Origin of the sequence: Klebsiella sp. BDA134-6, assembly GCF_015601345.1 — a bacterium.
GTDB classification, from domain to species: Bacteria; Pseudomonadota; Gammaproteobacteria; order Enterobacterales; family Enterobacteriaceae; genus Klebsiella; species Klebsiella grimontii.
In genome coordinates, this window is sequence record NZ_CP064784.1 from 1,378,846 (window position 1) to 1,492,822 (window position 113,977).

Consider the following 113,977-nt stretch of genomic DNA (forward strand, 5'->3'; position numbering starts at 1 on the left):
GGTATCGTAGGCTGCATCCTGACCGGTATCTTCGCCGCGACTTCTCTGGGCGGTGTCGGTTACGCGGAAGGCGTCACCATGGGCCATCAGGTTCTGGTACAGCTGGAAAGTATCGGTATTACCATTGTCTGGTCCGGCGTTGTCGCTTTCATTGGTTACAAAGTTGCCGATATGACCGTTGGTCTGCGCGTACCGGAAGATCAAGAGCGTGAAGGGCTGGACGTAAACAGCCACGGCGAAAACGCCTACAACGCCTGATAAATTGCGTTATCTCCAGAAGCTGCAGAGCCTCCCCAAGGGGAGGCTCTGTTTTTTTATGTATTGCGATTACGCATGACGCCTTCCTGCACAGTGGAAGCTACCAGCGTGCCGTCCTGCGTATAGAATTCGCCGCGCACAAAACCGCGCGCGCTGGAGGCGGAGGTGCTCTCAACGCTGTAAAGCAGCCAGTCGTTGATATTGAACGGACGGTGGAACCACATTGAGTGATCGATGGTGGCGACCTGCATGCCGGGCTCCAGAAAACCGACGCCATGCGGCTGCAGGGCGACGGGCAGGAAGTTAAAATCCGAAGCGTAGCCTAACAGATACTGATGGATGCGGAGATCTTCCGGAACGGCGCCGTTGGCGCGGATCCAAACCTGACGCGTCGGTTCTGCAACGTGGCCTTTCAGGGGGTTATGAAATTCGACCGGGCGAATCTCCAGCGGTTTATCGCAGAGAAATTTCTCTTTAACCTGCGGCGGCAACAGATGGGCCAGTTTGCGGGCGATATCCGTTTCGGAGGGGAGGGCGTCCGGAGCGGGCGCCGCGGGCATGGTTTTTTGATGTTCATAGCCGGGTTCTGGCGCCTGGAAAGAGGCGGTCATATAGAAAATCGGCTTCCCGTTTTGAACCGCCGCCACCCTGCGGGCGCTGAAGCTATTGCCGTCGCGCAGGACTTCAACATCATAGATGATGGGTTTCTGGCTGTCGCCGGGACGCAGGAAGTAGCTGTGAAACGAGTGAATCAGGCGTTCTGCGGGGACCGTCTCTTTTGCTGCGTATAGCGCCTGGCCAACCACTTGACCGCCAAAGACCTGACGCAATCCCAGATCCTCGCTCTGACCGCGAAACAATCCCTCTTCAATTTTTTCCAGATTTAACAATGCCAGCAGATTGGTTAATGCCTGACTCATAGTGACCCTCAATCAATGATGACTGCTTTGCGCAGCGCGTTATTGAGGCAAAGTATAACCTGGAATCGCAAGTGGTCCGATGGGTGCAATAATCTGAATATGGGCTCTTTTCCAGGAAGAGATCTGAGATCTGTGCCACACTTATTTACGATACTAATGTCCTGTCCCCGATTGTGGCTGGATGTACTCCTGTTAAAGAAGGGATGAAAAGGAGAAAAGAATGAAATTTGCCTATATGTTAAGTGCCTTAGCCGTCGCGGCTACGTTGTCTGCCTGTGCGAACAATCACAGCAGCAATGCAGCGAACCAGGCTGCGCCCGATCCTTACGGCATTGCCTCACTAAGCTCCTCGCAGCAGCAGCCTAACGTTTCCGGGACCATTAATATTCGACAGCGCGTGGCGTTACCGCCGGATGCGGTGTTAACCGTAACCTTGTCGGATGCGTCCCTGGCCGATGCGCCAGCGCACGTGCTGTCGCAAAAAGCGGTAAGGACTGAAGGGAAGCAGGCGCCATTTAACTTTGTTCTGCCTTACAACCAGGCGGATATTAAGCCTAATGCACGCATCCTGTTAAGTTCAGCGATTACCGTCAACGGTCAGCTGATGTTTATTACCGATACCGTGCAGACGGTGATTAATCAGGGCGGCAATCGCGCCGACCTGCTGCTGGTACCGGTCCAGCAAACCGCGGTACCGGTGGCAAATACCAACGTTCCCGCCGCGCAATAACCCCGACTATGCCCCTTTTCAGGGGCATTTTTTTGCCTTTAATAAATCCAGCGGTAATGCTGCAGGTCAATATGACCGCTGCCTGAGACCTGGACTCCCTCCGCAAGGAGCGCCTGGCGTTGGCGCTGCAGATCTGGTCCGGTAAGCGAGATATCGCCGTGGCGGTTGACGACCCGATGCCAGGGAAGATGGGACCCTTCAGGCAGACGCTTTAAAACCCCGCCGACCTGACGCGCCGCGCGCGGTGAACCAGCCAACTGAGCAACGTCACCGTAGGTAGCAACGTACCCCTCTGGGATCGAGGCGACTATCTGCCAGACTCGCTGCGGAAAAGTATCGTGAGAATCCATGGTACGTCCTGCTGCCGGTAAAGGCTCAGGATAATCGTTGTACGACGGGCTGTACAGATAACGGCTTAAGCCGTTTTAATGACGGTAAATTCCAGTGCCAGGCCAAGCACCTGCATGCCATGGACATTCTCATTCGGCGTATTGGTCAACAGGGTTTCAAGAAACTTCAGGCGTTTTGACTGAGCGTTGATCACCAGTTTTGCGCGCATGGCCGGAAGCTTAAGCGTTGATATTGGATAGACCACGCGACCGCTGACTTCGATAGGGAGTTTACGTAATTCAATGTGCTGGAGGACGCCGACGCTAGAGTAGAGCAGCGCGACCGGGGTGACGGCAAGTAGCGGATTTTGGCTAATGGTCACAAAATCAAGAAGCAGATCCGGGCGCAGAAAGTTTAAACCGCGGAAGGAAACGGTGACTTCGTCGATTGGCGGCATCGCCAGGGTAGTGATTAAACGCGGTGATTCACTCATTCAGATACCATGGTAAAAAACATTCAATTTATAGCGAACATTATGGATGTTGAGAGGCGTTTGTGCTGAGAGTACGCTCGCAATCTCCTCTCAGGGACGGGAGAATTTACGCTAAAAAGCCGCGATATCGCTCTGACTACGCGACTTTGCGCAATAAACCAGCACCCAATCGGCGGCGGCTTGCAATTCAGGGGTTCAGCAGGGATAATGCGCCAGCGCGTTAGGTAACTAGCGCTCTCAATGGGGGCTCTGTTGGTTCTCCCGCAACGCTACTCTGTTTACCAGGTCAGGTCCGGAAGGAAGCAGCCAGAGCAGACGACGTGTGTGCCGGGATGTAGCTGGCAGGGCCCCCACCCATTTCAGCGTGCCCCCAGCGCTCTGTGCAGCCAAAAAGCGACTTCGCTGATCCCTTCATATTTAATATCCACAAATAAAGTGTGTATTTTTTCAGTTTCTAAAACATCTATTTTTTATGCCAAAAATTCGCTACGTCATAAAATTGAAATTTAACTGAAATATTAATGTCATCTTTATGTCATATATAACGTGCAGATTATTCATGGGAAAATGTTGTTAGATATAAGCTAAAAATATATCTCTGGATCAGCATGTTAACTTCGTGTATTAATTATATGATGATTTTATTTCACGGGAAGCGTGACTATGACCACTGTAGTTCTGAACGTAAAAATTGATGGCGAGTTAAAAGAAAAGCTGCGTCAGTATGCGGAAGAAAATAACGAAAATCTAGGAACGGCTACGGAGAAACTGCTACTCCTGGCCTTTCAGGCAGTGGAATCGGCAGACGAGGCGGGGGTTTCGGAAGAAGATATCGATAGCCAGCATACCGAAGAGGAAGCGTCTCCATTAACCCCTAAAGAAATCAAAGCATTACGTAAAATTCTGAAGAAGAGAAAATGAAACAACAACTCTCTACAGCCAGCAACTATAGCGAAGCCTGCGACATGCTGCGTTCCGGCTACGTCAAGCACGTACGCCTGAACTGGAATATCGGTAGCGATGAGTTTTTTCGCATTGCCTCCGATTGGTGTGACACAGGTGCAAAAATTAAAAAAGATGAAGACGGCTTTATTATTTCTCTGAAAGGGTTTCCGATCCCGCGTCAGCATTAATGAAACTATTTCAATTTTGTCATCGGGCTGACACGTCAGAAAGACAAAATTGAACGGCAATTTTATAAAAACATCTCATATGCATCACGGATGATGGTTTTTGACGGGCTGGCTCCAGCCCGTCGATATTTTATTAGATGATTTTCCTCAGACGAAAGTTCTCCTTCTGCTCCGTAAGACTATGCCATAGCGGCTGCAATGTATTAAACGCGCTGCGTAGTTCCTCATCCGAAAGAGTAAAGGGCAAACGCAGATAGCGATCAAACGCGCCGGCCAGACCAAAGCGTGTGCCTGTCCCGATGTGAATTCCGCGGCTTTCAGCGCGAACGGAAAAGAGCGTCGCCAGCATGCCGGGTAATTCAACCCAAAAAGAGAGTCCCCCTTCCGGCGGAGTGAAGCGCCAGTGGGGAAAATATTCCGCCATTAGCGCCCCGCACATGTCCCTGCGGGTCGCCAGCATGGCGCGGCGTGACGGCAGCAGTCTGTTCTCATTCTCAAGTAACCAGCAGCAGGCCAGCTGTTCCAGCAGTGGGGAACCGAGATCGAGAGAGTCGCGTGCCTGAACCAGCGAGGCAATGGTTCGTGAAGAGGCGCGGATCCAGCCTATGCGAAGACCGCCCCAGAAGCTTTTTCCTGCCGAGCCGATGGTTATCACCGGGGCATCGGGATTAAACGCCGCTAAAGGCGGCGGCGGCGGGGCGTCGTACCATAAATCTACCATCGTTTCGTCTACCACCAGCGTGGTGCGGCTTTGCGCGGCGATATCCGCTACCCGCTGGCGCGTGGCGCTATCCATACATCGGCCGGTAGGATTATGAAAATCCGGCATCAGCCAGGCCAGGCGCGGAGCCGTTTGGGCGATCGTTGCCGCCAAACCGTCGCAATCCCATCCCTGCTGCGGTAACGCAACGCTAACCGGACGGCATGATGCGCCCTGAATTGCGCTAAGCGCCATGGGATAAGTTGGCGCATCCACCACCACTCGATCGCCGGGCCCGGTGAATAAACGCAGAACCAGCGCAAAGCCGCTAAGCGCCCCGTTGACAATCATCACCTCATCGCTGCGGGTTGGCAGCCCGCGTTCGCTATAGCGGCGGGCGATAGCTTCGCGCAGCAGCGCTAGCCCTTGTTGATCGTAACCGGTATTGGATAAATGCTCAGGCATAATCTTCAGGGCCTGGCTGTAGGCCTGATGGATCTCGGGTCCGGCGCTCAGGGCGGCAACGGCCAAATTCACCGAGAGCGGGTCCGGTTTTTGGGCTGACGTTTCCACCGGACGCTCCGGCAGGGCGATCCGCGAACCGCTTCCCTGGCGGCTATAGAGATAGCCCTCCTCCCGCAGTTGCCCGAGCGCGCTGGCAACCGTGGTGCGGCTGATATTCAGGGCTGCCGCCAGTTCACGTTCGCCCGGCAGGCGGGTTTCCAGCGCCAGGCGGCCATCGAGGATAAGCAGGCGCAGCGCTTCCGCCAACTGACGCCAGATAGGCGTACGAGAGGTGGACTCCTGCCAGTTGCCGAGCAGCCGTACCAGCGATTGTGAACCAAAGCGACGAGATGACATAGCAATCCACTTTTTAAAAACTGGCCATTAATTATCAATCCATTTTTGCTGATGATGGGGGAGATCGCAATTGTCTTGAGGTGAAAAATGGTACGTCGCTTGCTACAACTTTATATTGGTCTGGTCCTGTACGGCGTGTCGACCGCGTTATTTGTTCACGCCAATCTGGGGGCCGACCCGTGGGATGTTTTCCATTTAGGGATCGGCAAACAGTTTAATCTGGATTTCGGCACGGTCATGATCCTGACGGGAGCGGCAGTGTTGCTGCTGTGGATCCCGCTGCGGCAAATGCCTGGGCTGGGGACGGTAAGCAACGTCATTGTGCTGGGGCTGGCGGCAAACGCGACTCTGGCCGTGCTGCCGCCGTTTGATTCATTGGTGGCGCGTAGCTTGCTGTTGGTTGGGGCTATCGTTCTGAATGCGCTGGCGACGGGGATGTATATTGGCGCGGGTTTCGGTCCAGGGCCGCGCGATGGGTTGATGACCGGCCTGCATGCCCGTACGGGATGGTCGCTGCGCGGTATTCGCACCGCGATTGAAGTTTCGGTTCTGCTGATTGGCTGGATGATGGGCGGCAAGTTTGGCGTGGGAACCGTACTCTACGCGTTAACTATCGGTCCGCTGATCCAGCTGTGCCTGCCGTGGTTCCATCAGCCAGCCGCGCGTAAGGCTCTGGCGAAACCCGGTGAGGCTATTTCCTGATTTTACGCTGTTATCAGGCCTGGCGACTAAACTTATCAATTCAGATACGGCCGGATTCTCCGGTCGTACTGTTCACTTCGGAGATCAGACTCATGAAGTATGTTGATGGTTTTGTCGTTGCCGTACCGGCGGAAAATAAGGAGGCATACCGCGAGATGGCAGCAAAGGCCGCGCCATTATTTAAAGAGTTTGGCGCATTACGTGTGGTCGAGTGCTGGGCGGATGATGTCCCGGATGGCAAGCAGACCGATTTTCGCATGGCGGTGAAAGCTGAAGAGGGTGAAGAGGTAGTGTTCAGCTGGATTGAGTACCCCTCTAAAGAGGCTCGCGATGCCGCCAATGCCAAAATGATGGCCGACCCGCGAATGAAAGAGTTTGGCGAAAATATGCCCTTTGATGGAAAACGAATGATATACGGCGGCTTCGCCCCGCTTCTGGATGAATAATTCATCTTTGCCATCCCCATCGTTTGTGGGGATGGCGATAGACGCGTTACAGATGGCCCCAGCCATGCAGCAGCATATAAAAACCCACCACCATAATCAGGGTGCCGGAAATCCACGGCGCTTTGCGCGAGAGATCGTTCAGCCCGGGCCAGCGGTTGGCTACGTGCTTCAGGCTCAGCGCGGCAATTGCACCGGAAGCCACCAGAGTGAGCGCCAGCCCAACGCTAAACCCCAGCACGAGGGTTGCGCCCAGCGAGAACTTTTTCAACTGCAGGCAAATAAGCAGCACGGTTATTGACGCTGGACAGGGAATGAGTCCCCCCGTCAGTCCAAACAAGACGATCTGCCCGGTAGTGACCTGTTGCCCGTTAAAGCGGCGATTGATCTCTTGCGCATGTGCGCGCTGATGGGCGTCCTGCCAGTCATCGGCGGCAACCAGCGGATGTTGATGAACGTGGGGATAATGTTCATGCGGATGGTGGTGGTGATGCTCATGCTTATGTTCGTGTTCGTGTTCGTGTTCATGCTTATGTTCATGTTCATGTTCATGTTCATGGTGATATGAACGAGATTCGCGCCAGGTACGCCACAGCATCCAGCAGGCAATCAGTACGATAAGGCCCCCTGAGATCAGCTGAAACCAGGGTTCCGACGTTTGTGCATTCCAGCCGCGGCCGAACCACAGGCCTGCCATGGCCACCAGCCAGACCACCGCGGTATGCGATACCGTCGCCGCCAGCCCCAGCAGCACCGCCTGCTTTAATGTTCCGCGCACCGCCACGATAAATGCCGCCATCATGGTTTTTGAGTGCCCGGGCTCAAGACCGTGCAGCGCGCCCAGCAGAATCGCGCTGGGAATAAATAGCCAGGCGTTGCCCTGCTGCAGGAGTGAAGCGAAATCGTTCATAACGTGATCCCTAACTAAAAAGTGCTTGTATGCTACTCCCCCCCAGTACATAAATACTACCCCCCAGTAGAAAAATACTCCGGGGGAGTAGGGCATGTTATGCTGTTCTGATTGCATACAAGGGTCGTTAGTGGAAACGATCGATTAATCAAATAGTGGATCGCGAAATGTCACATACCGTTCGTCACAAGAAGATGTTATTGACCCGATTGAAGAAAATTCAGGGGCAAAGCGCCGCGCTGGAAAAAATGCTAAACCGCGAACATGAATGCGCCGAGGTTTTACAGCAGCTGGCTGCAATTCGCGGTGCGGTAAACGGCATGATGATGCAGGTTATCCAGGGGCATTTAACGGATCACGTCGTTAAAGAGCCGGAGGAGGGCCAGCGCGAAGCTGACCTTGATGTAGTGATGCAGGTAATAAAATCCTATCTGAAATAGAGTCAGACGTGAGCAATACCGGAGGGCGCGGAATCCGCCTTCAGGTTATTCTCAGCCCAGAGGATAAATGTCTCCTTTGGCAGCGCCTTACTATAAAGCCAGCCCTGGGCATACTGCACGCCATGCATACGTAGCCAGTCGCGCTGGCTTTCGGTTTCGACGCCTTCTGCGACGGTCGCCAGATTGAGCGCTTTCGCCATTTCAATAATGTGCGGCGTCAGCAGTTCATACTCCAGCGTATCGACAAACGATTTATCGATTTTCAGGGTGTCTACGTCCAGTTTTTGTAAATAGCTCAGGCTGGAGTAGCCGGTGCCGAAGTCATCGATGGAAATACGGTGTCCGGCCTGACGATAGCCGGCGATCACCGGTAAAGTGGTTTGCGGGTCGACAAAACCGCGCTCGGTGATTTCCAGAATGATCTGCTGAGCGCTGATGCCCCAAAGCTGAAGCTGCTCTTGCAACAGGAGCGGCAACTTTGGCGAGCGCAAATCATCAACCGACAGGTTTATCGAAATGTGTATCTCCGGACGCCGGCGCAGCCAGTTACCGAGATCGGCAAAAATTTTCCGTACAATATCTTCGGTTAAGCGCGTTATCAGCCCGGTTTGTTCGGCAAGCGGAATAAAAATATCCGGCGATAAAAAACTTCCATCGGGCTGCCTCCAGCGAGCAAGCGCCTCCGCGCCGACGATCTTTCCACTCTGCAACGAAATAATAGGCTGGTAATAGACCTGAATGGCATGGGAATTCAGCGCATCAAGCATCCCATTACGCGGCGAGCGCAGCCTGCGCAGCAGGCGAAGCAGCAGAAATGAGGCCAGAAGGCTGGTGAACAGACCAATCGGCAGCCACAGCATCAGCTGCTGATGTAGCTTATTCTGCAGCGGCAACGTCGAGGACCAGGTGACGATAGCCAACCCCAGTTCCGGGATACGATGAAGACGATAAACGGTGCTATTGAGGGTTAAGGTTTCGGCATTCTGATGCTTAATTTTCTCCCAGACGTCAGCGTTGAGTGGTTTACTGCTGATGATGATTTGATCGCGTTTCGTGCCAAACAAAAGGGTGTGAATTTCTTCATGGCCTAACGGAATGACATCGATAAACGACACAGGATCGATCATCACCACGTGATGCTCGCTGCCCATAGCCGTCATTTTATGTTTCAGTCCCAGGTCGCTAACCGACGTCAGCCAGGTACGGTAGCCATCGGCAGTGAGATGGTCGGGAGTGGGAAAGGTGGCCGACACCTGGTGCTCTTCAAGAGAGGAGCACTGCGGAATACCCTCGCGTAACCACAGCACTTCCTGAATGTAACGGTGGGTATAGGCGATCCGTCGCATAGTGAGCAGATGCTCCGGGCTGCAGGTCGTGGCCGTATGCGCATCTGCTTCTTTCAGCGCCTCTCTTGCCTGATCGGCAACCTGCTGAACGCGCGCCAGCACGCGGACGGAAAAGTTGTCCAGCTCGCTATAAAACTGCTCTTTGGCCTGCTGCGTTGCCAGCCAGATGCTCAGCGCGACCGGCAAGATAATGGCAAGTATCAATACCCCTGTAACCAGACTCACCTGATGCCGGGTCGTCATGAGTATTTCCTTATTTTATGGAGGGGTTCGATGAGTATACGCGAAAGATAAAAAGGGATTCACCACGCGGGATAAAAAGGCCCGAATCGCAAGATAGCAACGAATTCGGGCTAACAGTGGATGAACCGCGACGCTCAAGGCATGAAGCGTCGCGGAGAAAAACGAGGGCTGGTATGCTGACAATAAGCGTTGTCAGCACAGACTCATATTCTAAAGCGCAATCATGACAATCAGATGTTGCGTTTAATGAGCGTCCGGCGCGGCGATGTCGGCGCTAATCCGCAGGTCATTTTCGTCGAAGACCATGCAGTAGCGATCGTCGAACGCGACGCTAATTTTCTGCCAGGGACGGAAATGAACGTCGCCGGGCAGCAGAATTTTGACATTATCGTGGCCATAGCACTGACCGAACAGATAGGTGTTGTTACCCAGTCTCTCGACGACTTCACATTGAAATTCAACCACGGTGCCAATATTCACATCAGTTGAGAGATGTTCAGGACGAATACCGAGGGTAACGGTAGCGCCGGGCTGCAGCGGCGATGTGGTGATATTGAGCGTCAGATTATGGTCTTGCGCCATCTTCACACTAAGCTGGCCCGGCTGCCATGCGGTGACCGTCGCGGGCAGGAAGTTCATTTTCGGCGAACCGATAAATCCCGCAACGAACTTATTGACCGGGTTGTAATACAGCGACATCGGCGAACCCATCTGCTCAACTTTGCCGTAGTTCATCACCACGATTTTATCGGCCAGCGTCATCGCTTCAACCTGATCATGGGTAACATAAACCATGGTGGTTTTGAGTTCATGATGCAGTTTAGCAATATGCAGACGCATCTCAACGCGCAGCTCAGCATCAAGGTTGGAGAGGGGTTCATCAAACATAAACACCCGTGGATTACGCACGATGGCGCGACCGATCGCCACGCGCTGACGCTGGCCTCCGGAAAGCTGTTTAGGTTTACGATCCAGCAGATGAGAGAGCTGCAGCGTTTTCGCCACCATTTCAACCTGGCGGCGAATTTCATCTTTTGGCACTTTATTCACCTTCAGGCCATAGCCCATATTTTCCGCCACGGTCATGTGCGGATAGAGTGCATAAGACTGGAATACCATGGCGACGCCGCGATGGGCGGGAACAACGTCGTTCATGACCTCATCGCCGATCAGTACTTCACCTTCGCTCACCTCTTCGAGACCGGCAATCATTCGCAGTAGCGTCGATTTACCGCAGCCGGACGGGCCGACGAAAACTGCAAATTCGCCATCTTCAATATCAAGGTTTACCTGATGCAGCGTCACTGTACTGCCGAACCGTTTGGTGACATTCCTCAGTCGTATATTGGACATCAACATTCCCCGGGTTAGTAGCCGTTTTTGCCGTTGGGATTTGGGCTGTGACGCGCTATTTGTATAACGTGTAACAATTCAGCCGAGCGATGCTCAACGACACTAAAATCATGCAGTGACTATAACTTCCAGAGTTTTAGCACCCTATATCGATGTTTCATTTCTGCAATCACGATCACACAACTGGCAGCTTTCAGTAGTTTTGTCAGCATTCAAAGCGTACCGTATAACAAATCAAAAATAACGGCAGATTTCTTTATGAATCACCGTTTATCAGTTAAATGAAAGATTTTCGGAAGTCACATCGCCCAATAAAAACCATTAAATTGTTATACCTTCACATGAGGTTGATAATGAAAAAGAACACTCTTGCTGCACTGATCCTTACTACTCTGGCTGCCGGGCAGCTGGTGAGCCTGCAGGCGCACGCGACCGGACAGCTCAACGTCTGGGAAGACATCAAAAAATCCGACGGCATTAAGGCCGCGGTAAGCGATTTTGAAAAGCAGTTCAACGTTAAGGTGAACGTGCAGGAAATGCCGTATGCCCAGCAGCTGGAAAAGCTGCGCCTTGATGGCCCGGCGGGCATTGGCCCGGACGTGCTGGTGATCCCTAATGACCAGCTAGGCGGTGCGGTCGTCCAGGGGCTGCTGTCTCCCCTGACGCTGGACCAGGCGAAGCAGGAGGCCTTTACGCCGGCATCAATCAACGCTTTCCATATGGATAACGTGCTTTACGGCGTACCGAAAGCGGTGGAAACCCTGGTGCTGATTTACAACAAAGACCTGATCGACAAGCCGCTGGATAGCCTGCAGGCGTGGTTCGACTATTCGAAGAAGCAGCGCGAAGAGGGTAAGTACGGCCTGTTGGCTAAGTTTGACCAAATTTATTACAGCTGGGGCGCCATCGGTCCGATGGGCGGTTATATCTTTGGCAAAAACGATAAGGGCGGCTTCAACCCGCAGGATGTCGGCCTGAATAAGCCCGGTGCGGTGGAAGCGGTGACTTTCCTGAAAAAATTCTACACCGACAAGGTATTCCCGGCGGGGATCCTCGGCGATAACGGGCTGAACGCCATCGACTCGCTGTTTACCGAGAAGAAAGCGGCAGCGGTGATTAACGGCCCATGGGCCTTCCAGCCGTATGAAGCGGCAGGCATTCATTATGGCGTCGCGCCTCTGCCGACGCTGCCGGATGGCAAACCGATGAGCTCCTTCCTCGGTGTGAAAGGCTATGTGGTCTCGACGTGGAGTAAAGATAAAGCGCTGGCGCAGCAGTTTATCGAGTTCATCAACCAGCCGCAGTATGTGAAAGCGCGCTATGTCGCCACCGGGGAAATCCCGCCTCTGAAGGCCATGATTGACGATCCCCTGATTAAGAATGACGAAAAGGCCAGCGCGGTGGCGGTTCAGTCAGCGCGGGCGACGGCGATGCCGGGGATCCCGGAGATGGGCGAAGTATGGGGCCCGGCGAACGCCGCGCTGGAGCTTAGCCTGACCGGTAAACAGGAACCGAAGGCGGCGCTCGATAACGCAGAGAAGCAGATCAAGATGCAGATCGAAGCCATGCAGGCCAGCAATCAATAATCCGGTGATGTAACAGAACGGGAGGGCCGTCCTCCCGTTTTCAGAAGGAGTCGTGTGTGATTATCAATCCCAGCGAAAATATTGCCGAAGCGCGCGGCGCAGGACGCCATGCGTGGTGCGGCCTGTTGCTGGCTATCGTGCCGGGTTTTGGGCAGTTTTATCACCGCCAGTGGCTGAAGGGGATTGTCTTCCTGGCGCTGCTGAGCAGTTTTATGAGCATTTTCTATGACTTTCTCAGCGAAGGCCTGTGGGGGTTATATACCTTAGGCGAGGAAGTCCCGCGGGATAACTCTATTTTCCTGCTGGCGGAAGGGATAATCAGTGTACTGATTATCGCATTCGGTTTGTTGGTCTATTTCCTCTCGCTGCGCGACGCCTGGGTTAACGGCAAAAAGCGCGATGAAGGCGTGGCGCTGAATAGCGTACGCAAGCAGTATCAGATGCTGCTCAGCGAAGGGTTCCCGTATCTGATGATCACGCCCGGCTTCATACTGCTGGTGTTTGTGGTCATCTTCCCGATCCTGTTTGGTTTTGCTATCGCCTTTACTAACTACAATCTCTATCACACGCCGCCGGCGAAGCTGGTGGATTGGGTGGGATTCAAAAACTTCATCAACATCTTCACATTATCCATCTGGCGTTCGACTTTCTTTGATGTATTGCAGTGGACGGTGGTGTGGACGCTGCTGGCGACGACCCTGCAGTGTACTGTCGGCGTGCTGCTGGCGATTTTGGTCAATCAGAAAGATCTGCGCTTTAAGCCGATGATCCGTACAATTTTCATTCTGCCGTGGGCGGTACCGGGATTCGTGACGATTCTGGTTTTTGCCGGTATGTTCAATGATTCATTCGGGGTGATTAACAACGCCATTTTGTCCTTCTTTGGCATCAGTCCAAAGGCGTGGCTGACCGACCCGTTCTGGACCAAGACGGCGCTGATTATGATGCAGACCTGGCTGGGTTTCCCGTTTGTTTTCGCCATGACCACCGGCGTCCTGCAGGCGATCCCGGACGATCTGTATGAAGCGGCCACCATGGATGGCGCCAGCGCGTTTACCCGCCTGCGGACCATTACTCTGCCGCTGGTACTCTACTCCATTGCGCCGATCATCATCACCCAGTACACCTTCAACTTTAACAACTTCAACATCATCTACTTGTTCAACAACGGCGGGCCGGCAGTAGCCGGGTCGAATGCCGGTGGTACGGATATTCTGGTGTCGTGGATCTACAAATTGACCATGTCGTCTTCGCAATACGCCATCGCGGCCACCATCACGATCCTGCTGTCGATTTTTGTCGTCGGCCTGGCGTTGTGGCAGTTCCGCGCCACGAAATCCTTCAAAAACGACGACATGGCGTAAGGGAAGCAACATGGCTAAATCACCGAGTATTAAACGCGAAAAGTGGATTCGCCTGTCACTCACCTGGCTGGTGGTCATCTTTGTATCGACGATCATTATATACCCGCTGGTCTGGACGGTAGGGGCGTCGCTGAATGCCGGGAACAGTCTGCTGAGTACGTCGATTATTCCTGAAAATCTGTCGTTCCAGCATTACGCGGATCTGTTTAACGGCAATGTGAATTATCTCACCTGGTACTGGAACTCGATGAAAATCAGCTTCATGACTATGGTGTTGACCTTATTCAGCGTGAGCTTCACCGCCTATGCGTTTTCGCGCTTTCGTTTCAAAGGGCGGCAGAACGGGCTGATGCTATTTCTGCTGTTGCAGATGATCCCGCAGTTCTCGGCGCTGATTGCGATCTTTGTTCTCTCTCAGCTGCTGGGGCTGATCAATAGCCATCTGGCGCTGGTACTGATCTACGTGGGCGGCATGATCCCGATGAATACCTGGCTCATGAAGGGCTACCTGGACGCGATCCCTAAAGATCTGGATGAATCTGCGCGGATGGATGGCGCCAGCAGCTTCCGCATCTTTATCGAAATCATTATGCCGCTGTCGAAGCCGATACTGGCGGTGGTGGCGCTGTTCTCGTTTACCGGCCCGCTGGGGGATTTCATCCTTTCCAGCACCATTCTGCGTACCCCGGATAAGTACACGCTGCCGATCGGCCTGTATAACCTGGTGGCGCAGAAAATGGGCGCCAGCTACACCACCTATGCGGCGGGCGCGGTGCTGATTGCCGTGCCGGTAGCGATTCTCTATCTGGCGCTACAAAAATACTTTGTTTCCGGCCTCACCTCTGGCAGCACAAAAGGATAACCCCATGAAAAGATTAACACCCGCGTGGCTTGCTGTTTCTCTGGCATGCTGTTTCTCCGCCAGTACGCTGGCAGCGGACGCGCTACAAACCAGAGCGTTTAGCAACATGCCCGCTGATTTTATTAAAGGCGCGGATATCTCCACGCTGCTGGACGCGGAAAAGCATGGCGCAAAGTTTTTTAACCACCACAATCAGCAGCAGGATCCGATCGCGATTCTGAAGGCCGACGGCGTGAACTATGTTCGCCTGCGCCTGTGGGTCGATCCAAAAGACGCCCAGGGTCAGCGCTACGGCGGCGGCGATAACGATCTCGCGGCGACGCTGGCGCTGGCGAAGCGGGCAAAAGCGCAGGGGATGAAGCTGCTGCTTGATTTTCACTACAGCGATTTCTGGACAGATCCCGGCAAGCAGTTCAAGCCGAAGGCATGGGAGAAAATGGATTATCCGCAGCTGAAAACCACTATTCATGACTACACCCGCGACACGATCGCCCGTTTTAAGCAGGAGGGCGTACTGCCGGATATGGTGCAGATCGGCAACGAGATCAACGGCGGTATGCTGTGGCCGGAGGGCAAAAGCTGGGGGCAGGGTGGCGGCGAGTTCGATCGCCTGGCGGGGCTGCTTAACGCCGCCATCGATGGCCTGAAGGAAAACCTCACCGCCGGTGAGCAGGTTAAAATTATGCTTCATCTGGCCGAAGGCACGAAAAACGACACCTTCCGTTGGTGGTTTGATGAAATCAGCAAGCGTAACGTGCCTTACGACATTATTGGTCTGTCGATGTATACCTACTGGAATGGACCGATTAGCGCGCTGAAAGCCAATATGGATGATATCAGCAAGCGCTATAACAAAGACGTGATTGTGGTAGAGGCCGCTTATGCCTATACCCTGGAGAACTGCGACAACGCCGAAAATAGTTTCCAGGCAAAAGAGGAAAAGGATGGCGGTTATCCCGCCACCGTACAGGGGCAATATAATTATATTCACGACTTAATGCAGGCCGTTGCGGATGTTCCAAACCATCGTGGTAAAGGTATTTTTTATTGGGAGCCGACGTGGATTGCCGTACCGGGAAATACCTGGGCGACACCTGCCGGAATGAAATATATCCACGATGAGTGGAAAGAGGGTAATGCCCGGGAAAATCAGGCGCTGTTTGATTGCCAGGGGAAAGCGTTGCCGTCGATGAAGGTATTTAATTAATTATTCAGCTTTAAACTTCAGGATGTTTATTATGAAAAAATTTGCGCCTTTGAGTCCGAAGGTCAATGCGCTATTGCATGGCGCCGACTATAATCCGGAGCAGTGGGAAAACTATCCCGATATTATTGATAAAGATATTGCCATGATGCAGCAGGCAAAATGTAATGTCATGTCGGTAGGGATATTTAGCTGGGCGAAACTTGAACCTCAGGAAGGCGTATTTGAGTTTGGCTGGTTGGACAGTATCCTGGATAAACTGTATGCCGCCGGAATACATGTCTTTCTCGCGACCCCAAGCGGCGCACGCCCGGCCTGGATGTCGCAGAAATATCCTCAGGTCCTGCGCGTCGGTCGCGATCGGGTGCCTGCGCTGCACGGTGGGCGTCACAACCACTGTATGTCGTCGCCGGTCTATCGTGAGAAAACCCTGAAAATTAACACCCTGCTGGCGGAGCGCTATGCGCAGCATCCGGCGGTGCTGGGCTGGCATATCTCCAATGAGTATGGCGGCGAATGCCACTGTAGCCTGTGCCAGGAGCGTTTCCGTGACTGGCTGAAAGCGCGCTATGAAACGCTGGATAATCTCAATCATGCCTGGTGGAGCACTTTCTGGAGCCACACCTATAGCGACTGGTCGCAAATTGAATCTCCGGCTCCGCAGGGGGAAGTCTCCATTCATGGTCTGAACCTTGACTGGCATCGCTTCAATACCGCTCAGGTGACGGATTTCTGCCGCCACGAAATTGCGCCACTGAAAGCGGCGAATGCTGAGCTGCCGGTGACAACCAACTTTATGGAGTATTTCTACGATTACGACTACTGGCAGCTGGCGCCGGCGCTGGACTTCATCTCGTGGGACAGCTACCCCATGTGGCATCGCGATAAAGATGAAACCACGCTGGCCTGCTACACCGCCATGTATCACGACATGATGCGCAGCCTGAAGGGCGGAAAACCGTTTGTCCTGATGGAGTCCACGCCGAGCGCGACTAACTGGCAGCCGACCAGCAAGCTGAAAAAACCGGGAATGCATATTCTCTCTTCTCTGCAGGCGGTAGCGCACGGGGCCGACTCGGTACAGTATTTCCAGTGGCGTAAGAGCCGCGGTTCGGTAGAGAAATTCCATGGCGCAATTATCGATCACGTCGGTCACCTGGATACGCGCGTGGGCCGTGAAGTGACAAAGCTTGGCGAGATGTTAAGCCAGCTGCCGGACGTGGTGGGCTGCCGGACGGATGCGAAAGTGGCGATTATCTTTGACCAGCAAAACCGCTGGGCGCTGGATGATGCTCAGGGGCCGCGTAATCTCGGGATGGAGTATGAAAATACCGTCAACGAGCACTATCGTCCGTTCTGGGAACAGGGGATTGCGGTAGATATCATTGATGCCGACGTCGACCTGAGCGCTTATCGGCTGGTCATTGCCCCGATGCTGTATATGGTTCGCGACGGCTTTGCCGAACGCGCCGAGGCGTTTGTGGCCAACGGCGGTCATTTAGTTACAACATACTGGACGGGGATTGTTAACGAATCTGACCTATGCTATCTCGGTGGCTTCCCGGGTCCGCTGCGCAAGCTGCTGGGCATCTGGGCGGAAGAGATTGACTGCCTGAACGATGGCGAACGTAATCTGGTACAGGGGTTGGCGGGCAATGAAGGAGGTTTGCAGGGACCGTATCAGGTACGCCATCTGTGTGAACTGATCCACGCCGAAACGGCGCAGCCGCTGGCGACCTACCGCGATGATTTTTACGCGGGAAGACCGGCGGTCACCGTTAATCACGTGGGTAAAGGTAAAGCCTGGCATGTCGCTTCGCGCAACGATCTGGCTTTCCAGCGGGACTTCTTCAGCGCCATAAGTAAAGAGCTGGCGCTGCCGCGCGCGGTGGAGGCCGATTTCCCGCCGGGCGTGGTGGCGACCGCGCGCACGGACGGTGAGACTACCTACGTGTTCCTGCAAAACTACAGCGCGCAGCAGCAGCAGGTGACCTTACCGCAGGGCTACCAGGACAGCCTTACCGGCACGGACTTGAACGCGCCGTTGACCTTAAAAGCGTGGGATTGCCGCATCCTCAGTCGTCACGCGTAATTTTTCTCTATCCGCGCCTGCTCCTGCGAGCAGGCGTTTTTTTATCTGCTTATCAGGAGCTTATTATGGTGAGTTTAAAATCCTTTCTGAATTACTTCTCCCAGTCGCGTCCGGCGGTAACGTTAAGCCCTGGGGAACAACAACAGATTGAACGTTTAATTCAGGCTTTCGGCGGCGAGGCGAATATTGTCAACGTTGACGCCTGTATCACCCGCTTACGCGTCACGGTGAATAATCTGTCGATTGTTGACTCTCAGGAGCTACAGCAGCAGGGAGCGCTTGGCGTTATTATCCTTGGGCAGCAGGTGCATGCTATTTTCGGTAAACAGTCGGATGCTTTGCGTCAATTACTTGACGAACACTTTGCCAGCCGTAAATAAAATAAAACGGGATAACGCAATAATGGGTTATCCCGAAAAGAAAACAAAGTATCAATGGCAATAATCATTACCGGAGGGTAATTAACGACCTTACAGCTGGAGATAAAACAGTTAAATGACGACTACCACCAGGCTTCGACCTGTACACCAAAGTTCCACGTGTTATTGGCTGTTTGATCTTCGAAAGGTTTACCATTTTCTGAGTCATTCAGATACGAAGCGAAAATACGCAGTTCCGGGCGAGACATAAAGTCAGGGCCATCGGCCAGGCCCAGCGCGATGGTATATTTCTCACCAGCCTGCTTATAGTCTGTATTGTTCTTGTAGCTATCTTTTTGGTAAAAACCGCCCACTTCGCCAATCAGGCGTACGTATTCCGTGAATTGATACTGTCCGCGAGCCACCAGCGACAGCATGCGCGTTTTATCCGTGTAATCGGTGATGTTGTCCGCGGATCCCCAGGTCAGAACGTGGTTAATAGAGAATTTTTCGGTAATCGGAATTAAACCGGTATTGATCACCCGATAGCCGGTGGCGTCATTGACGTAGTTCCACATGTCATACCAGCCGCCGCCCTGGGAAACCATGTTCTGCGCCAGCCCTTTGTTTGCGTACTGCAGCACCGTTTTGTTGTAACCGCCCAGCATATCCTGGCTGATTTCACCGGTTAGCATGACGCCGTTTTCTGCATCATACAGGCCGCCGTAGGAGTCCTGCTTTTTGGTGGTGTTAGGCATCGCATAGTCGATACCAAATTCGGTCCACGACCCGGTCCATGGCTTCCAGCCTGCGTAGCGCAGGTCAAGGTAGTTAATATTCACGTTGCTGTCGCCGTCGACGCGGTAGTCGACGTCATTCGCATCACCGCGGATCCAGGCAAATGAGACGGCGCCAGGGCCGAGGGTATAGTTTTCTATCCCGGCGCCGGATCCGGAAATGTTCCAGTATTTGGTATCAATGATGTGCAGATCGTGGCGCTGGTAGTAGCGTTTACCGCCCCAAATGACCGCGTTCGGATCGCCCGGGACCAGCCCTTTAATTTGCAGGTTGAGCTGGCGTAGGCCGAACTGCGCATCATCATCGAGCGTGGTTTCGTTATCGTTCGAACCGTCAGAAACCATGCTGACCATGCTATCGAGATAGAAGCTCACGTCATTCTTCTTGTAGACCTCCGAGCCCAACTCCAGCTCGCCGTAGGTATCGGACTCGTTACCCAGACGGCCAATTTTGTTTTTTTGCCATTCGGCCTGACCGCCGTCGCCGGAGACCCCAACCCCGGCGCGCATATAGCCATGAAAATCGATACCCGGAAGCGTGGCGGAAGCAGCAAACACGGATGGTGAAATCAGCGCAGCGGCCAACGCAGCGGAGAGTGTGCGCAGCGTAGTGTTCATGTCTATCCTCTTATTTTTTGTATTACGTTCACATAACCGGTGTTATAAAATCCCTAAACCAAAATACAGGCAATTGAATGATCGCTATAGTGTGATTAACTGCAAATAAATTAGCGGGTTTTGTTACAGGTGGTGAGTCTATTCACAATTTGTTGTATTGTGAGCGTAATACTTTTAATGTTGATTGTTGTTCGAGGAAGGCGGCAATGAGCGTTTTTTTACATTGCCCCTGTTACAATCCAGGGATAACAACATAAGGAACCGGACCATGAAGTCTAAAAGCGCGACCTTAGAAGACGTTGCTCGCCATGCGGGCGTCTCCTATCAGACCGTGTCCAGGGTACTCAACAAATCTGCTAATGTATCCAAAGCCACGCGCAGCAAGGTGGAGAAATCCATTGAGGAGCTGCGTTATGTCCCAAACCGCCTGGCGCAACAGCTGGTAGGCAAGCAAAGCCGTACCGTAGGTCTGGTTACGATCTCCCTCGCATTGCATGCGCCTTCTCAGGTGGCCGCGGCGGTTAAACGCTATGCGAATGTGGAAGGTTATCAGGTACTCATTTCAATGATCGATGAGAGCGTCAACCAAAGCATTCAAGATTCCATTAATGAACTTAAATCTCAGCTGGTGGATAAGGTCATCATCAACGTGCCTCTGGAGACTGATCAGGCTCAGAAAATTGCCGCTGATAACGATGATATCGTCTGTCTTTTTTTAGATGTCGATCCCTATAGCTCCGTGTTTAACGTTTCGTTTAATCCGGCAGACGGCACCCGAGCCAGCGTCAAATATCTCTATGAAATGGGGCATCGGGAGATAGCGCTGTTGGCCGGTCCGGAAAGCTCGGTATCGGCCAAATTGCGTTTGAAAAGCTGGATAGAAACCCTCGAAGGTTATGGGCTACAGCCGGTCACGGTGATTCGCGGTAACTGGGATGCGCAGAGCGGCTATGCCGGCGCGCTGCAAATGTTGCGAGAGACGCCAAACTTTACCGCCGTTTTGGTGGGTAACGATCAGATGGCGCTGGGCGTGCTTAGCGCGTTTCATCAGCATCAGGTACCGATCCCGGGGGAAAAGTCGGTTATTGGTTATGATGATACCTATGAAAGCTCGTTTTTTTACCCGGCGCTAACCACCGTTTCGCTGGATCTTGACTTACAAGGAAAAGAGGCCGTTCGGCGCCTACTCGATAGCGGCGATAACGAAACCTCCCATACTTCTTCAATTCTTCCGGCCCGTCTTGTCGTGCGCCACTCTACCGGGGCGAAAACGGAGCCCGGCAAAAACCTGCAGTCTATTGCCGAACAGCTCAGGGCCCTGGCGCATCAGCTGAGCCCTTAATCCGTAACGGGCGGCCTGCGCCGCCCATAATCCTTCTTATTCTCAGGGTTGATCTTTAGATTCGCACGGCGTACGATATTGTTATGTTATAACGTAATGATTGAGGTCGCTATGAAACCCAATATTCATCCGCATTATCGTACGGTGGTTTTTCACGACACCAGCGCTAACGAATTCTTTAAAGTCGGTTCAACGATCCGCACCGAGCGTGAGATTGAGCTGGATGGCGAGACGTATCCCTACGTCACGCTCGACGTCTCCTCCAAATCGCATCCGTATTACACCGGTAAACAGAAGGCCTTCAACAATGAAGGCAGCACCGCTCGTTTCCGCCAGCGCTTCGGCGGTTTTATTGATGCGAAAAGGAGCAAATAATGCAGGTACTCAACTCATTGCGTAGCGCGAAACAGCGCCATCCGGATTGCCAGATCGTGAAACGAAAAGGGCGGCTTTACGTTATCTGCAAAAGTAATCCCCGCTTTAAGGCCGTACAGGGTCGCAAGAAAAGACGTTAACGGAAGCTCTCCAGCGTCCGTAACTGCTGGCCATCGGCGCTAAAGTTGTCGGCGGCCAGCCATTGCCGCATTGCTCTATGAATCTGCGGCCACTCTGAATCGATAATCGAAAACCAGTCGGTATCGCGGTTGTGGCCCTTTATCACCAGCGCCTGACGAAAGCGTCCCTCATACTGAAATCCCAGCCGCAGCGCCGCCCGGCGTGAAGGCTCGTTCAGGCTGTTGCATTTCCACTCGTAGCGACGATAGCCGAGCGTATCAAATACGTAGTGCATCAGTAGCGAGTGGGCCTCGGTTGCCATCGCCGTCCGGCTCAACAGAGGCGAAAAGTGTACGTGGCCGACTTCAACAACGCCATTTTTGGCATCAATTCTCATCAACGCCAGTGAGCCAACGGGCTGGTCTGTCAGCTGATCTATCACGGCATAGTGAATGGGGTCGGCCTGCATGGCCACGCTCTCTATCCACGCGCGATATTCCTCGACGCTGTTATCCGGCTCTCGCAGCAGCCACGTCCAGCTTCGGGTGTCCGGGGCTAAGCGATGGGCATCAAACAGCGCGCTGGCGTGCGTGGAGCGCAATGGCTCAAGCCGGCAAAGGCGACCTTGCAGATTCAATCTCTCGGGGTGCTGACGAGGCTGCCAGTCGGGCAGGGCAGCGCCAACGGGTTGATCGAATTGATTAAGATGGCTCATGGGGGGTTCCTTTGTGGGTGAATGCCATGAGATTAAGCCCTTATTGGTTCCATAAAAAGTGCCATAAGAGTATGTTTATATGGTGCCACGAGGAGCGGTGATGAATATTCCGGATGATGCTTTTTTTACTTTACTCGAGCAGGCCCTATGCGGTAGAGGAAGTGAAACCCTACAGCGAACCCTCTATCAGCAACTGCGCGAGGCTATTTTGCAGGGCACGCTGGCGGGCGATAGTCGTCTACCCGGTTCGCGCGCCATGGCGCAGCATCTGGGGCTTTCGCGCAATACCATCAACAGCGCGCTGGAGCAGCTGGCAATAGAAGGATATCTATTGCGTAGTCGTCAGGGAACGTACGTCGCGCCCTTGAGGTCTCAGGGAGAAGAGGACATTGAGGCGCGCGTTATTGTGCTTCCTGAATATTTACAGGGATTGCCGGCAGCAATTCACCGGGATTCGCCCGCGTTGCTCTTTACGCCGGGAATGCCTGCGGTGAATTACTTTCCACTTTCCATCTGGCGTCGGCTGCTCGATCGGGTACTGCGCGAAGAGGGCAGCACATTACTGGGCTACGGCGATGCGCAGGGAGAGCTCGTACTACGAAAAGCCATTGCTCGCCACCTCGCGCTCTCCCGGGGGATCCGCTGCGAAGCCAGCCAGATAGTGATTACAGAAGGGGCGCTGGAAGGCGTCGATTTATGCACGCACCTGCTGAGCGTAGCCGGCGATATGGCATGGGTGGAAGAGCCCGGGTATCCGGGAGCAAAAAGCATATTTCTCAAATCAGGTCTTCATATAAAGGGTGTACCGGTTGATCGTGAAGGAATGCGTTTAGATACCTCTGCTGATAGCAAAGCGCCGCGATTGATCTTTACTTCACCTTCACATCAATACCCCTGCGGAGCCGTGATGAGCGCCGGGCGACGACTGGCGTTACTGGAATATGCCCGCCGGCATGATTCGTGGATTATCGAAGATGATTACGACAGCGAATTTCGCTATAGCGGTGAGCCCATTCCGGCCATGCTGGGGATGGCCAGGCAGGCGCCGGTGGTTTATCTGGGGACATTCAGCAAAACGCTATTTCCGGCGCTGCGCATTGGCTTTATGGTTATGCCTCCCGCGCTGGCGGAGGCTGCACGAGGCGTCATTGGTGCGCTATTACGCGGCGGGCACCGGGCTGAACAGAAGGCGCTGGCGTTGTTCATTGAAGAGGGGCACTACGCACGTCATTTGGCCGCGATGCGCCGTTTGTACCGCAAACGCCAGCAGCACCTGCGGGACGTCCTGGCTCAAGAACTTAACCATCCTTATGAACTCTTTGGCGGAGGGGGAGGATTGCACCTGACCGTCGCTATCGACAACATGGATGACCAGGCGATTGTGCAGCAGGCCCGGCGCTTTCAGTTGGCGCCCGGGGCATTAAGCCGTTTTTATCTAGATGTAAAAACGGCGCGAAGCGGCTTGGTTCTGGGCTACGGAAATACGTCCGCCTCACATTTCATTGCTGCGGTACGGACGCTCAATCGTCTTATTGCGCAGAACCGACGCGAGTAAGAGAAAACACATCGTAAAATGAGAGGTCGCCTTTGGTGGCGATCATTTTTTGTAGCTGCGCCTTTTGCTCGCGATCGACGCGTGGCGATTGCAGAATACGCTCGAGAAGTTGTTCAGGGACAAACCGGGTGTTATACCATTCGCCGTTGTAGCAAACGCGGAAATCAAGAACGTCGATATCTTCATAACGATAGCGTGGATAGACGTCAAAGAAGAAGAAACCGTTTAGCAGAACAAATAAAACAATTAACAGCCAGACAGAATCCACCAGCGTTTCGGAACGAAGCATCACAATAAGCGTGGCCAGGAAAGCCGCGTACATGGCGACAAAAAGCCATGGGTGGTTGCGAATAAAGCTAATGCTAAAACGCGGACGGTTGTCGCGTTTCTCTTTCACATTAAGTTCATCAATGGTGCTCTTCAGCAGCCGCTGTATTTCTGTCATCTTATTCCCCAAATTCTGCCATGAGCCCGTATGCAGGCGTGACAAATCGGGCTCAGCCTGAGGGCTATTTTATGTTGCGTAAATCTATGGGGAAAGTAACAGATTGGTTGCAGAAAAGCATAACAGTTACCGTTTTTCGCTCTCCAGCATTTTGATAATCTGTGCCGGGTTTCCGCCGACGACGGCGTTGGCGGGCACATTTTTCACTACCACGGAACCCGAAGCCACCACGGCATTATCGCCGATAGCCACGCCAGGATTAATTACTGCCCGCCCGCCAATCCATACATTGTGCCCAATGGTGACGGGTTTTCCGTACTCTTGACCACTATTGCGGTCGACGGGGTCAAGGGGATGCGTGGCGGTATAAATATGTACGCCCGGCGCCAGCATGCAGTTATCCCCAATATGAATCGGACAGACGTCCAGCATGACGCAATCAAAGTTCGCGTAGAAATTTTTGCCGAAGGAGATATTGTAGCCGTAGTCGCAGCGAAAGGTGGGTTCGATATACGCATCACTCGCGTGCCCAAGCAGTTCAGACAATAATGCTTTTCTTAATTCATGTTCTTCAGGCGCCGAATGGTTGTAGCGGTGCAACAGTTGCCTGGCCCGCAGGCGATCGGCTTTCAACGTGGCGTCACCTGCCAGATATAGTTCGCCGGCAATCATTTTTTGTTTCTCTTCACTCATGGACGCTTCCCTTATTTCCTTATCGTCAGGCCGCCATAGTATAAAAAGAAACCGGTTTCATCTTTGCATTAAGCCAACATCTGTGAGCACAGTCACACTTATTCTCATCACCAAAGCGGGGTGTTTTCGACACGAGATGTATGACTTTCATTTGAAATAAACTAGCGGATAAATTTCCAGACTGAAGGTGGGATCTTGTCATACAGTTTATTCATCGTCAGCTCAGCAAGACGATGGTCGGCCGCTGAGTAAAATACCGCCAGTTCATTATCGGAAAGTTCATATTTATTTTTTTCAATTACGCGCTCCAGCGTATCAATTGTCTGACAGCGTCGTAAGCGCATCAAATAGTCTATTTTGGTTAATGTTTTATCAGACATAAATCCACCTTTTGATTGTAATAATACTAACAAGAAAGACTGGCCGGGTTTTCCCGACTGGCGTTGACAAAGCAGCGGAATAACCGATTGCCAGATTTGCGCCATTTCTGCAGATCCGCACTGTTAATGCCGTAGTTGCTGAACAAGACGAAAGTGTCATCCAGATATTCGTCAATCTGAGTAATCAGCTTATTATCCTCAGCATACTTAATTTTATAATTAAGCGCGAACGCGGCAATGTGCTCGATCAATTCATTAAGTTGAAGATTGACAGCCGAAGTTGGGTCATTAACCCAGCCGTGGTTGCTCTCTTCCAGGTTTGCAAGACAGTCATGATACAGGGTTTCGCAGAGAAATTTAAGCTGCGCAATATCATGTCTTTTTGGCGAGTATTCGTCCATAACGCATCCCCTTTTGAGTGGTTTAAACGACCGTTGTGGGATGAACACGACTAACAGACCTGACACATACATTGTAATCTTGCTGTTTAACTATAATCCACTCTTAAAAAGATTTCATCGTGCTATTACGAAAAATTACAATTATCAGCGTCCATTTATCTTCAATGCCTCGGTCTTTATTATATCGTGCCGTTAACCCGATCGGTAAAAATGAATACTGACCTTATATTTCATCAAGTTAGCCGCTGCGTTTTGCCGTTATACGAAGACAACCATACATAAAGTCAGTGATTGAGAATATTCTGAGTTAGGGTGAGCGGGAAGGAAAGTCGCAGAGAAAAACGGAGATAAGCACCACGACTCATCATTAAATATTATATCTCAGGTTATAAAACAAACAATAACAATCCGTGCGCTTTAAATCAGGGAAAAGAAAAGGGCCGCGTATGCGGCCCTGTGAAGAGAGATTAATGATGCTCAACCGGATGGCTGTGCTCAATATCCTCATTTTTCTTACTAAAGCGGCGACGGACTACCACGAAGAACACTGGCACGAAGAAAATCGCCAGAACCGTCGCGGTCACCATCCCGCCCATTACGCCAGTACCAACGGCGTTCTGCGCGCCGGAGCCTGCGCCGGAGCTGATAACCAGCGGCATGACCCCAAGGATGAACGCCAGCGAGGTCATCAGAATCGGACGCAGACGCATACGAACGGCTTCCAGCGTTGCTTCAATCAGACCTTTGCCCTCTTTATCCATCAGATCTTTGGCGAATTCAACGATTAGTATCGCGTTCTTCGCCGACAGGCCAATGGTCGTCAGCAGACCAACCTGGAAGTAAACGTCGTTGGTCAATCCGCGGAAGGTGGCAGCCAGCAGCGCACCCACAACCCCGAGTGGAACGACCAGCATTACCGAGAACGGAATCGACCAGCTTTCATACAGCGCAGCCAGACACAGGAAGACGACAATCAGCGAGATGGCGTACAGCGCAGGTGCCTGGTTGCCTGACAACCGTTCCTGATAAGACATGCCGGTCCAGTCATAGCCAATGCCTGCAGGCAGTTTACCCGCCAGCTCTTCCATCAGGTTCATCGCTTCACCGGTACTCTTACCCGGTGTCGCCTGGCCGAGGATTTCCATCGATGGCAGACCGTTATAACGCTCCAGACGCGGTGAGCCGTATTCCCAGCGTGAAGTCGAGAAGGCGGAGAAGGGCACCATCTGTCCATCGCTACCGCGTACGTACCAGTTACCGATATCTTCCGGCAGCATACGGTATTTCGCTTCAGACATGATATACACTTTCTTCACACGACCGCGGTCAATGAAGTCGTTGACGTAGCTACCACCCCATGCTGCGCCAAGCGTCGTGTTAATATCGCTGATAGAAACGCCAAGAGCCTGCGCTTTTTCCTGATCGATATCCACTTTGAACTGCGGAGTATCTTCCAGACCGTTTGGACGAACGCCGCTTAAGACATCAGGATGCTGCGCAACCATACCAAAGAGCTGGTTACGAGCCTGAGTCAGTTTTTCATGGCCTAACCCTGCCTGGTCGATCAGCTGGAAGTCAAAGCCCGTTGCGGTACCCAGTTCAACAATTGCCGGCAGGTTAAAGGCGAACACCATTGCGTCTTTAATCTGTGAGAAATAGCCCATTGCGCGCCCGGTAATCGCTTCAACTTTGTTCTCTTCGCCTGGACGCTGACTCCAGTCCTTCAGAGAGACGAACGCGATGCCGGTGTTCTGCCCACGACCCGCGAAACCAAAGCCGTTAACGGCGAATACCGATTCAACGTTATTTTTCTCTTTGGTGAGATAGTAATCGGTCATCTCATCCAGAACCTTCTGGGTACGCTCCTGAGTTGCGCCCGCAGGCAGCTGCGCCATGCTCAGGAATACCCCCTGATCTTCGTCCGGCAGGAACGAGCTTGGCAGACGAACGAACAGCCAGGCCATGCCGACAACGATGATCAGGTACAGCACCAGATAACGACCGGTGCTGCGCAGGATGTTGCCTACGCTATCGGTGTAGTGATGCGTGCTCTTATCGAACATACGGTTAAACCAACCGAAGAAGCCGGTGGTTGCGCCATGGCTGCCTTTTTGGATGGGCTTCAGCATCGTGGCGCAGAGCGCCGGGGTCAGAATCAATGCCACCAGTACCGACAGCGCCATTGCGGAAACGATGGTGATCGAGAACTGACGGTAAATCGCACCGGTAGAACCGCCGAAGAAGGCCATCGGGATAAACACCGCGGAAAGCACCATCGCGATACCCACCAGCGCGCCCTGAATCTGGCCCATTGATTTACGCGTGGCTTCCTTCGGCGGTAGTCCTTCTTCGGCCATCACACGCTCGACGTTTTCCACCACCACGATGGCGTCATCCACGAGCAGGCCTATGGCGAGCACCATACCAAACATGGTGAGCGTGTTTATCGAGAAGCCGAACAGCGCGAGGATAGCGAACGTCCCCAGCAATACGACCGGCACGGCGATAGTCGGAATCAGCGTTGCGCGGAAGTTCTGCAGGAACAGATACATAACCAGGAACACCAGAATGATTGCTTCGATCAGCGTTTTCACCACTTCGTGAATGGAGATCTGCACGAATGGGGTGGTGTCATACGGATAAACAATCTTCAGGCCTGAAGGGAAGAAAGGCTCCATTTTCTTCAGTTCGGCACGAATGGCGTTGGCAGTATCCAGCGCGTTCGCGCCGGTTGCTAATTTAATACCCAGACCAGATGCGGGCTGACCATTAAACTTCGCGATAACGTCATAGTTTTCACCGCCCAGCTCAATCTTCGCGACGTCGCGCAGACGCACCTGGGAACCGTCCTGGTTGACCTTCAGCAGAATATTGCCGAACTCTTCAGTATTGGTTAAACGGGTCTGCGCCACGATGGAGGCGTTCAATTGCTGACCTTTCACCGGCGGCGTACCGCCTAACTGTCCTGCTGCAACCTGGGCGTTCTGCGCTTTCAGGGCGCTGATAACGTCAACCGGCGTCAGCTGGAAGTTATTAAGTTTGTTCGGATCCATCCAGATGCGCATGGCGTACTGGGAACCAAACAGCTGGACGTCACCGACGCCGCTGGTACGGCTAATCGCATCCTTCATGTTGGCGGCGACATAGTCAGAAATGTCATCCTGATTCATGGTGCCGTTGGTATTGATAACGCCGACAACCATCAGGAAGCTGCTGGAGGCCTTTTCAACGCTGATACCCTGCTGCTGAACTTCTTGCGGCAGCAGCGGTGTCGCCAGCGCCAGCTTGTTCTGCACCTGTACCTGGGCAATATCCGGATCGGTACCTGATTCAAAGGTTAGCGTAATGGTTGCTGTACCGGTGGAGTCGCCATTGGAAGACATGTACATCAGGTGATCGATACCGTTCATGTTCTGTTCGATAACCTGGGTCACGGTGTTCTGCACGGTTTCAGCATCGGCACCGGGGTACATGGCTGTAATGGAAATTGCCGGCGGCGCAATCGTTGGATATTGCGCTATCGGCAATTTGAGGATCGACAACCCCCCAGCCAGCATGATGATAATGGCGATCACCCACGCAAATATGGGGCGATCGATAAAGAAATTAGGCATGTCTTAACGGCTCCTGTTTAAGTTAAGACTTGGTTTGTTCTGACTGAGCGTTGCCTGCGGCTTGCTGTTTATCGTCAGAAACGACTTCCTGCGCTTTAACCTGTACGCCTGGTCTGACTTTCTGCAGACCGGTGATGATGACGCGATCGCCCGTTTTCAGCCCTTCGGTGACCAGCCATTTATCACCGATAGCCTGAGTGGCGGTAATCTGGCGAACTTCAACTTTATCACCTTCGCCGACAACCATAGCGCTGGCATCGCCACGTGGAGTGCGGGTTACGCCCTGCTGAGGAACCAGCAACGCATCAGGATTTACACCTTCTTCCAGACGTGCGCGGACGAACATGCCGGGCAGCAGAGTGTGATCCGGGTTCGGGAAAATAGCGCGCAGCGTAATAGAACCGGTTGTCTGGTCAACGGTGACGTCAGAGAACTCCAGCGTACCGTTCTGCGGGTATTTCAGACCGTCGTTGGTGACCAGTTCAACCTTCGCTTTACCGTTTTCCTGCTGCAGCTTGCCGTTGGCCAGCTCTTGTTTCAGACGCAGGAAATCGTTGCTCGATTGCGTCACGTCAACGTAGATAGGATCCAGCTGTTGCACGGTCGCCAGCGCGGTGGTTTGCCCGTTTTGCACCAGAGCGCCTTCCGTGACGGCGGATTTACCAATGCGGCCGGAGATTGGCGAGGTGACTTTGGTGTAGGCCAGATTAATGCGCGCGGTTTCAACTGCAGCTTTGGCGGCGACCACGGCGGCGTTGCTCTGCTGAGCCGTCGCCACGGCAGTATCGTAATCCTGTTGGCTAATGTACTTAGTGCCCAACAGTTTCTGATAACGTTTAACCGTCAACTGATCCATATTTGCCGCCGCCTGCGCTTTGGCTAAATCGCCTTTCGCGCTTTCATACGTGGCCTGATAGGTCGCCGGATCGATTTGATAAAGAGATACGCCTGCCTGGATATCGCTCCCTTCAGTGAAGTTACGTTTAAGAATAATGCCACTGACCTGAGGACGAACTTCCGCAACGCGATAAGCGCTGGTACGGCCTGGTAGTTCGGTAGTAATTTGTAGAGGAGCGGATTTGAGCGTCACAATACCGACTTCCGGCATTTGCTGGGCCCCTTGCTGAGCCGGTTTGTCGTCACATCCTGTTAGCGCTAAGCTGCCTGAGAGCATCAGAACGACCGCCAGAGGCGTTAACCCTCTGTTTTTGTTCATATGTAAACCTCGAGTGTCCAATTTCAAATTGTTCAGTGGCTCAATCGACCACAAACCCACTGCTGTGTTTCTATTATGGTCATGCTATGGTACATACATTCATAAATGTATGTAAACGTAACCTCTATAAACTCATCGACCTATGGCACGAAAAACCAAACAACAGGCGCTTGAGACCCGGCAACATATTCTGGATGTTGCTCTGCGTTTGTTTTCGCAGCAAGGGGTATCATCCACCTCGCTGGCCGCAATTGCAAAAGAGGCCGGTGTGACGAGGGGCGCTATCTATTGGCATTTCAAAAATAAATCAGATTTATTTAATGAAATATGGGTACTTTCAGAAGCCAACATCAACGATCTCGAAGTTGAGTATCGGGCAAAATTCCCCAACGATCCACTGTCAGTTGTCAGAGAGATCTTAGTGTATATCCTTGAAGCAACTGTGACAGAGGAACGCCGCCGCCTGATGATGGAAATCATCTTCCATAAATGTGAATTCGTCGGTGAGATGGTCACGTTGCAGGAAGCACAGCGAAGTTTATGCCTTGATAGCTACGATCGTATCGAACAAACATTAAAAGAGTGCATTGCGGCGAAGATGCTGCCCGCGAATTTATTGACCCGCCGGGCGGCGATTTTAATGCGCAGCTACCTTTCTGGCCTGATGGAAAACTGGCTGCTGGCGCCCAACGCCTTCGATCTGCGAAAAGAAGCGCGGGCTTATGTCGAAACGCTGCTTGAAATGTATCAATTTTGTCCCTCCCTACGCGGTTGTGAAGAACGGGAAGCTTAAGTCTCCTTGCGGGCATCAGGAACATTTTTCCTGCTGTCCGCCGCTATTCGCGCGATAACAGAAGTGCTATTCTTCGCGCTGCGACGATCCCCGGTATTCTCCGGCTTTTGCAATCACTCATGTTAACACTATGCTGCATACTATCCGTTGGCGAAACGCCATATCCGCTGTTGTTCTTACCCTGATGTTTTTTATCGGCTGTATTAGCGTTAACCCGGCGCTGGCGGCTGATTTACCTGAACGTTCTGAGGTCCAAAGCCAGCTCACGATGCTGAGTAAGCAAAAGGATCTGACCCCGCAGGACAAGCTGGTTCAGCAGGACCTGACCCAGACCCTGGAAACCCTCGATAAAATCGAACGCATTAAGACGGAAACGACGCAACTGCGTCAGCAGGTGACTCAGGCGCCAGCGAAAATGAATCAGGCTATCGATAGCCTCAACGCGCTAAGCGATGTACCCGATGATGAGGCGACGCGTAAAACGCTGAGCACGTTATCGTTACGTCAGCTGGAAGCGCGCGTCTCCCAGACGCTGGACGATTTGCAAAACGCGCAGAACGACCTGGCAACCTACAACAGCCAGCTCGTTTCTCTACAGACGCAGCCGGAACGCGTGCAGAATGCGATGTATTCCGCTTCGCAGCAGCTGCAGCAGATCCGTAATCGTCTGAATGGCACCTCGACGGGCGAGGAGACGCTGCGTCCTACCCAGCAGAATTTACTGCTGGCGCAGCAGGCTCTGCTGAATGCGCAGATAGACCAGCAGCGCAAAAGCCTGGAAGGCAACACGGTGCTGCAGGATACCCTGCAAAAGCAGCGTGATTACATCACCGCCTACAGTAATCGCCTGGAACACCAGCTGCAGCTATTGCAGGAAGCGGTGAATAGCAAGCGCTTGACGCTGACGGAAAAGACGGCGCAGGAAGCCGTGTCCCCGGACGAAACGGCGCGTATTCAGGCCAACCCGCTGGTGAAGCAGGAGCTGGATATTAACCACCAGCTTAGCGAAAGGCTTATTTCAGCGACGGAAAATGGTAATCAGCTGGTTCAGCGCAATATCAAAGTGAAGACCTGGCTCGATCGCGCTTTGCAATCCGAGCGTGACATAAAAGAGCAGATCTCCGTGCTGAAAGGCAGCCTGCTGCTGTCGCGTATCCTTTATCAGCAGCAGCAAACGCTGCCCTCTGCGGAGGAGCTGAGCGATATGACGAACCGCATCGCTGACCTGCGCCTCGAGCAGTTTGAGGTTAACCAGCAGCGTGATGCGTTGTTCCAGAGCGATGCGTACGTCGCGAAGTTGGAGGAGGGGCATAGTAGCGAGGTGAATTCCGAGGTGCATGACGCGCTTCTCGAGATCGTTGATATGCGCCGTGAACTGCTCGATCAGTTTAACAAACAGCTGGGTAACCAGCTGATGATGGCGATTAACCTGCAGATCAACCAGCAGCAGTTAATGAGCGTGTCGACCAACCTGAAAGCCATTCTGACGCAGCAGATTTTTTGGGTAAACAGCAACCGTCCGATGGACTGGGAATGGGTTAAATCCTTCCCGGAAGCGCTGAAAGGGCAGTTTAAGGCGATGAAAATCACCGTAAACTGGGAAAAGGCCTGGCCTGCGGTATTTATCGCTTTCCTTGCCGGGCTGCCGCTGCTGTTGATCGCTGGGCTTATTCGCTGGCGTCTGCAGTGGCTTAAAGCGTATCAGGCGAAGCTGGCTTCACAGGTGGGGCAACTGCGCAATGATACTCAGCTCCACACGCCGAAAGCGATTCTTATCGATCTGATCCGCGCGCTGCCGGTGGTGCTGCTGATTCTGGCCATTGGTCTGATTCTGCTGACGATGCAGCTGAATATCAGCGATTTGCTGTGGGCCTACAGCAAGAAGCTGGCGCTGTTCTGGCTGGTGTTTGGCCTGTGCTGGAAGGTGCTGGAAAAAGACGGTGTGGCGGTGAGCCACTTTAATATGCCTTCGCAGTTGACCAGCCACTGGCGGCGGCAGATTGTCCGCGTAAGCCTTGCCCTGTTGCCGCTGAATTTCTGGTCCGTGATGTCGGAGCTGTCGCCGCTTCATCTGATGGATGACGTGCTCGGGCAGTTTGTGATTTTCCTCAACCTGCTGCTGATCGCGGTGCTTGTCCTGCCGATGTGCCGCGAGAGCTGGCGCGATAAAGAATCCCACAGCCTGCGCCTTATTACGGTCACCGTGCTATCGATTGTTCCTATCGCCCTGATGGTGCTGACGGCAACCGGCTACTTCTACACCACGCTGCGTCTTGCCGGCCGCTGGATTGAAACCGTTTATCTGGTGATGCTGTGGAACCTGCTCTATCAGACCGTTCTGCGCGGCCTGAGCGTGGCCGCCCGGCGTATTGCCTGGCGCCGTGCGCTGGCGCGCCGTCAGCATCTGGTTAAAGAGGGCGCTGAAGGGGCCGAACCCCAGGAAGAACCGACCATTGCCCTGGAGCAGGTTAACCAGCAAACGCTGCGTATTACGATGCTGGTGATGATTGCGCTGTTTGCCGTGCTTTTCTGGGCGATTTGGTCCGATCTGATCACCGTCTTCGCCTATCTCGACAGTATTACGCTGTGGCATTACAACGGTACGGAAGCCGGCGTCAGCGCCGTGAAAAGCGTCACCATGGGCAGCCTGCTGTTCGCGATTGTCGCGTCGATAGTCGCCTGGGCGTTAATTCGCAACCTGCCGGGCCTACTGGAAGTGCTGGTGCTATCGAGACTCAATATGCGCCAGGGGGCGTCGTATGCGATTACGACCATCCTTAATTACGCCATTATTGTTATTGGCGCGATGACGGTATTTGGCTCGTTGGGCGTCTCGTGGGACAAACTTCAGTGGCTGGCAGCCGCCCTGTCGGTTGGTTTAGGGTTTGGCCTACAGGAGATCTTCGGTAACTTTGTTTCCGGTTTGATTATTCTCTTTGAGCGCCCGGTGCGTATTGGCGATACGGTGACCATAGGCACCTTCTCCGGTACCGTCAGCAAAATCCGTATTCGCGCCACGACCATTACCGATTTTGACCGTAAAGAGGTCATTATCCCGAATAAGGCCTTCGTGACGGAACGCTTGATCAACTGGTCGCTATCCGACACCGTCACCCGCGTGGTCATCCGCCTTGGCGTGGCCTATGGTTCCGACCTGGATAAGGTTAAAGAAGTGCTGCTCCAGGCCGCGCATGAGCATCCGAAAGTCATGCAAGAGCCCGCGCCAGCGGTCTTCTTTACCACCTTCGGCGCCAGTACGCTCGATCATGAACTGCGCCTGTACGTGCGTGAACTTCGCGATCGCAGCTACGCGGTGGATGAGCTTAACCGCGCTATCGATCGTTTGTGTCGCGAGAACAGTATTGATATTGCCTTTAACCAGCTTGAAGTTCATCTGCGCAATGAGAAAGGCGATGAAGTCACAGAGGTGAAGCGTGATAAAGGCGGCGATGCCTCGCCGACGATGGGCTAAGCATAATGGGGCGGCGGGGATGCCGCCCCGCAGGTTTTAATGGCTGAGCGAGGAGAGTTCTTCCTGGCTCAGGCCGGTCAGCTCCATCACCATCTTTGGATCCAGCCCGCTGGCGAGCATTTTCAGGGCAATGCTGCGCGAGTTTTCTTTACGCCCCTCCAGCCTTCCTTCTTTTCTACCTTTTTTACGACCTTTCTCTTCCAGCCATTCGGCAATCGTCATCATGAGCTCCTTGTGCCTGGGCGACTGCTTCGCCAGTTCGCGAATGAGTGGCCTGGGTTTTTCCGTGGATCCCGCCTGCAGCATATAGCGGATTAAGGTATTGATCTGATTTTCCGTCAGATATCCTTGCGCCAGTAGCGTAATCAGCATGGGTTGCAGTTCGGCCAGATCGCGCTGGCGGATATGCTTTTGCAACAGTTCCAGCATCGCCATACGCTGGTGGCGGAGGATGTGATTATCTGGCATAACGGTCAGGTCCACCAGCGGAAAATCGCCGCCGTACAGCGCGCCGGCAAGCTCAGGATGGTCAAAAAGTTGGTGCTAGCTGCGCGTATGTGGCCAGGGGCTGACGGTGCCGTGATAAAACAGGATTGGGACCACCAGCGGCAGCGTCTCGTGGCCGGCGTCAAGGTGGCGCTGCATGGCCGCCAGCGTATAGCGCATCAGGCGAAAAGCCATCAGCTTATCCGGCGAGCTTTGGTGTTCAATCAGCGCGTAGATATACCCAGCCCCGTGCCTCGTTTGCAGGGAATAGAGAATGTCGGAGTAGCTGGATCGCAGGTCCTCTTCGATAAGGCTGCCGGACGCCAGCTGCAGCGTATTGAGATCGCAGATACTTAAAAACGGCGCGGGAAGGTAAAGCTGTAAAAAGTCGCGAGCGACCTCTTTCTGGGTCAGCATTTGACGAAAAATGGCATCGTGCGGCGTACGTGAGAATCTTTCCATGAGCATCTATCCGTTGTGGTAAAGGGCAGGCGATGACTCTGCCACCCCTACCGATCCGCCAACAGACTACTCAGGCGCGTTTTGCGAGGCTTCTTCCGCACTTTTTACTTTGTTTTCATAGTCACGACGGATAACTTCCAGCGCGGCTAGCACGGTTTGCGCTGGGACTTTATTTTCCTCAAGCAGCATAATTAAATCGACCGCCAGCTTGATCTCGTCAGGCGCATTTTCCAGCGACATACTTCTACCTCCAGTTAGCGTGTTAGGCGGGCCAGCCTGTTTTCAATTTTTTCCAGCGCATCGCGACAGCGGGCGAGGCGCCCGGTATAGGCTTCAACTTCCTTTGCCAGCCGTTGCTGATCATCAAGGCTGATGGCTTGCGCCAGCCGTCTCTGGCGATCGTTGCGCATGGCCAGCAGGCGCCGTTCATACTCCTGATGCTGTATCCGTCGCCGCTGCCAGCGGCCAAGCGTTGGCGACGCGCTATCCCAGGCACGTAATGACCAGGTCGCCGTTTCCCGGCTAATTGCGGCGATTTGGGCCACAAGCTGTTCCGCCAGCCAGGCAACCTGCGCCAGCTGCTGGTGCTCGACCGCTTGTTTTAATTCCGTAAAGCGACTTCTGGCTTCATCAAGATAAGCCTGCATCTGCGTGCTTCGGGTTCGGAACAACTGGCGATCGAAACGCGGGCTGAGGGTCGCGTGATTCGCCATCGGCGCTACCTGATCGGCCAGTTCCGCAAGCTGATTTTCCAGCGAATGTAAAAGCCGGGTGGTTTTCAAATAACTCCTCCATCCCCTGATAAGCAACTGTGCTACATTAGCGTTATCTTCTTGATAACGATTCGCATTATGCCACGTATTATTTTGATCATCATTGGCTGGCTGTCGGTGGCGTTGGGAACGCTGGGCGTTTTTTTACCGCTACTGCCGACGACGCCGTTTATCCTGCTTGCCGCCTGGTGTTTCGCCCGCTCGTCGCCGCGCTTTCACCACTGGCTATTGTACCGCTCATGGTTTGGCGGCTACCTGCGCCACTGGCAGCAATACCGTGCCATGCCGCCAGGCGCTAAGCCGCGGGCGGTGGTGATGATTTTACTGACCTTTGCTATTTCTCTATGGCTGGTTAATCTTACCTGGGTGCGCATCTTTCTGCTGATCGTTCTGGCCTGTCTGCTGATATTTATGTGGCGCATTCCGGTGGTTGATGCAAAGCAACAAAAGCACTGATGCGCAATAATGATGGTTGCAATTGTCGCTGACAGCCAGTAAATTCTGGCGTTTTCGAGCGCGGGTAAGCCTGGTCAAAGGTTAAACAAAAGTTTCCTTGGCCCATTTTGCATGTCCGCGAGTAATACCGTTTTAATCAGGCATAAACTTATGACCGCAACAGCACAGCAGCTTGAATATCTGAAGAACAGCATCCAAAGCATCCAGGACTACCCGAAACCTGGCATCCTTTTCCGTGATGTCACCAGCTTGCTGGAAGACCCAAAGGCCTATGCGCTCAGCATTGAACTGCTGGCCGAGCGTTATAAAGACGCGGGTATTACCAAAGTGGTGGGCACCGAGGCGCGCGGCTTTTTGTTTGGCGCACCGGTTGCGCTGGCGCTGGGTGTAGGCTTTGTTCCGGTACGCAAGCCGCGTAAGTTGCCGCGTGAAACCATCGCGGAAAGCTACGAGCTGGAGTACGGCACCGATCAGCTGGAAATCCATGTTGATGCCATTAAAGCAGGCGATAAGGTGCTGGTGGTTGACGATCTGCTGGCGACCGGAGGCACCATCGACGCCACCGTGAAGCTCATCCGTCGTCTGGGCGGTGAAGTGCATGACGCGGCCTTTATTATCAATCTGTTCGATCTGGGCGGCGAGCAGCGCCTGGAAAAACTGGGAATCAACTGCTATAGCCTGGTCCCTTTCCCGGGCCACTAAGCATTTCCCGCCACATAGCCTCGCTGATTGAGCGGGGCTGTGATAGCATGACCCCTCGTGATTTCACCTTCCAGCGTTTCAGAGCCAGCCCATGAGTTATCAGGTCTTAGCCCGTAAATGGCGCCCACAAACCTTTGCTGACGTCGTCGGCCAGGAACATGTGCTGACCGCACTGGCGAACGGCTTGTCGTTAGGGCGCATTCATCACGCATATCTTTTTTCCGGCACCCGCGGCGTGGGTAAAACCTCTATCGCGCGTCTGTTGGCAAAAGGATTAAACTGCGAAACCGGCATCACCGCCACGCCTTGCGGCGTCTGCGATAACTGCCGTGAAATAGAACAGGGGCGCTTTGTCGATCTGATCGAGATCGATGCCGCCTCGCGTACCAAAGTCGAAGATACCCGCGATCTGCTGGATAACGTTCAGTACGCGCCGGCCCGCGGCCGCTTCAAGGTCTATCTGATCGATGAAGTCCATATGCTTTCGCGCCACAGCTTCAACGCGTTGTTAAAAACGCTGGAGGAGCCGCCGGCGCACGTTAAATTCCTGCTGGCGACGACCGATCCGCAGAAGCTGCCGGTGACCATTCTTTCCCGCTGCCTGCAGTTTCATCTCAAGGCGCTGGACGTCGAACAGATTCGCCATCAGCTGGAGCATATTCTCGGCGCCGAGCAGATCGCGTTTGAACCGCGCGCGCTGCAGCTGCTGTCGCGCGCAGCGGACGGTAGCCTGCGCGATGCGTTAAGCCTGACCGATCAGGCCATTGCCAGCGGCGATGGTCGTCTGACGGCAGAATCCGTCAGCGCCATGCTCGGCACCCTTGACGACGATCAGGCGTTATCGCTGATTGAGGCGCTGGTGGCTGCCGACGGCGAGCGGGTTATGGCCGGTGTGAATGAGGCTGCCGCCCGCGGCGTAGAGTGGGAGGCCTTGCTGGTGGAGATGCAGAGCCTGTTGCACCGTATTGCGATGGTTCAGCTCTCGCCGTCGGCGCTGGGAACGGATATGGCCGCGATTGAGCTGCGCATGCGCGAGCTGGCGCGGACGGTGCCGCCAACCGATGTTCAGCTGTACTATCAAACGCTACTGATTGGCCGCAAAGAGCTCCCGTACGCCCCGGACAGACGAATGGGGGTTGAGATGACGCTTCTGCGTGCGCTGGCTTTCCATCCGCGTATGCCGTTACCGGAACCGGAGGCGCCGCCGGTGCCGGCCATTCAGGCCGCACCCGTCCAGCAGGCCGTTCCAGAATCCGCGCCGCCGCCGCCGAATTTGCCGCAGACCACTAGCCAGGTGCTGGCGGCCCGCAGCCAGCTGCAGCGTAGCCAGGGAGCGCCCACCCCAAAAAAGAGTGAACCGGCAGCCGCTTCTCGCGCGCGGCCGGTGAATAACGCTGCGCTGGAACGACTGAGTTCGATTACCGAGCGCGTACAGGCGCGTCCGGCTGCGGCTGCGCTGGAAAAAGCCCCGGCGAAAAAAGAAGCCTATCGCTGGAAATCAACGACGGTTGTTGAAACCGTAAAAGAAGAAGTGGCGACGCCAAAGGCGCTGAAAAAAGCGCTGGAGCATGAAAAAACGCCGGAACTGGCGGCGAAACTGGCAGTCGAAGCGGTCGAGCGCGATAGCTGGGCGGCGGAAGTCAGCCAGCTCGCGGTGCCAAAACTGGTGGAGCAGGTGGCCCTTAACGCCTGGAAAGAGCAGGAGGACAATCGCGTCTGCCTGCATCTGCGTCCGAGCCAGCGTCACCTGAATTCGGCGGGTGCGCAGCAAAAGCTGGCGGAAGCGCTCGGCATTTTGTACGGTACGCCGGTTGAATTGACCATCGTGGAAGATGATAATCCCGCGATGCGAACGCCGCTTGAGTGGCGGCAGGCAATTTATGAAGAAAAGCTCGCGCAGGCGCGTGAAGCGATTATTGCGGATAATAACATTCAGACCCTGCGTCGATTCTTCGATGCGGACCTGGATGAAGAGAGTATTCGCCCCATTTGATTGCAAGTCTGACTTGCGGTCAGCATCCTTAACGATGACTTACTGAGAGAGAAGCCTATGTTTGGTGGAAAAGGCGGTCTGGGTAACCTGATGAAGCAGGCCCAGCAGATGCAAGAAAAAATGCAGCAGATGCAGGAAGAAGTGGCCCGTCTGGAAGTGACCGGTGAGTCCGGCGCTGGGCTGGTAAAAGTCACCATCAACGGCGCGCACAACTGCCGTCGCGTTGAGATCGACCCGAGCCTGCTGGAAGACGACAAAGACATGCTGGAAGATCTGGTGGCCGCCGCGTTTAACGACGCCGCCCGCCGCATCGAAGAAACGCAGAAAGAAAAAATGGCGTCCGTATCCGCCGGTATGCAGCTGCCGCCAGGCTTTAAGATGCCGTTCTGATGCAGACCAGTCCGCTGTTAACGCAGCTTATGGAAGCACTGCGCTGCCTGCCGGGCGTCGGCCCGAAGTCGGCGCAGCGCATGGCGTTTACCCTGCTGCAGCGTGACCGCAGCGGCGGGATGCGCCTGGCGCAGGCGCTAACGCGCGCGATGTCGGAAATCGGCCACTGCGCCGATTGCCGCACCTTCACCGAGCAGGAGGTGTGCAATATTTGCAGCAACCCTCGGCGCAAGGAAAACGGCCAGATTTGCGTGGTAGAGAGCCCAGCGGATATCTACGCTATCGAGCAGACCGGGCAGTTTTCCGGTCGCTACTTTGTGCTGATGGGCCACCTGTCGCCGCTTGACGGGATTGGGCCGGATGACATTGGGCTCGATCGTCTGGAACAGCGTCTGCGTGACGAATCGATGCAGGAAGTGATCCTTGCGACCAACCCAACGGTGGAAGGAGAGGCGACGGCGAATTATATCGCCGAGCTCTGCGCGCAGTATGGCGTAGACGCGAGCCGTATCGCCCATGGCGTTCCGGTTGGCGGCGAGCTGGAAATGGTTGACGGCACGACGCTGTCCCACTCTCTAGCCGGGCGGCATAAGATTCGTTTTTAATCAAACGGAGGCGCTTTTCGGGGCCTCCGCTTGAAAACCTCTCCCTCTGTCCCCATCTCACCCTCAACGGTTTTTTTACCATTAACAATGGCATTGTTGAGGTTGATTTAGATGAAAGGACAAGAAACTCGTGGTTTTCAGTCAGAGGTCAAACAGCTTCTGCACCTGATGATCCATTCTCTTTACTCCAATAAAGAAATTTTCCTGCGTGAGCTGATTTCCAACGCCTCCGATGCGGCCGACAAGCTGCGCTTCCGCGCGCTGTCCCAGCCGGATCTGTACGAAGGCGACGGCGAACTGCGCGTGCGTGTTTCATTTGATAAAGACAACCGCACCCTGACCATCGCCGATAACGGTATTGGTATGAACCGCGATGAAGTCATCGACCATCTCGGCACCATCGCGAAGTCCGGCACCAAGGCGTTCCTTGAGTCCATGGGCTCTGACCAGGCGAAAGATAGCCAGCTGATTGGTCAGTTCGGCGTAGGTTTCTACTCGGCGTTTATTGTCGCCGATAAAGTCACCGTCCGTACCCGCGCGGCGGGCGACAGCGCCGAAAACGGCGTATTCTGGGAATCCGCTGGCGAAGGCGAATATACCGTTGCCGACATTAACAAAGCCGATCGCGGTACCGAGATCACGCTGCACCTGCGCGAAGGCGAGGATGATTTCCTCAACGACTGGCGCGTGCGTTCGATCATCAGTAAATACTCCGATCACATCGCGCTGCCGGTAGAAATTGAAAAACGCGAAGAAGTGGACGGCGAAACCGTGATCTCCTGGGAGAAAATTAACAAAGCCCAGGCGCTGTGGACGCGCAATAAGTCGGAAATCAAAGACGACGAGTACAACGAGTTCTACAAGCATATTGCCCACGATTACAGCGATCCGCTGACCTGGAGCCACAACCGCGTTGAAGGTAAGCAGGAGTACACCAGCCTGCTGTATATCCCGTCGCAGGCGCCGTGGGATATGTGGAACCGCGATCATAAACACGGCCTGAAGCTGTACGTGCAGCGCGTCTTCATCATGGATGACGCCGAGCAGTTTATGCCCAACTATCTGCGCTTCGTTCGCGGCCTGGTCGACTCCAACGATCTGCCGCTGAACGTGTCGCGTGAAATTCTCCAGGACAGCAGCGTCACCCGCAATCTGCGCACCGCGCTGAGCAAGCGCGCCCTGCAGATGCTGGAAAAACTGGCGAAAGACGACGCGGAAAAATATCAGACCTTCTGGCAGCAGTTTGGCCTCGTGCTGAAAGAAGGCCCAGCGGAAGATCAGGCTAACCAGCAGGCCATCGCCAAACTGCTGCGCTTCGCCAGTACCTATACCGACTCCGCCGCGCAGACCGTGTCGCTGGAAGAGTACGTCTCCCGCATGAAAGAAGGGCAGGAGAAGATTTACTACATTACCGCCGACAGCTACGCCGCTGCGAAGAGCAGCCCGCATCTGGAACTGCTGCGTAAGAAAGGCATTGAAGTGCTGCTGCTTTCCGATCGCATCGACGAGTGGATGATGAGCTATCTGACCGAGTTCGACGGCAAGCCGTTCCAGTCGGTGGCGAAAGCCGATGAGTCGCTGGATAAGCTGACGGACGAAGTGGATGAAACCACTAAAGAAGCCGAGAAGGCGCTGGAGCCGTTCGTTGAGCGTGCCAAAACCCTGCTCGGCGACCGGGTGAAAGAGGTTCGTCTGACCCATCGTCTGACCGATACGCCGGCCATCGTCACCACCGACGCGGATGAAATGAGCACCCAGATGGCGAAACTGTTTGCCGCTGCGGGCCAGGCCGCGCCGGAAGTGAAGTACATCTTTGAGCTGAACCCGCTGCATCCGCTGGTAAAACGCGCGGCGGATACTCAGGACGATACGCAGTTCGGCGAGTGGGTTGAGCTGCTGCTCGATCAGGCGCTGCTGGCCGAGCGCGGTACGCTGGAAGATCCGAACCAGTTTATCCGCCGTATGAACCAGCTGCTGGCGTCGTAATCTTTACCCTCACCCTCACTCTCTCCCGGCAGGAGAGGGCCGGGGTGAGGGTATCAAACCGCACGCTACGTAAAATATCTCACCATTAACCGTTTCAGCCGCCCCGCCTTCCTTGAGCCATCCGCGTTCTGGTGGTATGGTTTAGCGTTTTTTGAAAAATTGAATCAACTTTTGAGGGGATTTTCGTAATGCGTATTATTCTGCTTGGCGCTCCGGGCGCGGGTAAAGGAACTCAGGCTCAGTTCATCATGGAGAAATACGGTATTCCGCAAATCTCCACCGGCGACATGCTGCGTGCCGCGGTGAAGTCAGGCTCCGAGCTGGGCAAACAGGCGAAAGATATTATGGACGCCGGTAAGCTGGTCACCGACGAACTGGTTATCGCCCTGGTTAAAGAGCGTATTACTCAGGAAGATTGCCGCAATGGTTTCCTGCTGGACGGCTTCCCGCGCACCATTCCGCAGGCTGACGCCATGAAAGAAGCGGGCATCACCGTGGATTACGTGCTGGAATTCGACGTTCCTGACGAACTGATCGTTGACCGCATTATCGGCCGTCGCGTTCACGCAGCTTCCGGCCGCGTTTATCACATTAAATTTAATCCGCCGAAAGTTGAAGGCAAAGACGACGTGACCGGCGAAGAGCTGACCACCCGTAAAGACGATCAGGAAGAGACCGTGCGTAAGCGTCTGGTTGAATACCATCAGATGACGGCGCCGCTGATCGGCTACTATCAGAAAGAAGCAGAAGCGGGCAACACCCAATACGCGAAAGTCGATGGCACCAAAGCGGTGGCCGACGTTCGCGCTGAACTGGAAAAAATCCTCGGTTAATTCCGTTAGTTCTCATCCCGTCGCGGCGGGATGAGAACTCCTCTCATTTTACCTTTTTCTATGATTGGTTCCGTTTAGCGCCATTTCAGCTACAATTGTCAGCGATTCAAATGGTTAAGAGGCGGTAATGCATCAGACGAAAACAGGTATCTTATTAGCCAATTTAGGCACTCCCGATGCGCCCACGCCCGACGCGGTAAAGCGCTATCTACGACAGTTTCTTAGCGATCGGCGCGTGGTGGATACCTCCCGCCTACTGTGGTGGCCGCTGCTGCGCGGCGTGATACTGCCCCTGCGCGCGCCCCGGGTCGCTAAGCTCTATCAGTCCATCTGGATGGAAGACGGCTCGCCGCTGATGGTCTATAGCCAGCAGCAGCGGCAGGCGCTGGCTGCGCGGCTTCCGGATACGCCGGTGGCGCTGGGAATGAGCTACGGTTCGCCGTCGCTGGAGAGCGCGGTTGATGAGTTGCTGGAGCAGGGGGTGGATCACATCGTGGTGCTACCGCTTTATCCGCAATACTCCTGCTCCACCGTGGCGGCGGTGTGGGATGAGCTGGGGCGTATCCTTGCCAAAAAACGCGCGATCCCCGGAATTTCTTTTATTCGCGACTACGCCGATGACGTGGACTATATTCACGCGCTGGCCGCCAGCGTGCGCGCGTCCTTTGCGGTGCACGGCGAGCCGGATTTACTGCTGCTCTCCTATCATGGCATCCCGCAGCGGTATGCCCAGCAAGGGGACACCTATCCTCAGCGCTGTCGCGATACCACCCGTGAGCTGGTTTCAGCCCTGGGGCTGCCGCCTGACCGGGTGATGATGACGTTCCAGTCGCGCTTTGGTCGAGAGCCCTGGCTGACGCCCTACACCGACGAAACGCTGAAAATGCTCGGTGAGAAAGGGGTGAAGCATATTCAGGTTATCTGCCCCGGCTTTTCCGCCGATTGCCTGGAGACGCTGGAGGAGATCGCGGTGCAGAACCGGGAAATCTTCCTCGAAGCCGGCGGCCAGCAATATGAGTACATTCCGGCGCTTAATGCGGACACCGCGCATATTGAAATGATGGTCAACCTGACGGCGAAATATCGCTGATCGCGCGTGCGGCGGGGAGTATGCTACTATTCCCCGCTTGTTCACTGTCAATAAATCGCCACTATGAAATTTCCCGGTAAACGCAAATCCAAACACTATTTTCCCGTCAACGCTCGCGATCCGCTGCTGCAGCAAATTCAGCCGGACAATGAGTCTAACGTCGCCTGGGTGGTTGGTATCGATCAAACCCTGGTCGATATCGAAGCGAAAGTGGATGAGGCGTTTATCGTACGCTACGGCCTGAGCGCCGGGCATTCGCTGGTGATTGAAGATGATGTCGCCGAAGCGCTGTATCAGGAACTGGTTCGCAACGACCTGATTACCCACCAGTTCGCCGGCGGCACCATCGGTAACACCATGCACAACTACTCGGTGCTGGCGGATGACCGTTCGGTTCTGCTTGGCGTCATGTGCAGCAATATTGAAATCGGCGGCTACGCTTACCGCTACCTGTGCAACACCTCCAGCCGTACCGATCTGAACTACCTGCAAGGGGTGGATGGGGCGATTGGGCGCTGCTTTACGCTGATTAGCGACTCCGGCGAGCGCACCTTTGCGATCAGCCCCGGGCATATGAACAAGCTCCGTCCGGAAAGCATTCCGGAAAGCGTGATCGCCGGCGCTTCCGCGCTGGTGCTGACCTCCTATCTCGTACGCTGTAAGCCGGGCGAGCCGATGCCGGACGCGACGATGCAGGCCATCGCATATGCGAAAAAGCACGATGTACCGGTGGTTCTGACGCTGGGCACCAAATACGTCGTCGCCGATAACCCGGCGTGGTGGCAGACGTTCCTTAAAGAGCACGTTTCCATTCTGGCGATGAATGAAGAGGAGGCGGAGGCGCTGACCGGGCTGTCCGACCCGCTGCTGGCTTCCGACAAGGCGCTGGAATGGGTTGACCTGGTGCTGTGCACCGCCGGGCCTGCCGGGCTGTATATGGCCAGCTTTACTGAGGATGAGGCTAAGCGCAAAACGCAGCATCCGCTGCTGCCGGGCGCGATTGCCGAGTTTAACCAGTATGAATTCAGCCGTGCGATGCGCCATCAGGATTGCGAAAATCCGCTGCGTATTTATTCGCATATCGCACCCTATATGGGCGGGCCGGAGAAGATCATGAATACCAACGGCGCGGGAGACGGCGCGCTGGCGGCGCTGCTGCACGATATTACCGCCAATAACTATCATCGCAACAACGTGCCGAACTCCAGCAAGCACAAGTGCAAGTGGCTGACCTATTCCTCGCTGGCACAGGTGTGTAAATACGCTAACCGCGTGAGCTATCAGGTGCTGAACCAGCATTCGCCGCGCCTGACCCGTGGCCTGCCGGAGCGTGAAGACAGCCTGGAAGAAGCTTACTGGGATCGTTAAGAGTCCGGATAAAGCTGGCCCCGGTCAACCGGGGCCGAAACATTAACCGGTAATAAGCTCGCCGGCTGGCGGCGTTTCAAGCAGCTGCAGCATGGCGCGGGCGATTTCCCGTTCGCCCATCACCACCTGGTTAGCGCCGCGTTCGACGATATATTCCACCTCATCGTCGTAATGCGCGCGCGCGATGATCTCGATATTCGGGCATTTTTCTCGCGCGGAAGCGACGATTTCACCGGCCTCGTAGCCGTTAGGAATGGTCAGCAGCAGCCAGCGGGCGCAGTCCAGATGCGCCAGATTCATAATCTCTTCATTGGCGGCGTTGCCTAATACCGCGCGAATACCGCGTGCGCGCAGTTCGTCTACGCGAGTCCGCGATGTTTCAATCACCACCAGCGGAACGCCCTGCGCCATCAGTTTTTCACCGAGCAGGCTCCCGACGCGGCCGAAACCGACCAGCAGCGCATGGTTACAGATATCGACGGGGATCTGTTTCTCTTCTTCAAGCACTTCTTCGAGAGTCTGTTCATCCAGCGTCTCGGTTTTATCGAGGTATTTTTCCAGTAGGGTAAACAGGACCGGGTTGAGCATGATGGAGATAATGGCGCCGGCAAGCACCAGGTTCTGCCCGGCCTGCGGCAGCAGATCCAGCGCCATTCCCAGACCGGCAAGAATAAAGGCGAATTCACCGATTTGCGCCAGACTGGCGGCAATGGTCAGGGCAGTGCGCGGCGAGTGGCCGAACATCCGCACCAGGAAGAAGGCGGCAGCCGATTTACCGAAAATGATGATAGCCAGCGTCGCCAGTACTGCCAGCGGCTGCTCGAGCAGAATCATTGGGTCAAACAGCATTCCCACGGAGACAAAGAACAGCACGGCGAAGGCGTCGCGTAGCGGCAGCGTATCGTGGGCCGCGCGATGGCTGAGTTCGGATTCATTGAGCACCATACCGGCGAAAAAGGCGCCGAGGGCGAAGGAGACGTCAAATAGCTCAACGGCGCCAAAAGCGATACCGAGCGCTAACGCCAGTACCGATAGGGTAAACAGCTCGCGCGAACCGGTTGCCGCGCTGCGCGACATAATCCACGGCACCAGGCGGCGGCCCACCAGCATCATAATCGCGATAAAGGCGACGACTTTGCCGATGGTAATACCCATATCAAGGGCCAGGGAAGCCAGACCCACGTCGCCTTTCTCCGTCATGCCTGCGACCGCTGGCAGCAGCACCAGCGTCAGCACCATCACCAGATCTTCAACAATCAACCAGCCGATGGCGATTTGTCCCCGCTGGCTATCAATAAGCTGTCGTTCTTCCAGCGCGCGCAGCAGCACCACGGTACTGGCGGTAGAAAGACACAAACCAAAGACGATGCCGGTCATTAACGACCAGCCCAGCATGGCAGAGAGCGCCATACCCAACAGCGTCGCCACGGCTATCTGGGCGATAGCGCCCGGGATGGCGATGGCCTTAACCGCCATCAAATCTTTTAAGGAGAAATGCAGACCCACGCCGAACATCAGCAGGATCACGCCAAGCTCGGCCAATTCCGGCGCCAGCTTGGTATCAGCAACAAAACCCGGGGTAAAAGGTCCGGCCAGCACGCCCGCTAATAAATATCCCACCAGAGGAGAAATACGTAGCTTATTGGCAATCATGCCGAGAATAAAGGCGAGCACAAGGCCGCCGACAATGGTGGTGATTAGCGGTGTTGCGTGGTGCATTCCGTCTCCTTGCAGTGGTGAGCTGATCCATTTTCGGCACAAAAACCAAAAAACCGAATAATAGTTTATGACACTTTTAGCGGTTTTGTTTATGAATAATCGTTGAATTTTGCAGAAAAATGCAATTGACGTGCTAAAAAGCACGGAGCGCAAAATGGCATCAGCTTATGCGGGGTAATGCTGGTGGAGTAAGGGATTGTGGCAGCCAAAGTTACACTTTGGCTGCCGAAAAATCAGGACTTTTGATGGTTGTTAGGTAGAAATATCGTCAGGATGCCGATAAGAGGCAGGAAAGCACAGATTTTATAGACCAGTTCGATACTGGTATGGTCAGCTAAAAGCCCCAGCACCGCGGCTCCAAGGCCGCCCATGCCAAAGGCGAAACCGAAAAACAAACCAGAAACCATGCCGATCCGCCCCGGGAGGAGCTCCTGGGCATAGACCAGAATAGCGGAAAAGGCCGATGCGAGGATAAAACCAATAATCACCGTCAAAATGCCGGTCCATTCCAGCGATGCATAGGGTAAAACAAGGGTAAATGGCGCTACGCCAAGGATAGAGCCCCAAATAACATATTTACGCCCAATCTTGTCGCCAACAGGCCCTCCAATCACCGTTCCTGCTGCGACGGCAAATAGAAAGGCAAACAGGTGGAACTGGGCATTTTGTACCGATAATCCGAATTTTTGCATCAAATAAAAGGTGTAATAGCTGCTGATGCTCGCCATATAGAAATATTTCGAGAAAATCAGCATTAACAGGATGCTAACCGCCAGAATGACTTTATTTTTCGGCAGCGGATTAACAATGGCCGCTTTCGGTTTACCTTTGTTCAGACGGTGCTGAGCGGCATACCAGCGGCTGATCTGCGCCAGCACGACAATCGCCAGCAGCGCCGCCAGGACAAACCAGCCAACGTTCCCTTTGCCGTAGGGGGCGATAATCAGCGCCGCAAGCAGCGGCCCCAACGAGCTGCCGAAATTGCCGCCGACCTGGAATATCGACTGCGCCAGGCCATGGCGCCCGCCGGAGGCCATGCGCGCCACGCGAGAAGACTCCGGATGAAAGACCGACGATCCGGTCCCGACCAGCGCTGCAGCGAGCAGAACCATGCCAAAGCTTCCCGAGATTGCCAGCAGCACCAGACCGCTCAGGGTAAAGCACATGCCAATCGGCAGCGACCACGGCATCGGATGTTTGTCGGTCAGGTAGCCGACAACAGGCTGTAGTAGCGATGAGGCCAGCTGGAAAGTGAGGGTGATCATCCCAATCTGCACAAAGGTTAGTGAGAACTCGGCCTGGAGCAGCGGGTAGATAGCCAGAATAAGCGATTGGATCATATCGTTCAGCAAATGCGAGAGGCTGATAGCCCCGAGAATGCGAAACGAGGTGCGTGCTTTTTGCGGCGCAGCAGCAGGGCCGGATAAGGGTTGTGCGGTCTGATTCATTGCCATAGGTTCGCTTAAGTGTTTTTTATAGAGGATGCAGGTGGAATTATTATCTGCCTAACATACCTGCCGCTAAGGTTTGAAGGAAGTCGCAATTCTGAAAACATATTTGTCTAATCCGCTAACTCGCTATACTTTCGGCACTTGTTACTTTGTCAGGGAGAGAAATATGCACCTTATTAAGCGAGGCGTCGCGCTGGCGCTATTCACCGCGGTATCGCTGGGGAGCCTGTCTGCTCAGGCTTATGAGCAGGATAAAACCTATAAAATTACCATCCTGCATACGAACGATCATCATGGCCACTTCTGGCGCAGCGACTATGGCGAATACGGGCTGTCAGCACAAAAAACGCTGGTGGACGGCATTCGCAAAGAGGTGGCGGCCGAGGGCGGCAGCGTGCTGTTGTTATCCGGCGGTGATATCAACACTGGCGTGCCGGAATCCGACTTGCAGGACGCGGAACCCGATTTTCGCGGGATGAACCTGATTGGCTATGATGCGATGGCAGTCGGTAATCACGAGTTTGATAATCCCCTTAGCGTACTGCGTCAGCAAGAAAAATGGGCGAAGTTCCCGTTCCTCTCCGCCAATATTTACCAGAAAAGCACCGGTGAACGTTTGTTCAAGCCGTGGGCGCTGTTCAAGCGCGGCGGACTGAATATTGCGGTTATCGGCCTGACGACCGACGATACGGCTAAGATTGGCAATCCCGAGTTCTTTACCGATATCGAGTTCCGTAAGCCGGCGGAAGAGGCCAAACTGGTTATCCAGGAACTGCAGCAGAACGAAAAACCGGATGTGATTCTGGCCACTACCCATATGGGACATTATGACAACGGCGCCCACGGCTCTAATGCGCCTGGCGACGTTGAGATGGCGCGCAGCCTGCCGACGGGGGCGCTGGCGATGATCGTTGGCGGTCACTCGCAGGATCCGGTATGCATGGCGTCGGAGAATAAAAAGCAGGTGGATTATGTCCCGGGCAGTCCGTGCGCGCCGGACAAGCAGAACGGTATCTGGATCGTGCAGGCACATGAATGGGGTAAATATGTAGGCCGCGCCGACTTTGAATTCCGCAACGGTGAAATGAAGCTGGTGCACTATCAGCTGATCCCGGTCAACCTGAAGAAAAAGGTCACTTACGACAACGGCGAGAGCGAGCGCGTGCTTTATACGCCGCAAATCGCCGAAAGCCCGCAGATGCTCTCTCTGCTGACGCCGTACCAGAATAAAGGCAAAGCGCAGCTGCAGGTGAAAATCGGTAGCGTGAACGCGCATCTGGAGGGCGATCGCAGCAAAGTGCGTTTTGTGCAAACCAATATGGGACGTCTACTGCTGGCGGCGCAGATGGCGCGGAGCAATGCTGATTTCGCGGTGATGAGCGGCGGCGGGATACGTGACTCGATTGAAGCGGGCGATATCACCTATAAAGACGTGATGAAGGTACAACCTTTCGGCAACGTGCTGGTGTATGTCGATATGAGCGGTAAGGAAGTGACGGAGTATCTGACCGCAGTGGCGCAGATGAAGCCCGACTCCGGCGCCTATCCGCAGTTTGCCAACGTCGGTTTTGTGGCCAAAGACGGCAAGCTTAACAATTTGACCATCAAAGGCGAACCGGTGGATCCGGCGAAGACTTACCGTATGGCGACCCTGAGCTTTAACGCCACCGGCGGCGACGGCTACCCGCATATCGATACCAGGCCCGGCTATGTGAATACCGGCTTTATCGATGCCGAAGTGCTGAAAGAGTATATCCAGAAAAACTCACCGCTGGACGCGGCGGCCTATGAGCCGAAAGGCGAGGTGAGCTGGCAGTAACGTCCGAGCGACTCCCCGGTGGCGCTGCGCTTACCGGGGCTACAGGTCTAAGCGGTTGTGGATTTGGTAGCCCGGACAAGGCGCGTCAGCGCCGCCTCCGGGAGTGTCCTCTGACGAAAAACCGTCAATTAATCGCGCCGCGCGATATCGGCGAATTTCGCTGCAAGGATCTTCGCCAGATCGCTGGCTGCCAGTTCAATATCCAGGCCACGTTTGCCGCCGGAAATAAAAATGGTGGCGAACGCCTGGGCCGGCGCATCTATCACCGTCGGCAGACGTTTTTTCTGCCCGAGCGGGCTGATACCGCCCACCAGATAACCGGTGACCCGCTGTGCGACCATCGGGTCTGCCATATCGACTTTCTTAGCGCCTAAAGCCTTCGCCACCTTTTTCAAATCCAGTTGACCCGCTACTGGCGTAACCGCGACGGCCAAATGCTTCATGTCGCCGTTAACGGCGACCAGCAGCGTTTTATAGACCTGCTCGGCGTTGAGCCCCAGCTTACGCACCACCTCATCGCCAAAATTGGTTTCGTGCGGATCGTGATCGTAGCTGTGGATCTGAAAAGTTATTTTGTTTTTTTCGAGTAATTTTACGGCGGGAGTCATCGTTATCCTTCTTACCAACCGATTTAACGTGGCATAAGCATACGCCCGACGGCTGTCTAAAAAATAGTATCATCTTGCGCAATAGTGTTGGCAGTGATGGTCACTTTGAGCGACAATCAGACGATCCGGGGCGCGAACCCCGGAATAATAATAATGATGAAATTCCTCTTTGACGGGCCAATAGCAATATTGGCCATTTTTTTACGTCAGCATATCCGGCAGATTCCCTTCCCCGTATAAATGTAGCGCCCCGACGGCAACCACGTAGCGCCCTGGCGGCAGCGCCAGCAGCGTTTCGCGCCAGGCGAGGTTGCGCTGGTGCATCAGCACATCATATAGCGACTGGCTAAAGGTGGTTGGCAGCGAGGTTGCGCCCGTTGACGGCGGCTGCTCCAGCCACCAGCCGATCATCACCTGTAGCAGACGCGCATTCGTGCGCCAGTGGGTGAGGGTATCCTCCAGCAGCGCCAGGCCGCCGTCGGGCAGATCCCGCAGCAGCGCTATCTGGCTATCGGCCCCCTCCAGCTCCATCACGCGGATATGGCTCTCGCGCGCCGCCATCAATAGCTGATAATCAATGCCGTAATCCGCCCTGAGTCCCAGTTTTTGCGCCTGAGTCGCCTGCAATACCATCGCCACCTGCCACAGCGGCTGGCTGTCGAACAGCGCGATGGACAGCCCCATTTCTCCCGCACGATCTTGCAGTTCAGCAAGCTGGGATGGGCTCAGGCGTTCCGCCAGCGGGGGACAGGAGGGGAGGTTGCTGAATGGCGTTTCGCTGCCGCTAATATCCGCTTCCACAATCAGCGCATCGGCCTGGCGGATCTTTTTTAACAGCCGGGCGGGCGGCGGCGACATGTCGCGGGTGCCCATATGAATACTGCCGACCAGGTGCAGATAGCGCTCGCCGGGGAGGGTGATATCCAGCGCGGGCCAGGAATAAGACGAGCCGACGGCGGCTTGCCACAGCATTTTTATTCGGTTTAACAGGCCCATACGTGCTCCATGAAGTGAAGGCTTCATGCTAGCGCGTATGGGATACAACATCTACTCTTTCGGCTTAAAGCGCAGCAGACGGTTGGCGTTGCTCACGACGGTAATTGAAGAGAGCGCCATGGCCGCGCCCGCCACCACCGGGTTGAGCAGCGTTCCGGTCAGCGGCCACAGGATCCCGGCGGCAATCGGAATGCCCAGCGAGTTATAAATAAATGCCCCCAGCAGGTTCTGCTTCATATTACGCAGCGTGGCTTTGGCGATGTCCAGCGCATCGGCGACGCCGTTCAGGCTATGGCGCATCAGGGTGATAGCTGCCGTCTCAATGGCGACATCGCTGCCGCCGCCCATGGCGATGCCCACATCGGCCTGCGCCAGCGCGGGCGCATCGTTGATACCGTCGCCGATCATCGCTACCTGGTGCCCCTGGCTTTGCAGGCGCTTAATCGCATCGGCTTTACCGTCCGGCAGCACCCCGGCAATCACCTCATCAATGCCCGCCTCTTTGGCGATAGCGTTGGCGGTGGTGGGGTTATCTCCAGTCAGCATCACCAGCCGATAGCCCTGGCGGTGCAGCCTGGCTAATGCCGCCACGCTATCTTCGCGCAGCGGATCGCGGATGGCGAACAGCGCCGCCGCCTGACCATCCACCGCCAGCAGTACCGGCGTCGCACCCTGTGACGCCTGGGCGGTCATGTCGTCTTCTATTTCAGCCGTTGCAATCTTGTGCTCAGTCAGCAGCGCCTGGTTGCCGAGCAGAAGACGGCGGCCTTCGGCTTCGCCGCTAACGCCCAGCCCGCGCAGCGTGCGGAAATTATCTACCGCAGGCAGGCGTTGGTCTGCGGCTTTGTCGAGGATGGCGCGCGCCAGCGGGTGGCTGGAACCTTGCTCCAGAGAGGCCGCCAGACGCAGAGCGGTGGATTCATCCATAGCGGTAAAGGTTTTTATCGCCACCACCTGCGGTTTACCCTCGGTGAGGGTACCGGTTTTATCGAAGACCAGCGTATCGAGGGTGCTGGCGCGCTGTAGCGCATCGGCGTCGCGTACCAGTACGCCGTATTCCGCCGCGCGACCCACGCCGGAGATAATCGACATCGGCGTCGCCAGCCCCAGGGCGCACGGACAGGCGATAATCAGCACCGTGGTGGCGATCACCAGGGTATAGACAATTTGCGGCGCCGGGCCAAAAAAGTACCAGATCGCGGCGCTGAACAGGGCTATCGCCACGACCGCCGGGACGAACACGGCAGAGATTTTGTCCGCCAATTGGCCGATTTCCGGTTTACTGCTTTGCGCCTGGCGCACCATGCGGATAATGCGCGCCAGCGTGGTTTGACTGCCGACGGCGCTGGCGGTAAACAGTACGCTGCCGTCCTGCACCACGGTCCCGGCATGAACGGCGTCACCGTCGCCTTTTTGCTGCGGTACCGGCTCGCCGGTGAGCATCGCTTCGTCGAACCAGGCTTCGCCCTGGCTAATGACGCCATCGACCGGTACGCGATCGCCGGTGGTCAGGCGCAGGGTCATTCCCGCCTGAACCTCCGCCAGCGGCAGATCTTTTTCGCCTTCGTCGGTGACCACCCGCGCTGACGGCGGGGTTAAATCGAGTAGTTTTTCCAGCGCTTTCGAAGAGCGCTGACGCGCGCGGGCTTCCAGCATATGGCCGAGGTTAATCAGACCGATAATCATCGCGCTGGCTTCATAATAGAGGTGGCGCGCTTCCATCGGAAACCACTGCGGCCACAGGTTGACGCTCATTGAATAGAGCCAGGCGACGCCGGTACCCAGCGCCACCAGCGTATCCATCGTCGCGGTGCCGTTTTTCAGGCTTTTCCACGCGCTGCGGTAGAAATGGCCGCCGGCAAAGACCATCACCGCCAGCGTGACAACCCCGATAGCCAGCCACAGGGAGCGGTTATCATCGCTGACCATCATGTTGTCGCCGATCATCCCCCAACCCATCACCGGGATACCGACCAGCAGGGCGACGATAGCCTGCCAGCGGAAGCGCTTCACGGTGGCGACGGCGGTTTCCTGCTGGCGCTCGCGGCGTTCGAGGTCATCTTCGATGGCTTCCGCGCCATAGCCCGCTTTCTCTACGGCCTGGACTAATTCTGCGGCGGACGCGCTGCCCATCACCAGCGCAGTGCGTTCCGCCAGGTTAACCCGCGCCTGTGAGACGCCCGGCACCGCGGCGAGCGCGTTTTGAACCCGGGATACGCAACTGGCGCAGCTCATGCCGTTGATCAACAGCTGCTGGCTGTCATCTTCGTCACGGGCTGCCGGAAGCTCAGAGGTGGCCGCTGTCAGTGCTTCCGGCGGGATTGATGATTCTGCCAGCGGTTTAGCCTTTGGGTGGCTGAGCTCCGCGCCGTATCCGGCCTGTTTAATGGTCTCAATCAGCGCTTCCGCGCTGGCGCTGCCCGTCACGTGAGCTTCGGTAACGGTCACTTCCGCCTGCTCAACGTCGGGACGTTGTTCCAGGCTCTCTTTTACCCGTTTAACGCAGTGGCCGCAGGAGAGGCCATCCAGCGCAAGGTCGATAGTGTTAGACATAAATAACTCCTGAATAATTTCCGGTTAATGATTGACCGAACACACTCTTTCATCGAGTATTAGCAAGGTTAAACCTTCCAGCAAGGGGAAGGTCAAGGGGGAAAGATGAATATTAGCGATGTGGCGAAAAAAACCGGCTTAACCAGTAAAGCGATCCGTTTTTACGAAGAGAAAGGGCTGGTGACGCCGCCGCTGCGCAGCGAAAACGGTTACCGCAGCTACAGCCAGCAGCATCTGGATGAACTGACTCTGCTGCGCCAGGCGCGCCAGGTGGGGTTTAATCTGGAAGAGTGCCGTGAGCTGATATTTCTGTTTAACGATCCGTCGCGGCACAGCGCCGACGTGAAACGCCGGACGCTGGAGAAAGTGGCGGACATTGAGCGCCATATCAGCGAGCTGCAGGGCATGCGCGCGCATCTGCTGGCGCTGGCGGACTCCTGCCCCGGCGATGACAGCGCGGATTGCCCGATCATCGATAATCTCTCGGGCTGCTGTCACCGCAAGGCGCAGGCTTAACGCCGCGCCGGATTGAGCATAAAGACCACCGTGCCGCGGTAGTAGGGAGAGTCATTCAGCTGCATTTCCGCCTGCCGATCGCGACTGCCGTTTTGCACCAGCCCGAGTTTGAACGGGATACGCAGCCGGCTGAGCGCGGGGAGATAGACCTGATAATTCGCCACCGTGTGGCGTCCTTGATAGCTTTGCACCACCAGTTCATCAACCGCAAGCGCGTTCAGGGTGGCAATATCGCCGGTTTTAGCCCAGTCCAGCAGGCCCGTTACCCCTAGCGCGAACTCTGGCGGCAGTTGCTGGCGTAGCTGTTGCAAAAACTGGGCGTAGTCGACGAGCTGATATGTGGCTGCGTCAAAATCAACCTGCAGACCAACCACCTGATTGCCAGCCGCCCGCCAACGCTGCATCAGGCGTACGATCCGCGGCACAATCGTCTGCGGCACATCAAGTGTGGTAAACCGGACGGTAAGCCAGATTGCGGGAAACGTCAGGCGGCTGACCGGCAGGCCGAGGCGCTGGAATATGACCTCGCCCGAACGCGTCAGCACCTCGCCCTGATGCAGATACACCGTCTGGGCGTTCTGCAGATCGTTGCTGGCTTTTACCCCGGACCACAGCCAGAAGGCGGAATGCTGGCGCGCATCCACGTGCTCCGCCGCCTGCGCTGACCCGGACAGCAGCGCGATTACCAGTAATATTTGAGTTTTTGCGCCCACGGGCTTCCCGGATACTGCGTTTTCAACTGCGTGAACCAGCCCTTACGCTGCAGCTTTTCGACATCTTCGCCGCCACATTCGTTGCTGCCGGAGGGGGCGTAACAGAGAATCGCCCGATAGAGCGCATAGCTTTTATCTTCCGGCTCCGCTTTCGGCGAGGTGATAATCTGCTGGTAATAGCGTTGGCGATCGTACTGTCCCAGAGGCTGCTGGCGGTTGATGGCGGCCTCAAGCATGTCGTTGCCGGATTGGTCTTTCCACAGATCAACATGCGTCTGCGTGGTGCGGAAGAACTCGCCCAGGCAGTTAAGCGCATGGGCGTCGTCGGCGTTTTTACTGAGCACGTTGACGGTGTCATCCAGGCTGCGGCAGGCATAACCGGCTTCGGTCGCCTCGCCATCCCAGTCGAAGCTGCTAAGGTTGACGTCGTTAAAGGCCTCGCTGATTACCGGCTGGGTAATGGCGGTGGCGAGCTTTTTGTCGTTCAGCCAGTCGCTGAAACGACTTTCCGTGAGGTCCCGCACCAGCAGCGTATGCAGAGCGATAGTACGTTCTTCGTTATTGGGACCGTTGGCCGCCTGTTGGCGTAGCAGTTCAGGCGAGGCCTGGGTTTTCAGCACTCGGGAGCGAAAGCGTAGATTGGTCACCGGGCTATCGGCGGCAAAGATAGCCGCTGCGTTACCGCTGTAGACCAGCGTTGCCGCCAGTTTTGCCTGGATATACTGCTGTTGCTCGGGGTTTTGGCTAAGTTGTAGCAGCTGCCGCCAAAAATCGCGCGCCGCGGGCCACTGTGTTTGTCCCATTAGCGCTTCGCCGTAGAGGACCTGTTCGCTGAAGGCGAGAATATCATTCGACGGCAGCGTTTTCGCCGGCGTGACAGCCTGCAGGATGGCGGCATCGTTGCCCGTCGCGTTCCACAGCTGCAGCTGCAGGTCGCGCCACAGCGGCAGATTTCCGCTCTTCTCAAACGCCGCTTTGCTGGCGTCAAGCTGTGCCTGGGTTAAGGTTGGCTTATTATCAGCATTCAGGCGCAGGGCGCGGAGAAGCTCGACATAGCTGACCTGAGGGGCGTCCGGGAATGCTGCCAGAACGGGTTGCGCGTAGAACGGCATGCCGAAGACATTATCATATTCACTCACCAGTCTACGCAGTTTCCCGGCGTCGGCAGCCTGCCGGAAGGCCTGCTCATAGAGTCCGGCCAACTGAGGCCACGCCTGGAGATACCAGTTAATGCGGCGCAGCATATTGCGCGCGGAGTCGGCATAAAGCCCTGCGGGCCAGCGTTGCAAATAGGTTTGTGCTTCTTTTTGCGCCTGTGCGGCATCATCACGATTGATGCGTGCAATATCAAAATCGCCATACTGTCCGACGCTGTTCTGGCTACTTTTGTTGAGCGCCGTGCGCATCAGCATATATTGCACGGTCTCGGTCAGCCAGGGCTGCTGACTCTCCAGCAACAGGGTGAAATCGTGGGTCGCGGCGGTGTAATTGCCGCCATAGAAGTGGGCGATGCCGGAAAGGTAATAAGCGAATAAGTCGGCGTCCGCATCTGCCGGGAAGCTATTGAGGATATCAGCGACGGCGGTGATATTGGCGCCATAAAACAGTTTCAACCGCGCCAGCGCCAGGTCATGACGCTGCTGCGGAGTTAGAGAGGGCGCGGCGAGCAGGGCGGCGTTGAACTGGCTGACGGCGGCAAGGGTGTTGCTGACAAAGCGGTTTTCCAGTTCATAGTCGGATGTTCCCAGCCGTTCAGCCGAATTGGCTGGCATGACCTGCGCGGGGTCGATATTCAGCGCCGTCATTTGTTGAATGAAGGTTTCATCTTCGCGTTGCGCCGGCGGCGCGGAGGGCGGCGGCGCGCTATCCCACTCAGGATGCCAGGCGAAGTAAACATCGCGGGTACGGCTGACATCAGCGGGAATGGCCTGAACGGGCAGGGCGAAAGATTTCGCTTCGCTCAGCAGGCGCAGCAAGTTGTCGCGCGAGTCATTTCCCGGCGTCAGTACAGGTTCGCCTTTTAACAGGCATAGCGGGTCGCTCCACGAGCAATCTTCGATATCAGCAGAAGCAAATGCCTGAGCGGCTGACGCGAGCAGGGCGCAGAGCGAAAGGGTAAACGTTGTCTTCCTGACCATGACGGATGTCCTGTGGCGTGATTATTGCGATACGACTCTTATATGTAGGGTTATGCCTTCGATGGCGACCACTTCAACCTTGCTGCCCGCAGCGAGGTCGTCATCGGCAATGACCGGCCATGAACTGTCGCCCACGCGGACGTGTCCGCGGCCGTTAACCAGCGCCGTTTCCAGCGTAAAGCGGCGGCCAAGCAGCTGTTGCCCGCGCTGATTAAGCTGAGCGTCCGCCGGCTTCTGGCGCTTAACGCGGTTACGCAGCCAGCGCGACCATAGCCAGGCCGCCAGCAGGGTCAGCACGGCGAACAGCGCGCCCTGCCACTCCCAGCTCAACGGCAGCATCCAGACCAGCAGCCCGGTCACGACGCCGGCAATGCCGCTCCACAGCAGATAACCGTTGCCGCCGAGCATTTCCGCCGCCAGCAGCAGTCCGCCGAGGCTGAGCCAGAAAATATGCGGGTGGGCGAGAATTAGCGCGATCATGATTTTTTCTGCGCGCCAGCGCCTTCTTTAAGCAGCTCGCCGATCCCGGCGATAGAGCCCATCAGGCTGCTGGCGTCGAGCGGCATCAGCACCACTTTACTGTTGTTGGCCGCGCCAATTTGCTGCAGCGCATCGGTATATTTCTGCGCGACAAAGTAGTTGATGGCCTGAATGTCGCCGGAGGCGATAGCGGATGAGACCATCTGCGTAGCGCGCGCTTCGGCTTCCGCGGAACGTTCGCGCGCCTCTGCCTGTAAAAACGCCGACTGACGCTCGCCTTCGGCTTTGAGGATCTGCGACTGCTTCTCGCCCTCGGCTTTTAAAATTTCCGCCTGACGTATCCCTTCAGCCTCGAGAATATAGGCGCGCTTCGTCCGCTCGGCTTTCATCTGGGCGTTCATTGAGGCGATAAGCTCAGCCGGCGGGCGTACGTCGCGGATCTCAACGCGGGTGATTTTGATGCCCCACGGGTTGGTCGCTTCATCGACAATATGCAGCAGACGGGTGTTGATGCTGTCGCGCTGGGAGAGCATTTCGTCCAGCTCCATCGAGCCCAGCACGGTACGAATGTTGGTCATGGTCAGGTTGATGATCGCCAGCTCGAGGTTGCTGACTTCGTAAGCGGCCTTCGGCGCGTCGATGACCTGAATAAAACACACCGCATCAATGGTGACGTTGGCATTATCGCGGGAGATGACTTCCTGCGAGGGGATATCGAGCACCTGCTCCATCATATTAATTTTGCGCCCGATACGATCCATAAAGGGCACCACCAGGCTCATACCCGGCTGCAGCGTTTGCGTATAGCGGCCAAAGCGCTCTACCGTCCACTGGTAGCCCTGAGGAACGATTTTTACCGCCGCTCCGACGATAACCAGCGCGACGAAAATAAGAATGGGGATAAAAATCAGCATCAAAAACCTCCTGTCTTGTTGCCTGTTGATGCGCCGGGAGAGTGGCGCGCGTTTAACCAGAGTATATCTTTCCGCGCATCCGGGTGAAAGAAAAGTGGAGTAAACTAGAGGCGTTGTCGAAAAACTGGGAATAATAATGACCGAAAGTAACGCTATTTTGCGCCTGGAGAACGTGGGCTTTAAGGCCGATGGGGTGACCATCCTTAATGAGATTAGTTTTCAGCTCAGAGCAGGGGAATTTAAGCTGATTACCGGACCTTCCGGCTGTGGAAAAAGCACGTTATTAAAAATAATCGCTTCGCTGCAAAGCCCCACCGCGGGAAGCATTTTCTTCGCCGGTAAAGATATTAATGACTTAACGCCGGAAACCTATCGCCAGCAGGTTTCCTACTGCGCGCAAACCCCGGCGCTGTTCGGTGATTCGGTGTATGACAACCTGGTCTTCCCGTGGCAGATCCGTCAAAAACAGCCGGATCCTAAGGCGCTGGTTGCCGATCTTGCCCGCTTCGGTCTGGCGAAAAATACGCTGGAAAAATCCATTAACGAGCTGTCAGGCGGGGAAAAGCAGCGCGTTTCGTTGATTCGCAATCTGCAGTTTTTACCGCAGGTGCTGCTGCTTGATGAAATAACCAGCGCGCTGGACGAGAGCAATAAAAAAAATGTGAATGAGATTATTCACCGCTATGCGAGCGAAAAAAATATCGCCGTTCTGTGGGTGACTCACGATAGCAATGAAATTGCCCATGCGGATGAAGTGATTACGCTCCAGCCTGCCGGCGGCAAAGCGCAGGAGGAGCAAAAAAATGAACGGGCATAATATTACCAACGAGTCGTTGGCGCTCTCGATGGTTCTGGTGCTGGTGGCGATTGTGGTTAGCTACCGGGAAAAGCTGGCGCTGGAAAAAGATATTATCTGGAGCATTTGTCGGGCGATTGTACAGCTGATTATCGTCGGCTACGTGCTGAAATATATCTTTAACGTTAATCACGCCGTGCTGACGCTGCTGATGGTGCTGTTTATCTGCTTTAACGCGGCGTGGAATGCGAAAAAGCGCAGCAAATATATCGACAAAGCCTTTGTTTCTTCGTTTATCGCGATAACCACCGGCGCCGGGTTAACTCTGGCGGTGCTGGTTTTTTCCGGGTCGATTGCGTTTGTGCCGATGCAGGTCATTCCGATCGCCGGGATGGTGGCAGGCAACGCGATGGTGGCGGTCGGGCTGTGCTACAACAATATGGGGCAGCGGTTTAGCAGCGAGCAGCAGCAGATTCAGGAGAAGCTGAGCCTGGGCGCAACGCCGAAGATGGCTTCCGCGAGGCTGATCCGCGATAGCATTCGCGCCGCGCTGATCCCGACAGTGGATTCAGCGAAAACGGTAGGGCTGGTGAGCCTGCCGGGGATGATGTCGGGGCTGATTTTCGCCGGGATTGATCCAGTAAAAGCGATTAAGTACCAGATTATGGTGACGTTTATGCTGCTCTCTACCGCCAGCCTGTCAACGATTATCGCCGGGTATCTGACCTACCTGAAGTTCTTTAACGCCCGCCATCAGCTGGTGGTGACGCAGCTGAAAAAACGCGCGTAAGCGTTCCCCGGGTTGCGGCGTAAACGCCTTACCCGGGCGACAAGATCATCCAGTCTGTAGCCCGGCTTAGCGCAGCGCGAGCCGGGGGCTTTACGATTAATAAAGCAAAGAGTAGAGCTGGCGGCGGTACTTCGCGGCCAGCGCGTCGCCGGTGCCCAGCGCGGAGAGGATCTCCTGGAGCATTTTGCGCACTTCGCCGTTTCCGGCGCCTAAATCTTTTTGTAGATGGCTGAATAGCAGCGCCAGCGCCTCTTCGTTACGCCCTACCTGATGCAGCTGTAATGCCAGCTGGGAGGCCAGCGCCGCGTCTTGCGGGTTCAGCTCAACCTGCTGCTGCAGCTGCTGAATTTCCGGCGTGTCGGCGGCTTTTTTCAGCAGCTCGATTTGCGCCACCAGCCCCTGATAGCGGGTATCCTGATCCTGCAGCGGCACGGTTTTCAGTACGGTTTCCGCCTCATCGGAACGGTGCAGGGCAATCAGCGTTTCCGCCAGCAGCAGGCCAATCTGGCTCTCCTGGTTCGACAGCTGCCAGGCATCTTTCAGCAGCGGCAGGGCTTCGGCGTAGTTCTCTTCCTCCATCAGCGCCAGCGCCTGCTGCGCCTTGAGCTCCTCTTCGCGCGGCAGGAACTTATCCAGCAGCGCGCGAACCGCTTCTTCTGGCTGCGGGCCTTCGAATCCGTCGACCGGCTGACCGTTCTGGAACAGGTAAACCGTAGGGATAGCGCGCAGGCCAAACTGTGAAGCCAGCATCTGTTCGGCGTCGCAGTCGACTTTAGCGAGGGTAAACAGGCCGTTGTACTGGGCGGCCAGGCTCTCCAGCACAGGCGTTAGCTGCTCGCAATGTTGGCTGCGCGCGGACCAGAAATAGAACAGTACCGGCGTCGCAGCGGACTGCTGCAGCGTCTGGTGTAGGTTAGCTTCGGTAATATTGACGATATTCTGTGCGGACATGAGCAAGTCTCTTTAATCGATATTTGTATAGATATATGGGGACGGCGGCAGGTGCTTCAACTCAGCCCTGGATAATTTTGTCCATCGCGCGGGTCGGCAGCAGCCGCTTAAGCAGGGCGACCGCGTGCGTCACCAGGGTTACCGGATAGCGCAGTTTCGGTTTATCGCTGACAAAAGCATGGCGCACTTTTTCCACCACCGCTTCCGGCCCGAGAGTAAAGCGGGCGGCGATACCGGGATTTTCCACCGGCTTGTCGGCCTGGGTCTGATTGACGTTGTTGGTGAAACGGGTGCGGATGGGGCCCGGTTCAATCAGGCTGACCTTGATCCCGCTGTGACGCAGCTCCATGCGCAGCGCATCGGACCAGGCCTCCAGCGCGTATTTACTCGCCGCATAGGCGCCGCGGCCGGGGCTGGAGATGATTCCCATCACCGATGAGGTCATCACGATACGCCCCTCGCCGTGCGGCTCCATGGCTGGAAGCAGCAGCATCGTTAGCTGATGGGCGCCGAAAAAGTTAGCGGAAAACTGCTGCTCCATCTGCTGGCGGCTGATGGTCGGCAACGGGCCGTAGACGCCGTAGCCCGCGTTGTTAAACAGGCCGTACAGGCGGTTGTCGGTCAGGGCAATCACCTCGGCGGCGGCGCGCTCAACGCTCTGCGGATCGTCAAGATCCAACATAACACCGGTCAGCCCCAGCTCCTGCATCCGCGCGACATCTTCCGCTTTGCGGCAGGCGGCCAGCACGTTAAAGCCCTGGCGCTTTAAATCAAGGGCGCTTTCAAGACCAATTCCGCTGGAACATCCTGTAACTAAAACCGATTTTTGCATAACTTTACCTGCGAATGACTCGCTGTTATCAGGAGTCATGATTAACTAAGGGAGCCAAACGCGTCGCCATCCAGTCGGCGATAAACGGCTGGGCGTCGCGATTAGGATGAATTCCATCGTCCTGCATCCACTGCGGTTTCAGATAAACCTCTTCCATAAAAAAGGGCAGCAGAGGAATATCAAACTCTTTGGCCAGTGCCGGGTAGATTGCGCTAAAGGCTTCATTATAACGGCGGCCATAGTTGGCGGGCAGGCGAATTTGCATCAGCAGCGGCTGGGCGTTCGCCGCTTTGATATGCTCAATAATAGTGCGCAGCGTCTGTTCCGTCTGCTGCGGGGGGAAACCGCGCAGTCCGTCGTTACCGCCGAGCTCCACCAGCACCCAGCGCGGCTGATGCTGCTTAAGCAGGGCCGGCAACCTTGCCAGCCCCTGCTGCGAGGTATCGCCGCTGATGCTGGCGTTAACCACCGGCGTTTTGGTCTGCCACTTATCGTTAAGCAGCGCAGGCCAGGCGGTATTGCCCGCCATGCGATAACCGGCGCTCAGACTGTCGCCGAGAACCAACAGCGTGTCGGCCGCCATCGCGCGGCAGGTAAACAGGACCAGAAACAGGAAAGGCAAATGCCAGCGGAAAACATACTTGAAGTTCATCATCTTAAGAAATCCGTCGGTCAGGGTGAGCATCAGCTTTCCATCCTTACCGGAGTTGAGCTGGTTGTCAAACAAGGGCAAACCATCGCCCTGATTGGCGAGTCGGGTTCCGGTAAGTCGACGCTGCTGGCGATCCTCGCCGGTCTGGACGACGGCAGCAGTGGAGAAGTCTCGCTGCTCGGCAAGCCGCTGCATCAGATGGACGAAGAGGCGCGGGCGAAGCTGCGCGCAAAGCACGTCGGCTTTGTGTTTCAATCCTTTATGCTGATACCCACCCTCAATGCGCTGGAAAACGTCGAGCTTCCGGCGCTGTTGCGCGGTGAAAGCGACAGCCAGAGCCGCGGCAGCGCCCGGGCACTGCTGGAGCAGTTGGGGCTGGGCAAACGCCTGCATCACCTGCCGGTACAGCTCTCCGGCGGCGAGCAGCAGCGGGTCGCGCTGGCGCGCGCGTTTAACGGCCGCCCGGAGCTGCTGTTCGCCGATGAACCCACCGGCAACCTCGACCGCCACACCGGGGATAAAATCGCCGACCTGCTGTTCTCGCTGAACCGCGAGCACGGCACTACGCTGATTCTGGTGACCCACGACCTGCTGCTGGCGGCGCGCTGCGACCGGCGGCTGCGGCTGGTAGATGGCCAGCTGCGGGAGGAAGCATGATCGCCCGCTGGTTCTGGCGCGAATGGCGCTCGCCGTCGCTGCTGATCGTCTGGCTGGCGCTAAGCCTGGCGGTGGCCTGCGTGCTGGCGCTGGGCTCGATAAGCGACCGCATGGAGAAAGGACTCAGTCAGCAGAGCCGGGAATTTATGGCCGGCGACCGTACGCTGCGTAGCTCGCGCGAAGTCCCTGGCGCATGGATTGACGAAGCGCGCCGTCTTGGCTTAACCGTCGGCGAACAGCTGGGCTTCGCCACCATGACCTTTTCCGGCGATACGCCGCAACTGGCGGACGTCAAAGCGGTTGACGATAGTTATCCGTTGTATGGTCAGCTGCAGACCCAGCCGCCGGGGCTGAAGCCGCACGCCGGCACCGTGCTGTTGGCGCCGCGATTAATGGCGCTGCTGAATCTGAAAACCGGCGACACCATCGACGTGGGCGACGCCACGCTGCGCATTGCCGGGGAGGTGATACAGGAGCCGGATGCCGGATTTAACCCCTTCCAGATGGCGCCGCGGCTAATGATGAACACCGCCGACGTGGCGAAAACCGGCGCGGTACAGCCAGGCAGCCGCGTTTCCTGGCGCTATAAGTTCGCCGGTACCCCACAGCAGCTGGCGGACTACGAAAAGTGGCTGTTGCCGAAGCTGGGGCCTGAACACCGCTGGATCGGCCTGGAGCAGGACGACAGCGCGCTGGGTAAATCGCTGGAGCGCTCGCAGCAGTTTTTGCTGCTGTCGGCGTTGTTAACGCTGCTGTTGGCGGTCGCCGCGGTGGCGGTGGCGATGAGCCATTACTGCCGCAGTCGTTACGATCTGGTGGCGATCCTCAAAACCCTCGGCGCCGGGCGGGCGCAGCTGCGCAAGCTGATTGTCGGCCAGTGGCTGATGCTGCTGGCGATGGCGGTGGTTGCCGGCGGGGCGATGGGCGTCGGGCTGGAAAATATTCTGCTGGTGATGCTTAAGCCGGTGCTCCCGGCGGCGCTGCCGGCGGCGAGCGGCTGGCCGTGGCTGTGGGCGATCGGCGCGATGGTGGTGATTTCCCTGCTGGTCGGGCTGCGACCCTATCGACTGCTACTGGCGACGCTGCCGCTGCGGGTACTGCGCCAGGATGTCGTCGCTAACGTCTGGCCGCTCAAGTTCTATGTTCCCGTGGTGTGCTTGGTCGTGGTGGCGCTGCTGGCGCTGCTGATGGGCGGCAGCCCTCTGCTATGGGCGGTGCTGGCGGGCGCCGTGGTGCTGGCGCTGGTGTGCGGCCTGGCGGGATGGGGCGTTCTGTGGCTGCTGAAGCGTTTGACGTTAAAAGCGCTGCCGCTGCGTCTGGCCGTGAATCGTCTGCTGCGCCAGCCGTGGTCTACCCTGAGCCAGCTGGCGGCCTTTTCGTTGTCGTTTATGCTGCTGGCCCTGCTGCTGGTGCTGCGCGGCGATCTGCTCGATCGCTGGCAGCAGCAGCTGCCGCCGGAAAGTCCTAACTACTTTCTGATCAATATCGCGCCGGAGCAGGTGGTGCCGGTGAAAACCTTCCTTGCCGAACATCAGACCCGCGCCACTGAGTTCTATCCCATCGTGCGCGCCCGCCTGACGCAAATCAACGGTCAGGCGACGGAAGGCAATAAAGATGAAGCCCTGAACCGCGAGCTTAACCTCACCTGGAGCCGCGAGCGGCCGGATCATAATCCGCTGGTGGCCGGAAGCTGGCCGCCGAAAGCGGGCGAGGTCTCGATTGAAGAGGGGCTGGCGCAGCGGCTGGGCGTCAAGCTCGGCGATAGCGTGACCTTTACCGGGGATACTCAGGAGTTTAGCGCGAAGGTGACCAGCGTGCGCAAAGTTGACTGGGAGAGCCTGCGGCCAAACTTCTTCTTTATCTTTCCGCAGGGGGCGCTCGACGGGCAGCCGCAAAGCTGGCTCACCAGTTTCCGCTGGGATAACGGCAACGGGATGCTAACGCAGCTCAACCGCGAATTCCCCACCGTCAGCCTGCTGGATATTGGCGCGATTTTGCAGCAGATTGGCCAGGTGCTGATTCAGGTAAGCCGCGCTCTTGAGGTGATGGTGATTTTGGTCACCGCCTGCGGCGTTTTGCTGCTGCTGGCGCAGGTGCAGGTCGGAATGCGCCAGCGTTATCAGGAGCTGGTGGTCTGGCGCACGCTGGGAGCCGGAAAGGCGCTGCTGCGCACCACGCTGTGGGCGGAGTTCGCCCTGCTGGGCGTGGTGTCCGGCGTGGTGGCGGCGATTGGCGCTGAGGTGGCGCTGGCGCTGCTGCAAAGCAAAATCTTTGACTTCCCGTGGTCTCCGGACTGGCGGCTATGGGTGATGCTGCCGCTCTGCGGGGCGATACTGCTCTCGCTGTGCGGCGGCTGGCTGGGGCTGCGTCTGCTGAAAGGGAAGGCGCTGTTCCGCCAGTTTAGTCAGGGATAGCATGAGTTATGTTGCCCGGGTAAGGCGTTAGCCGCGACCCGGGGTTTTCACCCGGCTCGCGCTGCGCTTAGCCGGGCTACCGTTTCACAGCTGTCTGCGGGAAAGTAGCCCGGGTAAGGCGTCAGCCGCAACCCGGAGTTTTCACCCGGTTTGCGCTGCGCTTAGCCGGGCTACCGTTTCACGGCTGTCTGCGGGAAAGTAGCCCGGGTAAGGCGTCAGCCGCAACCCGGGGGACTCGGTACGGATGCGAGTGGCTATTACAGATGACCGTGGTTCAAGACGGTGAGCGGCTCGTTGACGTCGAAGATTTTGCAGATAACGTCATCCACGCCGAGAGATTTCAGGCGTGCGGTATGCTTGCTGAGATAAGCGAGCGCGGTTTCTTCATTCGCAAAAAGATAGATCCCGCCCGCCTCCTGATTCTTTTCGCTTTCCGTCCAGACCTTCCAGATAAACCCCGGTTCCTGATTGATAGACTCGGCCAGCTCCACGAGCTGGCGGGACATCTCGCTGCCGAAGGGGCCATTAAAGGCAAAGTGCAGCTGCAGTAGTTTTTTCGACATAGTTCCTCCATGGATGATGTTTGCGCGGTAATAGACCATTTTAATGCCATGGCGATGAAAAGATAACCACAGTTTTTTTAAGGGCACGAAATGGTAAGTCACTGATTTTTAACCGCACGAAACATTAAAAACTCAACAACACGCCATACTCAATCGCAGTTAATATTCAACTGGAAAATATAAGGTTGCTTATTAATCAAGGAAACAGTATGGCTCATAAAATAAAAGCGCTGGCGATAACGATCGGCGCAGCCCTGGCGTTAACCTCTTTTGCATCCCAGGCGGAAATAACGCTTTTAAAACAAGATCCGCAGGCAGGCGATCCGTTAAGCCGGCTTAATTTTACCGTCGGCGGGAGCATCCGTCCCCAGTTCAACATGATGTCCGGCGACGGAGACAAAGGCTCTTATAAACGTAACGGTTTTGACGGCGGCACCCGTTTCCGCTTCGCCGCCGACTACTATCTGTTCGATGATATTAGCTGGATCAGCTACTACGAGCTGGGCGTCAATATTCCGGCGCTCTTCGACTGGGATAACCACTACGCCGAAGGCGCGAATAACACCAGCCGCCGCATGCTCTATACCGGCCTGAAAAGCGATACCTGGGGGACATTAACTTACGGTCAGCAGAACAGCGTTTATTACGACGTGGTGGGGGTAAAAACCGATATCTGGGATTACGACATGATAGGCCAGGCGCCGGGTAACGGCATTAACGGCGACTACGATGGCTCCTATCGCTCACGCAATATGCTGAAATACAAGAAAACCGTTGGCGATGTCGATCTCTACGCTTCTTACTTATTCGAAGACAGCGAATATCTGCCGGGCAACGGCCTGCGCTACAAGCGTAAAGGCGGCGGCTCCATCGGCGCCGATTACCACATTATGAAGGATCTGACCTGGGGCGCCGCGTGGAACTATACCCGCGCCGATATGCGTAACCCCTCCAGTTCGGACAGCAAATCATATGACCAGAATATCGTCGGTACCGCGCTAAGCTGGATGCCGGATAACTGGACCTTCTCCTTCGGCGGCGGCTGGTATCAGAACTTCCTGACCACCAAAAAAACCGATGTTCATAACTACTTCGCCGGCGATGCCTGGGGTATTGAGTATTTTGCCGGTTATAAATTCCCGATTGGTCAGTATGCGGTGAAATCTATTCAGCCGTACTTTATGGGCGACCGCCTGCAGTACGTGAACGGCCGCAACTATCAGCGGATTGATAACGGCGTCGGCGTGAGCTTCCAGCTGGATTATGGTTTCCGCGTCGATTATGAACACGTCTTCACGTCGAGCACCGATAACCTGGGCGATATGAATCTGGTGCGTCTGCGCTACGACTTCTAAGCGCAGACACTTCCCCGGTGGCGCTGCGCTTACCGGGGCTAGAGGTTCACCGCCGTCTGCGGACCTGTAGCCCGGCTAAGGCATTTACGCCGCAAGCCGGGACAAGGAAGGATGTGACTATTGCGCCAGCCAGTCGGCGACGTCCTGCCAGCTGCCGCGAAAAATAATCTTCTCCGCTTTTTTGCCGAGCTGGTAGCGGTACATTGGGTCGTAATACTCGTTCAGCAGGGGAACCAGCCAGCTGAAATGCGCTTCGGTGCTGGCGCTGCGCTGCTGCTCCAGCAGAGCTTCATCAAGCCTGGCGGTGAGCTGGGCAAAACGCTGTAACCCGAGGCGGCGGCGGATAGCGAACAGGCCATGGTGCAGATATTCGCTATATGCCTGCCAGCCTTGCTCTTCGCCGTAGGCCGCCATGAAATCGCGATGCATCCGGGTAAAATACTCTTCGCGCAGCCGTTCAAGACGGATGGCGAACGGGTCTTCCACCACCGCCAGCGGCGACTGGGCCATGCGAAGACGCATACATTCCGGCAGGTGATTGGCGCCGATCATATGCCCCTCATCTTCCAGCACCCAGCGCGTCTGCCGCTCTGACTTTTTGAGCATCGCCACGGCAAGATGATTTTCAAAGGTTGCCTGCTGATACTGCTCCTGCAGGGTACGGCCAAATGAAGACCCGCGATGATGGGCGAGGCCCTCGAGATCGATGCCGTCGGGCTGGGTGCAGACCAACTGGGTTTTACCGTTACCGGTACAGCCGCCAATCAGCACGATAGGACGCTGCACCAGCTCTTCGGTAAGCTGAATAGCTGCCTGGCGCAGCGCTTTATAGCCGCCGGCAATCAGCGGGTAATCCACGCCAGCGTCCTTCAGCCACTGCTGCACAATATGCGAACGCTGGCCACCGCGGGCGCAGCACAGGTAGCCTTCGGGATAACGCGCGCAGGCCTCTTTCCAGGCGGCGAGGCGGCGGGCGCGAATCTCACCGTTCACCAACTGATGGCCCAGCGCAAGGGCGGCTTCCGGACCCTGACGCTTGTAGCAGGTGCCAACGGCGGCGCGCTCGTCGTCATTCATCAACGGTAGGTTGACCGCCGCGGGCATGGCGCTTTGCCTGAACTCGACCGGGGCGCGTACGTCAATCAGCGGCGTATCGCTGGCGAGAATCTGCCGAATATTCTGTGGGACTAATTCCATCATTTAAACCGTTAAGCCATCCAGACGCGTCGCTCGACGCGATAATCCTCCTATTGTACGCGGTGAGCGACAGGCTGAATTGATTTTTCACGGTGTATCGCTGAATAGCGTCAGAAATCCCTGGATTTCCGGGGCCGAATGGCCGAACAGCGAGGCGATATCCTGCACCGCTTTACCATGATGATCTTTGCGCCAGGCGAGGCTCAGAGGAGAGGGGGGGCGCATCGCCGGGATCTGCCGGGCAATCAGCTCACCGCGAGCGATAAGCGGCTGGCACAGCGGCTCGGGTAAAAAGCCGATGCCGACGCCAGCGATATGCGCCGCGATTTTAGTTTCGATATCGGGAACCACAATCTCTTTTTGCCCCGGCAGACGCCAGGCGACGCGCTTGGTCAATCTCCGGGCGCTGTCCTCAATATTGACCGCAGGGTAGCGACGTAGCTGGGCCTCCGATAGCGGATCGCTTTGCTGGCCGAGCGGGTGATGTGGTGACATCACGAAGAGCCAGGACACTTCGCCCAGCGGGGTGACCGCAATATTTTCGCCTAACGATTCGGTGCCGGTAACGCCAATCGCCAGCGAAAAGTCATCATGCAGAAGCGTATCCCAGACGCCCATATAAATTTGTCGCGAAAAGTGAAACTGCGTAAAGGGGTAACGTTGGCTGAGCCAGGCCAGCAGCCGGGCGATGGCCTGCGGGTCATACATCAGGTTATTCACCACAATATTGACCTGGCGCTCCACGCCGTCGTTTATCTGCTGTAGCTCGCCGGGCATACTGTCAATCCAGCCAAGCCACTCTCTGGCCTGCGCCAGCAGGTGCATCCCGGCCGGGGTCAGCAGTACGCTGCGCGTGGTGCGGGAAAAGAGCGCCACGCCGGTGTTATCTTCCAGCAGTTTGATGCGATAACTAATGGTGGCGGTGGTTTTATAGAGTTTTTCCGCTGCTCTGGAGAAGCTGCCGGTCTCCGCGACGCTGACAAAGGTACGTAGTGTTTCGGGGTCTAGCATCGCTATATTCCTCGTAATTTAATAATTCCCCCATGATTTTTAAGTATTTTTTCATAATAGCCATTTCAATTATGTGGCTTAAATCAGGTTTTGGAAAATTATTCCAACTTATAGTTGATACCACTTTGAGATGGCCATGAATTGACCGGTACATCTTTCACCCTCAAGGTATGAGGAGGGGAACGGTTTTTAATGACTAAGGAATATGCAATGAAGCTTGAAGTATTGCCGCTGACGCGCGAAGCCTTCCGCCCCTATGGGGACGTTATCGAAACGGAAGGACATGATTTTTTCCATATCAATGAGGGCAAAGTGCAGCGTTTCCACGATCTGGCCATGGTGGAAACCCTGCAGCAGGAGCGCACGCTAATCAGTATTAACCGCGCCCAGCCGGCGGCGCTGCCGATTGTCGTCACCGAGCTGGAGCGTCATCCGCTGGGCACCCAGGCGTTTGTGCCGATGAACGGCGAAGCCTTTGTCGTGGTGGTCGCGGCAGGAGGCGATCAACCGGACATGACTACGCTGCGCGCGTTTATCTCCAATGGCCGTCAGGGGGTCAATTACCACCGTAACGTCTGGCATCATCCACTGTTTGCCTGGCAGAGCGAAACCGATTTTTTAACCGTCGATCGCGGCGGAAAAGATAACTGCGATGTGGCGGAGATCCCGACCGTGGAGTTGAGCTTTGCGTGAGGTTGCACGTGACGCTATCGATTATCTTGCATAACATGTGGGCGCTTACACACTATTTATGCTCAGGTTTTGAGCCGGAGATAATCGAGGTATGACAGAAGTGAGAAGGCGGGGAAGGCCGGGCCAGCAGGAGCCTTCCGCGCAAAAAGGCGCCCAGGCGCTGGAGAGAGGGATCGCGATACTGCAATACCTTGAAAAGAGCGGCGGCAGCTCGTCGGTCAGCGATATTTCCCTTAATCTGGACTTACCGTTATCGACCACCTTTCGTCTGCTTAAGGTGCTGGAAGGCGCGGATTTTGTGTATCAGGATGCGCAGTTAGGCTGGTGGCACATCGGACTTGGCGCATTCAATATCGGTTCGGCGTACATCCACAACCGGGATGTTTTATCCGTCGGCGGACCCTTTATGCGCCGGCTGATGCTGATGTCGGGCGAGACCGTCAATGTGGCGATTCGCAACGGCAACGAAGCGGTGCTGATTGGCCAGCAGGAGTGCAAGTCGATGGTAAGGATGTGCGCGCCGCTCGGTAGCCGACTACCGCTGCATGCTTCAGGCGCCGGAAAAGCGCTGCTGTATCCGCTGTCGTCGGAAGAGCTGGTGGATGTCATTGTGAAGACCGGACTGCAGCGGTTTACGCCGGCGACGATCGTCGATTTGCCGGTCCTGCAGCGGAATCTGGATGAGGCGCGAGCCTGCGGCTACAGCATTGACCAGGAGGAGCACGTGACAGGATTAAACTGTATTGCTTCGGCGGTTTACGATGATGTGGGGTCCGTGGTGGCGGCGATTTCGATTTCCGGGCCGGCGTCCCGCTTAACCCCGGACCGTTTTATCAGCCAGGGAGAGCTGGTAAGGGAGACGGCAAGGAATATCAGCACCGCGCTGGGACTCAAACCCCAGGCTGATTGATAGCCGAACCGACCCGCTCTGCGGAGCGGGACTTTTTTGGTTTTATTAAAATTTGGAAAATTTTTCCAATATAGCGAGGTAGTAAAAAATGGCAAAAATGAGAGCCGTCGACGCGGCAATGTATGTACTGGAAAAAGAAGGGATTACAACCGCATTTGGCGTGCCCGGCGCGGCGATTAACCCGTTCTATTCGGCGATGCGCAAGCACGGCGGGATCCGTCATATTCTGGCCCGACACGTGGAAGGCGCGTCTCATATGGCGGAAGGCTATACCCGCGCCACGGCAGGCAATATCGGCGTATGCCTGGGAACATCGGGCCCGGCGGGAACGGATATGATCACCGCGCTGTACTCCGCCTCCGCCGACTCCATTCCTATTTTGTGCATCACTGGCCAGGCGCCGCGCGCGCGTCTGCATAAAGAAGATTTCCAGGCGGTCGATATTGAGTCCATCGCTAAACCCGTCACTAAGATGGCGGTGACCGTCCGCGAAGCGGCGCTGGTGCCGGGCGTGCTGCAGCAGGCATTCCACCTGATGCGCTCCGGTAGACCGGGGCCGGTGCTGATCGACCTGCCTTATGATGTCCAGGTCGCGGAAATCGAATTTGACCCTGAGCTGTATGCGCCGCTCCCGGCGTATAAACCCGTGGCGACGCGTCCGCAGATCGAACGCGCGCTGGCGATGCTGCTGATGGCGGAGCGTCCGGTGATTGTCGCCGGCGGCGGGGTGATTAATGCCGATGCCGCAGCGCTGTTGCAGCAATTTGCCGAAATTACCCATGTACCGGTGATCCCGACGCTGATGGGCTGGGGCTGTATCCCGGATGACCACGAGCTGATGGCCGGAATGGTCGGCTTACAAACCGCGCATCGCTACGGCAACGCCACGCTGCTGGCCTCCGACCTGGTATTTGGTATCGGCAACCGCTTTGCCAACCGTCATACCGGTTCGGTCGAGAAGTACACCGCAGGTCGTAAAATCATCCATATCGATATCGAACCGACGCAGATTGGCCGCGTACTGTGCCCGGATTTAGGCATCGTGTCCGATGCGAAAGCGGCGCTGACTCAGCTGGTGGATATTGCGCAGCAGATGCAAAAAGAGGGCCGCCTGCCGCGCCGCGAGCGCTGGGTTGCCGAGTGTCAGGAGCGCAAGCGTACGCTGCTGCGTAAAACCCACTTCGATAACGTGCCGGTCAAACCGCAGCGCGTTTATGAAGAGATGAACAAAGCCTTTGGCCGCGACGTGTGCTACGTCACCACCATCGGCCTGTCGCAAATCGCCGCCGCGCAGATGCTGCACGTGTTTAAAGATCGCCACTGGATCAACTGCGGTCAGGCGGGGCCGCTGGGCTGGACGCTTCCTGCCGCGCTGGGCGTTTGCGCCGCCGACCCGGAGCGCAACGTGGTCGCGATCTCCGGCGACTTCGACTTCCAGTTCCTGATTGAAGAGCTGGCGGTGGGCGCGCAGTTCAATATTCCTTACGTCCACGTGCTGGTAAACAACGCTTATCTGGGCCTGATTCGTCAGTCGCAGCGCGCGTTCGATATGGATTACTGCGTCCAGCTGGCGTTCGAAAATATCAACTCTAGCGAAGTGAACGGCTACGGCGTCGATCACGTCAAAGTCGCAGAAGGTCTCGGCTGTAAAGCCATTCGCGTCTTTAAACCGGAGGAGATTGCGCCCGCCTTTGCGCAGGCAAAAGCGTGGATGAAACAGTATCGCGTGCCGGTGGTCGTGGAAGTGATCCTTGAGCGTGTGACCAATATTTCGATGGGCAGCGAACTGGATAACGTAACGGAATTCGAAGATGTAGCCGATAGCGCCATCGATGCGCCAACCGAAACCTGCTTTATGAAATATGAATAAATGAGGTGAAACTATGTTGCGCTTCTCTGCCAACCTTTCGATGTTATTTGTGGAATATGATTTTCTGGATCGTTTTGAGAAAGCAGCGGCCTGCGGTTTTCGCGCCGTTGAATTTATGTTTCCGTATGATTATGCGCCGGAGGTATTAAAACAAAAGCTGAGTGATAACCGGCTGGAGCATACCTTGCATAATCTACCCGCTGGCGACTGGGCGGCAGGGGAGCGCGGCATAGCCTGTATTCCCGGTCGCGAAGCGGAGTTTCGCGAAGGCGTTGACGCCGCGATCCGCTACGCTAAAGCGCTGGGCAATAGCAAAATCAACTGCCTGGTCGGTAAAACTCCGGTGGGCTATCGCGAAGATCATATCCGCTCCACGCTGGTGGCTAATTTACGTTTTGCCGCCGCCGCGCTGGCCCAGGAGGGGATCCTGCTGCTGATTGAGCCGATTAATTACTTCGATATGCCGGGGTTTTATCTGAATACCACGCATCAGGCGCTGGCGCTCATTGATGAGGTCGGCAGCGATAATCTGAAAATCCAGTACGATATTTATCATATGCAGCGCATGGAGGGTGAATTAACCCATACGATGCAAACTTATGCCAACCGAATTGGTCATTTACAGATTGCCGATAACCCGGAACGCGGTGAGCCGGGAACTGGAGAAATTAATTACGATTATCTTTTTAAATTTATCGATAAATCAAATTATGACGGTTGGGTCGGCTGCGAATATAAACCGCTGACGACCACTGAAGCGGGCCTGACATGGTTTAATCGCTACCGTTAATTTTTAATTTATCTTTGGGCAGTATTTATTATTCCATTTCCAGGAAGGGATAACTATTGCTCAAATATACCCGTCATGCTTTACGCAGCAGATGTTCAGGGTATAAATCGAAACAGAAATTTTGAGAGGAAAGGTATGAAACTGGGATTTATTGGTTTAGGTATTATGGGCACTCCGATGGCGCTCCGACTTGCCAAAGCGGGCCACGCGCTGCATGTGACCACCATCGGTCCGGTTGCTGAAGAACTGCTCAAGCAGGGCGCGCAGCATCTGGCTACCGCAGAGCAGGTCGCGGAGCAGTCGGAGATTATTTTTATCATGGTTCCTGATACCCCACAGGTCGCCGACGTTCTGTTTGGCGAACACGGCTGCGCCAGCGCGGCGCTGAAGGGCAAAACCATCGTCGATATGAGCTCTATTTCGCCGATTGAAACCAAGCGTTTTGCGCAGCAGGTGCGGGATTTGGGCGCAGATTATCTGGATGCGCCAGTATCCGGCGGCGAAATTGGCGCGCGTGAAGGTACGCTCTCTATTATGGTCGGCGGCGACGAAAACGTGTTTGCTCGCGTGAAGCCGCTGTTTGATATTTTGGGTAAAAACATCACCCTCGTCGGCGGTAATGGCGACGGGCAGACCTGTAAAGTCGCCAATCAGATTATCGTCGCGCTGAATATTGAAGCGGTCTCCGAAGCGCTGGTTTTCGCGTCTAAAGCCGGCGCCGATCCCGCTCGCGTGCGTCAGGCGCTGATGGGCGGCTTCGCCTCCTCGCGTATTCTGGAGGTACATGGCGAAAGAATGTTGAACCGGACGTTTAATCCCGGTTTTAAAATTTCCCTGCACCAGAAGGATCTTAATCTGGCATTGCAGAGCGCGAAAGCGCTGGCGCTTAATTTACCGAATACGGCAACCTGTCAGGAGCTATTTAATACCTGCGCCGCCAACGGCGGTGGCGAATTAGATCACTCGTCTTTAGTTCAGGCGCTTGAATTAATGGCGAATCATAAAATATCGTAATGAGAAAATGCTGCCGATTCCGGCAGCATTTTTTAAACCTCACGGGTGAATTTATGGATACTATCAATAAAACAGGTATCGACTATTGGAAGAAAATAGTCGTGGTAATGAGTCTGGGCTGGGTGGCAATATGGATTTATCGTACCGTATTAACGCCTATTTATCCGGAAATTCAGGCGTCCTTAGGCAACGTCAGTAACGCTGAAATTGGCGCGATAGCCAGCTTCTATTTTCTTGCCTACTGCGGAATGCAGATCCCCTGCGGTATTCTGGTTGATAAACTGGGGCAGAAAATTATGCTGATGTGTGGTTTCTCGCTGTTCATTATTGGTACGCTGAGTATTGCTAATGCGGGAAATCTGACGCTGATTTATATCGGCTCGCTGCTGGCTGGTGCCGGCTGCGCTTCCTTCTTCAGCTCCGCCTATTCGCTCTCCTCGGCCAACGTGCCGCAGGAGCGTCGGGCGCTGGCTAACGCCATTATCAACAGCGGCTCGGCCATCGGGATGGGGATTGGCCTGATTGGCTCAAGCATTCTGGTCAAAAGCATGCATATGGCCTGGCAAAACGTGTTGTTTATTGTCGCCGCGATCCTGGTGGTGATGCTCTGCGTGTTTACCCTGGTGATTCGTCGCAAGCGGAAAGAGCCCGCCGTAGCGGAAAATAAAAATAACGCCTCGGCATCATTCCCGTCGGCAGAAGAAAAATCGGCGCCGCTGTTTTCGCCGCTGCTGTGCAGCGTCTACTTTCTCTATTTCTGCACCTGCTACGGCTACTACCTGATCGTCACCTGGCTGCCTTCTTATCTGCAGACCGAACGCGGCTTTGACGGCGGCGCCATTGGTTTTGCTTCCGCACTGGTGGCAGTGGTCGGGGTGCCGGGCGCGCTGTTCTTTAGCCATCTTTCGGATAAATTCCGCGACAGTAAAGTTAAAGTGATTCTCGGGCTGGAGATTGTTGCCGCGGCAATGCTGATGTTTACCGTTCTGTCGCCGAATACTACCATGCTGATGATCAGCCTGGTGCTGTATGGACTGCTCGGTAAAATGGCCGTTGACCCGATTCTTATCTCGTTCGTTTCCGAGCAGGCGTCCGCAAAAACATTAGGTCGTGCCTTTAGCCTGTTTAATTTCTTTGGTATGAGTTCAGCGGTTGTTGCCCCGACGCTCACCGGTTTTATTTCTGATCTGACCGGGTCAAAAGAAATTAGTTTTGTGATGTCTGCCGGGCTAGTTATTACCGGAACGATACTGTTTGCATTGATTACCTTGCGTAAGAACAAAATACAGTCAAAGACAATCCCAGTATAATAAAAAATAAAAATTATTAATTTGTTGTTCCACATAGCTAAACCTACAAACGTAATCCGATGCGTATTAAGAGGGAATTATGGAACAAGCTCAAGACCTGTACAAATCCAGAGGTTATAGCGACGATCTATTACCAAAATTAGAATCGCAGCGTAACTGGAAGACATTTAACTATTTTACCTTATGGATGGGATCCGTACACAACGTACCTAATTATGTGATGGTTGGTGGTTTTTTTATTCTCGGACTATCAACGTTTAGCATAATGATGGCAATAATATTGAGTGCTTTTATTATTGCCGCGGTTATGGTGTTTAATGGCGCTGCCGGAAGTAAATACGGCGTACCCTTCGCTATGATTTTAAGAGCCTCCTATGGGGTGCGCGGAGCGTTATTACCCGGCCTGCTCAGAGGCGGTATTGCGGCGATTATGTGGTTTGGTTTGCAATGCTATGCCGGCTCTCTGGCATTCCTGATCTTATTAGGCAAACTGTGGCCTGCGTTTCTGACCCTTGGCGGTGATTTTAAGCTGCTGGGGCTGTCGCTGCCTGGGCTGATCGCCTTTCTGGTCTTCTGGCTGATTAACGTCGGCATTGGTTTCGGCGGCGGAAAAGTACTCAATAAATTTACCGCCATCCTCAACCCCTGCATCTACATTGTCTTCGGCGGCATGGCTATCTGGGCTATTTCGCTGGTCGGGATTAGCCCTATTCTGGACTATTTGCCAACCGGAGTGGCAAAAGCGGAGCATACCGGCTTCTTGTTCCTGGTGGTCATCAATGCGGTCGTTGCCGTCTGGGCGGCGCCGGCGGTCAGCGCCTCGGATTTTACCCAGAACGCGCGTTCGTTTCGCGAGCAGGCCCTGGGTCAAACGCTTGGTCTGGTCGTAGCTTATATTTTGTTCGCGGTGGCCGGAGTGTGCATTATCGCCGGCGCCAGTATCCATTATGGTATGGACACCTGGAACGTGCTGGATATTGTGCAGAAATGGGACAGCCTGTTTGCTTCTTTCTTTGCGGTGCTGGTGATATTAATGACCACGATCTCCACCAACGCCACCGGTAATATTATTCCGGCAGGCTATCAAATCGCGGCAATTGCGCCGACTAAATTAACCTATAAAAACGGTGTACTGATCGCCAGCATCATTAGTCTGCTGATCTGCCCATGGAAATTAATGGAGAATCAGGACAGTATTTATCTTTTTCTCGATATTATCGGCGGCATGCTGGGCCCGGTTATTGGCGTAATGATGGCGCATTATTTTGTCGTTATGCGTGGGCGGATTAATCTTGATGAGCTGTATACCGCAGCTGGGGATTATAAATATTTCGATAATGGATTTAACGTTACCGCATTCCTGGTCACCATCATGGCGGTGATTTTATCGCTCGGCGGAAAATTTATTCCGCTGCTTGAACCGTTCTCCCGCGTGTCGTGGTTTGTTGGCGTTATCGTCGCTTTTGCCGCATACGCGTTACTAAAAAAACGGGCGCTGCCGAATAATATTTCGCACCCGGACGTTGTGAGCTGATTTTCTTATCAAGAGGAAGCTTTATTTCAGGGATGAAGCATCAATAGCCAAAGCCATTGCTGGTACAGCCCACGCGGCTGCAAGCAGAAATATGGCGTGTATACCTACAAGGAGTTTTATATGTCTTTTGATTTAATCATTAAAAACGGCACCGTTATTCTGGAAAACGAATCGCGGGTGGTGGATATCGCGGTTGCCGACGGCAAAATTGCCGCTATCGGTGAAAACCTGGGCGAAGCGAAACAGATCATGGATGCCGCGGGCCTGATCGTTTCGCCGGGGATGGTCGATGCGCATACGCACATCTCTGAGCCGGGTCGTACCCACTGGGAAGGATACGAAACGGGTACCCGCGCGGCGGCAAAAGGCGGCATCACTACGATGATCGAAATGCCGCTGAACCAGCTGCCGGCTACCGTCGATCGAGAGACCATTGAGCTGAAATTCGACGCAGCGAAGGGCAAACTGACCATCGATGCCGCGCAGCTTGGCGGGCTGGTCTCCTATAACCTGGACCGACTGCACGAGTTGGATGATGTGGGCGTGGTGGGCTTCAAATGCTTTGTCGCCACCTGCGGCGATCGCGGGATCGACAACGACTTCCGCGACGTCAACGACTGGCAGTTTTTCAAAGGGGCGCAAAAGCTGGCCGAAATGAAGCAGACCGTGTTGGTGCATTGTGAAAATGCGCTGATCTGCGATGAGCTCGGCGAAGAAGCAAAAAGAGAAGGCCGCGTGACGGCACATGATTATGTTGCGTCGCGTCCGGTGTTCACCGAAGTCGAGGCGATCCGCCGCGTCCTCTATCTGGCGAAAGTCGCCGGTTGTCGCCTGCACGTATGCCACATCAGCAGCCCGGAAGGGGTCGCCGAAGTGACCCGTGCGCGTCAGGAGGGACAGGACGTCACCTGCGAATCCTGTCCGCACTACTTTGTGCTGGATACCGAGCAGTTCGAAGCGATTGGCACCCTGGCGAAGTGCTCTCCGCCGATCCGCGACGCGAAGAACCAGAAGGGAATGTGGGAGAAGCTGTTCAACGGCGAAATAGACTGCCTGGTGTCCGACCACTCTCCGTGCCCGCCGGAAATGAAGGCGGGCAATATCATGCAGGCCTGGGGCGGGATTGCCGGTCTGCAGAGCTGCATGGACGTGATGTTTGATGAAGCGGTGCAAAAGCGCGGTATGCCTCTGCCGCAGTTTGCTCGTCTGATGGCGACCAACGCCGCCGATATTTTCGGCCTGAAGCAGAAGGGGCGCATTGCCCCGGGCAAAGACGCCGACCTGGTGTTTATTCAGCCAAACAGCAGCTACGTCCTGCAGGCGGAGGACCTCGAATACCGGCATAAAGTCAGTCCTTACGTTGGCCGTAAGATTGGCGCGCGTATCACTAAAACCATCCTGCGCGGCGAGGTGATTTATGACATTGAGCAGGGCTTCCCGCAGGCGCCGAAGGGGAAATTTATCCTTAAGCATCAGCAGTAACGGGGAACCGTTGCATTCCCGGACTGCGGCGTAAACCTCTTATCCGGGCTACGAACCTGACGTCGCGCGGGTTTTGTAGCCCGGGTAAGGCGCAAGCCGCGCCCGGGGCATAACCTACTTCGTTCAATGTTTAGCGTCTGTTCAACGTCAGGCGCTTTGTCAGGATTTTATCATGGTGGTATTGCCGCTAAATCAACGAAACACCCTGGCGGGATTTCAATGGTTCTTCTTTATCTTCTGCAACACCGTCGTGGTACCGCCAACATTACAGTCTGCTTTTCAGCTCCCCGCCAGCGCGCTGATTACGCTTACCCAATACGGTTTTATCACCACCGGGCTGGCGTGCCTGGCGCAGGCGCTGCTGGGCCACCGTCGCGCGATTATGGAAGGCCCAACGGGACTATGGTGGAGCACTATTCTGACCGTCACCGTCGGCGAAGCCGCGCGCGGCACCCCGTTTGACAGCATTGCGGCCAGCCTGGCGGTCGGTATATTTCTGTCGGCGATATTCACCATCATCATCGGCGTGAGCGGCATCGGCCATCGCCTGGCGAAGCTCTTTAGCCCGACGGTCATGGTCTTTTTTATGCTGCTGCTCGGCGCGCAGCTGACGACTATATTTTTTAAAGGCATGCTCGGGCTGCCCTTTAGTTCGGCCCAGGCCAGCGTGGGCATTCAGCTGGCGCCGTTTAGCCTGGCGCTGGCGGTAATGATGCTGGTGCTGGGGATGATTATTTTTCTCCCGGACGGCATCGCCCGCTACGCTCTGCTGACAGGAACCCTGGCGGGATGGGGAGGCTGGTACCTGCTGTTTCGCACGCCGCCCGCCACGGCCGCTTCCGGCCCGATTCACTGGCAGTGGTTTCCGCTTGGCTACGGGGGGGCGTTACGTCCAGGTATTATTTTGACGGCGCTGCTGGCCGGGCTGGTCAATATTACCAATACCTACGGCGCTATTCGCGGTAGCGACGTTTTTTATCCCGAGCAGGGCGCCAGCAATAGCCGTTACCGGCGCAGCTTTATTATCTCCGGATTAATGACTCTAATAACGGTTCCGCTCAGCGTGGTGCCGTTTTCGCCCTTTGTTTCATCGATAGGCTTATTAACCCAAACCGGAGAAACCTCGCGCCAGCCGTTTATTATCGGCTGCCTGTGCTGCCTGCTGGTTGGGCTGTTTACGCCGCTGACCCACTTTTTTACCACGCTGCCTCTGCCGATCAGCAGCGCGGTCATGCTGGTCTCATATCTCCCATTGTTATATTCCAGCTTATCGTTCAGTAAACAAATTACCTTCACCGCGCGAAATATCTACCGGCTGGCTCTGCCGCTCTTTATCGGCATTTTTCTAATGGGGCTGCCGCCAGTTTATCTCCAGACGCTACCTCTGATAATCCGACCGCTGTTAGGCAACGGCTTATTAATCGGCGTGCTGCTGGCGGTAGTGATGGAAAATCTCATTCCCTGGGATCGTATTAAGTCATGACAGCAAAAAGGATGAACAATGAAAATTATTATTGCACCGGACTCTTTCAAAGAGAGCGTCAGCGCCAGCCGCTGCGCCCAGGCGATAAAGGCGGGCTTTGTCTCAATTTTCCCGCAGGCGGATTGCGTCTGCCTGCCGATCGCCGACGGCGGCGAGGGGACGGTTGAGGCAATGGTTGAGGCCACCGAGGGCAAAATGGTGATGCTGCCGGTGATGGGGCCGATGGGCAATTTTGTCGGGGCGTTTTATGGCCTGAGCGGCGATGGGCAAACCGCATTTATTGAGATGGCGGCGGCCAGCGGGCTGATGTTGGTTCCCGCCGGGGAACGTAATCCTCTGCGGGCCACCAGCTACGGCACCGGCGAGCTGATTCGCCACGCGCTGGACGCTGGCGTTCGCCATATTATTCTCGGTATCGGCGGCAGCGCCACGGTGGATGGCGGCATGGGCATGGCCCAGGCGCTGGGGGTGCGCTTTCTGGATGAGCACGACGAGAGCGTCGGCCTCGGCGGCGGGGCGTTACAACGGTTAGCAAAAATAGACCTAAGCGGCCTCGAGCCGCGCCTTCATGATTGCCGGATTGAGGTGGCCTGTGACGTTGATAATCCGCTGCTCGGCGAACGCGGCGCGGCGGCGGTTTTTGGTCCGCAAAAAGGGGCCTGTTTAGAAATGGTTGCCGTTCTGGAGCGCGGGTTACAAAACTACGCTCAGGTACTGCTGGCGGCTACCGGTCAGGATGTCGCGGCGATGGTCGGCGGCGGCGCGGCCGGAGGAATGGGCGCGGCGGCCCGGGTTTTCCTTAACGCTACGCTGAAATCGGGCATCGATATTGTGCTGGAAGCGGTTCATCTGGAGGCGGCGTTGCGCGATGCGGACCTGGTGATCACCGGCGAAGGACGAATGGATTCACAAACCGTTGGTGGCAAAGCGCCGGTTGGCGTGGCGCGGATTGCCAAAAAGCACGGCATTCCGGTTATCGGTATCGCCGGCGTGCTGGGTGACGGCGTTGAAGCGGTGCATCAGCACGGTATTGACGCGGTCTTTAGCATTCTTCCCGCGCTGGCGCCGTTGGCCGAGGTGCTGGAGCGCGGCGAGCACAACCTCTACGCCTGCGCGCGCAATATTGCCTGCGCCATCAAGCTTGGGCAGAACATGCCTGGCTGAATAAAAAATGCCACGGTTCTCACCGTGGCAAAATCCAACATAGCTAAACAAAAAAGGTGAATTTAATCAGTGACAATCAGATCTCAACGTCGCGGTTGCAATCTTTCGAGTAGATATAGCTGAACGCTTCGCGCCCAACGCCGTATCCCGCCTGCAGTGAATAAGCGCCCATAAAGATATAGTCGCCTTGCTTCACCGGCACCCAGTTGTTGTCGAGGTTATATACCCCCTGGCCGGAAAGAATATAGGCGCCGTGCTCCTGCACGTGGGTTTCGATATAACCGTGGCTGGCCCCTGGCTCGAAGGAGAGAATATGCATGTTCATATCGAAGCCCAGCTCTTTTGGCAGGAAATCGATCAGGATAACGTCTTCCATTCCTTCATACTGAATCCGCTCCAACTGGCTGACGTTGCCGGTAACCAGATAAGGGGCGTGATTCTCAACCGCAATATAGCGGCGCTTGTAGAGAAACAGCTGGCTGTCGCCTGAGTAGTTATTGATGAAGGTGACCTGCTCGCCCGGCGGGCAGTAAATATAGCCGCCTTTGGTTAGTGGGAAGCTTTTGCCTTGCGCCCCGGCGGTGATTTCACCTTCAATCACATACAAAAAGGTCTCAATCCCTTCGCCGCCGAAGCCGCTTTGATTGCCGCCGTTTTCATGCAGCGTGACCAGATAATCGACAAAGCTGGCGCCTAATTTCGGCGTCGACAGAATGGTCACATCGCAATGAGCAAAACCCGGAATGATGTTTTTGACCAGACCGTCCGGCGTCAGCAGCGCATAATTGCCGTGGCGCACGATGGAACGGCTGGCCAGTAAATCATCGCGATAGCCAACCACATTATTTAAATAACCCATTCTCTTTTCCTTATTCAGTCCAGGCCAGTTGATACAGCATTAAGGCGAGCGTTTTCACGCCTTCCGCCAGATCCTCGATATGCGTACTTTCCGCCGGGTTATGGCTGATACCATTGATGCTCGGCATAAATATCATGCAGGTCGGGAAGCAGGGGGCGAAAATTTGCGCGTCGTGGCCCGCGCCGCTGTGCATCACGCGGAAATTGACCTTCTCTTTCTCACAAAGCGCGGTGAGCTGGGCGACCAGCTTTTTATCCATCGGAACCGGGGCCTCATCCATCCACAGGTCGACCTCAATGCCAATCTCCATTTCCTGGCAGATCCGCCGCATATCGGCTTCAATCACTTCCGTAAATGCCGTTAACTCAAGGGCATCGGTGTGGCGGCAGTCCATGGTGAAAACCGTTTTACCCGGCACCACGTTAACGGTATTCGGCTGCGGGTCGACTTTACCGAAGGTGAGTACCAGCGGGTCGCCGTGGGCCTTTGCTTTGGCAATAGATTCGCAGCAAATGCGGCTGAAGGCCTGAACGGTGTCGCGGCGGTAGCCCATTGGCGTCGTGCCGGCATGGTTAGACTCGCCGTTGAGGGTGATGGTGTAGCGCCGCTGTCCGACGATGGCGTTGACCACGCCGATGGACTGCTTGTTGGTTTCCAGAACCCGGCCCTGCTCGATATGCAGTTCGACGAAGGCTTTAATATCCCGGCGCGGTGCCAGCGGGGCGGCGGGCAGAGTGAATCCGCACTGCTTCATGGCTTCAACAAACGCCACGCCTTTGGCGTCCTTAATCTCGCGCACGTCTGCCGGGTTAGCGATACCGACGATATTTTTGCTGCCCCAGAAGACGTAAGGAAAGCGGCTACCTTCTTCTTCCGCTAGCGCCAGAACCTCGACGGTACGCAGCGGCGCGCCGTAGGTCTCTTTTAGCCAGCGTACCGCCAGCCAGGCCGCCAGCGCGCCGAACTGACCGTCAAGATTGCCGCCGTTGACGACGCTATCAATATGCGAACCGCTGAGGATAACCTCATCGGGAAAGCGCGTGCCGGGCAGTCGGCCATACAGGTTGCCGACTTCATCAAAGCGGGTTTCCAGGCCGCTCTCGCTCATCTTTTGTTTGAACGCCTGCTGCGCCTGCAGCCATTCCGGCGAATAGAGCAGACGGGTCAGGCCTCCGGTCGGGTCGGCGCCGAAAGAGGAAAGCCAGGGCAATGTTTCTTCAATTGCCTGTCGAAAATAATGAGCCATACGCAACTCCTGTATTTTAATTTATTGAGCAAACGGGGAATGGGTTTCATAAGAGCGGTGATATAAAGCGTCAGAAAGCAGATAGTCATAAATCTCATCCACGATCTCGATACCGTTGACGGCGCTGTTTTTCTCATTGATATCCAGGTTCTGCCCCGGGTAATAAACCTGATTAAATCCGGGCGCTGGCGTAATGGCGTTTAATTCACGCATGGTGTCGCTAATATGCTGGCGGAATAGCGCGCTGGAGGAGAAAAATGCCGGGTTGATGACGATATGCAGCTGGCCCAGCTCGCGTCCCTGGCTCAGGTTTTCGTACATCGAACTGACCTGGCGGCCGAAGGGCAGGCTGAGCAAAATGCCGGAGAGGACGTCGATCATCATCATCAGGCCGTAGCCTTTCGGGCCGGCTGCCGGAAGCAGGGCGTGAACGGCAAAAGGATCGCTGGTCGGCGCGCCGTTTTTATCCACCGCCCAGCTATCGGGAATGGTTTCATGGCGCGAGCGGGCGTCGAGAATTTTTCCCCAGGCCTGCACCGTGGTGGCCATGTCGAAGGTGATGATATCATCGCCCACGCCGGGCGCGGCGAAGGCCAGCGGATTGGTGCCGTAATAGATTTCCGCCCCGCCAAACGGTACGACCATCGGGTCTGACTGACATAGCGAAAGCCCGATAAACCCGGCGCGGGCGGCCTGCCGGGTGAAATAAGAGATGGCGCCGCTGTGGCCCATGCGCCGAATGCCGACCACGGCCACGCCGTTTTCCTCGGCTAATGCTATCGCGTGCTCCATGCCCATTTTGGCGGCGACCTGACCAGCGGCGTTATCGGCATGCAAAATACCGCTGCAGGGGCCGGTTTTTTCAAAGGTAAAGTTGGGTTGACGGTTAGTTCCGCCTTTTGAAATACGTTCCGCATAATATTCAACGCGTACCGCGCCGTGCGAATGAATGCCTCTTGCATCGGCATAAACCAGCACATCGGCAATAATATCCGTGTGATGACGAGTAAGCCCTGCTGTGTTCAGCTTATTAGCAATAAGCTGATGAAGTGTTTCCCGACTGACTTTCATCTGTCTTCCTTTTAACGACGGTGTAGAGCCTGACTGACCAATAAAATACGGGGAAAATAAACTTAAATTGTGATCTGTATTGGTAAATATATAGTGTTAGATTTTATTTAATAATCACTATAGATTTATCAGAAATAACCCCGTCAATCTATTCGTTAAAAACCCCCTGCTAATGTACTGGGCTTTATTTAAAAACGTTGTGTAATAAATTTGATGTGATTTTGGTCACGCCGACGGCCACGTTATCTCGTTAGCCTGATTGCAGATTATCCATGCTCATTCAATTGCAATGGGTGCAATTATTGGGGAGTTATTATGATCCATGCCTTTATTAAAAAGGGCTGTTTTCAGGATTCAGTCAGCTTAATGATTATTTCGCGCAAGCTGAGCGAGTCGGAAAATGTCGACGATGTTTCGGTGATGATGGGGACACCGGCAAATAAATCGCTGCTGGAAACCACCGGCTTTTGGCACGACGATTTTGCCGCGGCGACGCCGAATGATATTTGCGTGGCGATTCGCGCCGATTGTGCGGATGCGTCGGTGACGGAAATGATTATCGCCCGTCTTGATGAAGCTCTGGCCGCCCTGGCGCAGGGGAGCGGGCAAAGCCAGAGCCTGAGCGTGGTTCGCCGCTGGCAAAGCGCAACGCAGAAGCTGCCGCAGGCCAATATGGCCTTAATATCCGTTGCCGGGGAGTACGCCGCGGAGCTTGCCCATCAGGCGCTCAGCAGCGAGAAAAACGTGATGATCTTCTCCGACAACGTCACGCTGGAAGATGAAATCGCCCTGAAAACCCGCGCCCGCGACAAAGGGCTGCTGGTGATGGGGCCGGACTGCGGCACCGCCTCGATCGCCGGCACCCCGCTGGCTTTCGCCAACGTCACGCCGGACGGCAATATCGGCGTAATTGGCGCGTCCGGTACCGGTATTCAGGAACTGGTCTCGCAGATTGTGCTCGGCGGCGAAGGGATCAGCCATGCGATTGGTCTTGGCGGTCGAGACCTGAGCGCCGAAGTGGGCGGCCTCAGCGCGCAAACGGCCCTGGAAATGCTGACCCATGATGAGCAGAGCCAGGTGCTGGCTTTTGTTTCTAAGCCTCCCGCCGAGGCGGTACGCCTGAAGGTGATTGGCGGCATGAAGCGCAGCGGTAAACCGGTAGTCGCGCTATTCCTCGGCTATGTGCCAGACACGCTGCGCGATGAAAACGTCTGGTTTGCCCGCACGCTTGACGAGGCCGGGCGTCTGGCCTGCCTGCTGGCGCGGGTCGTGCGACACCAGCAATCCCTGCCTGCGGCAACGGGCATGCAGATTCGCGGTTTATATACCGGCGGCACGCTGGCGGCGGAATCCGCCGGACTGCTGGCTGAACGGCTGCGCATCGCCCCCGATGCGCATCATCCGCAGGGCCTGATGCTCAACGCGCAGGGCCACAGGGTCGTCGATCTCGGCGATGATTTTTACACCGTTGGCCGCCCGCATCCGATGATCGATCCCTCTCTGCGCAACCAGCTGATTGCCGAACTCGGCGAGCAAACTCAGGTAGGAGTACTGCTGCTGGACGTGGTGATTGGCTATGGCGCCACCGCCGATCCGGCCGCCTCGCTGGTTGAAGCATGCCTGCGGGCCTGGGCGGTCAGGGACGACAGATATCCGCTGCACGTTATCGCCACGGTGACCGGGACCGAAAGCGATCCGCAGGGCCGTTCCCGTCAGATTGCCGAGCTTGAAGATGCGGGGATCGTGGTGGTCGATAGTCTCCCGGAAGCCACTTTGCTTGCCGTCGCACTGATTAGCCCGCAGCGCAAAGCCGCGCCGACCCCGCGCGCCAGCCTGCTGGACGGCGTGGCGGTGATTAACGCCGGCCTGCGCAGCTTTGCGCTCGATTTACAGTCCGCCGGAACGTCGGTTGTTCACTACCAGTGGGCGCCGATCGCCGGGGGAAATAAGAAACTGGCTCGTTTATTAGAACGTTTGCAATAAGAGGTCTCTATGTTTACATCAGTGGCGCAGGCCAATGACGCAGTAATAGAACGAATTCGTAATGCACGCCCGCACTGGCTGGATGTGCAGCCGGCGGGTTCTCTGATTGAAGCGCTAAACAAGAACAGAACGCTGCTCCATGCCGGGCCGCCGATGCGCTGGCAGGAGATGACCGGCCCGATGAAAGGAGCCTGCGTTGGCGCATGCTTATTTGAAGGCTGGGCGCAGGATGAAAAGACAGCCCACGCTATGCTCGAATGCGGCGAAATCTCTTTTATTCCCTGCCACCACGTGAACGCCGTGGGGCCGATGGGGGGGATTACGTCGCCGAATATGCCGATGCTGGTGGTGGAGAACATCGCCGAAGGCAACCGCGCGTATTGCAACCTGAACGAAGGCATTGGCAAGGTGATGCGTTTCGGCGCCTACGGCGAAGACGTGCAGCAGCGCCTGCGCTGGATGCGCGATGTGCTGATGCCGATCCTTAGCGCGGCGCTGAAACAGATGGAGCGCGGTATTGACCTGACCGCGATGATGGCTCAGGGCATCACCATGGGCGATGAGTTCCACCAGCGCAATATCGCCACCTCCGCGCTGCTAATGCGTACGCTGGCGCCGCATCTGGCACGGCTTAATATCGACAAACAGCAGATTGCTGAAGTCATGGATTTCCTCGCCATTACCGATCAGTTTTTCCTCAACCTGGCGATGGCCTACTGTAAATCCGCGATGGATGCCGGGGCGCAAATTCACGCAGGCAGTATCGTCACCGCGATGACCCGCAACGGCGATATGTTCGGTATTCGCGTCAGCGGGCTGGGCGATCGCTGGTTTACCGCGCCGGTGAATACGCCGCAGGGGCTGTTCTTTAGCGGTTTCTCTCAGGAACAGGCCAACCCGGATATGGGCGACAGCGCCATCACCGAAACCTTCGGCATCGGCGGCGCGGCGATGATCGCGGCGCCGGGGGTGACCCGCTTTGTCGGCGCTGGCGGAATGGAGGCGGCGAAATCCGTTTCGGAGGAGATGGCGGAAATCTTCCTCGAGCGCAATATGCAGCTGCAGATTCCGGGCTGGGATTTCCAGGGCGCCTGCCTTGGGCTGGATATTCGCCGGGTGGTTGAAACCGGTATTACTCCGCTCATTAACACCGGGATCGCCCATAAAGAAGCGGGGATCGGCCAGATTGGCGCCGGGACCGTCAGAGCGCCGCTGGCCTGTTTCGAGCAGGCGCTGGAAGCGCTGGCGGACGAGCTGGGCGTGAGCTGAGGTAGCGCGATGGAGAGGATTCGTCCGCTGATAGGCAGCGTTGATGCGCCGGATCATCGCCAACCGTGGCGAACCGGCGGCCTCTGGCGGCGCACGATTAACCTCTATGTTGAAGGCGGCGCGCTGCTGACGCTGCATCATCGGGGGCAGGGGGTGAGCCCTGGCGGATGGGTTGTTCGCCATGGTGATTTTATCCGGCTGCACGCGGCGCTGCGGGCGGGAGCGTCGCCGATAGCGCGGAATGACGGTATTCAGGTCGGCGATCTTTTGCTGATGCCGCCGCGCAGGCGCTGCTCCCTGTGGCTCCGCCGTCAGCCTAACGGCGCCGACCTGCCGACAGCGCTAGTAAATCGTCCGGAGGAGACCGGGCTGTTTGGGCCGCTGTCGCAGGCTATCGATCTGCCGCAGCAGCCTGAGCTGCGGCAGCTGCGCCACTGTTTTGCCTCCGCGCTGGCCGGCAACGCCGTCGACTGGCGCCTGTGGTTGGGCAAGGGACCAGGCCTGACGCCGAGCTTGGACGACATGCTGATCGGCATGATGCTGGCGGCATGGCGCGCGGGGCGAATGTTACCCTGCGGCGGAAGAGCTTTTTTCCGCGCCTCCGGCGATCTGCACGCGGCCACCACCCAGGTGAGCGTCAACTATTTACGCTACGCCAGCATGGGACGTTTCGCCTCGCCGCTGATGCATTTTGTACACGCTCTGCAACGTGGACGACGAATTGAACCCGCCGTCGAAGCTCTGCTGGCGATGGGGCATACCTCCGGCGCCGACACGCTACTGGGATTCTGGCTGGCGCAACATCTTATCTAAGGACTTTTTATGAAAACGCTGGTTGTTGCCCTTGGCGGCAACGCTTTATTACAGCGCGGGGAAGCGCTGACCGTAGAAAATCAGTACCGCAATATCGATAGTGCGGTTCCCGCGCTGGCGCGTCTGGCGAAAAACTACCGGCTGGCCATTGTGCACGGCAACGGGCCGCAGGTGGGGTTGCTGGCGCTGCAGAATCTGGCCTACGGCGACGTTGAGCCCTATCCGCTGGACGTGCTGGTCGCGGAGAGCCAGGGCATGATTGGCTATATGCTGGCCCAGCGCCTGGCGCAGGAATCACCCATGCCGCCGGTGTCGACGGTGATGACCCGCATTGCGGTAGCGTCAAACGATCCGGCCTTTTCGACGCCGGAGAAGTTTATCGGTCCGGTTTACGATCCGGAGCTGCAAAAACAGCTGGAAGACGAATACGGCTGGAGGATGAAGCGCGACGGTAAATATCTGCGTCGGGTGGTGCCTTCGCCGACGCCGGTGAGGATTGAGGAGAGCGAGTCGATTGAGCGCCTGCTGGGCGAGGGGCACGTGGTGATATGCTGCGGCGGCGGCGGAATTCCGGTGCTTGAGAACGGGCAGGGCGCAGAAGCGGTCATCGATAAAGACCTCGCCGCCGCGCTGTTGGCGGAGCAGATTGATGCCGATGGCCTGGTGATCCTGACTGACGCGGATGCGGTATATGAACATTGGGGCACTCCCATGCAGCGACCGATCCGCGAAGCGACGCCGGAAGAGCTGGCGCCTTTTGCCCGCGACGACGGCGCGATGGGACCGAAAATCGCGGCGGTAAGCGGCTACGTGCGCCGTCGGGGCAAGCGGGCGTGGATTGGCGCGCTGTCGCGCATCGATGATACTCTCGCCGGGCTGGCGGGAACCTGCATCAAGCCCTGATGCACAGGCGAAATCAAGCGACGTGCAGACGCTGAAATTTCCTGCGCTCTTTCCACGGTGGCGGCGCCAGGGAGTCGTGCGGTTTGCGGATTTGGTTGAATGGCTACGGGGCGAATGAATGTTGGTCTGGTAGCCCGGCTAAGGCGCAGCGCGCCGCAAGCCGGGATAAAGGAGAGAGGATTACGCCAGCTGCGCCTGCGCCCAGACGATGCCGCTGGCGTATTCCGGCGGCAGCAGCGGCTTCAGCGCTTCCAGCGTCGCGCTCAGGCGGTCGGTATCGCTGTCGGTCAGGTTCAGGTGGCCGACTTTACGACCCGGACGCACCTCTTTGTCGTACCAGTGTAGATGCACCAGCGGCAGCTTCAGCCAGTCATAGTTCAGATCGGTACCGATCAGGTTGATCATGACCGACGGGCTGTTCACCACCGGCGGCGGCAGGGGGAGATCGGTGATCGCCCGCAGATGCAGTTCGAACTGGCTAATCGACGCGCCGTTCTGCGTCCAGTGGCCGCTGTTGTGCACGCGCGGCGCCAGTTCGTTAATCAGCAGGCCATCGGCAGTGACGAAACACTCCATCGCCATCACGCCAACGTAGCCCAGCTCATTCATGATCGCCGTCAGCATCTGTTCCGCCTGTGCCTGCTGGCGGGCGTTGGCCTGCGGGAAAGCGACGCTGGCGCGTAAAATACCGTCCTGATGCAGGTTGCGGGTCAGCGGATAGAAGACCGTGCTGCCGTCCCGTGCGCGGGCGCCAACCAGCGATACCTCGCCGGAGAAATTAATGCCCTGCTCAACGATACACTCGCCGTAGTTATCCTCCGGCAGCTGCGCGGTTTCATTTTCCCGCAAACGCCACTGGCCGCGGCCATCGTAGCCGCCGACGCGGCGCTTAACGATAGCCAGCTCCCCAAGACGGGCGAATACCGCCGGCCACTCGCCTTTATCCGCCAGAAGCTGCCACGGCGCGGTAGCGAGCGCCAGCTTATCGAACAGCTGCTTTTGCGTCAGACGGTCGGCGATAATCGGGAAGACGTCGCGGTTAACAAAGGCGGAATGACGCGCCAGCTCGCGGGTCAACGCGGTTTCCGGCCAGCGTTCAATCTCTGCGGTGATCACGCTTTGCTGTACCGGCACCGCTTCCGGGTCGGCTTCCAGACCAACCGGCCAGACCGCAATACCCAACGGCTCGCCGGCCTGACGCAGCATACGGCCTAGCTGGCCGTTACCGAGAACGCAAACCTGTTTCATGCCGCACCCCGCGGGTCCGGGTTATCCAGCACGTCATCGGTCTGCGCCTGGCGCCAGGCGCTGAGGCGCTGGTGCAGTTCGGCATCATGCTGGGCAAGGATCTGCGCCGCCAGAAGGGCGGCGTTAGCGGCGCCGGCTTTACCTATCGCCAGCGTGCCAACCGGGATGCCGCGCGGCATCTGGACGATGGAGTAGAGACTGTCAACGCCGCTCAGCGCCGCGCTCTGCACCGGTACGCCTAACACCGGCACCAGCGTTTTCGCCGCAATCATGCCCGGCAGATGCGCCGCGCCGCCAGCACCGGCAATAATCACCTGAAAACCGTTTTCTTCCGCGCCTTCGGCGAAGCTGAACAGTTTATCGGGCGTGCGGTGGGCGGAGACCACTTCGACATGGTACGGAACGTTCAGGGCATCAAGGATTTCTGCGGTAAACTGCATGGTAGCCCAGTCGCTTTTGGACCCCATCACGATGGCGATACGCGCCGAATTATTGCGGGAAGACATGCGTCTTAAAACTCCTGTGGGTGTGTTGCACACTGCTTTAGAGGCCACAGAGAATAGCATGAACTTCCGACAAGGAAAACGGTTGCGTGCGCATGGCTAGCCGTCTTATGTCTCGTCGTCACTGGATGAAACTCGTCGGTTATGAGCGGCGGTGGCGCAGGCAAAAAAGTAAAAACCAGCGCCAGTCCCAGGGCGGCATGAGATAGTGCCTGCCGGGGGCTAGAAAGGAAAATGAATCAGCTCAACATCTTCTGGGGTCACTTTGACCATAGAGCCTTCGTGATGCCAGGCGCCGAGCACCACCCGATACGCAGTTTTGCCGTTGGCTTCCAGGGAATGGACGGCAGGGCGGTGCGTATGCCCGTGAATCAGCCACTGGACGTGATGTTTCTCCATGACGTCAACTACCGCCTGCGGATTGACATCCATAATCGCCATCGACTTGCTGCTGTTGGCCGCTTTGCTGTCGGCGCGCATTCTGGCGGCGATACGGCGGCGGATAAACAGCGGCAGGGCCAGAAACAGGCGCTGGATCCACGGGTTGTGGACTTTCGCGCGAAATGCCAGATAGCCCGCGTCGTCGGTGCAGAGGGTATCGCCGTGCATAATCAGCACTTTGCGTCCATAGAGGTCGAGAAGCTTTTCTTCCGGCAGCAGGGTCATGGCGCTTTCGCGGGCAAAGCGCTGACCGACGAGAAAATCGCGGTTGCCGTGGAGGAAGTAGCAGGGGACGCCGGACTCAGCTAACGCTTTAAGCGCAGCGGCAATTTGCCGATGCAGCGGGTTCGGATCGTCATCGCCGATCCAGGCTTCAAACAAGTCGCCGAGGATATACAGGGCGTCAGCCTGGCGGGCTTCCCCGTGTAAAAAACGCAGAAAACCGGCGGTAATCGCCGGTTCTTCCGTTTGCAGATGCAAATCTGCAATAAAAAGCGTCGCCACGAATTATTCGCTGACGGTAACGCTTTTGATCACCACATCTTCTTTCGGCACATCCTGGTGCATGCCGCTGCGGCCGGTGGATACCGCTTTGATTTTGTCGACCACGTCCATACCTTCAACGACTTCTGCGAATACGCAGTAGCCCCAACCCTGCAGGCTTTCGCCGGAGAAGTTCAGGAAGTCGTTATCGGCGACGTTGATGAAGAACTGCGCGGTGGCGGAGTGAGGCGCCTGGGTACGGGCCATCGCCAGCGTACCGCGGGTGTTTTTCAGACCGTTGTTCGCTTCGTTCTGAATAGGGGATTTGGTGGTTTTCTGATTCATACCCGGCTCAAAACCGCCGCCCTGAATCATGAAGCCATTGATAACACGGTGGAAAATAGTGTTGTCGTAAAAACCTTCACGACAGTAGTCCAGGAAGTTTTTAACTGTTTCCGGCGCTTTGTCGTCAAACGTCTTGATTACGATATCGCCATGATTGGTGTGGAAAGTAACCATTTTTGCATCCTGTTCCGATGATTGTGGTGCCTGCACCCGGAGTCGGGTGAGATATAGGGGGCTGTTATAGCATAACCGCGGGGCTGGATCACCTTGCAATGTGTGCTGCTTCGGGGTTGAATTAAGGTTAGAATACGCGACTTACATCCACACACGTCTACACGGAATCTTCGATGTTAAAAATTTTTAATACACTGACGCGCCAAAAAGAAGAATTTAAACCTATCCATGCCGGGGAAGTTGGCATGTACGTGTGTGGTATTACCGTTTACGACCTCTGTCACATCGGCCATGGCCGTACCTTCGTCTCATTCGATGTGGTTGCGCGCTACCTGCGTTTCCTGGGCTATAAGCTAAAGTACGTGCGCAATATCACCGATATCGACGACAAAATCATTAAGCGTGCTAATGAAAATGGCGAAAGCTTTGTGGCGCTGGTGGATCGCATGATTGCCGAGATGCACAAAGATTTCGACGCGCTGAATATCCTGCGCCCGGATATGGAGCCGCGCGCTACCCACCATATTGCGGAAATCATTGAGATCACCGAGCAGCTGATCGCCAAAGGCCACGCGTATGTCGCCGATAACGGCGATGTGATGTTCGATGTACCGACCGATCCGAACTACGGTCAGCTGTCGCGTCAGGATCTCGACCAGCTGCAGGCCGGCGCGCGCGTTGATGTTGTCGACGTCAAGCATAACCCGATGGACTTTGTGCTGTGGAAGATGTCGAAAGAGGGCGAGCCGAGCTGGCCGTCGCCGTGGGGCGCGGGCCGTCCGGGCTGGCACATTGAGTGCTCCGCGATGAACTGCAAGCAGCTGGGCAACCATTTTGATATTCACGGCGGCGGGTCGGATCTGATGTTCCCGCACCATGAAAACGAAATCGCTCAGTCCACCTGCGCCCACGACGGCGAGTACGTGAATTACTGGATGCACTCCGGGATGGTAATGGTTGACCGTGAGAAAATGTCAAAATCGCTGGGCAACTTCTTCACCGTGCGCGACGTGCTCAAGTTCTACGACGCGGAGACCATTCGCTACTTCCTGATGTCCGGCCACTATCGCAGCCAGCTGAACTACAGCGAAGAGAACTTAAAGCAGGCCCGTTCCGCGCTGGAGCGTCTGTATACGGCGCTGCGCGGAACCGATAAAACCGCAGAGCCGTCCGGCGGCGAGGCGTTTGAAGCGCGCTTTATCGAAGCGATGGATGACGATTTCAACACCCCGGAAGCTTATTCGGTGCTGTTCGATATGGCCCGTGAGGTTAACCGTCTGAAGACCGAAGATACCGCCGCGGCCAACGCGATGGCGGCGCATATGCGTAAGCTCTCTTCGGTGCTGGGTCTGCTCGAACAGGAGCCAGATGCGTTCCTGCAGAGCGGCGCGCAGGCGGACGACGGGGAAGTGGCGGAAATCGAGTCTTTGATCCAGCAGCGTCTGGACGCGCGTAAAGCGAAAGACTGGGCGGCGGCGGATGCCGCGCGTGACCGTCTGAACGAGATGGGCATTGTGCTGGAAGATGGCCCGCAGGGTACCACCTGGCGCCGGAAGTAGTCTCATTCTCTCTTTTTGCCGGGGGTGTCCCCGGCATTTTTTTGCCCATACCCAGGCCAGTACACCCGACGCTGACCGTCGTGTTTAATGTCCTGGATGGGGATAAAGTAAAGGCGCCAGTTGCGGCGCCTTGACTTTTTACTCGGTAACGGTAACGCTCTGACCTTCAAAGCTGACCGTTTGGCCAGCGACGATTTTGCAGCGCTTACGGGTTTCGACCACGCCGTCGACTTTGACCAGACCGTCGGCAATGGCGATTTTCGCCTGCGCACCACTTTCGCTCCAGCCTTCCAGCTTCAGCAGGTCGCAAAGCTCAACGTGCGGGTGTTTGCCTAAAGAAAAATTCGTCATCTCAGGCCTCCTGAATATCGTGATACTCTTCGCACGCCTGCAGCGTGTTCTGAATAAGGGTGGCTACGGTCATCGGGCCGACGCCGCCGGGAACCGGAGTGATGTACGACGCGCGCGCGGCGGCATCTTCATAAACCACATCGCCAACCACTTTGCCGTTTTCCAGGCGGTTAATCCCGACATCGATCACGATCGCGCCTTCTTTAATCCATTCGCCCGGAATAAAGCCCGGTTTACCGACAGCCACGATCAGCAGGTCGGCATTTTCGACGTGATGACGCAGGTTTTTGGTAAAACGGTGAGTGACGGTGGTGGTGCAGCCAGCCAGCAGCAGCTCCATACTCATCGGGCGTCCGACGATATTGGAGGCGCCAATAACCACCGCGTTCAGGCCGTAGGTATCGATATTGTAACGCTCAAGCAGCGTGACAATCCCACGCGGGGTACACGGGCGCAGGCGCGGCGCGCGCTGGCACAGACGACCCACGTTATAGGGGTGAAAGCCGTCAACGTCTTTGTCCGGAGAAATGCGCTCGAGGACTTTGACATTATCAATGCCGGCGGGCAGCGGCAGCTGAACCAGGATGCCGTCAATAGCCTTATCGGCATTCAGCGTGTCGATAAGTTCCAGCAGCTCCGCTTCGCTGGTGGTTTCCGGGAGATCGTACGAGCGGGAGACGAAGCCTACCTCTTCACACGCTTTGCGCTTGCTGCCGACATAAATCTGCGATGCCGGGTTGCTGCCGACCAGTACGACGGCCAACCCTGGGGCACGAAATCCGGCCGCAACGCGCGCCTTCACTTTTTCCGCAACCTCAGAGCGTACCTGCTGCGCAATCGTTTTACCGTCAATAATTTTTGCTGCCATCAGAGAGAGGATTCCATCTGTATCTTTACGAAAGGGGGATGACGATATTTTGTCAGAAGCCAGCCTCGCTGTCAGTCTTCGTTTAAGATTTTATCTTGCTTTGACGCGGCGGCGGCTGAAAAACGGGCCTGACCGCGCCGCGAGCGGAGCCAAAAAGAGCCCGGGAGCCGAAGAAAAGTTAACGTGCAGAAACATAAGGTTGGATAAACTTTGTACTGCTTTCGCAGCATAAGCCGCCAACCTGTGCAGGGAAGCGCAGTTTCGCGGCAAAATACATTGACTCATCAGGCGTGGACCGTATAATTCCGGCGATTGCACATCACGAAGCTCGCTTCTCAATGCGCCCTTAGCTCAGCTGGATAGAGCAACGGCCTTCTAAGCCGTAGGTCACAGGTTCGAACCCTGTAGGGCGTACCATTTAAACTCAAAAAGTTATCAACTTCCTCCTCTCGCTGATGTTTTCTCATGTGACACATTTGGGACATCTTCTGCAAAGACCGAGTCAATTTGCCTTGCGCGTTCCGTTAAATGGTGAGGCGCCAGTTGGGCATAACGGTGTACCATTTCGATGCTTTCCCGGGACATCAAAAAAACACAATAGTTTGGCAAGAGATCAATATGTAGATAATACGAACACAGAATGTGTATATCTATGTAAGATCATTATATTCAATTGGTTAAAAAGGAGTTGGTGATTAATGCCATTAAAAATACATAATGACATTATACAATTCTAACCAGAGCGATAAAAACAACAAAAAATATTACTAACCAGTGCAATAAGGGGAAACGAAGTGGATGACGCTCTCTGGCGCTAACGCTTTGATACACTAAATCATTGCTTAATAAAAAGAGGCAGTTATCTTTTTTCAAAGAAACTACAGGCGGATCAACATGATGAGGTAAAAAATGTACACACCTGATGCAATGAAGCTATCAGATAAAAAACATATTTTTGATTTTATTGACGCTTATAGCTTTGGATTAGTCGTTTCGCCTTCCCTCAATGCCAGTCATCTTCCTTTTATCCTCGATCGTAGCTCTTCATCGCAGGGAATTCTTCTTTCCCATATGGCGCGTGCGAATCCACTCTGGAAAGAATTTGACGGGCAGAGGGTGCTCGCCATATTTCAAGGACCCCATAGTTATGTTTCCCCTACCTGGTATCAAACCGCTCCCGCGGTTCCCACGTGGAACTATACTTCCGTTCACTGCTATGGCAACGTAAGCCTTTTATCTGTCGATGAATTACGCATTGTGATGGAAGCGTTGGTCCATAAATTTGAACCGACGCTTCAGGCGCAGAAAGAAATTATGCCCAGGACGTTTATTGAAGGGAAATTGAAAGGTATTATTGGATTCAAAATTGAAATTGAGGAGCTTCAGGCCAAAGAAAAGCTTGGGCAGCATCGTTCTCAGGCCGATCAGCGAGGAACGCTGCAGGGGTTAATCAACAGCCAATCTTCAGAGTCGGTTGCGCTGGCTGACTATATGCTTAAGGTGAAGAAAGGCATTGGCGCTTGAAATTTAGCTCTCCGATCTAATATTTATGTCGGAGGGGAGCGCCTATAATGTATGTCATATATTAAATAGTACTATCCTGGCATGTCTGAAGACGTGCTGTACGCCTGAAGCAAAGGAAATGATATTGCGTCATCAATGAGCCCTAAAATAACATAAGCAACACCGTCAGTTTTAACAGTAGCAAAATAATCAAATAAAATAATCCTCAGAGATTGATAAAGATCGCTTTTAAATTTATAAACAATGGTGTTGAAGGAACGGTGCCCCTTTATCGGGGCGTTTTAACCAATTCCTTAACGGAGAGAAAATCGATAGCCCTGAGTGATGCCCTTTGCGGGGAAGATTTTGTTTTTACAGGCGACCGGATCAAGTGGGTTAAGGATGTATTAGGGTGAAAAGTATGTCTCTTCGTTCATTGCAGGCGCTATGCCTGACCAGCTTTTTTATTGCCGACGTTCGCGATGGGCTCGGGCCTTTTCTGGGGATTTTCCTGACGCAACATCACTGGCGACCGGATGACATCGGTCTGTTGATGACCGCGGGCGGCGTTGCCGGATTGCTGGCGACGCTTCCCGCAGGGTTCATCACCGATGCTTCGCGGAACAAGCGTCTTATGCTCGCGATACTGTGCATCATGATTACCGGGACGACGCTGCTGCTCTGGTTCAGCCAGGGCAGCAGCGTCGTCGCCATCTCGCAAATCGTCAGCGGCATATGTGCGGCATTTATTGGCCCGCTTATTACCGGGATCACTCTGGGGCTGACGGGGCAAGATGGCTTTAGTACCCAGATGGGTAAAAATGAGGCTTTCAACCATGCGGGTAATTTTACGACCGCATTGATTGCCGGCGGGATCGCCTGGCGCTGGGGTATTGGCGGTATTTTCATCCTGATGGCCTCGACCATGTTGCTCACGCTCTTTGCCCTGACGGCAATTCGTCGTGATGATATCGACAACGCTCGGGCGCGCGGGCTTGAAACGACGGACTCCCCCCAGATACCTGACTTCTCGGTGCTGACCAAAAACAGGGCGCTTTTAATTACTGGGTTGACGCTGCTGCTTTTTCATTTAGCGAATGCCGCGTTGCTGCCCATGCTCAGTATGCGGATCGCTGCGGCGCCAGGCGCGATCAATCCCGGCCTGTATGCCGCGGCGACGGTGATTATTTCCCAGTTGGTGATGATCCCGGTGGCCATCTGGACCGTAGGTCGAATCGATAAATATGGGTACTGGCGACTGATTATGCTGGCTCTGCTGATCATGCCAATCAGGGCTGCGCTGGCGGCAAGCACGGCGGCACCGTGGATGATGGTGCCGGTGCAAATACTGGACGGCTGCGCCGCAGGGGTACTGGGCGTAGTGGTGCCGAGCTTTATTGTGGCACTGCTGCGCGGCAGCGGGCACGTCAATGCTGGCCAAAGCGTGGTAATGCTAATGCAGGGGGCCGGCGCGGCGATGAGTCCGGCATTGACGGGAATGATTGCCGGTTATTACTCCTTCGCGACGGCGTTCAGCGTGCTGAGCGTTATCGCTCTGGCGGCGCTGCTTATCTGGTGGCGCAGCGCGCCGACGCTCTCTGCGCCGGCTTTTATGGCGACGAAATAATCAACTAAAGTAAGGCTTAAAGAGGGCTTTAATCTTAATCGATATCAGCCGATTTTAAGCCTGTGATAAACCTCGCCGCCGGGAACGCCATTACTTCGTTGCACCCTCAAGAATAACCTTGTCATTCTCTTCACGGGTAATGCTCTGCTGATGAAGGCTGTCGGCGAGCATCACATCATTGACGGCGAAAAATTCCCAGGCCTGCGGCGTGTTGGCGAAGGTTACCTCATCGAACTGGCTGTCGTGCAGGAAGGAAATACTGGTCGCTTTGGTGTTACGGAAGCTGACGTTGGAGAAACGTAGATTCTGATGATAGGCGTCGCGAGGGTAGGTAATACCAAACGACTCCGCCATTTCGGCTACCGTCATGCCATCAATCAGAATACTGTGCTTAGCCGAGGTACCATCGACGGTCACGTCCTGCACCTGAACGTCGCGGAACTGCGCGGGTTCGTCGGCAGGGGTTGTATCGTTCACGTCGGCGCTGTATTTGATAGTAAAAACAAACGGCTCTTTGGCGATATCTTTCATCGCGTTATGACGGAACAGCACATCCCGCACGCCGCCGCCGTAGTAGGGGCGGCTCTTCATACGCAGACCAACGTCGGTCATATACATGACGTTATCCTCGGCGCGAACGTTTTCGATCCACGCGCCGGTATGGCTACCCGTCACCACGGCGCCGTGGCCTTTACGGAAATAGTTATTAAAAATCCACGCCCCGCTTTGCGGCTGCTGATGAAAAGTTTCCGCGCCTTTACCAAACCCGGCGGCAAAATTAACGCAATCATCTCCAGTATCGAAGAAGTTATTGAAGACCAGCGCGTTTTTACTATTGCCGAACTCGACGCCGTCGGCGTTATTGCCGTCAAAGGTCTGATGCACAAGCCCATTCAGGGTAATATTTTCTGATTCCAGCGCCATTACCCCGTGAAAAGCGGGGTTACGGATCGTCAGTCCGGCAAGGTAGAGATTTTGCACGCCGCGCAGGGTCATCAGGCTGGAGCGGCGGTTTTTATAGGCGCTATTGCTTTCAATCCCTTCCGCAATAGCCGCTTCGGTCTGGTGCTTTGCCAGAATACCGTCCGCGCCGACTTTTTTGGCATTGCTGGCCCGGTACTGCGGCAGCGCGTTGCCCAATTCGTCGCTAATTGTCGCATCGCCGCCGTTTTTGACGCCGCGGGTCCAGCCGTTGCCGTCAATCGTGCCTTTACCAACGATGCGAATATTACGAAACGTTCCGGCCGGAGACTCGCCCTTGTCGTCCGCTTCCAGCACGTTAATTAATGACGGCGGGCGGCGGGGCTGCGGATGATCGCTGTAGGGATAGAGGGAGTAGCCTTTTTCCAGCGGATACTGGGCCGGATCGTCCGAACCCAGCAGGGTGGCGCCAGCGGCAATCTCCAGGGTCATATCGCTATGCAGGAAGAGCGCGCCGGTTTTGAATTCGCCGCCGGAAATCAGAACCTTGCAGCCCTGAGGATAGTGCGTGACGGTACAGCTATCGATGGCCTGCTGCAGCGCCTGGGTATTCAGCGTTGTGCCGTCACCCTTCGCGCCGAATGTGCTGGCTTCGATGATGTGCGGCGTTTTGCTGGTGCGCGCCTTAATCACTGCGCTATCCGGGGACTCTTTGCCATCGGCGTAGACTGCGCGGACCGTAAAGGCATACTCCGTATCCGGCTGCAGGTTGGTGGCCGTAAAGCTGCGCAGATCGATTTTCTGCTGCCAGCCGTCGCTGGCGATCCGCTGATAGAAGTTATCAATATAGGGCTTTGCTGGTGAGAAATGGTTTTGATTTTCACGCGCCAGGCCCAGCCGCTCGCCTTGACGATAGACGGCGTAGTCCACCACCTGCTCGGTCTCGGACTCCGGTTTTTCCCAGACCAGCACCAGGCTATTTTCATCGGCTGACAGTATCGGAACCATGACATTTTGTGGCGCGGAGGCGGGCGCCTCGTGCTGGTTATCGACGGTTCCGCCGCTGTCATTACAACCGCCTGCGAGCCCGGCTAGTGCGATTGCCAACCCCAGCATGCCGCGTGCAGGTCTGAAGCTATTGCGCATAGATTTTCCTTAATGTCATATTTTATGGAAAAATAAAATTTAAATTCATTTAAAATAAAACGACATTTTATATTTATATGGAAAAATAAACGCGAGTCAGTTCAATCTTTCAGCAGGCGAAAAAAAATCTTAATCGGGTAAGCAAAGGCGGACTTCACCGCCCGGCTTTCCTTTTACTGCGCAGAATCATCGATACGATAACCGCGCGAAGTCGGTACGATATGGGCAAACCCCGACCCGCCAAGATGCATACCGGCAATCAGCAGATTTTCGCTGGCGGCCTGGGCGAGAATCGCTTCCCGCGTCGCTCTGGCCTGTACGGGATCGCAATCAAAAGCGATAGCGGCGGCGGGTTGTGCGGCCTGAATATGCGGAAAGTGGACGATATCGCCCCAAATCAGCAGGCTTTGTCCGGCGGCGTCAATGCGAAACCCGCTATGGCCCGGCGTATGTCCGGGTAACCAGACCGGATGGATACCCGTGACGACTTCACGATCCTCCAGAAACCCGAGGCGCCGGGACCACGCGTCCAGGGTGCGGCGGGCGAGAGCGAAGTTTCGCTGACCCCGCGCATTGGTCCGGTTTAGCATGGCATCGTCCTGCCAGTATTCGGCTTCCAGAGGGTGCAGATAAAGACGGGCATTGGGATAGCGCGGCGCGCCGTTGGCATCCAGCAGGCCGCCAATATGATCCGGATGAGCATGGGTCAGCAGGACGGTATCAACGTCGTCTGGCGCACTCCCCACCGCACGCAGACTGGTTTCCAGCACGCCGCCTCCCGTCCCCGCGTCGACCAGAATCGTTCTTCCCCGGCCGCGGATAAGATAGCCATTAATGTCGATATTGCCGGGTTCGATGACGCCCGCATCGCGCTGGATTTGTGCGGCATCATCGCTATCGATGCCGGACAGCAGCGCCAGGTCGGCGGCCATGCTGCCGTCGCTAAGGGCAGTCACCTGAAAATCGCCAATCTGGCGGGAGATAAAAGATGGATTGCGCATAAAAACCTCTTAGCATGCTGCAGGCTGTTCTTCAGCCGGGCTTTGTAGCTGACCGGCCATGGGTTCATAAAGCCAGGCTTTGTCCCGCCCCGCAAGCAGCATGGCTTCCCGGCGCGGCAGAACGTACGCCACGCGCTGCGGCGGGTTGTTATCCAGCCCGGCGGCCGGAAGTTTTGTCGGCTGATATCCCAGTTCCGACTCAACGAAGTCCAGCGGCTCCGGGCTCAGCAGTAGAACATCACCCTCAGCGACGGCAGGGAACACCCCGCTGTACCGATACAGGTTTCGCCGCCAGTCGCGAATATGCGCCTGCCAGCGTGCAAAGTTGCCGCCGCCTTTATGGCGATACTCTTCACTGGCGAGGGTGTCAGCATCCTGGATAGTATGAATGGCAAGATAGGCCGGGCAGCCGGAGGAGAGCGCCCGGAAGCGCTGCGAAGCGCGGAACCCGCTGACGGAAACCAGCGCCGGCAGCTTGTGCTGGCTGTAAAACCTGTTCCAGCCGGCTTCGCTTACCGGGTCGGCGTAGCTACACTCAACGATATATAACATGGGCTGACCTCTGCATGATGGCGTGTGATATTGACATTTGATCATGCTACGTTGGGTAATAAGCCCTATAAAACGATATTATTTCATCACTCAATGACATTTTGTCATTAATGAAAAATCCAGCAGAGGTGGCCATCGTGCGAAAAAAACTCCCCAGCAGCGCCTCTTTGCAGGCCTTTGAGGCCGCCGCCAGGCACGGTAACTTTGCCCGCGCGGCGGAAGAGCTGTCGCTTACCGAAGGGGCGATCAGTCGGCAAATCGCCCGTCTGGAATCGCTGTTGAACTGCAGGCTGTTTGAGCGGACGGGGAGCCGGGTACGGCTGAATCCTAACGGCGCGCGCTATGCGTACCATGTGCGCGAAACGCTGGAGCGCCTTGAACGGGACACTCAGTATCTGATGGGGGCCGCGGACGGCAGCAGAAGCCTGGAAATCGCCGCGCCGCCGACCTTCGCCAGCCGTTGGCTCATTCCCCGGCTGGGGGATTTTCAGCGCCAACATCCGGATATCACGCTGAATATCGCGGTCAGAACCGACCCGTTTATCCTCAGCGGCAGCGGTTTTGACGCGGCGGTTCATTTCGAGCATCCCGCATGGGCCGGAATGCGTATGCAGTTTCTGTTTGAAGAGAGGCTGGTACCGGTATGCCACGCCGGGCTACTCACGGGGGAAGATCTCATCAGCCAACTGAACGCTCTGCCGCGAATTCATCGACGGCAGAATCCCGACGCCTGGCAGCGCTATGCTGAAGAGTGCGGGATCGCGCTGGATAATCCGGCTCAGGGGGTGCGCTACGATCTGCATGAGATGGCGATAGCCGCCGCGCTGGCCGGGCAGGGCGTTGCGCTGGTGCCCCACGTATACGTCGAAAACGCGATCGAAAACGGGCTACTGGCTGCGCCCTGGCCGCAGGCTCGCAGTCTGAGCAAGCGCTTTTGCCTGGTGAAGCCGCTGGAAAACGGCGTCAACGAATCGGCGCTACGGGCGTTCGAGCAGTGGCTGTTGACGCAATAAGGCCCGGGCGCGGGCCGTGGACGCGTTAAGCGCAGCCTCAGGCGTGGGATAAAAGCGGGAACATCAGCTTATTCTCTTTGAAGATATTTTCTTTTTGTCCGTAGATAAACAGAATATCTTCGCCTTCGATTTTCTCATACTCGCCGCTCCGATTCTCTTTGGGGGTAAAGCCGAGGATAGCCTGGTACGTATTGTCATCGGCGAGCTGGTTGATAATGGCCGACAGGGAGCGGCCGCTGTCGCAGAAAATATCGAAACAGATCAGCGCCGGACCGTTTTGCATAGCAATCGCGATCGCCTGGTTTTTCTCGGAATAATAGACGAAGTGCTTCATAAAGGCGGAGCAGTAGAACATCAATAAACCGAAGTTATCCTGTACCCGCAGCTGTGAAAACGGATTCGATTTTTGATAATAGCGCTGCAATAGCGCAACGTCTTCCGGCCGATCCATATCGAGCTTGCGGAAGTCGCCCGCTGTCGGTACTACCGGCATAATATACTGATGTTCATCGGTGCGCTCGAAGCCGAATTTCGGGTAAAAATCAACGGTTGTCGGGTTAGCAAACAGGAAGAAGGCGTCTGCTTTATCCTGCCAGTCCGCCAGAATCTCATTCACAAGCTGCCCGGCGAGGCCCCGATTGCGATGATCGATGTCGGTCATTACGGTGCCGATTTGGATATAGCGGCGGGGTTCGTCCTGCCAGATCAGGTCGATAATATTGGCAGAGGCGTTAGCAATCACTTTATTGTTGCTCACCAGGGCGTAGGGAATATAGGCGTCGGTCCAGTAGCCTTTGCGGTACCACTCTTTAAAGGAGAGATCGAAGGTTTTAATCGCCAGATCAATGAAGCTCTTTCTTAACGCGTCATCGTGCACAATTTGTTTAACTAATTTCCAGGTCATCGTCGACATTCCTTACGCTGCGGGTGAGGCACTGTTTTCGGCCATCTGTTCGGCGGTCCGATCTCTGTCGGGCGACCTAAAAATAGCATATCCCCGCGGATGGGCGACGATTGTCGCGCCTAAGCCTTACTCAGGTCACACAATCCAGGAAAATCGCGCGAAAAAAGGTAAGCTTTCGCACCCTTAAGAAACATTGCCGTGAGGCAAAAAAACGCCTTTAGCAAATGAAAGTTTGCCAGTCATCGAAAACGAAGATGAATATATTGCGTTCATGGTCATGACCCCTATCATTAATAGGTAGGGTAAATGTGATATCATCGCGCCTTTCCCGTTTCGTCCTGGGGCTCTTTTTTATGCAACAACCTGTTGTTCGCGTTGGAGAATGGCTGGTTACTCCCTCTGTTAACCAAATTAGCCGCAAGGGGCGTCAGCTAACTCTCGAACCGCGCTTAATCGATCTTTTGGTTTTCTTTGCCCGTCATCCTGGGGAAGTACTCAGCCGGGATGAGCTCATCGATAATGTCTGGACCCGCAACGTTGTCACCAGTCACGTCGTCACGCAAAGCGTCTCCGAGCTACGTAAGTCGCTGAAAGATGGCGACGACGGCAGCCTTGAATATATCGCTACCGTACCCAAGCGCGGCTATAAGCTGACGGTGCCGGCGATCTGGTGTACGGAAGAGGGGGAGGAGCTGACGCCGGTTATCCCCGCAGAAACGCCAACGGCCGGTTTTGCCGCGCCGTTGCCCTCCCCGCAGCCCGATACGCCCGCGCCGGTCGGAGCAGCGGTGGTGAAGCCGGAAAAACGCAAGCGGCTGAGTACGTTTATCGTCTGGGGGCTGTTTCTGCTGGCCCTCGCGAGCTGCGTGGCACTGGTGGCGTTATCGACCCTCGAGTCGCGCCCGCCGGTCACGAAAACGCGGCTGCTGCTCAACCCGCGCGATGTTGATATTCACCTGCTCAGCGGCAGTACCTGCAACAACTGGTCATCGCAGCACTCCTATGCCATCGGTCTGGGAAGCCTGATTACCACCTCGCTGAACACCTTCTCCACCTTTATGGTGCACGATAAAACCAACTACAACATCAATGAGCCGAGCAGCTCCGGTAAAACCCTGACCATTGAGTTCGTCAACCAGCGGCACTATCGCGCGCAGCAGTGCTTTATGTCGGTGAAGGTGGTGGATAACGCCGACGGTTCGACCATGATGGATAAGCGCTACTTTGTCACCAGCGACAACCAGCTGTCGATTCAGAACGACCTGCTGAGCAGCCTGTCAGAGGCGCTGAAGCAGCCGTGGCCGGCGCGGATGCAGGAGATGTTAAAGCAGTATCAGCCGTCGCAAAGTATCGTGCTTACCCATTTCTATCAGGCGCATCAGCTATTAATGAACGGAGACGTTGATTCACTCGGAAAAGCCAGTAGCCTGCTTGCCGACGTGAATAAACAATCGCCGGACTTTACCTATGCCTGGGCGGAAAAGGCGCTGGTGGACGTATTACGCCATTCTCAGCAGCCGCTGGATGATAAACAGCTTGCCGATCTTTACAGCGAAATAACCCGGGTGGGTAATATGCCGGGGATTAAAGACATGGCAATATTTTATCAGATTAAAACGGTAGATATGCTGGGCAAAGGGAAAGTCGATGAAGCCTACAGCGCGATTAATACCGGTATTGACCTGGAAATGTCGTGGATGAACTATGTGCTGCTGGGTAAAGTCTACGAAATGAAAGGGCAGAGCCGGGAAGCTGCCGATGCCTATCTGACAGCATTTAATTTACGTCCGGGAGAGAATACATTTTACTGGATTGAAAACGCGGTATTCCAGACCTCCGTAACCCGCGTGGTTCCGTATCTCGATAACTTTCTCGCTTCAGAATAAGTAAACCCTCATCATGGCCATGGTTTTGGCCGTGGTGAGGTTAAACTTATGTTTCTCATGAGCGTCTCTGTTGTTATATTTTATATCCTTTCCCTGCCTGTTTGTAACACATTTTCAACACAAAGATGTGTTTATAAGTTAATGTAATTTATTAATATTTATCTTTTCCTGATCTCAACATGTCATCCTGATATGTTGCGCAAAAAAGGTCAAAATATCATTTGTCTGATGTTTGCAGTTATTTCACTTTATCTTTAGGACTTATCTCGTACTAATCCGTAATCTAATTGGCAGTTGGTCGGGTCAATAAAAGGTTCATCATCATGATCTGTACCTCCCAAATAAACTTAGGAGAAAAGCAAACATGAGTTCTGCCAAGAAGATCGGGCTATTTGCCTGTACCGGCGTGGTAGCCGGTAATATGATGGGGAGCGGTATTGCATTATTACCTGCGAACCTGGCGAGTATCGGTTCTATCGCCATTTGGGGTTGGGTGATATCTATTATTGGCGCGATGTCTCTGGCTTATGTATATGCCCGTCTGGCGACCAAAAACCCGCAGCAGGGTGGCCCTATTGCCTACGCCGGCGAAATATCCCCGGCGTTCGGTTTTCAGACCGGTGTGCTTTATTATCACGCTAACTGGATCGGTAATTTGGCAATCGGCATTACCGCCGTCTCTTATTTATCAACATTCTTCCCTATTTTAAATAACCCGGTACCGGCAGGTATTGCCTGTATTGCCATCGTGTGGATATTCACCTTCGTGAATATGCTCGGCGGCACCTGGGTAAGCCGCCTGACGACTATTGGTCTGGTGCTGGTGCTTATTCCGGTCGTAATGACCGCAGTGGTCGGCTGGCACTGGTTTGACGTTGCCACCTATCAGGCAAACTGGAACACCTCAGCCACGACGGATAGCCATGCGGTGGTGAAAAGTATCCTTCTCTGCCTGTGGGCCTTTGTCGGGGTAGAATCTGCCGCCGTCAGTACCGGGATGGTGAAAAACCCGAAACGTACCGTACCGCTGGCCACCATGCTGGGGACCGCGCTGGCAGGTATCGTGTATATCGCCGCGACCCAGGTCATCGCCGGTATGTACCCTGCGTCTGAGATGGCCGCGTCCGGCGCGCCGTTTGCTATCAGCGCATCGACTATCCTTGGCGGCTGGGCTGCGCCGATGGTTTCCGCCTTCACCGCCTTTGCCTGCCTGACTTCTCTCGGTTCGTGGATGATGCTGGTCGGCCAGGCCGGCGTGCGCGCCGCTAACGACGGCAACTTCCCGAAAATCTACGGTGAACTGGATAAAAACGGCAACCCGAAAAAAGGCCTGCTGCTGGCCGCGGTGAAAATGACCGTCCTGATGGTGCTGATCACCCTGATGAACTCCACCGGCGGGAAAGCCTCCGACCTGTTCGGCGAGCTGACCGGTATCGCGGTTCTGCTGACCATGCTGCCTTACTTCTACTCCTGCGTTGACCTGATTCGCTTCGAAGGCATTAACGTGCGCAACTTCGTCAGCCTGATTTGCTCCATCCTCGGCTGCGGGTTCTGCTTTATCGCCCTGATGGGGGCAAGCTCCTTCGAACTGGCCGGCACCTTTATCGTCAGCCTGATCATCCTGATGTTCTACGGCCGCAAAATGCACCAGCGTCAGAGTAACGACGGCTCCGCTGATAGCAGCACCGCCAGCGCGCATTAATCCGTAACCCTATTCCTGAGGCTCCTTCCATCACCTGTCACGACGTGGCGGGAGGGGCTTTCTTTATCTGGAGATTTGACTATGAACGTTATCGCAATCATGAATCACATGGGTGTTTACTTCAAAGAAGAGCCCATCCGTGAGCTGCATCGCGCCCTCGAACGCCTGGACTTCCGTATTGTCTACCCGAACGACCGTGACGACTTATTAAAACTGATCGAAAACAATGCGCGTCTGTGCGGTGTGATCTTCGACTGGGATAAATACAATCTCGAACTGTGCGAAGACATCAGCAAAATGAACGAATATATGCCGCTGTACGCCTTTGCGAATACTTACTCAACCCTGGATGTGAGCCTCAACGATCTGCGCATGCAGGTTCGCTTCTTCGAATATGCGCTGGGTGCGGCGGAAGATATTGCTAACAAAATCAAACAGAATACCGATGAGTATATCGACACCATTCTGCCGCCGCTGACCAAAGCGCTGTTTAAATACGTGCGTGAAGGCAAATATACCTTCTGTACCCCAGGCCATATGGGCGGTACCGCGTTCCAGAAAAGCCCGGTCGGCAGCATCTTCTACGATTTCTTTGGTTCCAATACCATGAAATCCGATATCTCGATTTCGGTTTCTGAACTCGGTTCCCTGCTAGATCACAGCGGCCCGCACAAAGAAGCGGAAGAGTACATCGCCCGCGTCTTCAACGCGGAACGCAGCTATATGGTGACCAACGGCACCTCCACCGCCAACAAAATCGTCGGCATGTATTCCGCCCCGGCCGGTAGCACCGTGCTGATTGACCGTAACTGCCATAAATCGCTGACCCATCTGATGATGATGAGCGACATTACGCCAATCTACTTCCGTCCGACCCGTAATGCCTACGGCATCCTCGGCGGTATCCCGCAGAGCGAATTCCAGCACGCGACGATCGCCAAACGCGTAAAAGAGACGCCGAACGCGACCTGGCCGGTGCACGCGGTGATCACCAACTCCACCTATGATGGTCTGCTGTACAACACGGACTACATCAAGAAAACCCTGGATGTGAAATCCATCCACTTTGACTCCGCGTGGGTGCCTTACACCAACTTCTCGCCGATTTATGAAGGCAAATGCGGGATGAGCGGCGGCCGCGTCGAAGGGAAAGTGATTTACGAAACGCAGTCCACGCACAAACTGCTGGCGGCGTTTTCTCAGGCATCGATGATTCATGTGAAAGGCGACGTAAACGAAGAAACCTTTAACGAAGCCTACATGATGCACACCACCACTTCTCCGCACTACGGCGTAGTAGCCTCGACGGAAACCGCGGCGGCGATGATGAAAGGCAACGCCGGTAAGCGCCTGATTGACGGCTCTATCGAACGTTCAATTAAGTTCCGTAAAGAGATTAAACGCCTGAAAGGCGAATCCGACGGCTGGTTCTTCGACGTCTGGCAGCCGGAACATATCGATGGCGCGGAATGCTGGCCGCTGCGCTCCGACAGCGCGTGGCACGGCTTCAAAAACATCGATAACGAACACATGTATCTCGACCCGATTAAAGTCACGCTGCTGACCCCGGGGATGAAGAAAGACGGCACCATGGATGATTTCGGTATTCCGGCAAGCATCGTGGCGAAATATCTCGATGAGCACGGCATCGTGGTCGAAAAAACCGGTCCGTACAACCTGCTGTTCTTGTTCAGCATCGGTATCGACAAAACCAAAGCGCTGAGCCTGCTGCGCGCGCTGACCGATTTCAAACGCGCGTTCGACCTGAACCTGCGGGTGAAAAACATGCTGCCGTCGCTGTACCGTGAAGATCCTGAATTCTACGAAAACATGCGCGTTCAGGAACTGGCGCAGAATATTCACAAACTGATTGAGCACCACAACCTGCCGGACCTGATGTTCCGCGCGTTTGAAGTGCTGCCAACCATGATGATCACGCCGTACGCCGCGTTCCAGAAAGAGCTGCACGGTCAGACCGAAGAGGTGTATCTCGAAGAGATGGTGGGCCGCGTCAACGCCAACATGATCCTGCCGTATCCTCCGGGAGTGCCGCTGGTGATGCCGGGTGAAATGATCACCGAAGAGAGCCGTCCGGTGCTGGAATTCCTGCAGATGTTGTGCGAAATCGGCGCCCACTATCCGGGCTTCGAAACCGATATCCACGGCGCCTATCGTCAGGCGGATGGTCGTTACACCGTTAAAGTGCTGAGAGAAGAAAACAACAAATAATCGATGCACAACAGGGAAGTGGCTTGCCACTTCCCTTTTTCACGCTGCAAGGAGAACACATGAAAACACCCTCACAGCCGCGCGCGATTTATTACATCGTTGCGATCCAAATCTGGGAATATTTCAGCTTTTACGGCATGCGTGCCTTACTCATCCTCTATCTCACCCATCAACTCGGCTTTGATGACAGCCACGCCATCAGCCTGTTCAGCGCCTACGCCTCCCTGGTGTACGTCACTCCTATTCTCGGCGGCTGGCTTGCCGACCGCCTCCTCGGCAACCGCACGGCGGTGATTGCCGGCGCGCTATTAATGACGCTTGGCCACGTAGTGCTGGGCGTCGAATCCGATTCCACCTGGAGCCTGTACCTCGCGCTGGCGATCATTATCTGCGGCTACGGCCTGTTCAAATCTAACATCAGCTGCCTGCTGGGCGAACTCTACGCCGTTGACGACCCTCGCCGCGACGGCGGTTTTTCGCTGCTGTACGCCGCCGGGAACGTCGGCTCCATCGCCGCGCCTATCGCCTGCGGGCTGGCGGCGCAGTGGTACGGCTGGCATATCGGCTTTGCGCTGGCGGGAATCGGTATGTTTGTCGGCCTGATGATTTTCCTCAGCGGCAGTCGCTACTTCCGCCACGCGCGCGGCGTCGATAAACAGGCGCTGCAGGCGGTGAAATTTGTGCTGCCGACCTGGGGCTGGCTGGTGGTGATGCTCTGCGTTGCGCCGGTGTTTTTCACGCTGCTGCTGGAGAATAACTGGTCCGGCTACCTGCTGGCGATCGTCTGCGTTTTCGCTGCCCAGATGGTGGCGCGCATTATGGTCAAATCGCCGGAGCATCGCCGCGCGCTGTGGCAAATCGTTCTGCTGATGCTGACCGGGACTCTGTTCTGGGTTCTGGCGCAGCAGGGCGGGAGTTCAATCAGTCTGTTCATTGACCACTTTGTTAATCGTCGCCTGGTGAATATTGAGGTGCCGACTGCGCTGTTCCAGTCGGTTAACGCCGTGGCGGTGATGGCGGCGGGCGTCGTGCTGGCGTGGCTGATGCGGCCGGAAGGCGCGACCCGCTCGGCGCTGCGCGTGTGGCTGAAGTTCGCCTTTGGCCTGGTGCTGATGGGCTGCGGCTTTATGCTGCTGGCGCTTAACGCGCGCCATGGCGCGGCACAGGGGCAGGCATCGATGGGCATGATGGTGGCTGGCCTGGCGCTAATGGGTTTCGCCGAGCTGTTTATCGACCCGGTGGCGATGGCACAGATTACCCGCCTCAATATGCCCGGCGTCACCGGGGTACTGACCGGGATTTATATGCTGGCCACCGGTGCGGTAGCCAACTGGCTGGCGGGCGTGGTGGCGCAGCAGACCACCGAGTCGCAAATCAGCGATACGGCGATTGCCGCGTATCAGCACTTCTTTGCCCAGATGGGCGAATGGACGCTGGGCTGCGTGGCGGTGATTGTCGTCGTCGCCTTTGCCGCCGCGTTCAGCGTCGGTAGGCGTCGCGCTGCCGCCGGTGAGCTTCCCGGCGGCGGCGTCTAGCCCCGTCTGGCGACAGGTGCGGGTTACCGGGATATCTCCCCGGTCGCGCTGCGCTTACCGGGGCGACAAAATCGTGCTGCCTGGTAGCCCGGCTAAGGCGTTTACGCCGCGAGCCGGGGATCGGCAGCCCAACAGCGGAGCGACAAGCCGCTCCTTGCACCCTTTACGGAACAGGAGGAGGATATTTTGGCGGGCGCGGAAGCCGAAGACAAAAAATCGTTAGTGAAACGATGGTTGAGTGAATTCAGCCGGAAGTGAAACCAGGTTCGTTAAGATTGTTCTTTGGCGTCGACGCCGGAACAGGCCGCGCTAGAGAGTGACCTGGTTCAATTATCGAAGCAAGTTTGCAAGCAGGGTTATGAGGAACCAACATGTCTGAACAACAAGCACAAGGTGCCGATGAGGCAATTGACCTTAATAATGAATTGAAAACCCGTCGTGAAAAACTGGCCGCGCTG

Annotated in this window: 104 protein-coding genes, 1 tRNA gene, 1 other RNA gene, 2 pseudogenes and 1 other annotated feature (2 of these 109 running past the window's edge); of the genes and pseudogenes, 61 read left to right on the forward strand and 47 right to left on the reverse strand. The window is 55.5% G+C overall.

Annotation, left to right across the window (positions count from 1 at the left end; genetic code table 11):
* Positions 1-258, forward strand: partial view of an ammonium transporter AmtB gene (amtB, locus tag IYV58_RS06325; RefSeq protein WP_004129846.1) — the 3' end only. 1,029 nt of this gene lie to the left of the window's left edge; only the last 258 of its 1,287 coding nucleotides appear in the window; its start codon lies beyond the left edge, outside the window; it ends in the stop codon at positions 256-258.
* A 56-nt stretch (positions 259-314) separates the two neighbouring features.
* Here amtB and tesB read toward each other — a convergent pair whose 3' ends face one another.
* Positions 315-1,178, reverse strand: coding sequence for an acyl-CoA thioesterase II (gene tesB / locus IYV58_RS06330; protein ID WP_004129849.1), 864 nt, complete (start codon positions 1,176-1,178; stop codon positions 315-317).
* A gap of 220 nt (positions 1,179-1,398) precedes the next feature.
* Here tesB and IYV58_RS06335 point away from each other — a divergent pair, with 220 nt between their 5' ends.
* Positions 1,399-1,908, forward strand: a complete 510-nt coding sequence (locus IYV58_RS06335) for a YbaY family lipoprotein (RefSeq protein WP_004129852.1) — start codon at positions 1,399-1,401, stop codon at positions 1,906-1,908.
* Between the two features lie 38 nt (positions 1,909-1,946).
* Here IYV58_RS06335 and IYV58_RS06340 read toward each other — a convergent pair whose 3' ends face one another.
* Both IYV58_RS06340 and IYV58_RS06345 read right to left on the reverse strand, forming a co-directional pair.
* Positions 1,947-2,258, reverse strand: a complete 312-nt coding sequence (locus IYV58_RS06340; RefSeq protein WP_004129854.1) for an MGMT family protein — start codon at positions 2,256-2,258, stop codon at positions 1,947-1,949.
* 65 nt (positions 2,259-2,323) lie between these two features.
* Positions 2,324-2,731, reverse strand: coding sequence for a hypothetical protein (locus IYV58_RS06345; RefSeq protein WP_004129856.1), 408 nt, complete (start codon positions 2,729-2,731; stop codon positions 2,324-2,326).
* A 250-nt stretch (positions 2,732-2,981) separates the two neighbouring features.
* Here IYV58_RS06345 and ffs point away from each other — a divergent pair.
* The 3 genes from ffs to IYV58_RS06360 all read left to right on the forward strand — a co-directional run bounded on the left by ffs (position 2,982) and on the right by IYV58_RS06360 (position 3,864).
* Positions 2,982-3,078, forward strand: an RNA gene (gene ffs, locus IYV58_RS06350) — signal recognition particle sRNA small type.
* 316 nt (positions 3,079-3,394) lie between these two features.
* Complete coding sequence (locus IYV58_RS06355; protein ID WP_004129858.1) at positions 3,395-3,652, forward strand: hypothetical protein; 258 nt, start codon at positions 3,395-3,397, stop codon at positions 3,650-3,652.
* A complete protein-coding gene (locus IYV58_RS06360; RefSeq protein WP_004129860.1) occupies positions 3,649-3,864 on the forward strand; it encodes a hypothetical protein in 216 nt (71 codons plus the stop codon). Before IYV58_RS06355 ends, IYV58_RS06360 begins: the two co-directional genes overlap by 4 nt.
* A 133-nt stretch (positions 3,865-3,997) precedes the next feature.
* Here the strand turns inward: IYV58_RS06360 and IYV58_RS06365 are convergent, their stop codons facing one another.
* Positions 3,998-5,425, reverse strand: coding sequence for a MocR-like transcription factor YczR (locus tag IYV58_RS06365; protein WP_049113917.1), 1,428 nt, complete (start codon positions 5,423-5,425; stop codon positions 3,998-4,000).
* 87 nt (positions 5,426-5,512) lie between these two features.
* Between IYV58_RS06365 and IYV58_RS06370 the strand changes: the two genes are divergently transcribed.
* The gene (locus IYV58_RS06370) at positions 5,513-6,127 is read left to right on the forward strand and encodes a membrane protein YczE (protein ID WP_049113919.1); all 615 of its coding nucleotides are present in this window, start codon (positions 5,513-5,515) and stop codon (positions 6,125-6,127) included.
* Between the two features lie 92 nt (positions 6,128-6,219).
* The gene (locus tag IYV58_RS06375; protein ID WP_004129864.1) at positions 6,220-6,573 is read left to right on the forward strand and encodes a DUF1428 domain-containing protein; all 354 of its coding nucleotides are present in this window, start codon (positions 6,220-6,222) and stop codon (positions 6,571-6,573) included.
* 46 nt (positions 6,574-6,619) lie between these two features.
* Here IYV58_RS06375 and IYV58_RS06380 read toward each other — a convergent pair whose 3' ends face one another.
* Positions 6,620-7,480 (reverse strand): nickel/cobalt efflux protein RcnA, encoded by an 861-nt coding sequence (locus tag IYV58_RS06380; protein ID WP_195729489.1) that lies wholly within the window; start codon positions 7,478-7,480, stop codon positions 6,620-6,622.
* A gap of 167 nt (positions 7,481-7,647) precedes the next feature.
* On the opposite strand from IYV58_RS06380, the gene IYV58_RS06385 reads away from it, so the two are divergent.
* Positions 7,648-7,920 carry a metal-sensing transcriptional repressor gene (locus IYV58_RS06385; RefSeq protein ID WP_004129869.1) on the forward strand — a complete coding sequence of 91 codons (273 nt, stop codon included), beginning with the start codon at positions 7,648-7,650 and terminating at the stop codon, positions 7,918-7,920.
* Positions 7,921-7,922: 2 nt separating this feature from the next.
* Here the strand turns inward: IYV58_RS06385 and IYV58_RS06390 are convergent, their stop codons facing one another.
* Both IYV58_RS06390 and IYV58_RS06395 read right to left on the reverse strand, forming a co-directional pair.
* Positions 7,923-9,509 carry an EAL domain-containing protein gene (locus IYV58_RS06390; protein WP_112165810.1) on the reverse strand — a complete coding sequence of 529 codons (1,587 nt, stop codon included), beginning with the start codon at positions 9,507-9,509 and terminating at the stop codon, positions 7,923-7,925.
* Positions 9,510-9,752: 243 nt separating this feature from the next.
* The gene (locus tag IYV58_RS06395; RefSeq protein ID WP_049113924.1) at positions 9,753-10,862 is read right to left on the reverse strand and encodes an ABC transporter ATP-binding protein; all 1,110 of its coding nucleotides are present in this window, start codon (positions 10,860-10,862) and stop codon (positions 9,753-9,755) included.
* Between the two features lie 353 nt (positions 10,863-11,215).
* Between IYV58_RS06395 and IYV58_RS06400 the strand changes: the two genes are divergently transcribed.
* The 6 genes from IYV58_RS06400 to IYV58_RS06425 all read left to right on the forward strand — a co-directional run bounded on the left by IYV58_RS06400 (position 11,216) and on the right by IYV58_RS06425 (position 18,350).
* Positions 11,216-12,448: a maltodextrin ABC transporter substrate-binding protein gene (locus IYV58_RS06400; protein WP_195729490.1), complete on the forward strand. Its 1,233-nt coding sequence runs from the start codon at positions 11,216-11,218 to the stop codon at positions 12,446-12,448.
* A 56-nt stretch (positions 12,449-12,504) separates the two neighbouring features.
* Positions 12,505-13,812 (forward strand): carbohydrate ABC transporter permease, encoded by a 1,308-nt coding sequence (locus tag IYV58_RS06405; protein ID WP_004129879.1) that lies wholly within the window; start codon positions 12,505-12,507, stop codon positions 13,810-13,812.
* Between the two features lie 10 nt (positions 13,813-13,822).
* Complete coding sequence (locus IYV58_RS06410; RefSeq protein WP_004129882.1) at positions 13,823-14,674, forward strand: sugar ABC transporter permease; 852 nt, start codon at positions 13,823-13,825, stop codon at positions 14,672-14,674.
* A gap of 4 nt (positions 14,675-14,678) precedes the next feature.
* Positions 14,679-15,881, forward strand: a complete 1,203-nt coding sequence (locus IYV58_RS06415; RefSeq protein WP_004129883.1) for a glycoside hydrolase family 53 protein — start codon at positions 14,679-14,681, stop codon at positions 15,879-15,881.
* Positions 15,882-15,912: 31 nt separating this feature from the next.
* Entirely contained in the window at positions 15,913-17,970 is a 2,058-nt protein-coding gene (locus IYV58_RS06420; RefSeq protein ID WP_004129885.1) for a beta-galactosidase, read from the forward strand.
* A gap of 65 nt (positions 17,971-18,035) precedes the next feature.
* Positions 18,036-18,350: a glucose PTS transporter subunit EIIB gene (locus IYV58_RS06425; protein ID WP_004129888.1), complete on the forward strand. Its 315-nt coding sequence runs from the start codon at positions 18,036-18,038 to the stop codon at positions 18,348-18,350.
* Between the two features lie 122 nt (positions 18,351-18,472).
* On the opposite strand, the gene IYV58_RS06430 is transcribed toward IYV58_RS06425, so the two are convergent.
* Positions 18,473-19,744, reverse strand: coding sequence for a maltoporin (locus IYV58_RS06430; RefSeq protein WP_004129890.1), 1,272 nt, complete (start codon positions 19,742-19,744; stop codon positions 18,473-18,475).
* Between the two features lie 268 nt (positions 19,745-20,012).
* Between IYV58_RS06430 and IYV58_RS06435 the strand changes: the two genes are divergently transcribed.
* The 3 genes from IYV58_RS06435 (at position 20,013) to ykgO (ending at position 21,601) form a co-directional block, all read left to right on the forward strand.
* Positions 20,013-21,086, forward strand: coding sequence for a LacI family DNA-binding transcriptional regulator (locus IYV58_RS06435; RefSeq protein WP_004129892.1), 1,074 nt, complete (start codon positions 20,013-20,015; stop codon positions 21,084-21,086).
* 111 nt (positions 21,087-21,197) lie between these two features.
* Positions 21,198-21,461 (forward strand): type B 50S ribosomal protein L31, encoded by a 264-nt coding sequence (locus tag IYV58_RS06440; RefSeq protein WP_004129897.1) that lies wholly within the window; start codon positions 21,198-21,200, stop codon positions 21,459-21,461.
* On the forward strand, positions 21,461-21,601 hold the full coding sequence (gene ykgO / locus IYV58_RS06445) for a type B 50S ribosomal protein L36 (RefSeq protein ID WP_003859006.1): 141 nt from the start codon (positions 21,461-21,463) through the stop codon (positions 21,599-21,601). Before IYV58_RS06440 ends, ykgO begins: the two co-directional genes overlap by 1 nt.
* Here the strand turns inward: ykgO and IYV58_RS06450 are convergent.
* Positions 21,598-22,296 carry a GNAT family N-acetyltransferase gene (locus IYV58_RS06450; protein ID WP_049114564.1) on the reverse strand — a complete coding sequence of 233 codons (699 nt, stop codon included), beginning with the start codon at positions 22,294-22,296 and terminating at the stop codon, positions 21,598-21,600. The genes ykgO and IYV58_RS06450 overlap by 4 nt on opposite strands.
* 100 nt (positions 22,297-22,396) lie before the next feature.
* On the opposite strand from IYV58_RS06450, the gene IYV58_RS06455 reads away from it, so the two are divergent.
* Positions 22,397-23,851, forward strand: coding sequence for a MocR-like pyridoxine biosynthesis transcription factor PdxR (locus IYV58_RS06455; RefSeq protein WP_087828755.1), 1,455 nt, complete (start codon positions 22,397-22,399; stop codon positions 23,849-23,851).
* Here the strand turns inward: IYV58_RS06455 and IYV58_RS06460 are convergent.
* The gene (locus IYV58_RS06460; protein WP_004129906.1) at positions 23,826-24,296 is read right to left on the reverse strand and encodes a YlaC family protein; all 471 of its coding nucleotides are present in this window, start codon (positions 24,294-24,296) and stop codon (positions 23,826-23,828) included. The two genes, IYV58_RS06455 and IYV58_RS06460, sit on opposite strands and share 26 nt — an antisense overlap.
* Before the next feature lie 20 nt (positions 24,297-24,316).
* Here IYV58_RS06460 and IYV58_RS28255 point away from each other — a divergent pair, with 20 nt between their 5' ends.
* Positions 24,317-24,451: a hypothetical protein gene (locus IYV58_RS28255; RefSeq protein WP_224326009.1), complete on the forward strand. Its 135-nt coding sequence runs from the start codon at positions 24,317-24,319 to the stop codon at positions 24,449-24,451.
* Here the strand turns inward: IYV58_RS28255 and maa are convergent.
* From maa to acrA, 5 genes are all read right to left on the reverse strand, one after another.
* Entirely contained in the window at positions 24,423-24,989 is a 567-nt protein-coding gene (gene maa / locus IYV58_RS06465; protein ID WP_087828754.1) for a maltose O-acetyltransferase, read from the reverse strand. The two genes, IYV58_RS28255 and maa, sit on opposite strands and share 29 nt — an antisense overlap.
* 161 nt (positions 24,990-25,150) lie before the next feature.
* Entirely contained in the window at positions 25,151-25,369 is a 219-nt protein-coding gene (locus IYV58_RS06470) for an HHA domain-containing protein (protein ID WP_004099646.1), read from the reverse strand.
* 26 nt (positions 25,370-25,395) lie between these two features.
* Positions 25,396-25,770 carry an Hha toxicity modulator TomB gene (gene tomB / locus IYV58_RS06475; RefSeq protein WP_004129911.1) on the reverse strand — a complete coding sequence of 125 codons (375 nt, stop codon included), beginning with the start codon at positions 25,768-25,770 and terminating at the stop codon, positions 25,396-25,398.
* A 467-nt stretch (positions 25,771-26,237) separates the two neighbouring features.
* Complete coding sequence (gene acrB / locus IYV58_RS06480) at positions 26,238-29,384, reverse strand: multidrug efflux RND transporter permease subunit AcrB (RefSeq protein ID WP_004129913.1); 3,147 nt, start codon at positions 29,382-29,384, stop codon at positions 26,238-26,240.
* Positions 29,385-29,406: 22 nt separating this feature from the next.
* On the reverse strand, positions 29,407-30,600 hold the full coding sequence (acrA, locus tag IYV58_RS06485) for a multidrug efflux RND transporter periplasmic adaptor subunit AcrA (protein ID WP_004129915.1): 1,194 nt from the start codon (positions 30,598-30,600) through the stop codon (positions 29,407-29,409).
* A 142-nt stretch (positions 30,601-30,742) separates the two neighbouring features.
* On the opposite strand from acrA, the gene acrR reads away from it, so the two are divergent.
* Both acrR and mscK read left to right on the forward strand, forming a co-directional pair.
* Entirely contained in the window at positions 30,743-31,393 is a 651-nt protein-coding gene (gene acrR, locus IYV58_RS06490; RefSeq protein WP_004129917.1) for a multidrug efflux transporter transcriptional repressor AcrR, read from the forward strand.
* Positions 31,394-31,523: 130 nt separating this feature from the next.
* The gene (gene mscK, locus IYV58_RS06495; RefSeq protein ID WP_142469152.1) at positions 31,524-34,865 is read left to right on the forward strand and encodes a mechanosensitive channel MscK; all 3,342 of its coding nucleotides are present in this window, start codon (positions 31,524-31,526) and stop codon (positions 34,863-34,865) included.
* A gap of 36 nt (positions 34,866-34,901) precedes the next feature.
* Here the strand turns inward: mscK and IYV58_RS06500 are convergent.
* From IYV58_RS06500 to priC, 3 genes and pseudogenes are all read right to left on the reverse strand, one after another.
* Positions 34,902-35,813: pseudogene (locus IYV58_RS06500) on the reverse strand (Rpn family recombination-promoting nuclease/putative transposase).
* Positions 35,814-35,879: 66 nt separating this feature from the next.
* On the reverse strand, positions 35,880-36,053 hold the full coding sequence (rsmS, locus tag IYV58_RS06505; RefSeq protein ID WP_123828391.1) for a pleiotropic regulatory protein RsmS: 174 nt from the start codon (positions 36,051-36,053) through the stop codon (positions 35,880-35,882).
* A 14-nt stretch (positions 36,054-36,067) separates the two neighbouring features.
* Positions 36,068-36,595, reverse strand: coding sequence for a primosomal replication protein N'' (gene priC, locus IYV58_RS06510; protein WP_112165799.1), 528 nt, complete (start codon positions 36,593-36,595; stop codon positions 36,068-36,070).
* 69 nt (positions 36,596-36,664) lie between these two features.
* Between priC and IYV58_RS06515 the strand changes: the two genes are divergently transcribed.
* The 9 genes from IYV58_RS06515 to IYV58_RS06555 all read left to right on the forward strand — a co-directional run bounded on the left by IYV58_RS06515 (position 36,665) and on the right by IYV58_RS06555 (position 46,009).
* Entirely contained in the window at positions 36,665-37,042 is a 378-nt protein-coding gene (locus IYV58_RS06515) for a DUF454 family protein (protein WP_004129932.1), read from the forward strand.
* A 150-nt stretch (positions 37,043-37,192) separates the two neighbouring features.
* Positions 37,193-37,744 carry an adenine phosphoribosyltransferase gene (gene apt / locus IYV58_RS06520; RefSeq protein ID WP_004129935.1) on the forward strand — a complete coding sequence of 184 codons (552 nt, stop codon included), beginning with the start codon at positions 37,193-37,195 and terminating at the stop codon, positions 37,742-37,744.
* Positions 37,745-37,835: 91 nt separating this feature from the next.
* Complete coding sequence (gene dnaX / locus IYV58_RS06525) at positions 37,836-39,737, forward strand: DNA polymerase III subunit gamma/tau (protein ID WP_123828388.1); 1,902 nt, start codon at positions 37,836-37,838, stop codon at positions 39,735-39,737.
* Positions 39,070-39,134 (forward strand) — a sequence feature (DnaX frameshifting element). It overlaps the preceding gene by 65 nt.
* 57 nt (positions 39,738-39,794) lie before the next feature.
* Positions 39,795-40,127, forward strand: a complete 333-nt coding sequence (locus IYV58_RS06530) for a YbaB/EbfC family nucleoid-associated protein (protein WP_004129943.1) — start codon at positions 39,795-39,797, stop codon at positions 40,125-40,127.
* On the forward strand, positions 40,127-40,732 hold the full coding sequence (gene recR, locus IYV58_RS06535) for a recombination mediator RecR (protein WP_004129946.1): 606 nt from the start codon (positions 40,127-40,129) through the stop codon (positions 40,730-40,732). The genes IYV58_RS06530 and recR overlap by 1 nt, the downstream gene beginning before the upstream one ends.
* Before the next feature lie 111 nt (positions 40,733-40,843).
* Entirely contained in the window at positions 40,844-42,718 is a 1,875-nt protein-coding gene (gene htpG, locus IYV58_RS06540; RefSeq protein WP_004129949.1) for a molecular chaperone HtpG, read from the forward strand.
* Between the two features lie 188 nt (positions 42,719-42,906).
* Positions 42,907-43,551 (forward strand): adenylate kinase, encoded by a 645-nt coding sequence (adk, locus tag IYV58_RS06545; RefSeq protein ID WP_004129951.1) that lies wholly within the window; start codon positions 42,907-42,909, stop codon positions 43,549-43,551.
* Between the two features lie 127 nt (positions 43,552-43,678).
* Complete coding sequence (gene hemH / locus IYV58_RS06550; protein ID WP_004129953.1) at positions 43,679-44,641, forward strand: ferrochelatase; 963 nt, start codon at positions 43,679-43,681, stop codon at positions 44,639-44,641.
* 63 nt (positions 44,642-44,704) lie between these two features.
* The gene (locus IYV58_RS06555) at positions 44,705-46,009 is read left to right on the forward strand and encodes an inosine/guanosine kinase (protein WP_004129955.1); all 1,305 of its coding nucleotides are present in this window, start codon (positions 44,705-44,707) and stop codon (positions 46,007-46,009) included.
* Between the two features lie 42 nt (positions 46,010-46,051).
* On the opposite strand, the gene ybaL is transcribed toward IYV58_RS06555, so the two are convergent.
* Together ybaL and IYV58_RS06565 are read right to left on the reverse strand one after the other, a co-directional pair.
* Entirely contained in the window at positions 46,052-47,728 is a 1,677-nt protein-coding gene (gene ybaL / locus IYV58_RS06560) for a YbaL family putative K(+) efflux transporter (protein ID WP_004129956.1), read from the reverse strand.
* Between the two features lie 233 nt (positions 47,729-47,961).
* Positions 47,962-49,182 carry an MFS transporter gene (locus IYV58_RS06565; RefSeq protein ID WP_004129958.1) on the reverse strand — a complete coding sequence of 407 codons (1,221 nt, stop codon included), beginning with the start codon at positions 49,180-49,182 and terminating at the stop codon, positions 47,962-47,964.
* A 163-nt stretch (positions 49,183-49,345) separates the two neighbouring features.
* Here IYV58_RS06565 and ushA point away from each other — a divergent pair, with 163 nt between their 5' ends.
* Positions 49,346-50,998 carry a bifunctional UDP-sugar hydrolase/5'-nucleotidase UshA gene (ushA, locus tag IYV58_RS06570; RefSeq protein ID WP_049115812.1) on the forward strand — a complete coding sequence of 551 codons (1,653 nt, stop codon included), beginning with the start codon at positions 49,346-49,348 and terminating at the stop codon, positions 50,996-50,998.
* Between the two features lie 128 nt (positions 50,999-51,126).
* Here ushA and ybaK read toward each other — a convergent pair whose 3' ends face one another.
* The 3 genes from ybaK to copA form a co-directional block, all read right to left on the reverse strand.
* Complete coding sequence (ybaK, locus tag IYV58_RS06575) at positions 51,127-51,606, reverse strand: Cys-tRNA(Pro)/Cys-tRNA(Cys) deacylase YbaK (RefSeq protein ID WP_004129961.1); 480 nt, start codon at positions 51,604-51,606, stop codon at positions 51,127-51,129.
* Between the two features lie 201 nt (positions 51,607-51,807).
* Positions 51,808-52,602: a TraB/GumN family protein gene (locus IYV58_RS06580; protein ID WP_004129964.1), complete on the reverse strand. Its 795-nt coding sequence runs from the start codon at positions 52,600-52,602 to the stop codon at positions 51,808-51,810.
* Between the two features lie 51 nt (positions 52,603-52,653).
* Positions 52,654-55,155 (reverse strand): copper-exporting P-type ATPase CopA, encoded by a 2,502-nt coding sequence (gene copA / locus IYV58_RS06585; RefSeq protein WP_142469150.1) that lies wholly within the window; start codon positions 55,153-55,155, stop codon positions 52,654-52,656.
* A gap of 105 nt (positions 55,156-55,260) precedes the next feature.
* Between copA and cueR the strand changes: the two genes are divergently transcribed.
* Positions 55,261-55,671: a Cu(I)-responsive transcriptional regulator gene (gene cueR / locus IYV58_RS06590; protein ID WP_004129970.1), complete on the forward strand. Its 411-nt coding sequence runs from the start codon at positions 55,261-55,263 to the stop codon at positions 55,669-55,671.
* On the opposite strand, the gene IYV58_RS06595 is transcribed toward cueR, so the two are convergent.
* Genes IYV58_RS06595 through IYV58_RS06610 form a run of 4 tightly spaced genes read right to left on the reverse strand, consistent with a single transcriptional unit; the run spans position 55,668 to position 59,916 of the window.
* Positions 55,668-56,384 (reverse strand): DUF3142 domain-containing protein, encoded by a 717-nt coding sequence (locus tag IYV58_RS06595; protein ID WP_004129972.1) that lies wholly within the window; start codon positions 56,382-56,384, stop codon positions 55,668-55,670. The two genes, cueR and IYV58_RS06595, sit on opposite strands and share 4 nt — an antisense overlap.
* Positions 56,354-58,522, reverse strand: coding sequence for a PA5441 family protein (locus tag IYV58_RS06600; RefSeq protein WP_195729491.1), 2,169 nt, complete (start codon positions 58,520-58,522; stop codon positions 56,354-56,356). The genes IYV58_RS06595 and IYV58_RS06600 overlap by 31 nt, the downstream gene beginning before the upstream one ends.
* 21 nt (positions 58,523-58,543) lie before the next feature.
* A complete protein-coding gene (locus IYV58_RS06605) occupies positions 58,544-59,002 on the reverse strand; it encodes an NfeD family protein (protein WP_004129978.1) in 459 nt (152 codons plus the stop codon).
* Positions 58,999-59,916 (reverse strand): SPFH domain-containing protein, encoded by a 918-nt coding sequence (locus IYV58_RS06610; RefSeq protein ID WP_004129981.1) that lies wholly within the window; start codon positions 59,914-59,916, stop codon positions 58,999-59,001. Before IYV58_RS06610 ends, IYV58_RS06605 begins: the two co-directional genes overlap by 4 nt.
* A 136-nt stretch (positions 59,917-60,052) precedes the next feature.
* Here IYV58_RS06610 and fetA point away from each other — a divergent pair, with 136 nt between their 5' ends.
* Together fetA and fetB are read left to right on the forward strand one after the other, a co-directional pair.
* Positions 60,053-60,733: an iron efflux ABC transporter ATP-binding subunit FetA gene (gene fetA / locus IYV58_RS06615; protein ID WP_004129984.1), complete on the forward strand. Its 681-nt coding sequence runs from the start codon at positions 60,053-60,055 to the stop codon at positions 60,731-60,733.
* On the forward strand, positions 60,720-61,502 hold the full coding sequence (fetB, locus tag IYV58_RS06620) for an iron efflux ABC transporter permease subunit FetB (protein ID WP_004129987.1): 783 nt from the start codon (positions 60,720-60,722) through the stop codon (positions 61,500-61,502). Before fetA ends, fetB begins: the two co-directional genes overlap by 14 nt.
* Positions 61,503-61,598: 96 nt before the next feature.
* Here the strand turns inward: fetB and IYV58_RS06625 are convergent, their stop codons facing one another.
* The 3 genes from IYV58_RS06625 to tesA all read right to left on the reverse strand — a co-directional run bounded on the left by IYV58_RS06625 (position 61,599) and on the right by tesA (position 63,937).
* The gene (locus IYV58_RS06625) at positions 61,599-62,453 is read right to left on the reverse strand and encodes a thioredoxin family protein (protein ID WP_004129990.1); all 855 of its coding nucleotides are present in this window, start codon (positions 62,451-62,453) and stop codon (positions 61,599-61,601) included.
* Between the two features lie 61 nt (positions 62,454-62,514).
* A complete protein-coding gene (locus IYV58_RS06630; RefSeq protein WP_162626042.1) occupies positions 62,515-63,324 on the reverse strand; it encodes an SDR family oxidoreductase in 810 nt (269 codons plus the stop codon).
* The gene (gene tesA / locus IYV58_RS06635; protein WP_014228230.1) at positions 63,314-63,937 is read right to left on the reverse strand and encodes a multifunctional acyl-CoA thioesterase I/protease I/lysophospholipase L1; all 624 of its coding nucleotides are present in this window, start codon (positions 63,935-63,937) and stop codon (positions 63,314-63,316) included. Before tesA ends, IYV58_RS06630 begins: the two co-directional genes overlap by 11 nt.
* On the opposite strand from tesA, the gene ybbA reads away from it, so the two are divergent.
* Together ybbA and ybbP are read left to right on the forward strand one after the other, a co-directional pair.
* Positions 63,908-64,594: a putative ABC transporter ATP-binding protein YbbA gene (gene ybbA, locus IYV58_RS06640; protein ID WP_195729492.1), complete on the forward strand. Its 687-nt coding sequence runs from the start codon at positions 63,908-63,910 to the stop codon at positions 64,592-64,594. The two genes, tesA and ybbA, sit on opposite strands and share 30 nt — an antisense overlap.
* Positions 64,591-67,008: a putative ABC transporter permease subunit YbbP gene (gene ybbP / locus IYV58_RS06645; protein ID WP_142473568.1), complete on the forward strand. Its 2,418-nt coding sequence runs from the start codon at positions 64,591-64,593 to the stop codon at positions 67,006-67,008. The genes ybbA and ybbP overlap by 4 nt, the downstream gene beginning before the upstream one ends.
* 257 nt (positions 67,009-67,265) lie before the next feature.
* On the opposite strand, the gene IYV58_RS06650 is transcribed toward ybbP, so the two are convergent.
* Positions 67,266-67,571, reverse strand: coding sequence for a monooxygenase (locus tag IYV58_RS06650; RefSeq protein WP_004130003.1), 306 nt, complete (start codon positions 67,569-67,571; stop codon positions 67,266-67,268).
* 209 nt (positions 67,572-67,780) lie between these two features.
* Here IYV58_RS06650 and IYV58_RS06655 point away from each other — a divergent pair, with 209 nt between their 5' ends.
* The gene (locus IYV58_RS06655) at positions 67,781-68,926 is read left to right on the forward strand and encodes a porin (protein ID WP_123828384.1); all 1,146 of its coding nucleotides are present in this window, start codon (positions 67,781-67,783) and stop codon (positions 68,924-68,926) included.
* Positions 68,927-69,043: 117 nt separating this feature from the next.
* On the opposite strand, the gene mnmH is transcribed toward IYV58_RS06655, so the two are convergent.
* On the reverse strand, positions 69,044-70,123 hold the full coding sequence (mnmH, locus tag IYV58_RS06660; RefSeq protein ID WP_049112240.1) for a tRNA 2-selenouridine(34) synthase MnmH: 1,080 nt from the start codon (positions 70,121-70,123) through the stop codon (positions 69,044-69,046).
* 87 nt (positions 70,124-70,210) lie between these two features.
* Positions 70,211-71,134, reverse strand: a complete 924-nt coding sequence (gene allS / locus IYV58_RS06665) for an HTH-type transcriptional activator AllS (protein WP_004130011.1) — start codon at positions 71,132-71,134, stop codon at positions 70,211-70,213.
* A gap of 210 nt (positions 71,135-71,344) precedes the next feature.
* On the opposite strand from allS, the gene allA reads away from it, so the two are divergent.
* From allA to glxK, 10 genes are all read left to right on the forward strand, one after another.
* On the forward strand, positions 71,345-71,827 hold the full coding sequence (gene allA / locus IYV58_RS06670; RefSeq protein ID WP_004130014.1) for an ureidoglycolate lyase: 483 nt from the start codon (positions 71,345-71,347) through the stop codon (positions 71,825-71,827).
* Positions 71,828-71,918: 91 nt separating this feature from the next.
* On the forward strand, positions 71,919-72,737 hold the full coding sequence (allR, locus tag IYV58_RS06675) for an HTH-type transcriptional repressor AllR (RefSeq protein WP_004130016.1): 819 nt from the start codon (positions 71,919-71,921) through the stop codon (positions 72,735-72,737).
* A gap of 88 nt (positions 72,738-72,825) precedes the next feature.
* Complete coding sequence (gcl, locus tag IYV58_RS06680; protein WP_004130019.1) at positions 72,826-74,607, forward strand: glyoxylate carboligase; 1,782 nt, start codon at positions 72,826-72,828, stop codon at positions 74,605-74,607.
* 13 nt (positions 74,608-74,620) lie between these two features.
* Positions 74,621-75,397 (forward strand): hydroxypyruvate isomerase, encoded by a 777-nt coding sequence (gene hyi, locus IYV58_RS06685; protein ID WP_004130022.1) that lies wholly within the window; start codon positions 74,621-74,623, stop codon positions 75,395-75,397.
* Positions 75,398-75,532: 135 nt separating this feature from the next.
* Positions 75,533-76,411: a 2-hydroxy-3-oxopropionate reductase gene (gene glxR, locus IYV58_RS06690; protein ID WP_004130026.1), complete on the forward strand. Its 879-nt coding sequence runs from the start codon at positions 75,533-75,535 to the stop codon at positions 76,409-76,411.
* 53 nt (positions 76,412-76,464) lie between these two features.
* Positions 76,465-77,721, forward strand: a complete 1,257-nt coding sequence (locus tag IYV58_RS06695; RefSeq protein WP_032742065.1) for an MFS transporter — start codon at positions 76,465-76,467, stop codon at positions 77,719-77,721.
* A 79-nt stretch (positions 77,722-77,800) separates the two neighbouring features.
* Entirely contained in the window at positions 77,801-79,255 is a 1,455-nt protein-coding gene (locus IYV58_RS06700) for an allantoin transporter (protein ID WP_123828383.1), read from the forward strand.
* Between the two features lie 120 nt (positions 79,256-79,375).
* A complete protein-coding gene (gene allB / locus IYV58_RS06705; RefSeq protein WP_004130035.1) occupies positions 79,376-80,737 on the forward strand; it encodes an allantoinase AllB in 1,362 nt (453 codons plus the stop codon).
* A gap of 172 nt (positions 80,738-80,909) precedes the next feature.
* The gene (locus IYV58_RS06710) at positions 80,910-82,220 is read left to right on the forward strand and encodes a uracil/xanthine transporter (protein ID WP_087828746.1); all 1,311 of its coding nucleotides are present in this window, start codon (positions 80,910-80,912) and stop codon (positions 82,218-82,220) included.
* 18 nt (positions 82,221-82,238) lie between these two features.
* Complete coding sequence (glxK, locus tag IYV58_RS06715; RefSeq protein WP_112165779.1) at positions 82,239-83,384, forward strand: glycerate 3-kinase; 1,146 nt, start codon at positions 82,239-82,241, stop codon at positions 83,382-83,384.
* A 76-nt stretch (positions 83,385-83,460) separates the two neighbouring features.
* Here glxK and allE read toward each other — a convergent pair whose 3' ends face one another.
* The 3 genes from allE to allD are packed head-to-tail and all read right to left on the reverse strand — an operon-like array spanning position 83,461 to position 86,560.
* A complete protein-coding gene (gene allE / locus IYV58_RS06720) occupies positions 83,461-84,243 on the reverse strand; it encodes a (S)-ureidoglycine aminohydrolase (protein ID WP_112165777.1) in 783 nt (260 codons plus the stop codon).
* Between the two features lie 10 nt (positions 84,244-84,253).
* Complete coding sequence (allC, locus tag IYV58_RS06725; RefSeq protein WP_049112235.1) at positions 84,254-85,489, reverse strand: allantoate deiminase; 1,236 nt, start codon at positions 85,487-85,489, stop codon at positions 84,254-84,256.
* A gap of 21 nt (positions 85,490-85,510) precedes the next feature.
* Positions 85,511-86,560: an ureidoglycolate dehydrogenase gene (gene allD, locus IYV58_RS06730; RefSeq protein WP_195729493.1), complete on the reverse strand. Its 1,050-nt coding sequence runs from the start codon at positions 86,558-86,560 to the stop codon at positions 85,511-85,513.
* 315 nt (positions 86,561-86,875) lie between these two features.
* On the opposite strand from allD, the gene IYV58_RS06735 reads away from it, so the two are divergent.
* Genes IYV58_RS06735 through IYV58_RS06750 form a run of 4 tightly spaced genes read left to right on the forward strand, consistent with a single transcriptional unit; the run spans position 86,876 to position 91,528 of the window.
* Positions 86,876-88,543 carry an acyl-CoA synthetase FdrA gene (locus tag IYV58_RS06735; RefSeq protein ID WP_004130050.1) on the forward strand — a complete coding sequence of 556 codons (1,668 nt, stop codon included), beginning with the start codon at positions 86,876-86,878 and terminating at the stop codon, positions 88,541-88,543.
* Positions 88,544-88,552: 9 nt separating this feature from the next.
* Positions 88,553-89,812: a YlbE family protein gene (locus IYV58_RS06740; protein WP_195729494.1), complete on the forward strand. Its 1,260-nt coding sequence runs from the start codon at positions 88,553-88,555 to the stop codon at positions 89,810-89,812.
* A gap of 9 nt (positions 89,813-89,821) precedes the next feature.
* Positions 89,822-90,625, forward strand: a complete 804-nt coding sequence (locus IYV58_RS06745; RefSeq protein WP_004130053.1) for an oxamate carbamoyltransferase subunit AllH family protein — start codon at positions 89,822-89,824, stop codon at positions 90,623-90,625.
* Between the two features lie 9 nt (positions 90,626-90,634).
* A complete protein-coding gene (locus IYV58_RS06750; protein ID WP_049112239.1) occupies positions 90,635-91,528 on the forward strand; it encodes a carbamate kinase in 894 nt (297 codons plus the stop codon).
* 180 nt (positions 91,529-91,708) lie between these two features.
* Here the strand turns inward: IYV58_RS06750 and purK are convergent, their stop codons facing one another.
* From purK to ppiB, 4 genes are all read right to left on the reverse strand, one after another.
* A complete protein-coding gene (purK, locus tag IYV58_RS06755) occupies positions 91,709-92,776 on the reverse strand; it encodes a 5-(carboxyamino)imidazole ribonucleotide synthase (protein WP_004130057.1) in 1,068 nt (355 codons plus the stop codon).
* Positions 92,773-93,282, reverse strand: a complete 510-nt coding sequence (gene purE, locus IYV58_RS06760) for a 5-(carboxyamino)imidazole ribonucleotide mutase (protein WP_004130058.1) — start codon at positions 93,280-93,282, stop codon at positions 92,773-92,775. Before purE ends, purK begins: the two co-directional genes overlap by 4 nt.
* A 219-nt stretch (positions 93,283-93,501) precedes the next feature.
* Positions 93,502-94,224 (reverse strand): UDP-2,3-diacylglucosamine diphosphatase, encoded by a 723-nt coding sequence (gene lpxH, locus IYV58_RS06765; protein WP_004130069.1) that lies wholly within the window; start codon positions 94,222-94,224, stop codon positions 93,502-93,504.
* A 3-nt stretch (positions 94,225-94,227) separates the two neighbouring features.
* On the reverse strand, positions 94,228-94,722 hold the full coding sequence (gene ppiB, locus IYV58_RS06770) for a peptidylprolyl isomerase B (RefSeq protein WP_004130079.1): 495 nt from the start codon (positions 94,720-94,722) through the stop codon (positions 94,228-94,230).
* Positions 94,723-94,895: 173 nt separating this feature from the next.
* On the opposite strand from ppiB, the gene cysS reads away from it, so the two are divergent.
* Positions 94,896-96,281: a cysteine--tRNA ligase gene (gene cysS / locus IYV58_RS06775; RefSeq protein ID WP_004130082.1), complete on the forward strand. Its 1,386-nt coding sequence runs from the start codon at positions 94,896-94,898 to the stop codon at positions 96,279-96,281.
* 138 nt (positions 96,282-96,419) lie between these two features.
* On the opposite strand, the gene ybcJ is transcribed toward cysS, so the two are convergent.
* Together ybcJ and folD are read right to left on the reverse strand one after the other, a co-directional pair.
* A complete protein-coding gene (gene ybcJ, locus IYV58_RS06780) occupies positions 96,420-96,632 on the reverse strand; it encodes a ribosome-associated protein YbcJ (RefSeq protein ID WP_004130084.1) in 213 nt (70 codons plus the stop codon).
* A gap of 1 nt (position 96,633) precedes the next feature.
* Positions 96,634-97,500, reverse strand: a complete 867-nt coding sequence (gene folD / locus IYV58_RS06785) for a bifunctional methylenetetrahydrofolate dehydrogenase/methenyltetrahydrofolate cyclohydrolase FolD (RefSeq protein ID WP_004130086.1) — start codon at positions 97,498-97,500, stop codon at positions 96,634-96,636.
* A gap of 340 nt (positions 97,501-97,840) precedes the next feature.
* On the opposite strand from folD, the gene IYV58_RS06790 reads away from it, so the two are divergent.
* Positions 97,841-97,917: transfer RNA gene (locus IYV58_RS06790), tRNA-Arg, on the forward strand.
* A gap of 18 nt (positions 97,918-97,935) precedes the next feature.
* Here the strand turns inward: IYV58_RS06790 and IYV58_RS28265 are convergent.
* Positions 97,936-98,076 (reverse strand): annotated as a pseudogene (locus tag IYV58_RS28265) (integrase); the annotation flags it as partial.
* Between the two features lie 333 nt (positions 98,077-98,409).
* Here IYV58_RS28265 and IYV58_RS06795 point away from each other — a divergent pair.
* On the forward strand, positions 98,410-99,024 hold the full coding sequence (locus tag IYV58_RS06795; protein WP_004130088.1) for an FMN-binding negative transcriptional regulator: 615 nt from the start codon (positions 98,410-98,412) through the stop codon (positions 99,022-99,024).
* 400 nt (positions 99,025-99,424) lie between these two features.
* On the forward strand, positions 99,425-100,630 hold the full coding sequence (locus IYV58_RS06800) for an MFS transporter (protein ID WP_004130090.1): 1,206 nt from the start codon (positions 99,425-99,427) through the stop codon (positions 100,628-100,630).
* Positions 100,631-100,720: 90 nt separating this feature from the next.
* Here the strand turns inward: IYV58_RS06800 and IYV58_RS06805 are convergent, their stop codons facing one another.
* The 3 genes from IYV58_RS06805 to IYV58_RS06815 form a co-directional block, all read right to left on the reverse strand.
* On the reverse strand, positions 100,721-102,697 hold the full coding sequence (locus IYV58_RS06805; RefSeq protein WP_195729495.1) for a glycosyl hydrolase family 28 protein: 1,977 nt from the start codon (positions 102,695-102,697) through the stop codon (positions 100,721-100,723).
* Between the two features lie 173 nt (positions 102,698-102,870).
* The gene (locus IYV58_RS06810; protein ID WP_195729496.1) at positions 102,871-103,698 is read right to left on the reverse strand and encodes an MBL fold metallo-hydrolase; all 828 of its coding nucleotides are present in this window, start codon (positions 103,696-103,698) and stop codon (positions 102,871-102,873) included.
* 9 nt (positions 103,699-103,707) lie between these two features.
* Positions 103,708-104,250 (reverse strand): sugar ABC transporter, encoded by a 543-nt coding sequence (locus IYV58_RS06815; RefSeq protein ID WP_142444854.1) that lies wholly within the window; start codon positions 104,248-104,250, stop codon positions 103,708-103,710.
* Between the two features lie 137 nt (positions 104,251-104,387).
* On the opposite strand from IYV58_RS06815, the gene IYV58_RS06820 reads away from it, so the two are divergent.
* The gene (locus IYV58_RS06820) at positions 104,388-105,263 is read left to right on the forward strand and encodes a LysR substrate-binding domain-containing protein (protein WP_142446237.1); all 876 of its coding nucleotides are present in this window, start codon (positions 104,388-104,390) and stop codon (positions 105,261-105,263) included.
* A 37-nt stretch (positions 105,264-105,300) separates the two neighbouring features.
* Here IYV58_RS06820 and IYV58_RS06825 read toward each other — a convergent pair whose 3' ends face one another.
* Entirely contained in the window at positions 105,301-106,167 is an 867-nt protein-coding gene (locus tag IYV58_RS06825; RefSeq protein WP_004130103.1) for a GNAT family N-acetyltransferase, read from the reverse strand.
* Between the two features lie 353 nt (positions 106,168-106,520).
* Here IYV58_RS06825 and cadC point away from each other — a divergent pair, with 353 nt between their 5' ends.
* From cadC to lysS, 5 genes are all read left to right on the forward strand, one after another.
* Positions 106,521-108,053: a lysine decarboxylation/transport transcriptional activator CadC gene (cadC, locus tag IYV58_RS06830; protein ID WP_032742066.1), complete on the forward strand. Its 1,533-nt coding sequence runs from the start codon at positions 106,521-106,523 to the stop codon at positions 108,051-108,053.
* A gap of 364 nt (positions 108,054-108,417) precedes the next feature.
* Positions 108,418-109,755, forward strand: a complete 1,338-nt coding sequence (gene cadB / locus IYV58_RS06835; RefSeq protein ID WP_004130108.1) for a cadaverine/lysine antiporter — start codon at positions 108,418-108,420, stop codon at positions 109,753-109,755.
* Between the two features lie 81 nt (positions 109,756-109,836).
* Positions 109,837-111,984, forward strand: a complete 2,148-nt coding sequence (gene cadA, locus IYV58_RS06840; RefSeq protein ID WP_004130111.1) for a lysine decarboxylase CadA — start codon at positions 109,837-109,839, stop codon at positions 111,982-111,984.
* Between the two features lie 59 nt (positions 111,985-112,043).
* Positions 112,044-113,519 carry a dipeptide permease DtpD gene (dtpD, locus tag IYV58_RS06845; RefSeq protein ID WP_004130114.1) on the forward strand — a complete coding sequence of 492 codons (1,476 nt, stop codon included), beginning with the start codon at positions 112,044-112,046 and terminating at the stop codon, positions 113,517-113,519.
* A 371-nt stretch (positions 113,520-113,890) separates the two neighbouring features.
* Positions 113,891-113,977: the start of a lysine--tRNA ligase gene (gene lysS, locus IYV58_RS06850; protein ID WP_154902288.1), read on the forward strand. 1,431 nt of this gene lie beyond the right edge of the window; the window shows 87 of its 1,518 coding nt (coding positions 1-87); its start codon is at positions 113,891-113,893; its stop codon lies off the right edge, out of view.

Excerpts from the sequence above, each read along its gene's own strand:
- tesB (WP_004129849.1), bottom strand. The coding sequence starts at position 1,178 with ATGAGTCAGGCATTAACCAATCTGCTGGCATTGTTAAATCTGGAAAAA.
- IYV58_RS06335 (WP_004129852.1), top strand. The coding sequence starts at position 1,399 with ATGAAATTTGCCTATATGTTAAGTGCCTTAGCCGTCGCGGCTACGTTG.
- IYV58_RS06340 (WP_004129854.1), bottom strand. The coding sequence starts at position 2,258 with ATGGATTCTCACGATACTTTTCCGCAGCGAGTCTGGCAGATAGTCGCC.
- IYV58_RS06345 (WP_004129856.1), bottom strand. The coding sequence starts at position 2,731 with ATGAGTGAATCACCGCGTTTAATCACTACCCTGGCGATGCCGCCAATC.
- IYV58_RS06355 (WP_004129858.1), top strand. The coding sequence starts at position 3,395 with ATGACCACTGTAGTTCTGAACGTAAAAATTGATGGCGAGTTAAAAGAA.
- IYV58_RS06360 (WP_004129860.1), top strand. The coding sequence starts at position 3,649 with ATGAAACAACAACTCTCTACAGCCAGCAACTATAGCGAAGCCTGCGAC.
- IYV58_RS06365 (WP_049113917.1), bottom strand. The coding sequence starts at position 5,425 with ATGTCATCTCGTCGCTTTGGTTCACAATCGCTGGTACGGCTGCTCGGC.
- IYV58_RS06370 (WP_049113919.1), top strand. The coding sequence starts at position 5,513 with ATGGTACGTCGCTTGCTACAACTTTATATTGGTCTGGTCCTGTACGGC.
- IYV58_RS06375 (WP_004129864.1), top strand. The coding sequence starts at position 6,220 with ATGAAGTATGTTGATGGTTTTGTCGTTGCCGTACCGGCGGAAAATAAG.
- IYV58_RS06380 (WP_195729489.1), bottom strand. The coding sequence starts at position 7,480 with ATGAACGATTTCGCTTCACTCCTGCAGCAGGGCAACGCCTGGCTATTT.
- IYV58_RS06385 (WP_004129869.1), top strand. The coding sequence starts at position 7,648 with ATGTCACATACCGTTCGTCACAAGAAGATGTTATTGACCCGATTGAAG.
- IYV58_RS06390 (WP_112165810.1), bottom strand. The coding sequence starts at position 9,509 with ATGACGACCCGGCATCAGGTGAGTCTGGTTACAGGGGTATTGATACTT.
- IYV58_RS06395 (WP_049113924.1), bottom strand. The coding sequence starts at position 10,862 with ATGTCCAATATACGACTGAGGAATGTCACCAAACGGTTCGGCAGTACA.
- IYV58_RS06400 (WP_195729490.1), top strand. The coding sequence starts at position 11,216 with ATGAAAAAGAACACTCTTGCTGCACTGATCCTTACTACTCTGGCTGCC.
- IYV58_RS06410 (WP_004129882.1), top strand. The coding sequence starts at position 13,823 with ATGGCTAAATCACCGAGTATTAAACGCGAAAAGTGGATTCGCCTGTCA.
- IYV58_RS06415 (WP_004129883.1), top strand. The coding sequence starts at position 14,679 with ATGAAAAGATTAACACCCGCGTGGCTTGCTGTTTCTCTGGCATGCTGT.
- IYV58_RS06420 (WP_004129885.1), top strand. The coding sequence starts at position 15,913 with ATGAAAAAATTTGCGCCTTTGAGTCCGAAGGTCAATGCGCTATTGCAT.
- IYV58_RS06425 (WP_004129888.1), top strand. The coding sequence starts at position 18,036 with ATGGTGAGTTTAAAATCCTTTCTGAATTACTTCTCCCAGTCGCGTCCG.
- IYV58_RS06430 (WP_004129890.1), bottom strand. The coding sequence starts at position 19,744 with ATGAACACTACGCTGCGCACACTCTCCGCTGCGTTGGCCGCTGCGCTG.
- IYV58_RS06435 (WP_004129892.1), top strand. The coding sequence starts at position 20,013 with ATGAAGTCTAAAAGCGCGACCTTAGAAGACGTTGCTCGCCATGCGGGC.
- IYV58_RS06440 (WP_004129897.1), top strand. The coding sequence starts at position 21,198 with ATGAAACCCAATATTCATCCGCATTATCGTACGGTGGTTTTTCACGAC.
- ykgO (WP_003859006.1), top strand. The coding sequence starts at position 21,461 with ATGCAGGTACTCAACTCATTGCGTAGCGCGAAACAGCGCCATCCGGAT.
- IYV58_RS06450 (WP_049114564.1), bottom strand. The coding sequence starts at position 22,296 with ATGAGCCATCTTAATCAATTCGATCAACCCGTTGGCGCTGCCCTGCCC.
- IYV58_RS06455 (WP_087828755.1), top strand. The coding sequence starts at position 22,397 with ATGAATATTCCGGATGATGCTTTTTTTACTTTACTCGAGCAGGCCCTA.
- IYV58_RS06460 (WP_004129906.1), bottom strand. The coding sequence starts at position 24,296 with ATGACAGAAATACAGCGGCTGCTGAAGAGCACCATTGATGAACTTAAT.
- IYV58_RS28255 (WP_224326009.1), top strand. The coding sequence starts at position 24,317 with ATGAGCCCGTATGCAGGCGTGACAAATCGGGCTCAGCCTGAGGGCTAT.
- maa (WP_087828754.1), bottom strand. The coding sequence starts at position 24,989 with ATGAGTGAAGAGAAACAAAAAATGATTGCCGGCGAACTATATCTGGCA.
- IYV58_RS06470 (WP_004099646.1), bottom strand. The coding sequence starts at position 25,369 with ATGTCTGATAAAACATTAACCAAAATAGACTATTTGATGCGCTTACGA.
- tomB (WP_004129911.1), bottom strand. The coding sequence starts at position 25,770 with ATGGACGAATACTCGCCAAAAAGACATGATATTGCGCAGCTTAAATTT.
- acrB (WP_004129913.1), bottom strand. The coding sequence starts at position 29,384 with ATGCCTAATTTCTTTATCGATCGCCCCATATTTGCGTGGGTGATCGCC.
- acrA (WP_004129915.1), bottom strand. The coding sequence starts at position 30,600 with ATGAACAAAAACAGAGGGTTAACGCCTCTGGCGGTCGTTCTGATGCTC.
- acrR (WP_004129917.1), top strand. The coding sequence starts at position 30,743 with ATGGCACGAAAAACCAAACAACAGGCGCTTGAGACCCGGCAACATATT.
- mscK (WP_142469152.1), top strand. The coding sequence starts at position 31,524 with ATGCTGCATACTATCCGTTGGCGAAACGCCATATCCGCTGTTGTTCTT.
- rsmS (WP_123828391.1), bottom strand. The coding sequence starts at position 36,053 with ATGTCGCTGGAAAATGCGCCTGACGAGATCAAGCTGGCGGTCGATTTA.
- IYV58_RS06515 (WP_004129932.1), top strand. The coding sequence starts at position 36,665 with ATGCCACGTATTATTTTGATCATCATTGGCTGGCTGTCGGTGGCGTTG.
- apt (WP_004129935.1), top strand. The coding sequence starts at position 37,193 with ATGACCGCAACAGCACAGCAGCTTGAATATCTGAAGAACAGCATCCAA.
- dnaX (WP_123828388.1), top strand. The coding sequence starts at position 37,836 with ATGAGTTATCAGGTCTTAGCCCGTAAATGGCGCCCACAAACCTTTGCT.
- IYV58_RS06530 (WP_004129943.1), top strand. The coding sequence starts at position 39,795 with ATGTTTGGTGGAAAAGGCGGTCTGGGTAACCTGATGAAGCAGGCCCAG.
- recR (WP_004129946.1), top strand. The coding sequence starts at position 40,127 with ATGCAGACCAGTCCGCTGTTAACGCAGCTTATGGAAGCACTGCGCTGC.
- htpG (WP_004129949.1), top strand. The coding sequence starts at position 40,844 with ATGAAAGGACAAGAAACTCGTGGTTTTCAGTCAGAGGTCAAACAGCTT.
- adk (WP_004129951.1), top strand. The coding sequence starts at position 42,907 with ATGCGTATTATTCTGCTTGGCGCTCCGGGCGCGGGTAAAGGAACTCAG.
- hemH (WP_004129953.1), top strand. The coding sequence starts at position 43,679 with ATGCATCAGACGAAAACAGGTATCTTATTAGCCAATTTAGGCACTCCC.
- IYV58_RS06555 (WP_004129955.1), top strand. The coding sequence starts at position 44,705 with ATGAAATTTCCCGGTAAACGCAAATCCAAACACTATTTTCCCGTCAAC.
- ybaL (WP_004129956.1), bottom strand. The coding sequence starts at position 47,728 with ATGCACCACGCAACACCGCTAATCACCACCATTGTCGGCGGCCTTGTG.
- IYV58_RS06565 (WP_004129958.1), bottom strand. The coding sequence starts at position 49,182 with ATGGCAATGAATCAGACCGCACAACCCTTATCCGGCCCTGCTGCTGCG.
- ushA (WP_049115812.1), top strand. The coding sequence starts at position 49,346 with ATGCACCTTATTAAGCGAGGCGTCGCGCTGGCGCTATTCACCGCGGTA.
- ybaK (WP_004129961.1), bottom strand. The coding sequence starts at position 51,606 with ATGACTCCCGCCGTAAAATTACTCGAAAAAAACAAAATAACTTTTCAG.
- IYV58_RS06580 (WP_004129964.1), bottom strand. The coding sequence starts at position 52,602 with ATGGGCCTGTTAAACCGAATAAAAATGCTGTGGCAAGCCGCCGTCGGC.
- copA (WP_142469150.1), bottom strand. The coding sequence starts at position 55,155 with ATGTCTAACACTATCGACCTTGCGCTGGATGGCCTCTCCTGCGGCCAC.
- cueR (WP_004129970.1), top strand. The coding sequence starts at position 55,261 with ATGAATATTAGCGATGTGGCGAAAAAAACCGGCTTAACCAGTAAAGCG.
- IYV58_RS06600 (WP_195729491.1), bottom strand. The coding sequence starts at position 58,522 with ATGGTCAGGAAGACAACGTTTACCCTTTCGCTCTGCGCCCTGCTCGCG.
- IYV58_RS06605 (WP_004129978.1), bottom strand. The coding sequence starts at position 59,002 with ATGATCGCGCTAATTCTCGCCCACCCGCATATTTTCTGGCTCAGCCTC.
- IYV58_RS06610 (WP_004129981.1), bottom strand. The coding sequence starts at position 59,916 with ATGCTGATTTTTATCCCCATTCTTATTTTCGTCGCGCTGGTTATCGTC.
- fetA (WP_004129984.1), top strand. The coding sequence starts at position 60,053 with ATGACCGAAAGTAACGCTATTTTGCGCCTGGAGAACGTGGGCTTTAAG.
- fetB (WP_004129987.1), top strand. The coding sequence starts at position 60,720 with ATGAACGGGCATAATATTACCAACGAGTCGTTGGCGCTCTCGATGGTT.
- IYV58_RS06625 (WP_004129990.1), bottom strand. The coding sequence starts at position 62,453 with ATGTCCGCACAGAATATCGTCAATATTACCGAAGCTAACCTACACCAG.
- IYV58_RS06630 (WP_162626042.1), bottom strand. The coding sequence starts at position 63,324 with ATGACTCCTGATAACAGCGAGTCATTCGCAGGTAAAGTTATGCAAAAA.
- ybbA (WP_195729492.1), top strand. The coding sequence starts at position 63,908 with ATGCCAGCGGAAAACATACTTGAAGTTCATCATCTTAAGAAATCCGTC.
- tesA (WP_014228230.1), bottom strand. The coding sequence starts at position 63,937 with ATGAACTTCAAGTATGTTTTCCGCTGGCATTTGCCTTTCCTGTTTCTG.
- ybbP (WP_142473568.1), top strand. The coding sequence starts at position 64,591 with ATGATCGCCCGCTGGTTCTGGCGCGAATGGCGCTCGCCGTCGCTGCTG.
- IYV58_RS06650 (WP_004130003.1), bottom strand. The coding sequence starts at position 67,571 with ATGTCGAAAAAACTACTGCAGCTGCACTTTGCCTTTAATGGCCCCTTC.
- IYV58_RS06655 (WP_123828384.1), top strand. The coding sequence starts at position 67,781 with ATGGCTCATAAAATAAAAGCGCTGGCGATAACGATCGGCGCAGCCCTG.
- mnmH (WP_049112240.1), bottom strand. The coding sequence starts at position 70,123 with ATGGAATTAGTCCCACAGAATATTCGGCAGATTCTCGCCAGCGATACG.
- allS (WP_004130011.1), bottom strand. The coding sequence starts at position 71,134 with ATGCTAGACCCCGAAACACTACGTACCTTTGTCAGCGTCGCGGAGACC.
- allA (WP_004130014.1), top strand. The coding sequence starts at position 71,345 with ATGAAGCTTGAAGTATTGCCGCTGACGCGCGAAGCCTTCCGCCCCTAT.
- allR (WP_004130016.1), top strand. The coding sequence starts at position 71,919 with ATGACAGAAGTGAGAAGGCGGGGAAGGCCGGGCCAGCAGGAGCCTTCC.
- gcl (WP_004130019.1), top strand. The coding sequence starts at position 72,826 with ATGGCAAAAATGAGAGCCGTCGACGCGGCAATGTATGTACTGGAAAAA.
- hyi (WP_004130022.1), top strand. The coding sequence starts at position 74,621 with ATGTTGCGCTTCTCTGCCAACCTTTCGATGTTATTTGTGGAATATGAT.
- glxR (WP_004130026.1), top strand. The coding sequence starts at position 75,533 with ATGAAACTGGGATTTATTGGTTTAGGTATTATGGGCACTCCGATGGCG.
- IYV58_RS06695 (WP_032742065.1), top strand. The coding sequence starts at position 76,465 with ATGGATACTATCAATAAAACAGGTATCGACTATTGGAAGAAAATAGTC.
- IYV58_RS06700 (WP_123828383.1), top strand. The coding sequence starts at position 77,801 with ATGGAACAAGCTCAAGACCTGTACAAATCCAGAGGTTATAGCGACGAT.
- allB (WP_004130035.1), top strand. The coding sequence starts at position 79,376 with ATGTCTTTTGATTTAATCATTAAAAACGGCACCGTTATTCTGGAAAAC.
- IYV58_RS06710 (WP_087828746.1), top strand. The coding sequence starts at position 80,910 with ATGGTGGTATTGCCGCTAAATCAACGAAACACCCTGGCGGGATTTCAA.
- glxK (WP_112165779.1), top strand. The coding sequence starts at position 82,239 with ATGAAAATTATTATTGCACCGGACTCTTTCAAAGAGAGCGTCAGCGCC.
- allE (WP_112165777.1), bottom strand. The coding sequence starts at position 84,243 with ATGGGTTATTTAAATAATGTGGTTGGCTATCGCGATGATTTACTGGCC.
- allC (WP_049112235.1), bottom strand. The coding sequence starts at position 85,489 with ATGGCTCATTATTTTCGACAGGCAATTGAAGAAACATTGCCCTGGCTT.
- allD (WP_195729493.1), bottom strand. The coding sequence starts at position 86,560 with ATGAAAGTCAGTCGGGAAACACTTCATCAGCTTATTGCTAATAAGCTG.
- IYV58_RS06735 (WP_004130050.1), top strand. The coding sequence starts at position 86,876 with ATGATCCATGCCTTTATTAAAAAGGGCTGTTTTCAGGATTCAGTCAGC.
- IYV58_RS06740 (WP_195729494.1), top strand. The coding sequence starts at position 88,553 with ATGTTTACATCAGTGGCGCAGGCCAATGACGCAGTAATAGAACGAATT.
- IYV58_RS06745 (WP_004130053.1), top strand. The coding sequence starts at position 89,822 with ATGGAGAGGATTCGTCCGCTGATAGGCAGCGTTGATGCGCCGGATCAT.
- IYV58_RS06750 (WP_049112239.1), top strand. The coding sequence starts at position 90,635 with ATGAAAACGCTGGTTGTTGCCCTTGGCGGCAACGCTTTATTACAGCGC.
- purK (WP_004130057.1), bottom strand. The coding sequence starts at position 92,776 with ATGAAACAGGTTTGCGTTCTCGGTAACGGCCAGCTAGGCCGTATGCTG.
- purE (WP_004130058.1), bottom strand. The coding sequence starts at position 93,282 with ATGTCTTCCCGCAATAATTCGGCGCGTATCGCCATCGTGATGGGGTCC.
- ppiB (WP_004130079.1), bottom strand. The coding sequence starts at position 94,722 with ATGGTTACTTTCCACACCAATCATGGCGATATCGTAATCAAGACGTTT.
- cysS (WP_004130082.1), top strand. The coding sequence starts at position 94,896 with ATGTTAAAAATTTTTAATACACTGACGCGCCAAAAAGAAGAATTTAAA.
- ybcJ (WP_004130084.1), bottom strand. The coding sequence starts at position 96,632 with ATGACGAATTTTTCTTTAGGCAAACACCCGCACGTTGAGCTTTGCGAC.
- folD (WP_004130086.1), bottom strand. The coding sequence starts at position 97,500 with ATGGCAGCAAAAATTATTGACGGTAAAACGATTGCGCAGCAGGTACGC.
- IYV58_RS06795 (WP_004130088.1), top strand. The coding sequence starts at position 98,410 with ATGTACACACCTGATGCAATGAAGCTATCAGATAAAAAACATATTTTT.
- IYV58_RS06800 (WP_004130090.1), top strand. The coding sequence starts at position 99,425 with ATGTCTCTTCGTTCATTGCAGGCGCTATGCCTGACCAGCTTTTTTATT.
- IYV58_RS06805 (WP_195729495.1), bottom strand. The coding sequence starts at position 102,697 with ATGCGCAATAGCTTCAGACCTGCACGCGGCATGCTGGGGTTGGCAATC.
- IYV58_RS06810 (WP_195729496.1), bottom strand. The coding sequence starts at position 103,698 with ATGCGCAATCCATCTTTTATCTCCCGCCAGATTGGCGATTTTCAGGTG.
- IYV58_RS06815 (WP_142444854.1), bottom strand. The coding sequence starts at position 104,250 with ATGTTATATATCGTTGAGTGTAGCTACGCCGACCCGGTAAGCGAAGCC.
- IYV58_RS06825 (WP_004130103.1), bottom strand. The coding sequence starts at position 106,167 with ATGACCTGGAAATTAGTTAAACAAATTGTGCACGATGACGCGTTAAGA.
- cadC (WP_032742066.1), top strand. The coding sequence starts at position 106,521 with ATGCAACAACCTGTTGTTCGCGTTGGAGAATGGCTGGTTACTCCCTCT.
- cadB (WP_004130108.1), top strand. The coding sequence starts at position 108,418 with ATGAGTTCTGCCAAGAAGATCGGGCTATTTGCCTGTACCGGCGTGGTA.
- cadA (WP_004130111.1), top strand. The coding sequence starts at position 109,837 with ATGAACGTTATCGCAATCATGAATCACATGGGTGTTTACTTCAAAGAA.
- dtpD (WP_004130114.1), top strand. The coding sequence starts at position 112,044 with ATGAAAACACCCTCACAGCCGCGCGCGATTTATTACATCGTTGCGATC.